Annotated in this window: 115 protein-coding genes (1 of these 115 only partly in view); 46 read left to right on the plus strand and 69 right to left on the minus strand. The window is 59.3% G+C overall.

Annotation, left to right across the window (positions count from 1 at the left end):
* Positions 1-22 precede the first annotated feature (22 nt).
* Positions 23-1,054, minus strand: a complete 1,032-nt coding sequence (locus ABWV79_RS19115) for a permease (protein WP_353393971.1) — start codon at positions 1,052-1,054, stop codon at positions 23-25.
* Positions 1,047-1,355 (minus strand): ArsR/SmtB family transcription factor, encoded by a 309-nt coding sequence (locus tag ABWV79_RS19120; RefSeq protein ID WP_353393973.1) that lies wholly within the window; start codon positions 1,353-1,355, stop codon positions 1,047-1,049. Before ABWV79_RS19120 ends, ABWV79_RS19115 begins: the two co-directional genes overlap by 8 nt.
* Positions 1,356-1,471: 116 nt before the next feature.
* Between ABWV79_RS19120 and pdxR the strand changes: the two genes are divergently transcribed.
* The 6 genes from pdxR (at position 1,472) to ABWV79_RS19150 (ending at position 10,477) form a co-directional block, all read left to right on the plus strand.
* Positions 1,472-2,932: a MocR-like pyridoxine biosynthesis transcription factor PdxR gene (gene pdxR / locus ABWV79_RS19125; protein WP_353393975.1), complete on the plus strand. Its 1,461-nt coding sequence runs from the start codon at positions 1,472-1,474 to the stop codon at positions 2,930-2,932.
* A gap of 125 nt (positions 2,933-3,057) precedes the next feature.
* Positions 3,058-4,836 carry a sulfoacetaldehyde acetyltransferase gene (gene xsc, locus ABWV79_RS19130; RefSeq protein WP_170355344.1) on the plus strand — a complete coding sequence of 593 codons (1,779 nt, stop codon included), beginning with the start codon at positions 3,058-3,060 and terminating at the stop codon, positions 4,834-4,836.
* A 5-nt stretch (positions 4,837-4,841) separates the two neighbouring features.
* A complete protein-coding gene (gene pta, locus ABWV79_RS19135; RefSeq protein ID WP_353393977.1) occupies positions 4,842-5,855 on the plus strand; it encodes a phosphate acetyltransferase in 1,014 nt (337 codons plus the stop codon).
* 56 nt (positions 5,856-5,911) lie between these two features.
* Positions 5,912-8,758, plus strand: a complete 2,847-nt coding sequence (locus ABWV79_RS19140) for a molybdopterin oxidoreductase family protein (RefSeq protein ID WP_353393980.1) — start codon at positions 5,912-5,914, stop codon at positions 8,756-8,758.
* A 97-nt stretch (positions 8,759-8,855) separates the two neighbouring features.
* Positions 8,856-9,605 carry a 4Fe-4S dicluster domain-containing protein gene (locus tag ABWV79_RS19145; protein ID WP_170355347.1) on the plus strand — a complete coding sequence of 250 codons (750 nt, stop codon included), beginning with the start codon at positions 8,856-8,858 and terminating at the stop codon, positions 9,603-9,605.
* Positions 9,605-10,477, plus strand: a complete 873-nt coding sequence (locus ABWV79_RS19150) for a dimethyl sulfoxide reductase anchor subunit family protein (RefSeq protein WP_170754507.1) — start codon at positions 9,605-9,607, stop codon at positions 10,475-10,477. Before ABWV79_RS19145 ends, ABWV79_RS19150 begins: the two co-directional genes overlap by 1 nt.
* A gap of 96 nt (positions 10,478-10,573) precedes the next feature.
* Here ABWV79_RS19150 and dapA read toward each other — a convergent pair whose 3' ends face one another.
* On the minus strand, positions 10,574-11,446 hold the full coding sequence (gene dapA, locus ABWV79_RS19155) for a 4-hydroxy-tetrahydrodipicolinate synthase (RefSeq protein ID WP_353393984.1): 873 nt from the start codon (positions 11,444-11,446) through the stop codon (positions 10,574-10,576).
* Positions 11,447-11,579: 133 nt separating this feature from the next.
* Between dapA and ABWV79_RS19160 the strand changes: the two genes are divergently transcribed.
* Complete coding sequence (locus ABWV79_RS19160) at positions 11,580-13,544, plus strand: lytic transglycosylase domain-containing protein (RefSeq protein WP_353393986.1); 1,965 nt, start codon at positions 11,580-11,582, stop codon at positions 13,542-13,544.
* Here ABWV79_RS19160 and ABWV79_RS19165 read toward each other — a convergent pair.
* Positions 13,518-14,387, minus strand: coding sequence for a DMT family transporter (locus ABWV79_RS19165; RefSeq protein ID WP_353393988.1), 870 nt, complete (start codon positions 14,385-14,387; stop codon positions 13,518-13,520). The genes ABWV79_RS19160 and ABWV79_RS19165 overlap by 27 nt on opposite strands.
* Positions 14,384-15,049, minus strand: coding sequence for a tRNA (5-methylaminomethyl-2-thiouridine)(34)-methyltransferase MnmC2 (gene mnmC2, locus ABWV79_RS19170; protein WP_353393990.1), 666 nt, complete (start codon positions 15,047-15,049; stop codon positions 14,384-14,386). The genes ABWV79_RS19165 and mnmC2 overlap by 4 nt, the downstream gene beginning before the upstream one ends.
* 55 nt (positions 15,050-15,104) lie before the next feature.
* On the opposite strand from mnmC2, the gene ABWV79_RS19175 reads away from it, so the two are divergent.
* Positions 15,105-16,139, plus strand: a complete 1,035-nt coding sequence (locus ABWV79_RS19175) for an NAD(P)/FAD-dependent oxidoreductase (protein ID WP_353393993.1) — start codon at positions 15,105-15,107, stop codon at positions 16,137-16,139.
* Here the strand turns inward: ABWV79_RS19175 and ABWV79_RS19180 are convergent.
* From ABWV79_RS19180 to ABWV79_RS19200, 5 genes are all read right to left on the minus strand, one after another.
* Positions 16,131-16,928 (minus strand): HTD2 family dehydratase, encoded by a 798-nt coding sequence (locus ABWV79_RS19180; protein WP_353393996.1) that lies wholly within the window; start codon positions 16,926-16,928, stop codon positions 16,131-16,133. The two genes, ABWV79_RS19175 and ABWV79_RS19180, sit on opposite strands and share 9 nt — an antisense overlap.
* A 48-nt stretch (positions 16,929-16,976) precedes the next feature.
* Complete coding sequence (locus ABWV79_RS19185) at positions 16,977-17,519, minus strand: NADPH-dependent FMN reductase (protein ID WP_209196763.1); 543 nt, start codon at positions 17,517-17,519, stop codon at positions 16,977-16,979.
* Positions 17,520-17,641: 122 nt separating this feature from the next.
* A complete protein-coding gene (locus ABWV79_RS19190; protein ID WP_353393998.1) occupies positions 17,642-18,304 on the minus strand; it encodes a YiaD family glycine zipper/OmpA-like lipoprotein in 663 nt (220 codons plus the stop codon).
* A 117-nt stretch (positions 18,305-18,421) separates the two neighbouring features.
* The gene (locus tag ABWV79_RS19195; RefSeq protein ID WP_353394000.1) at positions 18,422-19,114 is read right to left on the minus strand and encodes a helix-turn-helix transcriptional regulator; all 693 of its coding nucleotides are present in this window, start codon (positions 19,112-19,114) and stop codon (positions 18,422-18,424) included.
* A 285-nt stretch (positions 19,115-19,399) separates the two neighbouring features.
* Complete coding sequence (locus tag ABWV79_RS19200) at positions 19,400-20,047, minus strand: RluA family pseudouridine synthase (protein ID WP_353394003.1); 648 nt, start codon at positions 20,045-20,047, stop codon at positions 19,400-19,402.
* Positions 20,048-20,142: 95 nt separating this feature from the next.
* On the opposite strand from ABWV79_RS19200, the gene ABWV79_RS19205 reads away from it, so the two are divergent.
* Positions 20,143-20,553 carry a nuclear transport factor 2 family protein gene (locus ABWV79_RS19205; protein WP_170355358.1) on the plus strand — a complete coding sequence of 137 codons (411 nt, stop codon included), beginning with the start codon at positions 20,143-20,145 and terminating at the stop codon, positions 20,551-20,553.
* Between the two features lies 1 nt (position 20,554).
* Entirely contained in the window at positions 20,555-21,259 is a 705-nt protein-coding gene (locus ABWV79_RS19210) for an SGNH/GDSL hydrolase family protein (protein ID WP_353394005.1), read from the plus strand.
* Here the strand turns inward: ABWV79_RS19210 and rarD are convergent.
* From rarD to ABWV79_RS19255, 9 genes are all read right to left on the minus strand, one after another.
* Positions 21,250-22,155 (minus strand): EamA family transporter RarD, encoded by a 906-nt coding sequence (gene rarD / locus ABWV79_RS19215; protein ID WP_353394007.1) that lies wholly within the window; start codon positions 22,153-22,155, stop codon positions 21,250-21,252. The two genes, ABWV79_RS19210 and rarD, sit on opposite strands and share 10 nt — an antisense overlap.
* Before the next feature lie 254 nt (positions 22,156-22,409).
* Entirely contained in the window at positions 22,410-24,863 is a 2,454-nt protein-coding gene (locus ABWV79_RS19220) for a GcvT family protein (protein WP_353394009.1), read from the minus strand.
* An 89-nt stretch (positions 24,864-24,952) separates the two neighbouring features.
* Entirely contained in the window at positions 24,953-25,897 is a 945-nt protein-coding gene (locus ABWV79_RS19225) for a GlxA family transcriptional regulator (protein ID WP_353394011.1), read from the minus strand.
* 4 nt (positions 25,898-25,901) lie between these two features.
* Entirely contained in the window at positions 25,902-26,795 is an 894-nt protein-coding gene (locus tag ABWV79_RS19230) for a homocysteine S-methyltransferase family protein (RefSeq protein ID WP_170754534.1), read from the minus strand.
* Positions 26,796-26,809: 14 nt separating this feature from the next.
* Positions 26,810-27,862 (minus strand): zinc-binding dehydrogenase, encoded by a 1,053-nt coding sequence (locus tag ABWV79_RS19235; protein WP_353394013.1) that lies wholly within the window; start codon positions 27,860-27,862, stop codon positions 26,810-26,812.
* A gap of 2 nt (positions 27,863-27,864) precedes the next feature.
* A complete protein-coding gene (locus tag ABWV79_RS19240) occupies positions 27,865-30,312 on the minus strand; it encodes a GcvT family protein (RefSeq protein WP_353394015.1) in 2,448 nt (815 codons plus the stop codon).
* Positions 30,313-30,327: 15 nt separating this feature from the next.
* Positions 30,328-30,708, minus strand: coding sequence for a GFA family protein (locus ABWV79_RS19245; protein ID WP_353394017.1), 381 nt, complete (start codon positions 30,706-30,708; stop codon positions 30,328-30,330).
* Between the two features lie 4 nt (positions 30,709-30,712).
* Positions 30,713-31,336, minus strand: coding sequence for a LysE family translocator (locus tag ABWV79_RS19250; RefSeq protein WP_170355367.1), 624 nt, complete (start codon positions 31,334-31,336; stop codon positions 30,713-30,715).
* Positions 31,337-31,906, minus strand: coding sequence for a helix-turn-helix domain-containing protein (locus ABWV79_RS19255; RefSeq protein ID WP_353394019.1), 570 nt, complete (start codon positions 31,904-31,906; stop codon positions 31,337-31,339). It abuts the gene before it with no gap.
* A 57-nt stretch (positions 31,907-31,963) separates the two neighbouring features.
* On the opposite strand from ABWV79_RS19255, the gene ABWV79_RS19260 reads away from it, so the two are divergent.
* Complete coding sequence (locus ABWV79_RS19260; protein ID WP_353394021.1) at positions 31,964-32,305, plus strand: DUF1294 domain-containing protein; 342 nt, start codon at positions 31,964-31,966, stop codon at positions 32,303-32,305.
* Between the two features lie 6 nt (positions 32,306-32,311).
* Here ABWV79_RS19260 and msrC read toward each other — a convergent pair whose 3' ends face one another.
* Both msrC and ABWV79_RS19270 read right to left on the minus strand, forming a co-directional pair.
* The gene (msrC, locus tag ABWV79_RS19265) at positions 32,312-32,764 is read right to left on the minus strand and encodes a free L-methionine (R)-S-oxide reductase MsrC (protein WP_353394023.1); all 453 of its coding nucleotides are present in this window, start codon (positions 32,762-32,764) and stop codon (positions 32,312-32,314) included.
* A 59-nt stretch (positions 32,765-32,823) separates the two neighbouring features.
* The gene (locus tag ABWV79_RS19270; RefSeq protein WP_353394026.1) at positions 32,824-33,996 is read right to left on the minus strand and encodes a thiolase family protein; all 1,173 of its coding nucleotides are present in this window, start codon (positions 33,994-33,996) and stop codon (positions 32,824-32,826) included.
* Positions 33,997-34,098: 102 nt separating this feature from the next.
* On the opposite strand from ABWV79_RS19270, the gene ABWV79_RS19275 reads away from it, so the two are divergent.
* The 3 genes from ABWV79_RS19275 to ABWV79_RS19285 all read left to right on the plus strand — a co-directional run bounded on the left by ABWV79_RS19275 (position 34,099) and on the right by ABWV79_RS19285 (position 36,689).
* Complete coding sequence (locus tag ABWV79_RS19275; RefSeq protein WP_170527408.1) at positions 34,099-34,437, plus strand: STAS domain-containing protein; 339 nt, start codon at positions 34,099-34,101, stop codon at positions 34,435-34,437.
* A gap of 42 nt (positions 34,438-34,479) precedes the next feature.
* Positions 34,480-34,902 carry an ATP-binding protein gene (locus tag ABWV79_RS19280; protein WP_353394028.1) on the plus strand — a complete coding sequence of 141 codons (423 nt, stop codon included), beginning with the start codon at positions 34,480-34,482 and terminating at the stop codon, positions 34,900-34,902.
* Between the two features lie 209 nt (positions 34,903-35,111).
* A complete protein-coding gene (locus tag ABWV79_RS19285; RefSeq protein ID WP_353394030.1) occupies positions 35,112-36,689 on the plus strand; it encodes a gamma-glutamyltransferase family protein in 1,578 nt (525 codons plus the stop codon).
* A gap of 22 nt (positions 36,690-36,711) precedes the next feature.
* Here the strand turns inward: ABWV79_RS19285 and hspQ are convergent, their stop codons facing one another.
* Positions 36,712-37,038 (minus strand): heat shock protein HspQ, encoded by a 327-nt coding sequence (gene hspQ / locus ABWV79_RS19290; protein ID WP_353394032.1) that lies wholly within the window; start codon positions 37,036-37,038, stop codon positions 36,712-36,714.
* Between the two features lie 80 nt (positions 37,039-37,118).
* Between hspQ and ABWV79_RS19295 the strand changes: the two genes are divergently transcribed.
* Positions 37,119-38,000, plus strand: a complete 882-nt coding sequence (locus ABWV79_RS19295; RefSeq protein WP_353394034.1) for an AEC family transporter — start codon at positions 37,119-37,121, stop codon at positions 37,998-38,000.
* Positions 38,001-38,060: 60 nt separating this feature from the next.
* Positions 38,061-38,642: a transglycosylase SLT domain-containing protein gene (locus tag ABWV79_RS19300; protein ID WP_353394036.1), complete on the plus strand. Its 582-nt coding sequence runs from the start codon at positions 38,061-38,063 to the stop codon at positions 38,640-38,642.
* Between the two features lie 12 nt (positions 38,643-38,654).
* Here ABWV79_RS19300 and ABWV79_RS19305 read toward each other — a convergent pair whose 3' ends face one another.
* From ABWV79_RS19305 to ABWV79_RS19320, 4 genes are all read right to left on the minus strand, one after another.
* Positions 38,655-39,251: a LolA family protein gene (locus tag ABWV79_RS19305; protein WP_353394038.1), complete on the minus strand. Its 597-nt coding sequence runs from the start codon at positions 39,249-39,251 to the stop codon at positions 38,655-38,657.
* 39 nt (positions 39,252-39,290) lie between these two features.
* Positions 39,291-42,188 carry a DNA translocase FtsK gene (locus ABWV79_RS19310; protein WP_353394040.1) on the minus strand — a complete coding sequence of 966 codons (2,898 nt, stop codon included), beginning with the start codon at positions 42,186-42,188 and terminating at the stop codon, positions 39,291-39,293.
* A 14-nt stretch (positions 42,189-42,202) separates the two neighbouring features.
* Complete coding sequence (locus tag ABWV79_RS19315; protein WP_353394263.1) at positions 42,203-43,384, minus strand: aminotransferase class I/II-fold pyridoxal phosphate-dependent enzyme; 1,182 nt, start codon at positions 43,382-43,384, stop codon at positions 42,203-42,205.
* A 107-nt stretch (positions 43,385-43,491) separates the two neighbouring features.
* Complete coding sequence (locus ABWV79_RS19320) at positions 43,492-44,820, minus strand: amidase (protein WP_353394042.1); 1,329 nt, start codon at positions 44,818-44,820, stop codon at positions 43,492-43,494.
* 52 nt (positions 44,821-44,872) lie between these two features.
* Here ABWV79_RS19320 and ABWV79_RS19325 point away from each other — a divergent pair, with 52 nt between their 5' ends.
* A complete protein-coding gene (locus ABWV79_RS19325) occupies positions 44,873-46,135 on the plus strand; it encodes an FAD-dependent monooxygenase (protein ID WP_353394044.1) in 1,263 nt (420 codons plus the stop codon).
* Here ABWV79_RS19325 and ABWV79_RS19330 read toward each other — a convergent pair.
* The 6 genes from ABWV79_RS19330 to ABWV79_RS19355 all read right to left on the minus strand — a co-directional run bounded on the left by ABWV79_RS19330 (position 46,132) and on the right by ABWV79_RS19355 (position 50,745).
* Positions 46,132-46,311 (minus strand): Trm112 family protein, encoded by a 180-nt coding sequence (locus ABWV79_RS19330; protein WP_170355381.1) that lies wholly within the window; start codon positions 46,309-46,311, stop codon positions 46,132-46,134. The two genes, ABWV79_RS19325 and ABWV79_RS19330, sit on opposite strands and share 4 nt — an antisense overlap.
* Positions 46,308-46,949: an LON peptidase substrate-binding domain-containing protein gene (locus tag ABWV79_RS19335; protein WP_353394046.1), complete on the minus strand. Its 642-nt coding sequence runs from the start codon at positions 46,947-46,949 to the stop codon at positions 46,308-46,310. The genes ABWV79_RS19330 and ABWV79_RS19335 overlap by 4 nt, the downstream gene beginning before the upstream one ends.
* 27 nt (positions 46,950-46,976) lie before the next feature.
* Positions 46,977-47,894 (minus strand): thioredoxin, encoded by a 918-nt coding sequence (gene trxA, locus ABWV79_RS19340; protein ID WP_353394048.1) that lies wholly within the window; start codon positions 47,892-47,894, stop codon positions 46,977-46,979.
* Positions 47,895-47,970: 76 nt separating this feature from the next.
* A complete protein-coding gene (locus ABWV79_RS19345) occupies positions 47,971-48,759 on the minus strand; it encodes an exodeoxyribonuclease III (RefSeq protein ID WP_353394050.1) in 789 nt (262 codons plus the stop codon).
* A gap of 83 nt (positions 48,760-48,842) precedes the next feature.
* Positions 48,843-49,835, minus strand: coding sequence for an NAD(P)H-dependent flavin oxidoreductase (locus tag ABWV79_RS19350; protein WP_353394052.1), 993 nt, complete (start codon positions 49,833-49,835; stop codon positions 48,843-48,845).
* Between the two features lie 223 nt (positions 49,836-50,058).
* The gene (locus ABWV79_RS19355) at positions 50,059-50,745 is read right to left on the minus strand and encodes a response regulator transcription factor (protein WP_170355386.1); all 687 of its coding nucleotides are present in this window, start codon (positions 50,743-50,745) and stop codon (positions 50,059-50,061) included.
* Positions 50,746-50,906: 161 nt separating this feature from the next.
* On the opposite strand from ABWV79_RS19355, the gene ribA reads away from it, so the two are divergent.
* Together ribA and ABWV79_RS19365 are read left to right on the plus strand one after the other, a co-directional pair.
* Complete coding sequence (gene ribA, locus ABWV79_RS19360) at positions 50,907-52,001, plus strand: GTP cyclohydrolase II (RefSeq protein ID WP_170355387.1); 1,095 nt, start codon at positions 50,907-50,909, stop codon at positions 51,999-52,001.
* A complete protein-coding gene (locus ABWV79_RS19365) occupies positions 51,998-52,498 on the plus strand; it encodes a L,D-transpeptidase family protein (protein WP_353394055.1) in 501 nt (166 codons plus the stop codon). Before ribA ends, ABWV79_RS19365 begins: the two co-directional genes overlap by 4 nt.
* Here the strand turns inward: ABWV79_RS19365 and ABWV79_RS19370 are convergent.
* Both ABWV79_RS19370 and ABWV79_RS19375 read right to left on the minus strand, forming a co-directional pair.
* Positions 52,482-53,141 (minus strand): YggS family pyridoxal phosphate-dependent enzyme, encoded by a 660-nt coding sequence (locus ABWV79_RS19370; protein ID WP_353394057.1) that lies wholly within the window; start codon positions 53,139-53,141, stop codon positions 52,482-52,484. The two genes, ABWV79_RS19365 and ABWV79_RS19370, sit on opposite strands and share 17 nt — an antisense overlap.
* 102 nt (positions 53,142-53,243) lie before the next feature.
* On the minus strand, positions 53,244-54,257 hold the full coding sequence (locus tag ABWV79_RS19375) for a porin (RefSeq protein ID WP_353394059.1): 1,014 nt from the start codon (positions 54,255-54,257) through the stop codon (positions 53,244-53,246).
* Between the two features lie 282 nt (positions 54,258-54,539).
* On the opposite strand from ABWV79_RS19375, the gene ABWV79_RS19380 reads away from it, so the two are divergent.
* The 4 genes from ABWV79_RS19380 to holA all read left to right on the plus strand — a co-directional run bounded on the left by ABWV79_RS19380 (position 54,540) and on the right by holA (position 59,138).
* Positions 54,540-55,028 (plus strand): DUF3576 domain-containing protein, encoded by a 489-nt coding sequence (locus ABWV79_RS19380; RefSeq protein WP_170355391.1) that lies wholly within the window; start codon positions 54,540-54,542, stop codon positions 55,026-55,028.
* Between the two features lie 72 nt (positions 55,029-55,100).
* On the plus strand, positions 55,101-57,635 hold the full coding sequence (leuS, locus tag ABWV79_RS19385; protein WP_353394061.1) for a leucine--tRNA ligase: 2,535 nt from the start codon (positions 55,101-55,103) through the stop codon (positions 57,633-57,635).
* Complete coding sequence (gene lptE, locus ABWV79_RS19390; protein WP_353394063.1) at positions 57,622-58,113, plus strand: LPS assembly lipoprotein LptE; 492 nt, start codon at positions 57,622-57,624, stop codon at positions 58,111-58,113. Before leuS ends, lptE begins: the two co-directional genes overlap by 14 nt.
* Positions 58,110-59,138, plus strand: coding sequence for a DNA polymerase III subunit delta (gene holA / locus ABWV79_RS19395; protein ID WP_353394065.1), 1,029 nt, complete (start codon positions 58,110-58,112; stop codon positions 59,136-59,138). The genes lptE and holA overlap by 4 nt, the downstream gene beginning before the upstream one ends.
* On the opposite strand, the gene ABWV79_RS19400 is transcribed toward holA, so the two are convergent.
* Positions 59,135-60,313: a TIGR03862 family flavoprotein gene (locus ABWV79_RS19400; protein ID WP_353394067.1), complete on the minus strand. Its 1,179-nt coding sequence runs from the start codon at positions 60,311-60,313 to the stop codon at positions 59,135-59,137. The genes holA and ABWV79_RS19400 overlap by 4 nt on opposite strands.
* Positions 60,314-60,358: 45 nt before the next feature.
* Between ABWV79_RS19400 and ABWV79_RS19405 the strand changes: the two genes are divergently transcribed.
* Positions 60,359-60,655 (plus strand): HNH endonuclease, encoded by a 297-nt coding sequence (locus ABWV79_RS19405; protein WP_170355396.1) that lies wholly within the window; start codon positions 60,359-60,361, stop codon positions 60,653-60,655.
* Here ABWV79_RS19405 and ABWV79_RS19410 read toward each other — a convergent pair whose 3' ends face one another.
* From ABWV79_RS19410 to ABWV79_RS19420, 3 genes are read right to left on the minus strand one after another with little or no spacing between them, the layout of a single operon-like run.
* Positions 60,656-61,393: a VOC family protein gene (locus ABWV79_RS19410; RefSeq protein WP_353394070.1), complete on the minus strand. Its 738-nt coding sequence runs from the start codon at positions 61,391-61,393 to the stop codon at positions 60,656-60,658. It lies immediately after the preceding gene.
* A complete protein-coding gene (locus tag ABWV79_RS19415; RefSeq protein ID WP_353394072.1) occupies positions 61,390-61,998 on the minus strand; it encodes an enoyl-CoA hydratase/isomerase family protein in 609 nt (202 codons plus the stop codon). The genes ABWV79_RS19410 and ABWV79_RS19415 overlap by 4 nt, the downstream gene beginning before the upstream one ends.
* The gene (locus ABWV79_RS19420; protein WP_353394075.1) at positions 61,995-62,738 is read right to left on the minus strand and encodes an SDR family oxidoreductase; all 744 of its coding nucleotides are present in this window, start codon (positions 62,736-62,738) and stop codon (positions 61,995-61,997) included. The genes ABWV79_RS19415 and ABWV79_RS19420 overlap by 4 nt, the downstream gene beginning before the upstream one ends.
* 139 nt (positions 62,739-62,877) lie before the next feature.
* Between ABWV79_RS19420 and ABWV79_RS19425 the strand changes: the two genes are divergently transcribed.
* Positions 62,878-64,401, plus strand: a complete 1,524-nt coding sequence (locus ABWV79_RS19425) for a DUF2125 domain-containing protein (protein ID WP_353394078.1) — start codon at positions 62,878-62,880, stop codon at positions 64,399-64,401.
* 36 nt (positions 64,402-64,437) lie between these two features.
* Here the strand turns inward: ABWV79_RS19425 and ABWV79_RS19430 are convergent, their stop codons facing one another.
* Complete coding sequence (locus ABWV79_RS19430) at positions 64,438-65,118, minus strand: FkbM family methyltransferase (protein WP_353394080.1); 681 nt, start codon at positions 65,116-65,118, stop codon at positions 64,438-64,440.
* Positions 65,119-65,332: 214 nt separating this feature from the next.
* Here ABWV79_RS19430 and ABWV79_RS19435 point away from each other — a divergent pair, with 214 nt between their 5' ends.
* The 4 genes from ABWV79_RS19435 to lpxK are packed head-to-tail and all read left to right on the plus strand — an operon-like array spanning position 65,333 to position 69,683.
* Positions 65,333-66,679, plus strand: coding sequence for a TldD/PmbA family protein (locus ABWV79_RS19435; protein WP_353394082.1), 1,347 nt, complete (start codon positions 65,333-65,335; stop codon positions 66,677-66,679).
* On the plus strand, positions 66,666-67,466 hold the full coding sequence (locus ABWV79_RS19440; RefSeq protein WP_353394084.1) for an inositol monophosphatase family protein: 801 nt from the start codon (positions 66,666-66,668) through the stop codon (positions 67,464-67,466). The genes ABWV79_RS19435 and ABWV79_RS19440 overlap by 14 nt, the downstream gene beginning before the upstream one ends.
* Positions 67,463-68,698 (plus strand): 3-deoxy-D-manno-octulosonic acid transferase, encoded by a 1,236-nt coding sequence (locus tag ABWV79_RS19445; RefSeq protein ID WP_353394086.1) that lies wholly within the window; start codon positions 67,463-67,465, stop codon positions 68,696-68,698. The genes ABWV79_RS19440 and ABWV79_RS19445 overlap by 4 nt, the downstream gene beginning before the upstream one ends.
* Entirely contained in the window at positions 68,685-69,683 is a 999-nt protein-coding gene (gene lpxK, locus ABWV79_RS19450) for a tetraacyldisaccharide 4'-kinase (protein ID WP_353394088.1), read from the plus strand. Before ABWV79_RS19445 ends, lpxK begins: the two co-directional genes overlap by 14 nt.
* Positions 69,684-69,716: 33 nt before the next feature.
* On the opposite strand, the gene ABWV79_RS19455 is transcribed toward lpxK, so the two are convergent.
* The gene (locus ABWV79_RS19455; RefSeq protein WP_353394090.1) at positions 69,717-70,373 is read right to left on the minus strand and encodes a DsbA family protein; all 657 of its coding nucleotides are present in this window, start codon (positions 70,371-70,373) and stop codon (positions 69,717-69,719) included.
* A gap of 14 nt (positions 70,374-70,387) precedes the next feature.
* Positions 70,388-70,894 carry a DUF721 domain-containing protein gene (locus tag ABWV79_RS19460; RefSeq protein WP_353394092.1) on the minus strand — a complete coding sequence of 169 codons (507 nt, stop codon included), beginning with the start codon at positions 70,892-70,894 and terminating at the stop codon, positions 70,388-70,390.
* 81 nt (positions 70,895-70,975) lie between these two features.
* Here ABWV79_RS19460 and mutY point away from each other — a divergent pair, with 81 nt between their 5' ends.
* Together mutY and ABWV79_RS19470 are read left to right on the plus strand one after the other, a co-directional pair.
* Positions 70,976-72,031 (plus strand): A/G-specific adenine glycosylase, encoded by a 1,056-nt coding sequence (gene mutY / locus ABWV79_RS19465; RefSeq protein ID WP_353394094.1) that lies wholly within the window; start codon positions 70,976-70,978, stop codon positions 72,029-72,031.
* 61 nt (positions 72,032-72,092) lie between these two features.
* On the plus strand, positions 72,093-73,229 hold the full coding sequence (locus ABWV79_RS19470) for an alkane 1-monooxygenase (RefSeq protein WP_353394096.1): 1,137 nt from the start codon (positions 72,093-72,095) through the stop codon (positions 73,227-73,229).
* Positions 73,230-73,307: 78 nt separating this feature from the next.
* On the opposite strand, the gene ABWV79_RS19475 is transcribed toward ABWV79_RS19470, so the two are convergent.
* The 4 genes from ABWV79_RS19475 to ABWV79_RS19490 all read right to left on the minus strand — a co-directional run bounded on the left by ABWV79_RS19475 (position 73,308) and on the right by ABWV79_RS19490 (position 77,234).
* On the minus strand, positions 73,308-74,690 hold the full coding sequence (locus tag ABWV79_RS19475) for an adenylate/guanylate cyclase domain-containing protein (RefSeq protein ID WP_170754610.1): 1,383 nt from the start codon (positions 74,688-74,690) through the stop codon (positions 73,308-73,310).
* 137 nt (positions 74,691-74,827) lie between these two features.
* A complete protein-coding gene (locus ABWV79_RS19480; protein WP_353394098.1) occupies positions 74,828-75,931 on the minus strand; it encodes a site-specific DNA-methyltransferase in 1,104 nt (367 codons plus the stop codon).
* A 107-nt stretch (positions 75,932-76,038) separates the two neighbouring features.
* A complete protein-coding gene (gene rnhB, locus ABWV79_RS19485) occupies positions 76,039-76,656 on the minus strand; it encodes a ribonuclease HII (RefSeq protein ID WP_353394100.1) in 618 nt (205 codons plus the stop codon).
* Between the two features lie 110 nt (positions 76,657-76,766).
* Entirely contained in the window at positions 76,767-77,234 is a 468-nt protein-coding gene (locus ABWV79_RS19490) for a hypothetical protein (protein ID WP_170754612.1), read from the minus strand.
* A gap of 174 nt (positions 77,235-77,408) precedes the next feature.
* Here ABWV79_RS19490 and ABWV79_RS19495 point away from each other — a divergent pair, with 174 nt between their 5' ends.
* The 3 genes from ABWV79_RS19495 to ABWV79_RS19505 all read left to right on the plus strand — a co-directional run bounded on the left by ABWV79_RS19495 (position 77,409) and on the right by ABWV79_RS19505 (position 80,036).
* On the plus strand, positions 77,409-77,696 hold the full coding sequence (locus ABWV79_RS19495; protein ID WP_353394102.1) for a hypothetical protein: 288 nt from the start codon (positions 77,409-77,411) through the stop codon (positions 77,694-77,696).
* Positions 77,668-78,369 carry a winged helix-turn-helix domain-containing protein gene (locus tag ABWV79_RS19500; protein ID WP_170355415.1) on the plus strand — a complete coding sequence of 234 codons (702 nt, stop codon included), beginning with the start codon at positions 77,668-77,670 and terminating at the stop codon, positions 78,367-78,369. The genes ABWV79_RS19495 and ABWV79_RS19500 overlap by 29 nt, the downstream gene beginning before the upstream one ends.
* Positions 78,370-78,464: 95 nt before the next feature.
* A complete protein-coding gene (locus ABWV79_RS19505; protein WP_170355416.1) occupies positions 78,465-80,036 on the plus strand; it encodes a DUF427 domain-containing protein in 1,572 nt (523 codons plus the stop codon).
* A 57-nt stretch (positions 80,037-80,093) separates the two neighbouring features.
* Here the strand turns inward: ABWV79_RS19505 and ABWV79_RS19510 are convergent, their stop codons facing one another.
* The 6 genes from ABWV79_RS19510 to ABWV79_RS19535 form a co-directional block, all read right to left on the minus strand.
* Positions 80,094-80,885, minus strand: coding sequence for a DUF1217 domain-containing protein (locus ABWV79_RS19510; protein ID WP_353394104.1), 792 nt, complete (start codon positions 80,883-80,885; stop codon positions 80,094-80,096).
* Positions 80,882-81,283 carry a flagellar biosynthesis repressor FlbT gene (gene flbT / locus ABWV79_RS19515; protein WP_170355418.1) on the minus strand — a complete coding sequence of 134 codons (402 nt, stop codon included), beginning with the start codon at positions 81,281-81,283 and terminating at the stop codon, positions 80,882-80,884. Before flbT ends, ABWV79_RS19510 begins: the two co-directional genes overlap by 4 nt.
* Positions 81,283-81,657 carry a flagellar biosynthesis regulator FlaF gene (gene flaF, locus ABWV79_RS19520; RefSeq protein WP_170754618.1) on the minus strand — a complete coding sequence of 125 codons (375 nt, stop codon included), beginning with the start codon at positions 81,655-81,657 and terminating at the stop codon, positions 81,283-81,285. The genes flbT and flaF overlap by 1 nt, the downstream gene beginning before the upstream one ends.
* Positions 81,658-81,734: 77 nt before the next feature.
* Positions 81,735-82,946: a flagellin N-terminal helical domain-containing protein gene (locus ABWV79_RS19525; protein ID WP_353394108.1), complete on the minus strand. Its 1,212-nt coding sequence runs from the start codon at positions 82,944-82,946 to the stop codon at positions 81,735-81,737.
* A 209-nt stretch (positions 82,947-83,155) separates the two neighbouring features.
* Positions 83,156-83,515, minus strand: a complete 360-nt coding sequence (locus ABWV79_RS19530) for a flagellar export chaperone FlgN (protein WP_170355421.1) — start codon at positions 83,513-83,515, stop codon at positions 83,156-83,158.
* Positions 83,499-83,780: a rod-binding protein gene (locus ABWV79_RS19535; protein WP_353394110.1), complete on the minus strand. Its 282-nt coding sequence runs from the start codon at positions 83,778-83,780 to the stop codon at positions 83,499-83,501. The genes ABWV79_RS19530 and ABWV79_RS19535 overlap by 17 nt, the downstream gene beginning before the upstream one ends.
* Before the next feature lie 111 nt (positions 83,781-83,891).
* On the opposite strand from ABWV79_RS19535, the gene ABWV79_RS19540 reads away from it, so the two are divergent.
* Genes ABWV79_RS19540 through ABWV79_RS19550 form a run of 3 tightly spaced genes read left to right on the plus strand, consistent with a single transcriptional unit; the run spans position 83,892 to position 86,665 of the window.
* Positions 83,892-85,076: a flagellar hook-length control protein FliK gene (locus ABWV79_RS19540; protein ID WP_353394112.1), complete on the plus strand. Its 1,185-nt coding sequence runs from the start codon at positions 83,892-83,894 to the stop codon at positions 85,074-85,076.
* Positions 85,077-85,078: 2 nt separating this feature from the next.
* A complete protein-coding gene (locus tag ABWV79_RS19545; RefSeq protein WP_353394114.1) occupies positions 85,079-85,744 on the plus strand; it encodes a flagellar hook capping FlgD N-terminal domain-containing protein in 666 nt (221 codons plus the stop codon).
* A gap of 54 nt (positions 85,745-85,798) precedes the next feature.
* Positions 85,799-86,665: a phosphotransferase gene (locus tag ABWV79_RS19550; RefSeq protein WP_353394116.1), complete on the plus strand. Its 867-nt coding sequence runs from the start codon at positions 85,799-85,801 to the stop codon at positions 86,663-86,665.
* 5 nt (positions 86,666-86,670) lie between these two features.
* On the opposite strand, the gene ABWV79_RS19555 is transcribed toward ABWV79_RS19550, so the two are convergent.
* The 5 genes from ABWV79_RS19555 to ABWV79_RS19575 form a co-directional block, all read right to left on the minus strand.
* On the minus strand, positions 86,671-87,972 hold the full coding sequence (locus ABWV79_RS19555) for an NAD(P)/FAD-dependent oxidoreductase (RefSeq protein ID WP_353394118.1): 1,302 nt from the start codon (positions 87,970-87,972) through the stop codon (positions 86,671-86,673).
* Complete coding sequence (locus tag ABWV79_RS19560) at positions 87,969-88,787, minus strand: ABC transporter permease (protein ID WP_170724572.1); 819 nt, start codon at positions 88,785-88,787, stop codon at positions 87,969-87,971. Before ABWV79_RS19560 ends, ABWV79_RS19555 begins: the two co-directional genes overlap by 4 nt.
* Positions 88,784-89,674: an ABC transporter permease subunit gene (locus tag ABWV79_RS19565; protein WP_353394120.1), complete on the minus strand. Its 891-nt coding sequence runs from the start codon at positions 89,672-89,674 to the stop codon at positions 88,784-88,786. The genes ABWV79_RS19560 and ABWV79_RS19565 overlap by 4 nt, the downstream gene beginning before the upstream one ends.
* Complete coding sequence (locus ABWV79_RS19570; RefSeq protein WP_353394122.1) at positions 89,674-90,801, minus strand: ABC transporter ATP-binding protein; 1,128 nt, start codon at positions 90,799-90,801, stop codon at positions 89,674-89,676. Before ABWV79_RS19570 ends, ABWV79_RS19565 begins: the two co-directional genes overlap by 1 nt.
* Before the next feature lie 70 nt (positions 90,802-90,871).
* Positions 90,872-91,957 (minus strand): polyamine ABC transporter substrate-binding protein, encoded by a 1,086-nt coding sequence (locus ABWV79_RS19575; RefSeq protein ID WP_170355429.1) that lies wholly within the window; start codon positions 91,955-91,957, stop codon positions 90,872-90,874.
* A gap of 140 nt (positions 91,958-92,097) precedes the next feature.
* Between ABWV79_RS19575 and ABWV79_RS19580 the strand changes: the two genes are divergently transcribed.
* Positions 92,098-92,781, plus strand: a complete 684-nt coding sequence (locus ABWV79_RS19580) for a GntR family transcriptional regulator (protein WP_353394125.1) — start codon at positions 92,098-92,100, stop codon at positions 92,779-92,781.
* A 75-nt stretch (positions 92,782-92,856) separates the two neighbouring features.
* Positions 92,857-94,254 carry an aspartate aminotransferase family protein gene (locus tag ABWV79_RS19585; protein WP_353394127.1) on the plus strand — a complete coding sequence of 466 codons (1,398 nt, stop codon included), beginning with the start codon at positions 92,857-92,859 and terminating at the stop codon, positions 94,252-94,254.
* 75 nt (positions 94,255-94,329) lie between these two features.
* Here the strand turns inward: ABWV79_RS19585 and ABWV79_RS19590 are convergent, their stop codons facing one another.
* Together ABWV79_RS19590 and ABWV79_RS19595 are read right to left on the minus strand one after the other, a co-directional pair.
* Positions 94,330-95,628, minus strand: coding sequence for a lytic murein transglycosylase (locus ABWV79_RS19590; RefSeq protein ID WP_353394129.1), 1,299 nt, complete (start codon positions 95,626-95,628; stop codon positions 94,330-94,332).
* Between the two features lie 62 nt (positions 95,629-95,690).
* Positions 95,691-96,404, minus strand: coding sequence for a helix-turn-helix transcriptional regulator (locus ABWV79_RS19595; RefSeq protein WP_353394131.1), 714 nt, complete (start codon positions 96,402-96,404; stop codon positions 95,691-95,693).
* Between the two features lie 85 nt (positions 96,405-96,489).
* Here ABWV79_RS19595 and ABWV79_RS19600 point away from each other — a divergent pair, with 85 nt between their 5' ends.
* Both ABWV79_RS19600 and ABWV79_RS19605 read left to right on the plus strand, forming a co-directional pair.
* Positions 96,490-97,185 (plus strand): glutathione S-transferase family protein, encoded by a 696-nt coding sequence (locus ABWV79_RS19600; RefSeq protein ID WP_353394133.1) that lies wholly within the window; start codon positions 96,490-96,492, stop codon positions 97,183-97,185.
* Positions 97,182-97,568, plus strand: coding sequence for a DUF1801 domain-containing protein (locus ABWV79_RS19605; protein WP_353394135.1), 387 nt, complete (start codon positions 97,182-97,184; stop codon positions 97,566-97,568). The genes ABWV79_RS19600 and ABWV79_RS19605 overlap by 4 nt, the downstream gene beginning before the upstream one ends.
* Here the strand turns inward: ABWV79_RS19605 and rnr are convergent.
* Genes rnr through dapE form a run of 3 tightly spaced genes read right to left on the minus strand, consistent with a single transcriptional unit; the run spans position 97,559 to position 101,582 of the window.
* Positions 97,559-99,817 carry a ribonuclease R gene (gene rnr / locus ABWV79_RS19610; protein WP_353394137.1) on the minus strand — a complete coding sequence of 753 codons (2,259 nt, stop codon included), beginning with the start codon at positions 99,815-99,817 and terminating at the stop codon, positions 97,559-97,561. The two genes, ABWV79_RS19605 and rnr, sit on opposite strands and share 10 nt — an antisense overlap.
* A gap of 48 nt (positions 99,818-99,865) precedes the next feature.
* A complete protein-coding gene (locus ABWV79_RS19615) occupies positions 99,866-100,441 on the minus strand; it encodes a TIGR04282 family arsenosugar biosynthesis glycosyltransferase (RefSeq protein ID WP_353394139.1) in 576 nt (191 codons plus the stop codon).
* A 1-nt stretch (position 100,442) separates the two neighbouring features.
* Complete coding sequence (gene dapE / locus ABWV79_RS19620) at positions 100,443-101,582, minus strand: succinyl-diaminopimelate desuccinylase (RefSeq protein WP_353394141.1); 1,140 nt, start codon at positions 101,580-101,582, stop codon at positions 100,443-100,445.
* Positions 101,583-101,790: 208 nt separating this feature from the next.
* Between dapE and ABWV79_RS19625 the strand changes: the two genes are divergently transcribed.
* On the plus strand, positions 101,791-102,849 hold the full coding sequence (locus ABWV79_RS19625; RefSeq protein WP_353394143.1) for a transporter substrate-binding domain-containing protein: 1,059 nt from the start codon (positions 101,791-101,793) through the stop codon (positions 102,847-102,849).
* Here ABWV79_RS19625 and ABWV79_RS19630 read toward each other — a convergent pair.
* From ABWV79_RS19630 to ABWV79_RS19650, 5 genes are all read right to left on the minus strand, one after another.
* Positions 102,846-103,190, minus strand: a complete 345-nt coding sequence (locus ABWV79_RS19630; RefSeq protein ID WP_058272663.1) for a DUF8846 family protein — start codon at positions 103,188-103,190, stop codon at positions 102,846-102,848. The two genes, ABWV79_RS19625 and ABWV79_RS19630, sit on opposite strands and share 4 nt — an antisense overlap.
* A gap of 46 nt (positions 103,191-103,236) precedes the next feature.
* Positions 103,237-103,863, minus strand: coding sequence for a LysE family translocator (locus ABWV79_RS19635; protein ID WP_353394145.1), 627 nt, complete (start codon positions 103,861-103,863; stop codon positions 103,237-103,239).
* A gap of 99 nt (positions 103,864-103,962) precedes the next feature.
* Entirely contained in the window at positions 103,963-104,790 is an 828-nt protein-coding gene (gene dapD / locus ABWV79_RS19640; protein ID WP_170355440.1) for a 2,3,4,5-tetrahydropyridine-2,6-dicarboxylate N-succinyltransferase, read from the minus strand.
* Between the two features lie 126 nt (positions 104,791-104,916).
* On the minus strand, positions 104,917-105,516 hold the full coding sequence (locus ABWV79_RS19645; protein ID WP_170355441.1) for a GntR family transcriptional regulator: 600 nt from the start codon (positions 105,514-105,516) through the stop codon (positions 104,917-104,919).
* Between the two features lie 44 nt (positions 105,517-105,560).
* Complete coding sequence (locus ABWV79_RS19650) at positions 105,561-106,478, minus strand: threonine/serine dehydratase (protein ID WP_353394147.1); 918 nt, start codon at positions 106,476-106,478, stop codon at positions 105,561-105,563.
* A 79-nt stretch (positions 106,479-106,557) separates the two neighbouring features.
* Between ABWV79_RS19650 and ABWV79_RS19655 the strand changes: the two genes are divergently transcribed.
* The gene (locus ABWV79_RS19655; protein WP_353394149.1) at positions 106,558-107,400 is read left to right on the plus strand and encodes an LOG family protein; all 843 of its coding nucleotides are present in this window, start codon (positions 106,558-106,560) and stop codon (positions 107,398-107,400) included.
* A gap of 3 nt (positions 107,401-107,403) precedes the next feature.
* Complete coding sequence (locus ABWV79_RS19660) at positions 107,404-108,501, plus strand: cystathionine gamma-lyase (protein ID WP_353394151.1); 1,098 nt, start codon at positions 107,404-107,406, stop codon at positions 108,499-108,501.
* On the opposite strand, the gene ABWV79_RS19665 is transcribed toward ABWV79_RS19660, so the two are convergent.
* Positions 108,502-108,885 (minus strand): hypothetical protein, encoded by a 384-nt coding sequence (locus ABWV79_RS19665; protein WP_353394153.1) that lies wholly within the window; start codon positions 108,883-108,885, stop codon positions 108,502-108,504.
* A gap of 142 nt (positions 108,886-109,027) precedes the next feature.
* Here ABWV79_RS19665 and ABWV79_RS19670 point away from each other — a divergent pair, with 142 nt between their 5' ends.
* Both ABWV79_RS19670 and ABWV79_RS19675 read left to right on the plus strand, forming a co-directional pair.
* Positions 109,028-109,945, plus strand: coding sequence for a DnaJ C-terminal domain-containing protein (locus ABWV79_RS19670; protein ID WP_353394155.1), 918 nt, complete (start codon positions 109,028-109,030; stop codon positions 109,943-109,945).
* A complete protein-coding gene (locus ABWV79_RS19675) occupies positions 109,942-110,286 on the plus strand; it encodes a chaperone modulator CbpM (RefSeq protein WP_353394157.1) in 345 nt (114 codons plus the stop codon). The genes ABWV79_RS19670 and ABWV79_RS19675 overlap by 4 nt, the downstream gene beginning before the upstream one ends.
* A gap of 3 nt (positions 110,287-110,289) precedes the next feature.
* Here the strand turns inward: ABWV79_RS19675 and ABWV79_RS19680 are convergent, their stop codons facing one another.
* Both ABWV79_RS19680 and rlmN read right to left on the minus strand, forming a co-directional pair.
* A complete protein-coding gene (locus tag ABWV79_RS19680; RefSeq protein WP_170355528.1) occupies positions 110,290-110,916 on the minus strand; it encodes a cytochrome P460 family protein in 627 nt (208 codons plus the stop codon).
* Positions 110,917-111,143: 227 nt separating this feature from the next.
* Positions 111,144-111,497, minus strand: partial view of a dual-specificity RNA methyltransferase RlmN gene (gene rlmN / locus ABWV79_RS19685; protein WP_353394159.1) — the 3' portion only. The gene runs 837 nt beyond the window's last position; the window shows 354 of its 1,191 coding nt (coding positions 838-1,191); the start codon falls outside the window, past its right edge — the gene reads right to left on this strand; its stop codon occupies positions 111,144-111,146.

Genomic DNA, 111,497 nt, shown 5'->3' on the forward strand with positions numbered 1-111,497 from the left:
GCATCTCCGGGCGGTTTTTCCTTTAGATCATCTGGAAGACGATCCCTGAGATTATCGCGCCCGTAATCCCCAATCCAAGATAGGTCGCAAAGACCCGTGGCTTGACCAGCGACCATACGGCAGCCATCGCCGGGATCGAGCTGACCGCGCCTGCGATCATGAACGACATGGCAGCGCCTGCGCTCATGCCCTGCTCGGTTAGCCCCGCCAGCAGCGGCGGCGCGACGTATGAGTTCAGGTAAGCGGGCATCCCCACCAGCGCCGCGATGACAATCGGCACGACGCCTTCGCCCCCAACCACACGCGCGATCAGGTCGGCAGGCACATAGCTGACCAGAAGCGCCTCGAGCACATAGGCCAAAGCCAGCCATTTCAGCAGGAACATCCCGTTCTGGACAAACTCAGCCCGGAACCGCGTGCGGCGTTCCGGTTCCTGCCAGAATTTCCAGACCGGCTTGTCGTCCTGTTTCGGACCACAGCCGCAGCACCCGGCGGGTTTGTAGACACGCAGAGGCTCGGCGAACGCCCCACCGCGCATCAAGGCACGCACCACGAAGCCTCCGAACAGACCCAAAGCAACGGCGGCGACGGCCTTGCCTATGGCAAACGGCCAACCCAGCGCGCCCGCCGTGATCAGCAGGGTCGGCGGGTCGATCAGCGGTGAGCTCAACCAAAACGCCATCACCGCCGACAAAGGCGCGCCCAGCGCCAGCAGACCGGCGATGAAGGGGATCACCTCGCATGAACAGAACGGGGCAAGGCCACCGAACAGGGCGGCGAGGAAAATCATCCGCGTCTCGCGCCCCTCAAAGGCGCGGGCGACCATGACCTCGGCACCGGTGGCCTTGAGGTAGGATAGGAGCAGAACTGCGAACAGAATATACTGCCCGGTATGCGCCAGCGCTTTGCTCGCGAAGATTACCACCTCACCCCAGTTTCCGGGGTCCAGAACGGCAACCGCGATCAGAATAGCCACGATCACCACCCAGGGCGTTTTGATCAACTCCAGCGCAGCTTTGGCTTGGACCTTCGGGTTTTGCGTTAACTCAGCCATCGTTTGCGGCCTTTCCGACTTCGTCGGCGCAGCACTCGGACAGAATGAACTGCGCCAAAGCGCGCAGCTCGTCATAGCTGGCGCGGTTGATGGTGGTGCGACCGATCTTTTCCTGCAGCACGACCCCTCCGGCGGCCAGAAAGCGCAGGTGATGGGCAAGAGTAGAGGGCGCAATTCCGGTGCGTTCCTGAATCTCACCAACCGTCAGCCCGGCCTGACCGGCGCGGACCAGCGTTTTGAGAACCTTCAACCGGGCCTCGGACCCCATGGCCGAAAATCCCGCAGCAGCGGCTTCCCACATTTCGTAACTCCATTAAACTAGATTTCTAGTTATTTAGGTTAATGTCGCGCACCCGTCAACGACAAAACGCGTAAGTCCAGATTGCTCACCACATAAGTCCACCCTATAAGACTTGAATGGGCATCTCAGTCGACACCTTCTTTCTGGAACTCAACGGTCAGGGCACGTTGCAGGCGCAGATCCAGCAAATGATTGCCGAAGGCATCCTGTCGGGTCGTTTTCATGTGGGCGAGAAGCTGCCCTCGTCCCGCAAACTGGCGGCCCATTTGGGGGTCAGCCGGATCACGGTGACACTGGCCTATACGGAACTGCTGGCCAATGACTATCTGACCGCCAAGGGCCGGTCGGGGTATTACGTGTCGGAAAACGCGCCAGTGCCCCCGAAATACACGCCCACCCCGCGCGGCGACGAGACGGTTGACTGGACCACGGCACTGGCCCGCCGATTCTCGGACGGGGACACCCTGACCAAGCCTGCTGACTGGCGCGACTACCGCTATCCGTTCATCTACGGTCAGGCCGACCGGTCGCTGTTCGATCATGCCAACTGGCGCCTGTGCGCAGTTAGGGCGCTGGGGCACAAGGATTTCGATTCTCTGACCGGCGATTACGTGGATCAGGATGACCCGCTGCTGGTCGAATTCATCGCCCGCCACACCCTGCCCCGCCGCGGCATCGCCGCCCGCCCCGAAGAGATTTTGATCACCATGGGCGCGCAGAACGCGCTTTGGCTGGCCTCTCGCATTCTGTTGAACCACAACCGAACTGCGGTGATCGAAGACCCATGTTATTACGCCCTGCGCGATCTTCTGAACCATTCCGATTGCAAAGTGGCCCCAGTCGCAGTGGATCGCGATGGGTTGCCACCCGAGGCGCTGCCCGATCAGACCGATGTGATCTTTACCACCCCCAGCCACCAAAGCCCGACCACAGCCACCATGCCCGTGGACCGACGCACCACCCTGCTGGCCCGCGCCCGCGAATTGGACGCCATGGTGGTCGAGGATGACTATGAATTCGAAATGGCCTTTCTGGGTGCGCCCTCGCCCGCGCTCAAATCGATGGACCGGGATGGGCGGGTGATCTATGTAGGCAGCTTTTCCAAATCGCTGTTCCCTGGCCTGCGCCTTGGCTACATGGTTGGGTCCGAGCCGTTCATCCGCGAGGCCCGCGCCCTGCGGTCGCTGGTTCTGCGCCACCCGCCGGGGCATATCCAGCGCACGGCAGCCTATTTCCTTTCCCTTGGCCATTATGACGCGCAGATCCGGCGGATGTCCAAAGCACTGGCGCAGCGGCGCGCGGCGCTGGATCAGGCCGTTGAACAGCACGGCCTGACCGTGGCCGGGCGCGGCGTGCTGGGCGGCTCATCCATCTGGATGTCGGCACCGGATCATATGGACACGGCCCGGCTAGCTCAGGAACTACAGGGCCAGAGCGTTCATATCGAGCCCGGCGCGCCCTTTTTTTCCAGCCCTGACCGGCCGCAGAATTTCTACCGTCTGGGATATTCTTCGATCGCGCCGGATCGCATCAATCCGGGCATAAAACGCATCGCCGAGGCAATCCGCGCCTGTTAGCGCAACACTGGACCTATTCCGCCGCGCATTCTGGCCCTAACGCCGCCCCGCGCCATCCGTCAAAACCGTATCTAAAGGCAGGGCAAGAGCCCCGGCCATTCCACATATGCGCGGAGATCACTCAGATGAAAATGACCACGGAAGAGGCCTTTGTTAAGGTTCTGCAAATGCACGGGATCGAACATGCGTTCGGGATCATTGGCTCGGCCATGATGCCGATCTCGGATTTGTTTCCCAAGGCGGGGATCATGTTCTGGGACTGCGCGCACGAGGGCAGCGCCGGCATGATGGCCGACGGCTATACCCGCGCCACCGGCAAGATGTCGATGATGATCGCGCAGAACGGCCCCGGTATCACCAACTTTGTCACCGCCGTCAAAACCGCCTATTGGAACCACACCCCGCTGCTGCTGGTCACGCCGCAGGCCGCGAACAAGACCATCGGTCAGGGTGGTTTCCAGGAAGTCGAGCAGATGAAACTGTTCGAAGACATGGTCGCCTATCAGGAAGAGGTCCGCGACCCGACCCGCGTGTGCGAGGTTCTGAACCGCGTGATCATGCAGGCCAAACGCGCCAGCGCCCCCGCGCAGCTGAACATCCCGCGTGACATGTGGACCCAGGTCATCGACGTGGACCTTCCCGCGATTGTGGAATTCGAGCGTCCCTCGGGCGGCGAAAGCGCCGTGGCGCAGGCGGCCGAGCTGCTGTCGAACGCCAAGAATCCAGTGATCCTGAACGGTGCGGGCGTGGTTCTGTCCGAAGGCGGCATCGAAGCGTCGAAAGACCTGGCCGAGCGTCTGGATGCGCCGGTATGTGTCGGCTACCAGCACAATGACGCCTTCCCCGGCTCGCACCCGCTGTTCGCTGGCCCGCTGGGCTATAACGGTTCAAAGGCGGGTATGGAGCTGATTAGCGAGGCCGATGTGGTTCTGTGCCTCGGCACCCGTCTGAACCCGTTCTCGACACTGCCGGGCTACGGCATGGAATATTGGCCGGCGGATGCCAAGATCATTCAGGTCGACATCAACCCGGATAGGATCGGCCTGACCAAAAAGGTCTCGGTTGGCATCATCGGCGATGCGGCCAAGGTGGCCAATGGCATTCTGGCAAATCTCAGCGACACAGCTGGCGACGCCGGTCGCGATGAGCGCAAGGCGAAAATCGCTCAGAAGAAATCCGCTTGGGCGCAGCAACTGTCCAGCATGGACCACGAGGATGACGATCCAGGCACCACATGGAACCAGCGCGCTCGCGCAGCCAAGCCCGACTGGATGAGCCCCCGCATGGCGTGGCGCGCGATCCAGTCCGCCCTGCCGAAAGAGGCGATCATCTCGTCCGATATCGGCAACAACTGCGCCATCGGCAACGCCTATCCGTCCTTCGAGGATGGCCGCAAATATCTGGCCCCCGGCCTCTTCGGCCCCTGCGGCTATGGCCTGCCGTCGATCATGGGTGCCAAGATCGGCTGCCCGGATGTGCCGGTTGTCGGCTTTGCGGGTGACGGTGCCTTTGGCATCGCGGTCAACGAACTGACCGCCATTGGGCGCGAAGAATGGCCCGCGATTACCCAGATCGTCTTCCGCAACTATCAGTGGGGGGCCGAAAAACGGAACTCGACCCTGTGGTTCGACGATAACTTCGTAGGCACCGAGCTGGACACCAAGGTCTCTTACGCCGGTATCGCGCAGGCGTGCGGCTTGAAAGGCGTGGTGGCACGCACCATGGACGAGCTGACAGCAGCCCTGAACCAAGCCATCGAAGACCAGAAGAACGGCATCACCACCCTGATCGAAGCCATGATCAACCAGGAACTGGGTGAGCCCTTCCGCCGCGACGCGATGAAGAAACCGGTGGCCGTTGCAGGCGTCACCGCCGATGACATGACCCCGCAGGCCGGGGCGTAATCCGCGTGAAGCCTCTGCGCGCCATTCTCGGGACTGCAAGCGCGTCGGACAAGATCATCGCCCTGTCCGAGGGCGACGATCCCCGCGTTGTCGAAGGGGCCGTCAAGGCCGTGAAAGAGAATGTTGCGCGGATCATACTGATCGGAGACAGGGCCGAGGTTTCGGCCCTTCTCAGCGCACACGAGGGATATGACCCGGATTGGATCGACATTCATGATCCGGCCACCTCTGACCTGACGCCCGGCCTTGCGCAGGCCCTGTATGAGCGGCGCAAGCACAAAGGCTTGACGCTGGATGAGGCGCGCCAGCAGATTACAAACCGCCTGACCTATGCTGCCATGCTGGTGCAACAGGACATCGCCGACGGCACGGTCGGCGGCGCGGTCGAGACCACGTCGGACACTGTGCGCGCTGCGTTGCAGATCATTGGGACCGGGCCCGAGACGGCGATGGTGTCCAGCTTCTTCCTAATGCTGTTTTGTCAGGACCATCACGACGTCAAAGGCGCCCGCATCTTCGCCGATTGCGGTCTGGTCGTGGACCCCAACGCGCAAGAGATGGCGGAAATCGCCCGTGCCTCGGCCGATTCCTACACGACCCTGACCGGCGATACGGCGCGCGTAGCGATGCTGTCCTTCTCCACCTCGGGCAGCGCAGAACATCCCAAAGTGTCCAAAGTCGTCGAGGCCACCCAGATCGCACGCGCCAAGGACCCAACCCTGCTGATCGACGGAGAGCTGCAATTCGACGCCGCCTTCGTTCCCGAAGTCGCCGCTACCAAGGCCACAGAGTCGCCGCTCAAGGGTGAGGCAAATGTCTTTGTCTTCCCCAGCCTGAATGCTGGGAACCTCGGCTATAAAATCGCCCAGCGAATCGGCGGCGTCGAGGCGATCGGCCCTGTACTACAGGGGCTGGCGAAACCCGCAAACGACCTGTCGCGCGGCTGTTCGTCCGAAGACATCCTGCACATGATCGCCGTCACCGCCGTTCAGGCGCAACACAATGATGCCGGGACATAAGTCGTCCTAAGGCGTGAAAACGAAAAAATTATTCCGATTTTTCTCAAAACGTGGGAATGATCGGGTCGCAAGCTGAAAAGGGGGCGCATTTGAACCAGCCAGTGATCGACACCTCGCCCAAGGTTTCCGACGAGGTCCGCAAGACCACCTGCTACATGTGCGCCTGCCGCTGCGGCATCAACGTCCACATGAAGGACGGCAAGGTTGCCTATATCGAAGGCAACCGCGACCACCCAGTGAACAAGGGCGTTCTGTGCGCAAAAGGCAGCGCCGGGATCATGCAGGTCAACGCGCCCTCGCGCCTGCGCAAACCGCTGCGCCGGGTCGGCCCACGCGGATCGGGCGAATTCCGCGAGATCGAGTGGGACGAGGCGATCAGCACTGCCGTCGGCTGGCTGAACGAGCTGCACGAAACCGCCCCGCAGAAACTGGCCTTTTTCACCGGCCGCGACCAGAGCCAGTCCTTCACCAGCTTCTGGGCGCAGAATTTCGGCACGCCCAACTATGCGGCCCATGGCGGGTTCTGCTCGGTCAACATGGCGGCGGGTGGCATCTATACGATGGGCGGCGCGTTCTGGGAATTCGGCCAGCCCGATTGGGACCATACCAAGCTGTTCATGCTGTTTGGCGTGGCCGAGGACCACGACAGCAACCCGATCAAGATGGGCATCGGCAAGATCAAGGCACGCGGCGCGCGGGTGATCGGGGTGAACCCGATCCGCTCGGGCTATAACGCGGTGGCCGACGATTGGGTCGGGATCACGCCCGGCACCGACGGCATGTTCATCCTGTCGCTGATTCATGTGCTGATGAAAGCGGGCAAGATCGACCTCGACTATCTCAGCCGCTACACCAATGCACCGGTTCTGGTGAACGCCGCCGACGGTCCGGATAAGGGCTTGTTCCTGCGCGACGCCGACGGCAAGCCTCTGGTCATCGACCGCGTGACGGGAGAACCCACCGCCTTTGACAAACCCGGCGTCCGTCCGGACCTGTCAGCGACCTATGACAAAGACGGTGTTACCCACCGCCCGGTCTTCCACCTGATGGCCGAGAAATACCTGTCCGACGAGCACGCACCTGAAAACGTGGCCGACCGCTGCGGCATCCCCGCCCAACGCATCCGCGCCATCGCGGCCGAGATTGCCCGCGTCGCCTTTGACGAGGCCATCGAACTGGACCACGAATGGACCGACTTCCGGGGCGAAAAACACTCCAAAATGACCGGCCGCCCTGTCAGCTTCCACGCCATGCGCGGGATTTCGGCCCATGCCAACGGCTTCCAAACCTGCCGCGCCCTGCACGTGCTGCAAATTCTTCTGGGTACGGTCGAAGTCCCCGGAGGCTTCCGCTTCAAGCCGCCCTACCCCAAACCGGTCGAGGCGCACCCCACCCCGCACGGCGACCGCCGCCCCGGTCGCCCACTGGAAGGCCCGCATCTGGGCTTCCCACGCGGCCCCGAAGACCTGCTGCTGGACGAAAACGGAACGGCCCAGCGCATCGACAAAGCGTTCACCTGGGAAAACCCGATGTCGGCCCATGGGCTGATGCATATGGTGATCTCGAACGCCGCCGCCGGTGATCCTTACAAGATCGACACGCTGTTCATGTATATGGCGAACATGTCGTGGAACTCCTCCATGAACACCAAGGGCGTGATGGAGATGCTGTCGGCCAAAACCGAAGACGGCAAATATGTCATCCCCAAGATCATCTACTCGGATGCCTATTCCTCGGAAATGGTCGCCTATGCCGACCTGATCTTGCCCGACACCACCTATCTGGAACGGCACGACTGTATCTCGCTGCTGGACCGCCCGATCTGCGAGGCCGACGCCGCAGCAGACGCCATCCGCTGGCCCGTGGTGGAACCCGACCGCGATGTGCGCGGGTTCCAGTCGGTTCTGATCGAACTGGCAAACCGCATGAGCCTCCCGGGCTTCACAAACGAAGACGGCACGCCCAAATGGAAAGACTACGCCGACTACATCGTCAACCACGAACGCAAGCCCGGCATCGGACCGCTGGCCGGGTTCCGGGGCGAGGATGGCGATAAAGAAGGGCGCGGAGCGGTCAATCCAGACCAGCTGACCCGCTATATAGACAATGGCGGCTTCTATGTGGCCCACATCCCCGAAAGCGCAGATTACTACAAACCGTGGAACACGGCCTATCAGGATTGGGCGGTCAGCATGGGCCTCTATGACAGCCCTCAACCCTACCTGTTCCAGCTCTACTCCGAGCCGATGCGCAAATTCCAGCTGGCCGCTGAAGGGCATGGGGACCGCCAGCCCCCCGAGCACCTGCGCAAACGCCTCAAGGACACGATGGACCCGTTGCCGATCTGGTACGAAACCGACCAGCAGGGCAACGAAGGATTCACCGTCAACGCCCTGACGCAACGCCCCATGGCGATGTACCACTCATGGGGCACCCAAAACGCATGGCTACGTCAGCTGCACGGTCGCAATCCGCTCTACGTGCCCACGAAACTGATGCGTAAACACGGGCTGGAAGACGGCGACTGGGCCAAAGTCACCTCGCCCCACGGTGAGATCACTGTGCCGGTGATGGAGATGGCCGCGCTCAACGACAACACCGTCTGGACGTGGAATGCAATCGGCAAACGCAAAGGCGCATGGGCCTTGCAGGAAAACGCGCCCGAGGCGACCAAGGGCTTCTTGCTGAACCACCTGATCCACGAACTTCTCCCCCCCAAAGGTGACGGCATGCGCTGGGCCAATTCTGACCCGATCACCGGTCAGGCCGCATGGTTCGACCTCAAGGTCAAACTCGAAAAAGCCGCCCCGCCCTCGGACGCCCAAAGCCAGCCGGAATTCGATCCGATCCAGTCCCCCGTCGGCACCGGCCCCAAGGACTTGGCATGGAAGGTGGGCAAATGACCCGATCCGGTCTTCGTCTGGCCAAAAATACCTCGGGGAGCGCGAGGGGCTGGCCCCTCGCTCCTGTCTTCCCCACCAACGCAGAGGCACGGCAATCATGACCCAGCTTCCCCAATCCACGGACCGCAAAATGGGCCTGGTCATCGACCTCGACACCTGCGTCGGTTGCCATGCCTGCGTGATCTCATGCAAAGGCTGGAACACCGAAAACTACGGCGCACCATTGTCGGATCAGGACGCCTATGGAGCCGACCCGTCGGGCACATTCCTCAACCGGGTACATTCCTACGAGGTGCAACCCGCCGACGGTCATGCCCAACTCATCCACTTCCCCAAGTCCTGCCTGCATTGCGAGGACGCCCCCTGCGTCACCGTCTGCCCCACCGGGGCCAGCTATAAACGGGTCGAGGACGGGATCGTTCTGGTCAATGAAAGCGACTGCATCGGTTGCGGGTTGTGCGCATGGTCCTGCCCCTATGGCGCGCGGGAACTGGATGCGGCCGAAGGCGTGATGAAGAAATGCACACTCTGCGTCGACCGCATCTATAATGAGAACCTCCCCGAGGTGGACCGCGTGCCGTCTTGCGTGCGTACCTGCCCCGCCGGTGCCCGCCATTTCGGAGACCTTGGCGACCCCAATAGCGATGTCAGCAAACTGGTAGCCGAACGTGAAGGCATGGATCTGATGCCTGAGATGGGCACCAAACCTGTTAACAAATACCTGCCTCCACGCCCCAAAGATCAGATTGAGGAGCAGATCGACATTCTCGCCCCCCTTCTGGCCCCTGTAGCCGAAGAGCCGAAAGGGTTCCTTGGCTGGCTCGATAAAGCACTGGAGAAGCTCTGATGCATCCGGCCCCTTCTGTCATCATCTTTACCACCCTCTCAGGCCTGGGCTTCGGTCTTCTGTTCTTTTTGGGTCTGGGAGTACCTGACGTCTCGGGCTGGGTGGCGTTTGTTTTCTTTTTGATCGCATATGCGTTGTCAGTCGGCGGTTTGATGGCCTCGACTTTCCACCTTGGCCACCCCGAACGCGCGTGGAAGGCGTTTACACAGTGGCGGTCAAGCTGGCTCAGCCGTGAAGGCTGGTGTGCCGTGATCGCTTTGATCGTGATGGGGCTTTATGCGCTTGGGGTCGTTTTCGCAGGTCAACGCTGGAGTGCCTTAGGTCTATTGGGCGCGGCTTTCTCATTGGCCACGGTTTTCACGACCTCGATGATTTACACCCAACTTAAGACAATCCCGCGCTGGAACATGGCGCTGACACCGGCGATGTTTCTGAGCTTCAGCTTGGCGGGTGGCGCGTTGCTGGCCGGACAAACCACAGTTTCCATCATACTTCTTGTGGTCGCCGCTACAATTCAAGCGCTGTATTGGTGGCGTGGGGATACTGCCTTGGCCCGCTCCGGCACCGATATCGGTACAGCCACGGGTTTAGGATCACGTGGTGACGTCAGAGCGTTTGAACCGCCGCACACCGGTACGAACTATCTGCTGCGCGAGTTCGTGCATGTGGTTGGCCGCAAACATGCTGAGAAACTTCGTATCATTTCTTTTGTGCTGGCATTCATGGCACCGGTGTTGTTCTTACTGCTGCCGTTCAGCCATGCCTTTGCCGCCGTCGCGGTCTTGTCCCATATCGCAGGTGTTGCCACGTCACGTTGGCTGTTCTTCGCGCAGGCGGAACACGTCGTGGGGCTGTATTACGGCAAACGCTGATGGAGGGGGCCGGCCCCCTCCTTGGCCTTTAAGGCCAATTCCTCCCCCGAGGTATTTGTAGCCAGATGAAGAACGGATCCGGATGGAAGCGCGGTTTTACAACAGGCCTGCGTGTTTCATGGCTGCTTCGATCGCGGCTTTGGTACTGTCTTCCAGTTCGGTCAGCGGCGAGCGCACTTCGGGGCTGCACAGGCCCAGTTTGCTAAGCGCGTATTTGGCGCCCACAAGGCCGGGCTCGATGAAGATGGCTTCGTGCAGGGGCATCAGGCGGTCCTGATACGCAAGCGCCTTGGTATAATCGCCGTTCAGAGTGGCCTGCTGGAATTCGGCGCAGAGCTTGGGTGCCACGTTTGCAGTGACCGAGATACAGCCGACGCCGCCATGGGCGTTGAAACCCAGCGCAGTGGCGTCCTCGCCCGATAGCTGGCAGAATTCCGAGCCGCAGGACGCGCGTTGCTGGCTGACCCGAGCGATATCGCCTGTGGCATCTTTGACACCCACGATGCGCGGTAGCTTAGCCAACTCACCCATGGTTTCGGGTGTCATGTCGATGACCGAGCGGCCGGGAATGTTGTAGATGATGATCGGGATATCCGCGCATTCATGCAGGGCGCGGAAGTGTTCGATCAGCCCTTTTTGCGTCGGCTTGTTGTAGTAGGGTGTCACAACAAGTGCCGCATCCGCGCCAACTGTCTGTGCGAACTGCACAAAGCGGATTGCTTCGACAGTATTATTCGATCCAGCCCCCGCAATCACTGGCACGCGACCGGCGGTTGCCTTGACCACCTCGGCCACGACGGTTTCGTGTTCTTCGTGGCTGAGTGTGGGGCTTTCACCCGTCGTGCCCACAGGGACCAATCCGGTCGAGCCTTCCTGAATGTGCCACTCGACCAAGCGTTTGAGCGTATCCAAGTCCAACGCGCCGTTAGTGAACGGAGTGACGAGGGCTGGCATTGAGCCTTTGAACATGACACGCTCCTTGGTGTGCGGTTAGTGTTTTTTGCCTCGCGGGTCATCACAATCTTTGCGATGTGTGTTGATCCCGACGATGCAAGCTTTATCCTGAATGGCTCTATCCTTGGTTGGTTGGGAAATGCAAGGCATGACACGCGTTCTGGCGCTTTTGACGGCTGTGATTCTGGTTTCATTCGGGCAGGCAAGGGCCGACGCGGTGGGCGACCTGCGCGCGGGTCTTTACGAGATGCGCAAAGGCGATTGGAACGCCGCCCTGCGCGAATCTGGTGCCCGAGGGTCGGTATCGCGCGACATTATAGTATGGCACTGGTTGCGCGAAGGCTTCGGGACTTCAGGCGATGTGTTGGTTTTTCTGGACCGACGCCCCGATTGGCCCGGCCTCGCATGGCTGCGACGCAAGAGCGAGCCAGCCTTTACCGGAGCTAATCCGGATCGCGTCGAGAAATTCTATACAGACGTTCCACCTCAGACTGCCGAGGGTGCGTTGAATTATGCTGTGGCGCTGAAGGCCAAGGGGCGGTCGGGGGATGCCGAGGCTGATATCGTGGCCGCCTGGCGGACCATGCCGATGGGGTCCGGACTGCAAAAGAACTATCTTGAGAACTTTGGATCGTTACTGAAACCTCATCACGCGGCGCGGCTGGACCGGATGCTGTGGGACGGTCATCTGGTTAGCGCTGGCCAGATGTTGCCTTTGGTCAGTACCGATCAGCGTAAACTGGCCGAGGCGCGAATTGCATTGCAAAAGCGGCAACCGGGTGTCGATGGCAAGGTCGCTGCGGTTCCGAAATCACTGGCGGACGCACCGGGGCTGGCCTTTGACCGCTTTGTCTGGCGCGACAAGAAAGAGCTGGACGACAGTGCAATTGACCTGATGCTGGCGCGTTCCACCGGGCCGGATGCGTTGGGGGAACCCGACAAATGGGCCGAAGGCCGTCGCCGTCTGGCGCGGCTTGAGATGCGCAATGGTAGCGCCTCAAAAGCCTACAAGATTGCAGCGAACCACCATATGACGCCTGAGATGGGCTATGGCTATGCCGATCTGGAATGGCTGGCCGGATTTCTGGCGCTGCGGAAACTGAACGACCCTGGCACGGCGGTGCGCCATTTCCAGAACTTCTCGGATGCAGTTGCGTCCCCTATTTCGAAGGGGCGCGGCGGCTATTGGCTGGGGCGGGCCTACGCGGCCCAGGGGGATGCGGACAAGGCTTATGAAGCTTATGCGATGGGGGCTGACTACCAGACCTCATTCTATGGCTTGCTGGCGGCGGAACGGATCGGTCGACCCTTTGACAGTGAATTGGCCAGCCCACGCCGAGCCCCGCATTGGAAACAGGCAGGATTTGCCGATTCCAGCGTGCTGGAAGCGGGTCTGCTGCTGCTGCGTGCAGGCGAGGACAACCTTTCAGAACGCTTCTTGACCCACTTGGTCGAAGATCTGGACGACACGCAGGCCAACCAATTGGGTGATCTGGCGATCGAGCTGAAACAGCCACATCTGGCAGTGATGATTGCCAAACGAGCGGCAAAAACCGGTGTCGTGCTGCCCGCTGCGTACTATCCGGTGCATCCGGTTGCCGATCTTGGCCTACCAATGGCGAAGGAAATGACGCTGGCCATCGCCCGCCGAGAAAGCGAGTTTGATCCGGTCGTCATCAGCGGTGCAGGCGCACGTGGATTGATGCAGGTGATGCCCGCAACCGCTCAGTTGGTCGCCAAGAACATGGGGATTCTCAGCGGGCACAAGACCTCGAGCCTGACATCGGACTGGCAGTACAATGCCAAGCTGGGTGCGAACTACCTGTCTAGTCTGGCCGAGGATTTCAACGGCAACGTGGTGATGATGGCCGCAGGCTATAACGCTGGACCACGCAGGCCGATCTCGTGGATGGATCGGTATGGCGACCCGCGTGCAGGTGAAATCGACATGGTCGACTGGATTGAGACTATCCCGTTCAGCGAGACCCGGAACTATGTGATGCGCGTCGCCGAAAGCCTGCCGGTTTACCGCGCACGGCTTGGGCGGCCCGCCTTGCCTGTCCCGTTTTCGCAAGAACTCACGGGGTCAACTCTGGCGGCGTTCGCGCCATAGGGTGAACAGCCCCGCCGCAATCACCAGCGCGGCCCCGGCTACAACTGCGGGCCGCAGCGATTCTCCGAAGACCGAGATGCCAAGGATTGCGCTCCACATCAGGTGGAAATAGGCAAAGGGCTGCACGGCACTGGCCTCGGCCATCTCATAGCACTTGATCAGCAGCCAGTGACCCAGAACGCCGCTGAGACACAAAAGACCCATCCAAAGCCAGTCGCCGCCAACCATTGGCTCCCAAAACCACAGGCCAATCACAGTCATGGCAACGGCCCCGGCAATACCGGTCCAGAAGAAGCTGGTCGCGGTGCTGTCACGTCGTGCTGCGTATCGGGTCAGCAAGCCATAGACGGCGAACATCAGGGCCGAGATCAGTGGGATCACCGCCCACGGATTGAACACGCCCATGCCCGGCTGCAGGATGATCAGAACCCCGACGCACCCCACTCCAATTGCCGACCAACGCCGCCATCCAACCTTTTCGCCCAGTACCGGCCCGCTGAGTGCCGCAATCAGCAGGGGATAACAGATGAAAACCGCCTGGCTTTCGATCAACCCAAGGATGGTAAAGGCATAAACCGCGACGCAGACCTCTCCGGCCAACAGAACACCGCGCAGGATTTGCAGCCCCAACTGACTGGTTCTTGCAGTGGCCGCGATCCCTCCGGGTGTGTGCAGGGCCAGTGCGATGACAAACGCCGCGAAGAACCAATAGCGGATCATGACGACCATGTAGGTGTTATATGTCCCTGCCAAATGGCGCGAGATTCCGTCCTGCAAGGCGAATACCACTGTGGCCGAAATCATCAGCGCGATGCCCGCGCGGGTGTTGTTTTGCTGACTCATGATTTGGCGGCGCGGGTCATATGGCGTTTGCGGCCGAAACCCGGCGCGCGGGTGACAGCAAAGCCCGCATCCTCAAGCCCGCGACGCACAAACCCTGCGGCAGTATAAGTCGCTGCCGTTCCGTCTTTGGCGGTATGGTCAAATACCTGTTGCATCAGGTCAGCACCCCAAAGTTCGGGGTTCTTGGCGGGGGAAAACCCGTCCAGAAACCATGCATCCGCAAGGCCCTGCCACGCAGGCAGGGCTTGCCGGGCATCGCCTTCGATGACCTCAAGGCGCAGAGTGTCCAAATCGCAAATGCCTCCCTGCCATGTAGCCAGAAACCGTTCGGCCCATGGGGCCAATTCGGGAAAGGCGGCCAAGGCACGGGACATGTCATCGCGGACCATTGGGTAGGCCTCGAAACTGGTGAAGGTCAGCGGAGTCGTCTGGCCCGATTTTTCCCAAGCAGACCAGACCGTCAGCATGTTCAGACCGGTGCCGAAACCTAGCTCGGCAATGCGAAATCCCGGCGCAAACCGTGCAGGCAGATCATTGCCCGCCAGAAAAACATGCCACGTTTCCTCCAGCCCATTCTGGAGCGAGAAATAGGGGTCATCGAAACGGTCCGAGACGGGGATCTGCCCGTCCCGCCATGTCAGTTCGGCACGCTGGTCTGCCATCGGGGAATCCTGTAGCTAAGCGGCGCGACACTGAACAAGGAAATGAGGTTTGGCAATGGTCGATGTGACGGTGCGAGGTGCAGGTATCTTTGGCCTGTCCATCGCTTGGACCTGCGCCCGGCGCGGCGCCAAGGTGCAGGTGGTCGACCCGTTCAGCCCCGGCGCAGGCTCTAGCGGCGGGCTAGTGGGTGCGCTGGCCCCGCATGTGCCCGAGAACTGGAACGCTAAGAAAGCCTTTCAATTCGACAGCCTGATAATGGCCGAACCGTTCTGGAAACAGGTCGAGGCGACAGGAGGCGTGTCGCCCGGCTATGCCCGGTCAGGTCGCCTGCAACCCATTGCCGATCAACGCAGCTTGGACCTTGCCTACGCGAGAGCAGGGACGGCACAAGACTTGTGGCAAGGCCATGCCGAATGGCGCGTGGTCAAAACCTCGGAGATCGGTGCTTGGTGCCCGCCCAGCCCCACCGATTTCGTCATTCACGACACGCTCAGCGCGCGGATGCACCCCAGACGGGCCTGTGCCGCACTGGTCGCCGCGTTAGAGGTGATGGACGTGCACGTTCAGGCGGAAGCGCCTGACAAAGGTCAGGTTATCCACGCCACCGGGTTGGCCGGGCTGCAAGCACTGAGCGGCGCTTTCGGAAAGACAGTCGGCAACGGCGTCAAAGGACAGGCCGCCCTGCTGCGATTTGATGCGGGTAACGTTCCACAACTTTTTGCAGACGCCATTCATTTCGTTCCTCATGCGGACGGAACGCTGGCGATCGGTTCAACTTCGGAACGAGAGTATGACGATCCAACCAGTACGGACGCTGCGCTGGACGATGTGTTGGAACGCGCCATGCGGGCGGTGCCGGTGCTGCATGGGGCCGAAGTGATCGAACGATGGGCCGGCGTCCGCCCTCGCAGCAAAAGTCGTGCACCGATGCTGGGGGCACATCCTTTGTATCAGGGGCAGTTCATTGCCAATGGAGGGTTCAAGATCGGCTTTGGCATGGCCCCGAAAGTCGCTGAGGTGATGGCCGATCTGGTGTTGGAAGAACGCGATACCATCCCCGATGATTTCAGGCCCGAAGCCTCACTCTGAACGGGGCACGGCCTGCGCGCTCATACATTGGCGTCCGTCCGGGCCACGCACCCACATATCCGCGCCGTTCCGACACAAAACCGCCTGCTCGAAATGCATCAAAGGCGAAGAGGCCCGGAAAGAAAACTGCGCCAACGGGCCAATCTGATCCTGCGCGAACAACATCAACAGTTGCGCCAGCAGGGGGCCGTGAACAACCAGCCCGTCATAGCCTTCGACTTCGCGGGCATAATCCAGATCATAGTGTATTCGGTGCCCGTTGAACGTCAGCGCCGAATAGCGAAACAGCACTGTCGAATCGAAATCGACCTCCCGCCGATGCGTTTCATCCAAGCGTGCTTGAGGTGCGACAGGCCGGACAACATTCGCCGAGGGGTCTTCGCGGTAAACCAAATCCTGCCGTTCCGTCAGGCAAAGCGCTCCGTTCTGGTGGAATTCGTGACGTAGAGTGACAAACCCAAGCGGGCCGCTGCGTCCAGCCTTAACCTCGGAGCTTTCGCAAACCGTCCGCTTCTCGGCCTGCGCTCCTGCTGTTAGCGGCGTATGAAACTCCAACCGTCCCCCGGCCCACATACGGCGCGGCAGGCCCATGTCGGGGATCAGCCCGCCGACTTTTGGGTGCCCGTCGCGCCCCAGCTGATCTGGGGTCTGTGGAGACCAGAAATACAGGTGATGAAAAAATGGTGGCAACTCGGACCCGGCTGCTACACTTGGCTTTTGACCCAGCGTTGCCTGCAATGCGGTGGCACGCGCCGGGTCCAGAGTGTCAGTCAGGATATCCTCGGTCATAAGAAAACCCTAAGCAGCGCGCCTGTACAGAACAAGCCATCAGGGCTTTCAAAGACCCGCTTCCGCCCGCAATTTCTGCATCAGGGTCCGCAGGGCACTTTCATAGCGCTCGCTGACCAGTTTGCCGTGTTCGTCGAATTCGTTCGAACTGTCAGCCAAATGGATTTCCGGGCCCTGCAGGATGCGCGGCTGGAACGGAACCATATAGCCGCGCAAAACCATTTGCGCGCGCTCCCCACCGGCCCGTCCGGCGGCCGCAGACATAACGGCGACAGGCTTGTCAGCCCAGGGACGACCCTTGGTACGGCTGACCCAATCCAGCGCGTTTTTCAGTACGCCAGACGGCCCCTTGTTGTATTCCGGGGTCGAGATGATCACTGCATCGGCCTGCGCGATCTGATCCGCAAGCACCTGAACGGCGGCGGGAATACCCTCGCCTTCTTCCAGATCGCCGTCGTAAAGCGGCAGATTAAGGTCTGCCTCGATATGGGTGGCGGGTTCGAACAGCCGGGCGGCCTCGCGCAGCAGTTTACGGTTGGTCGCGCTTTCGCGAAGTGAGCCGGAAAGGCTCAGAAGGATCGGTTCGGACATTGGGAAACTCCGTTGCGTGTTCCCCAATACGTAGCGCGGCTTTGTCGTGGACCAAAGCCCACCTGACGCGCAGTCAATGTGCGCAAAAGGGCGCCAAAAGGCGCCCTGTTCGGTCAATGTGATCAGTTGGGGATGATCTCGATATCGACCCGACGGTTCTGCGCCTTGCCCGCAGCGGTCAGGTTCGATGCAGCAGGACGACTTTCGCCCAGACCAATGGTCGAGATCCGCGCGCCATTCACGCCATTCGCTTGCAGAATATCCGCGACCGAGCGCGCGCGACGTTCGGACAGGCCCTGATTATACGAGGCCTCGCCATCGCTGTCGGTGTGGCCGATAACCTGCACGTTCGAATTGGGATAGCGCGTCAAGTTCTGACCCACCTTCACCAGATCGGCCCGTAACGCCGGACGCACGGTCGCGCTGTCGGTGTTGAAAGTAATGTCGTTGGGCACGGTCACGATCAGGCGGTTGCCTGCGTTCACAATAGTAATGCCGTCATTGGCCAGTTGCTGCCGCAGCTCTGCCGCTTGCTGGTCCAGCTGATTACCAATGATTCCACCGCCTGCTGCGCCGATTGCGGCACCGGCCACGGCACCCAGAAGCGGGTCCGAGTCGTTGGCAATCGCCCCAACGCCCGCGCCAACAATACTGCCCAGAATTGCACCTTGCTTGGCGTTCTGGTTCGGATCGGCCGGAAGGATCAGGGTACCGGGGTCCGTACAAGCACCCAGAAACATGGCCGAGCACAGCCCGGCGGTTACAAAAAACTTGGAAATCGTCATGAATTCACCTTCTGCTCTGGACCTGTTTTTTAGGTCCATGTTGTTTGAGGCAGTATATCGTGCCTAGTGCAGGCGGGCTCAAGCAACAATGCGGTGATATGGGCAGTTACTCGCCGTCTAATGGGCTTTTGGTCCAGTCTCCCATTGGTTTTGTTCCTGCCAGATGGCGCGCAACGGCTCTCCCTGACCGCAAAAATGGTCATCTATCAGTTCGCAGGCCCAGATTCGATCCGTGCGGAAGTGGCGAAACCCGCTACGAAGCTCGCACCAGGCGACCAGCATGGTGCATTCTATGTGATAAATCAGAGCGACAGGCCGCACGACACGTTCGGTTTTTTCCTCTTGGGCATTGATGTAGGTGATGCGAATCTTGCGCTCGGCGCGGATGGCCTCTCGGTAGTTCACAACGGGGATACAGCCCTTGTCGGGATCGTCGATCGGTGCGCCCCACGGCGCCACCTGCAACCAGTCCGCAGGCGCGCGCAGTGCCTCGATCTTGCGGCACACCCGGTCGGCAGCCTGTTGCAACGTACTGTCCCCGGTGCGGGCCAACATTGACAGGCCAACCCACAGCGCCTCAACTTCTTCGGCGTCGAAATTCAGGGGCGGCAGGTCATACCCGCGCCGCATCATGTAGCCGACCCCTGCTTCGCCCTCAATCGGAGTGCGTTGCGCCTGAAGTGCCGCGATGTCGCGATACACCGTACGCACCGAAACTTCGAGCTTTTCGGCCAGCACCTCGGCTGTGACCGGCGCGTCGGTGGCGCGCAGGATCTGGATGATTTCAAACAAACGGGTCGAGCGACGCATGGCGGTCTCCGGAGTTTTTCTGCTGACACCTTAGCACACCCCCCTGACAAGGTGGTGTCAGTAGTGATGCGCCAGATTGGATCACCAACACAGGAGATCCGCCATGCCAAGCCGCGACAATCACGTCATGATGACACTGCAACTTGGGCGTTGGTCGCAGGACCACAACCTGCGGGCGTTTGAAATCGAACGCGAACTCATGTCCACTCGACAACCCTGCGCCCCGCGGCGACGAATTAGGCGGTTTTCGCTTGGAAATTTGAAACTGCTCTGGACCGGGACGGCTTAGAAATCCGCCACGGCGCGGAACTTCATCGACGCGCCGCCATCGGGGCTTTTCAACCTTAGCTCTTCGGAATGCAGCATCAGTCGCGGATAGTCCCGCGCTGGCCCTTCCGCGTAAAAGGGATCGCCCAGAATGGCATGACCCAGCGATTGCATGTGCACGCGCAACTGGTGCGAGCGACCGGATTTCGGAAACAGACGGATACGTGTCGTCTCACCCTCATGTTTCACCACACGCCAGTCGGTTACGGCGGGTTTTCCGGTCTCGTGGCACACCATCTGACGGGGGCGGTTGGGCCAGTCGACAATCAATGGCAGATCGACAGTGCCGGTCTTGTCCTCAACCTTCCCCCAAACGCGGGCGATATAAGTCTTGCGGGTCTGGCGCTTTTCGAACTGCATACTCAGATGACGCTGCGCATGCGACGTCTGCGCAAACACCATCACGCCCGATGTATCCCGATCCAGCCGATGCACCAGCAGCGCCTGAGGGAACACCGCTTGCACACGGGTCAGCAAGCAGTCGGCCAGATGCTCTCCGCGTCCTGGCACTGACAACAGACCCGAGGGTTTATTGACCACAATCAATTGCGCATCTTCGTGCAGCACATCCAGTGGGGTCAGAGGGGGATTATAGGCGTCGTTCATGCGCGTCTGCCTATCTTACCGCGCCCCCTCCCGCAACGTCGTCCTTGCCTGCTCGGAGCGGTTCGGCAAGTCTGTTCCAAAGCGGAGGAGAACAAATGCACCCAACAATCGAGCGTATGCAAGAGGTCGTCGCAAAGGGCGATGAAACCCTGATCCTTGAGTTGCTGGCCGAGGACGTGCGTTTTTCGCCCCCCACCTATTTCAGCACATGGACCGGGCGCGAACCCGTGGCGGCCGTGCTAGGGCATGTGGGGCAGGTGTTTTCTGATTTCCATTATCGCCGGATCATGGGGGACGGCAAAGATTGGGCGCTGGAGTTTCAGTGCAAGATCGGTGATTTGGATGCGGTTGGCGTTGACCTGATCACGCTAAACGATGACGGGCTGATCCAGGATTTCGAGGTCGTCATGCGCCCCTACAAAAGCGTTGGCGCCCTGCGCGAAGCGATGATGTCGCGCGTTATGACCGACGCGCGGTTCCTCAAGTTCAAAGACGCTCTAAGCTGATATGCCTCTCGCCGCTGATCAACTTTTACGGGTTCCCCTGTTGCCCGTGCTGGCGGCACAGGGGCTTTCCGTACGCCGGAACGCGCGGTTCCTGCCCGAACCCTCAGGTCCACGTGAAGGGCGAGAAGGGCGCGGTCCCCGGTTGCGTCTTCTGATTGCCGGGGACAGTTCAGCTGCTGGTGTCGGCGCAGGCACTCAATCACAAGCGTTATCGGGGTGTCTGGTCCGAGAGCTGTCTCGCCACTACGCTGTAGAGTGGCGGTTAGAGGCGACAACCGGGCACACGACGCTGGACACGATCGAACGCCTGCAGGCTTTGAACGGGCAATTCGACATGGCGGTGACCGCTCTGGGCGTCAACGACGTCACGCGGGCTGTTTCCCAAAGGGTTTTCATGGAACGGCAGTCGCGGCTGCTTGCGTTGCTGACGGGTAAGCTGGGCGCGCGGCGCGTTGTTGTAACCGCCGTACCACACATGAACCGCTTCCCCGCGTTGCCCCAACCACTGGCCTGGGTCCTGGGCCAACAAGCCGCCCGGTTGGATCTTGGGTTGCGAGATGTCGTGGAAAGTTGCGCTCAGGCACGACATCTCACTCTCGATCTGCCGGACGACCCGGCACTTGCGGCACCTGACGGGTATCATCCAAGCCCGAAAGCCTATGCCGTATGGGCGGCAGAGGCCGCGCGCCTATTGCGTCAGGCCTGAGCCCGTATCTGCCGGATCATCGGGATCGAATACACGACCAAAGCCGTCCAGATCAGCGGGAAAGCGATCATGCGGCCCCGGTCAATCTGCTCGCCGAACACACCTATGGCGGTGATGAAGATCATGGTGGGCGCGATGTATTGCAGGATGCCCATCGTCGACAACCGCACCAGTTTGGCCCCGTTTGCATAGACCAACAATGGCACAGCCGTCACGATCCCAGCACAGGCCAGCAGCAAGGTGTCCGTAAGCCCCATGCCAAAATGCCCTGTGCCCTTCACGCCAAGCAAGGTGACATACATCAGGGCTGGAATCAGCAGGATCAGCACCTCAAGCAAAAAACCCTGATTGGGCCCGATGGGCAAAGACCGTTTGAAAAACGCATAAAACCCCCAGCTGACCATCAGACCCAACGCAGGCCACGGCAAGCTGCCTGCTTCGACGACCAGCACCAGCACCCCCAGCGCCGCAATCGCCACCGCCGCCAATTGTGTCTTGGTCAAAGGCTCTCGCAACAACACCGCGCCCAAGGCGATGCTGAACAGCGGGTTGATGTAGTACCCCAGCGCCGCATCCAACGCCCGGTCATTGGCAATCGCCCACACATAAATGGCCCAATTCACCGAGATCAGCGCAGCCGTCAAACACGCCATGCCCAGCATTTTCGGGTTCACCAGCGCCGCTTTCAGATCCCGCGTCCGCCCCAAGGCCACCAGCAGCAACCCCGCCACCGGCACTGACCAGATGATCCGGTGCGAGACAATCTCGATCGGCCCGACATGCGCCATGGCTTTCATATAGAGCGGCAAGAATCCCCACAAAACATAGGCTGTGACAGCCAATATCAACCCCTTGGGCGTGTCTGCGGCATTCTGTGGGATGGGTGTGTTTGCCACGGCGGGTCTCCGATTGATATCGGACTCTCTACGGCAAACCTCTGCCCTATGAAAACCACGAAAACTGTGAAGCCGGCCATCAGGAATTCTGATACGTCACATGTTTGAAACCAAACCAACATGCGAGGCTCTGCCTCGCGCTCCGAGATGTTTTTGGCCAGATGAAGTACGGAACCTGCACTTCATCTGGCTTCAAATACCTCGGGGGAGTCGCGGCTTGCCGCGGCGGGGGCAGCGCCCCCTTTTCCCGCGTTTCAGACTTTTACGCGTTCCGATTTGGGATCGTACATCGGTTTCAGTGAGGCTTCGGCTTTGACCTTCACGCCACAGACGTCGATCTCATAGCTAGAGGCCAGGACATCGGCAGCCTTTTCACCCGCGCAGGGCACATAGCCTAGGCCGATGGCCGCGCCCAGCGTGTGGCCATAATTGCCTGAACTCAGGTAGCCCACATATTCGCCATCGCGCAGGATAGGTTCATTGTGGAACAACAGCGGCTCAGAGTCGGTCAGTTTGAACTGAACCAACCGGCTTTGCGGTCCGCTTTCTTTACGGGCAATAACCGCCTCACGACCGATGAAATCACTACCCTTGTCGGTTTTCACGGCAAAACCCAACCCGGCATCAACTACATGATCCTCACAGGTGATGTCGTGGCCGAAATGGCGGAATCCCTTCTCGATCCGGCAAGAGTCCATCATATGCATCCCGCAGAGTTTCAGACCCATATCTTGCCCGGCCTCGTAAAGGGTTTCGAACACGTGGCCCGCCATGTCGGAGGAGACGTAGATCTCCCACCCCAGCTCGCCCACATAGGTGACGCGGTGCGCCCGGGCGAGGCCCATGCCCATCTCGATCTCTTGCGCTGTGCCAAACGGGTTGGCCGCGTTCGAGAAATCAGCGGACGAGACTTTTTGCAGCAACCCGCGTGCGTTTGGGCCCATGACGGCCAGAACGCCCTCGCCTGCCGTGACATCGGTGATGACCACGTTGAACCCACCCGCGTGGCGTTGCATCCAGGTTTGATCGGCCAAGCGCGTGGCTGCGGGGGTGACCACCAGATAGGCTGTCTCGGTCAGGCGGGTGACGGTCACGTCCGCTTCGATCCCGCCCGCGCGGTTCAGGAATTGAGTGTAGACAATCTTGCCATTGGGCACTGAGTAATCGCCACCTCCAATGTAGCTCATGAACGCCTCGGCATCCGGCCCTTCGACGCGGATTTTGCCGAAGGACGACATGTCATACATGCCCACATTCTCGCGCACCGCACGGTGTTCGGCAGCGGAGTTTTCGAACCAGTTCTGGCGTTTCCAGCTATAGTGGTACTCGCGTTCCTGACCTGCGTTGGCGAACCAATTGGCGCGCTCCCACCCGGCCAGTTCACCCATGACGGCACCGTGTTCCAGCAGGTGATGGTGGAATGGTGTGCGCCGCACGCCGCGCGCGGTGGCTTTCTGACGGTACGGGTAGTGGTCGGCATAAAGCAGGCCCAGCGTTTCCTTGGACCGTTCGAACAGATACTTCTTGTTGCCCTGAAACGGCTGCATCCGGCTGATATCCACATCGCCCAGATCAAACGGTTTCTCGCCGCTGTCCATCCACTCGGCCAGCGCCATACCCGCGCCTCCGGCAGATTGGATACCGATCGAGTTGAACCCGGCCGCGACCCAGACATTGTCCATCTCAGGCGCGAGGCCCAGATGATAAGCATCGTCGGGCGTGAAGGATTCCGGCCCGTTGAAGAAGGTATGAATCCCCGCCTCGGCCAGCATCGGCATCCGGTTTACTGCCGCCTCAAGGATCGGCTCGAAGTGGTCGAAATCCTCGGGTAGTTGGTCGAACTCGAAACTGTCGGGGATGCCCTCCATGGCCCATGGCTTCGCGTTGGGTTCAAACGCGCCCAGCAAGATTTTGCCCGCGTCTTCCTTGTAATAGGCGCACTCATCCGGCACGCGCAGAACCGGCAGCTGGGTCAGGCCGTCAATGCCTTCGGTAACGATATAGAAATGCTCACACGCGTGCAGCGGGACGTTCACGCCCGCCATTCGACCGACCTCATGCCCCCACATACCGGCGCAGTTCACCACCATATCGCATTCGATATGACCCGAGGCGCTGCCGTCATCGGCAACCCAGTCGACGCCCGTGACCGTGCGCCCCTGTTTGACGATATCGGTGACTTTCACCCGTTCCTTGACGATCCCGCCGCGTTGCCGCGCGCCCTTGGCCAGCGCCAGTGCAATATTGGCCGGGTCGCCCTGCCCGTCCAGCGGCAGATAGACCGCGCCCTTGACGTCTTCGACATTCAGATGCGGGTACATCTCTTTGACGCGCTCGTTCGAGATTTCTTCGACCTCGACCCCAAAGGCGCGGGCCATGGCGGCCTGACGGTAGATCTCTTCCTTACGCTCCTCGGTCAGCGCCACGGTGATCGAACCGCAGCGTTTGAACCCGGTGGCCACGCCGGTCTCTTCTTCGAGCGAGCCGTACAGTTCCTGCGAATACTTCGCCAGTTTGGTCATGTTCGCCGTCGCCCGCAGCTGCGCGATCAGACCCGCCGCGTGCCATGTGGTGCCGCTGGTCAGCTGCTTGCGCTCCAGCAGAACGACATCACTCCAGCCCTTCTTAGTCAGGTGATATGCGACCGAGCATCCGATAACGCCGCCGCCGATAATGACCACTCGGGCCTTTTGGGGAAGATCAACCATCCTGAAATCTCCGCGCTGTCAGGTTTGGGCCAAAATGCCACGGAAGATCGACAACAAATGCGCCAAAAGCGTCACAAAATCGGTAATTTTCACCGATGTGTCGCGCGCTTTTCGCGACGAAGAACAAAGGGCGTGACGCCGAAAAAGCTTTTGTAAACAGACGAAAACCCGTTCGGGAACCCGCAGGCCAGGCCGATCTCGCGCACGCTCATGGTGGTGTTGAGAAGCAGGTTGTTGGCCTTGGCCAGCCGCATCTCGCGGTAGAACCCGTTGGGGGTGGTGCCGAAGAAGGTCTTGAACTTGCGCTCCAACGAGCGGTTGGACAGATGCAGTTCCTCGACGATCTGATGGATCGGCAGAGGGTCCTCGATATTGGCCTGCATCAGCTTGATACACTGGTCCAGCTTGGCATCCCCGGTGGCGGTCAGACGTGTGCCGGAAAACGGCTGCATCGAGGAGAAATCGCGGATGTTCTCGTGCAGCATAATATCGGCCACGGTCATCTTGGCTGGCCCCGAGATGTGTCGGCCGATCACAGACAAAGCCACATCCGTCGTCGCCTCCATCCCCGCACAGGTGACAACGGCGCCTTGCTGTGTGGCGATGGAGAGCTTGGCCTCGAACCGGGCGCCGCGTTCGCGCAAGAACGAGGCGTTTTCCCAATGGGTTGCCATATCCTCGGTGCCGTGTTCGTCGATATAGCGGCTGGCGGCTTCAGCCAGCAAAAACACCTGTGCGCCACGATATGTGTAGTCTGACGCCACGCGGCCCAGCGAAAGGTCGGGATGGTCAGGGTCGGTATTGCCGATGACAAACAGGTAATCCGCCTTGGGCTGGGTGCTGACAGCCTCGGTCTGGATCATCGCATCGCTGCTGGAATGGATCGGTCCACCCTTCAGGGATTTATACGCATAGGTAAAGGGCGGATGCGGACAAACGCGATTGGCCAGCCGCAGCACCTCGACCAGCGACGCCAGTTCCAGCAGCACATAGCCGGGGGCGACGAGGATATCGAAATGCTGCTGACCCGCCATCGCCCTAGACGATCCGGTGTCGGGCGGCGTGCAGCGCGTGGGCCAGCGCTTCGATATGATCGGGGCCGACCTCGCAGCAGCCGCCGACGATGGTGGCACCGTGTTCGACCCAGGACATGGCGAAATCGGCATAGGCTTCGGGGGTCAGGTCATGACGTTCTTGCAGCGCATCGACGGTGGGGGCGTCTTCCAAAAACCCTTGTGTGATGCCGGTAAAGCCATTGGCATAGGCCCCGTAAGGGCGGCCCATCGTTTCAAGGATCATCAGTGCGGGCATCACCGATTCCGGGCGGGTACAGTTGATCAGAACCGCATCGGGCGCGAAGCGATCGACCAGAGGCGCGACCTGCGCCAGATGCTCGCCCGAACGCAGGCGGGTGCCGTCATTATCCATCACTGACAGCGCCAGCCAGACGGGTTTGGTTGCGCTTTCCGTCCCGCGCAACGCGCCTTCGGCCTCTTGCAGGGACGAGACGGTTTCCAGCAGGAATAGGTCCACCCGGTCGTTCATCAGACCGACCAGCTCGGCATATTTCAAGGCCGCGTCTTCCACATCGGGCTTCAGGTCGGGCCGGTATGAGGCCAGAAGCGGCCCCAGTGCCCCTGCGATCCGCCCGCTCGAGGGCGGCCGCGCGCGTTCTGCCTGTGTCAGCGCCGAGTCGATCAGGGCGGGCAGTTGATCCTCGATCCCTTCGCGCACCAAGCGCGAGCGGTGGACGGCATAGGTGTTCGTAGTCGCCACCGTCGCGCCACGGCGGAAGTAATCGGCATGGACTTGCCCCACCAGTTCGGGCTGATCTATCATCACGCGCGTTGACCACAAAGGCGTGGGCTTTTCGCCACCGCGCTTGACCAGTTCCTGCCCGATCGAGCCGTCCAACAGGGTGATATCCGCCATAGCCTTACCTTTCCTCAGGGAATGAGAACCAGTTTTCCCGCAAATGCTTTGGACTGAAAGTCCTCTTGCGCTTCGGCGATATCTCTTAGCGGATAGGTTTTTGAGATCAAAGGTTTGATCCGGCCTGCGTTCATAAGTTCGACCAATCGTCCGAAAACCTCGAAGGCCTGATGGGTGCAGCCGTGGATGGTGATGTCGCGCAAATAGATATCGCGCAGATCGGCCTGAACGATGGGGCCGGCGATGGCACCAGATACCGCATACTGCCCGCCGGGTTTCAGCGACAGGATCAGGTTGGGCCACGCGGGACCGCCGACGACGTCGATCACCACATCGAACATGTCTTTCGGCAAGGGCGCGTTACGGTCAAACGTATCCGTTGCCCCTTGATCTTTGACCACATCGGCTTTGGCTGGGCTGGTTACACCCCACACGGTCGCTCCGCGTAGCCGGGCAAGTTGCACAGCAGCCAGACCGACCCCGCCCGAAGCTCCGGTGATTAAAACCTTGTGGCCTGCAGTCACGCCTGCGCGGGTCAGCAGGTTTTCCGCCGTGCCAAAAGCACAGGGGATGGCAGCGATCTCGGCATCCGACAGCGGAGAGGCTGACACATCGTACAAATCCGACGCCTCGACCAGACAATATTGCGCGAAGGCCCCGTCAATCTCGGACCCGAGCGCGATGAACCCGGTCGGATTGCCGGGGCGTGGGCGCGGCAGGTTGATCGGGCAGGTGACGCGCTGACCGGGTTGGAACCCAGTCTCGGGTCCGGCAAGCTCAACGATGCCGCACAGATCGCCGCCCTGAATGCGCGGGAAGTGTAACGCACCGCCCCAGCCGCCCGCGTCAACCTCCTGATCCACCGCATCCGTCGCACCGGTAATGTCTGAGGAATACCAGCCGACACGTGTGTTGATATCGGTGTTGTTGACCCCAGCTGCCGCGACCCGAACCAGCACCTGACCGGGCCCGGATTGTGGCACCGGGATATCCGCGCGCCACTCCAGCGCCTCTGGCCCGCCGTGGCGGGTCAGGTGAACGCCCTGCATGACGCGCGGAACAGCCATGGTCAGGCCCGCAGCCGGTCGTTGGCCGGATCCCAGAGGGGTTGATCCTCTTGCACCACAGCGGGGTATTTCTGGCCGTAGATCTCGACCTCCAACGCGGTGCCCGGATTTGCCAGTTCCGACTTGATCATGCCGAGCGCGATGGATTTGCCCACGCGATAGCCCCATGCGCCCGATGTGGTCTCGCCCACGATCTGATCGCCTTGCCAGATGCAGGACATGTAAGGCGCGTCGCAGTCACCGGCCTCGACCGTCAGGGTAACGAAGGACTTCTTCACCCCCTGCTGCTTTTCGTTCAGGATCGCGGCCTTGCCGGGGAAATCCTGCGGCTTATCTAGTTTGACGAAGCGCCCCAGCCCGCCTTCCAGCAGAGAGTAATCTGTCGACAGGTCGCCCTTCCACGCGCGGTAGCCTTTTTCGATCCGCAGCGAGTTCAGCGCATACATGCCAAACGGCGTGGCACCAGCCTCAAGGATCGCGTCATAGATCGCAGGCATGTCGTCGTTCAGAGCGTGAACTTCCCAACCCAGTTCGCCAGCAAAGGATACACGGATCAGATAGGCGGGTTTCCCTGCCACAGTGGCGGCCTGATGGGTCAGCCAGCCCAGCGACAGATCGGCATCGGTCAGACCCGACAGGATCTCACGCGATTTTGGGCCGGTGACGATCAGCGTGTCGCGTGTGGTGGTAACATCCTCGACACTGACACCCGAGGGCATCGCATTCACCAGAATGTCCCGGTCGTGCCATTGCGCGGTGGCGGCGGTGATCATGACGAACTCATCCTCACCCAGACGCAGGCAGGACATCTCGGTCAGGATGCGGCCCCGGTCGTCGGCGATATAGACCAGATTGATCCGGCCCACCTTGGGCAGACCGCCCGTCACCAGCCCACGCAGCGCCTCGGCCGCGCCTTCTCCCTTAACCATGAAGCGCGAGAAACCCGGCAAGTCCAGCACGCCGCAATGGTCGCGCACGGCCTCGCATTCTTCTTTGATCCGCTGCTCCCACGGGCCAGAGCGACCCCATGTATGCGTCGCATCCAGCGAGGTATCGTCGCCCGGCTTGGCGAACCAATTGGCGCGTTCCCAGCCGTTATAGGCACCCATCACGCCGCCCAGTTCCTTGATCTTGTCATGAACCGGAGACAGCTTCTTGTCCCGCGCCGCAGGCCATTCGTGATGGGGGAAGTGCATGGCGTATTCGTTGCCATAGACCTCCATGCCCTTCTGGTTGCAATAGTCTTGATCGGTGTAGTCGGTGTAGCGGCGTGGATCGACGGCCCACATATCCCATTCGGTCGCGCCATCGACGATCCATTCGGCAAGCACCTTGCCAGCGCCACCGCCCTGCGCGATGCCGAAGGTGAAGGTGTGCGCCTCGAACGCGTTCGTCACGCCGGGCATTGGCCCGATCAGAGGCAACCCATCCGGCGCGTAAGGAATCGGCCCGTTGATCACCCGACCCACGCCAGAGGTTGCCATAAGCGGCACCCGCTCCATCGCGTCGGTGACGATATCCTCGATCCGGTCAAGATCATCGTTCCAAAGCTGGAAGCTGAAGTCTTCGGGCATCGGATCGTCTTCGGTCATCCAATGGCCTTTGCAGTTGGGCTCATACGGCCCAAGGTTGAAGCCGTTCTTCTCCTGCCGCAGATAGTACGAGATATCCACGTCGCGCAGCAGCGGCAGCTTGCCGCCATGCTCTTTCGACCACGCCTCGACCTCTGGCACTTCATCGGTCAGCAGGTACTGGTGGCTCATGACCATCGCTGGCACTGTGCGCCCGCCGAACGGTTTGAACCACTCGCCCACACGCTGTGCATAGTATCCGGCGGCGTTGACCACATAGTCACAGGCGATATCGCCCTTTTCGGTGTGCACGGTCCATGTCCCGTCCTCGTGCTGAGTCACGCCAGTTGCGGGGCAGAAGCGGATGATTTTTTGCCCCATGTCCCGCGCGCCTTTGGCCAATGCCTGCGTCAGCTGGGCCGGGTCAATGTCGCCATCTGTCGGGTCGTACAAAACGCCTTCCAGGTCGTGGGTTTCAAGGAACGGATAGCGTTCCTTGGCTTCTTCCGGCGTCCACATCTCCATCGGGATGCCTTGATAGCGACCCATGGACATCGCGTGTTCGAACTCCTGCATCCGCTCCTTGCTGTGCGCCAGACGGATCGACCCCGAGACGTGGTAGTTCATCGGATAATCAACCTCATCGGCCAGCCGCGAATACAGCTCGGTCGAATAGCGCTGCATGTTCATGATCGCCCATGAATTGGAAAAGGTCGGCACATTCCCGGCCGCGTGCCATGTGGAGCCCGCCGTCAACTCGTTCTTTTCCAGCAGAACGCAGTCGGTCCAGCCCTTCTTGGCCAGATGATAAAGCGACGAACAGCCGACAACGCCGCCGCCGATGATGACCACACGGGCCTTGGTTGGAAAATCACTCATGGTTTTGCTTCCCTGTTAGTATGCCCGCTGGGGCAGATCGTCCTGAATGTCGTAGTAGTCGCCCTTGTCGGCGACGAAGATATGTTGGGCGAGTTTCAGCCCGGTGGGCTCGTCCAGAGACCCTATTGAAACCGCAATCGTGTCCTCATCATTGTGCTGCCAAAATAGGAACGATCCGCAGACGCTGCAAAAGCCGCGCTTGGCGATGTCCGAGGCGCGATACCAACCAAGCGTCTCGCTGGAGGTAAAGCTGAGGTTGTCTTCATGCGTCTCGCAGGAGGCCCACAGATGACCCGATTGCCTGCGGCATTGGCCGCAATGGCAGGCGTTGGGCGCAGCAAGGTCTCCGTCAATGGTGAAGGCGACCTTGCCGCAGAGGCAGGAACCCGTGTGCATGTCTTTACCCCCTTGCTGTAGGCGTTGCGCTGGTACCCAGCAACACGCCGTAGATGATGAAACAGGTCGCCATCACGCGGCGGACCCAGACGTTGAACACAGCACCCAGCGCAGCCTTGCCCATCAGCGCACCCAGCAGGGTGAACCCGGTGTAGCTGAGCGTTGTGATGACCAGCGCGGTGGGCATGATCACCCCCATCTGCTGCCAGACCGGCACGTCGGGTTGAACGAATTGCGAAAACGCCGCCAGATACCCGGCCACGCTTTTAGGATTGATAGTCGCCACCGCCAGTGCGTGCAGATAGACGTGGCGCGCGGGTCGCTCGGACGCGGGCGCAGGTTTGCTGGCGTTGATCCAGCCGCGGATGCCCATCCAGATCAGGAATCCCGCGCCGATCAGTTTGGCGATGAAGAACCCGGTGGGTGAGGCCGCGATCAGCGCCGTCACCCCCAGCGCCGATAGGATAAGAAACGCGCTGGCCTGTGTCAGGATCGCCAGCACACCCAGCATCGCCTTGGCAAAGGGCAGGCTCATCCCGTTCGAGATGCAATTGACCGCATTCGGCCCCGGTGTGGTGACGAACACCACCCAGAACAGAGCGAATATGGTCCAGGCCTCAAAGCTCATTCAATACACCGGCGGGGCGATAACCCAGATGGCCACGGCGGGCTCATCATAGGGGTTCGCCCAGTGATAGGGTTCGTGTTTGATACGGAAACTGTCCCCCGGCCCGACCGAGAATTGCCGCCCTCCAATCGTCAGGTTCAACCGCCCCGAGATCATATAGCCGACCTCTTGCGTCGGACGGTCGGCGGGGGTCTGCATCTGCGAGCGGGGCTCGAAGGTGGAATGCACCATTTCGAAATCGTCGGTCAGATCGGGTGAGAGCAACTCCTCGATCAGTCCTTCCTCACCCGATCCCATTGGACGGCGCGAGCCCGCGCGAACCACATAACCCTGTTCATCTGCCGGGGCGGCAGAATGGGCAAACAGCATCGACATGGGCACGCCCAGACAATCGGCCATCTGCCGCAAGTCCGAGATGGACGGATCGGACTTATCCCGCTCGACCTGGCTCAGCCACCCGACCGAGCGGTTCAGCTTTGCCGCAATCTCGCTCAGCGTCAGCCCGCGCGCTTTGCGCAGGGCGCGGATATCAGCACCAAGGGTCGCGCTTTGGGGGGCCTGCGAGTTCAATTACTGCTCCGTGTTGTCGTGAAATTTCATCCCTGTTTTTCACGATGGCGCGAATCAATGAAAAAACCAAGCGTTTTTTCACTTGGGCCACGCGGCCGCGTTCGGTATCGGTCATGCATGTGGATTGCAGTGATGTATCTTTGGGCGATCAATACCCTGACCCTGCTGGCTTTTGGCTGGGACAAACTTCGCGCGCGGCGGCGCAAGCGCCGGGTGCCGGAACGACGTCTGCTATGGCTGGCTGCGCTGGGTGGCAGCCCCGGAGCCATAGTCGGGCGGTGGATATTCCGCCACAAGACCCGCAAACGGGGATTTTCGAGATGGTTATTTGCAATCCTGATCGGTCAGGCCGCTGCTTGCTATGCTGCCTTCACCTTTCTGCCCCCGCTGCTCGGCTAACCGACCTCAGCGTTCGAACACTTCGCGGAGGATAGAGGCAAGCCCATCGGCATCTGCCTGAGTAAACGCATCGGGCAGATCGCTGTCGATATCAAACACCGCGATCACCTCACCCTGCGCGTCAAAGACCGGTAGCACCAGTTCCGACCGGGTTGAGGACGCACAGGCGATATGGCCGGGAAATGCGTCCACGTCAGCCACAAGCTGCACCTCTTGGGTCCGGGCCGCTGCGCCACAAACGCCACGGCTAAAGGGGATGACAAGACAACCGTGGCCACCTTGGTAGGGACCAATCTTAAGCAGGTCGGGCTCAGTCACCCGATAAAACCCGGTCCAGTTAAAGCGATCATCGCTGTGATGCACCTCGCAGGTGACAGTCGCCATCAGAGCGACCTTATCCGTTTCACCCTCGGTCAGAGCGGCAATGGCTTTGGCAAGCTGCGCATAGTCGACGGTCATGGTCACTGGTCCGGATCAATTTGCTTTGTGCAGCGACCTATGCCGAAAACACCAAAGCGTCAAACCCGTTCGATTGCGATCGCCGTCCCTTCACCGCCACCAATGCAGATGGCCGCCACACCCCGTTTGAGGTTCCGCTTTTCCAACGCATTCAAAAGCGTGACCATGATCCGTGCGCCCGAAGCGCCGATTGGGTGCCCTAGCGCACAGGCCCCTCCGTTGACATTGACGATGTCACGGCGCAGGCCCATCTCGCGCATGAAGGCCATGGGGACGACCGCAAAGGCTTCGTTGACTTCCCACAGATCCACATCGTCCTTGGACCACCCGATTTTAGCCAACAAGGACTGCGCCGCAGGAACGGGAGCAGTGGTGAACAAACCCGGTGCCTGAGCAAAGCTGGCATGGCCAAGAATGCGCGCGCGTATGGTAAGCCCGCGGGCCTCGGCAGCATCGGTCGACGCCAGAACCAGAGCCGCAGCACCGTCCGAGATAGAGGAAGAATTGGCTGCCGTTACCGTCCCGTCTTTGCGAAATGCTGGTTTTAGCGTCGGAATTTTTTCGGGACGCGCCGATTGCGGTTGTTCATCAGCCGAATGGGTGATCTCTCCCTTACGAGAGCGGGTCACGACAGGTGTGATCTCCGCGTCAAAAGCACCGGTTTCCTGCGCGGACAGCGCGTTGGACAACGAACGCAAGGCGTATTCATCCTGCTCTTCACGTGTGAACTGATAAGCCTCGGCACAATCCTCGGCGAAGGTTCCCATCAGACGGCCTTTGTCATAGGCATCCTCGAGCCCATCCAGAAACATGTGGTCTACGACCTGCCCATGACCAATCCGAGCACCGCCACGCATCTTGGGCAGCAGATAAGGTGCGTTCGTCATACTCTCCATCCCGCCGGCAATCATCGTGTCGGAATGACCCAAGGCGATTTGGTCGTACGCAATCATCGCAGCCTTCATGCCCGACCCGCACATCTTGTTCAGTGTGGTGGCTGGAACGTCCTCGCCAAGCCCGGCAGCAAAGCCCGCCTGCCGCGCGGGCGCCTGACCCTGACCGGCCGGCAAAACGCAGCCCATCAGAACCTCGTCCACTGTGTCGGCCTGTGCGCCATCAAGCGCCGCACGGATTGCGGCCCCACCTAGTTCGGCAGCGGCGACCCCATCGAACATCCCCTGAAATCCACCCATCGGAGTGCGTGCAGCCCCTGCGATCACGACCTGTTTCATACGGATGCTCCTCTCAACTTCCCTACCTTTGGATACCGAATGGTAAGATTTGCCGTCTAGCGTATTTCTACCATTTATTTTCAGTTTGAAGGATAGTTGCGTATGAGCCTGACCAGCAAAACGACTGACACAACGCAGGTCATTACGGTCCATTCCGACCGGATTGATGCCGCGATGGCCATCCAGTTTAAAGAAGACATGCGAAGCACGGCACAAGGCGGGGCGCCACGGGTCGTCCTGGATTTGACGGATGTGGAATTCATTGATTCCAGCGGGCTTGGGGCCATCGTGGCATCGATGAAGCAACTCGGCAGCGAAAGACGTCTGGATCTGGCCGGGCTGCACCCGTTTGTCGAAAAGGTGTTTCGGCTGACGCGCATGGATACGGTGTTCAAGCTGTACCCAACATTGGACGATGCGCTGACGGCTGCGGCGGACTGACGGATCTGAATGGGCGCAATGGCCATGTGCGACGAGAATTGCATGGATTTGAACTTTGCCGCGACCGAGGCTGAAGCCAGCACTGGCATCGCCAGAATTAGCACCTGCCTAGAAGCTCAGGGCCTGCCGCAACACAAAGCTGCCGACGTCAAGATAGCGTTGGCCGAGGCGATCAATAATGTCGTTGAACACGCATATGCGGGAATTACACCGGCAAAGGTCAAGGTCAGATGCCGATTGCACGAAAACTGGCTTGAGATCCTGATCTCGGACACAGGCAACCCACTGCCGGGGTTTCGCGTACCTGACGGAGTCCCTGCCCCGCTTGGCTCCTCACTGAATGACCTGCCCGAAGGTGGGTTTGGCTGGTTTCTGATCCATGAATTGACCAGCGAAATCCGTTATGAACACGCGAACGGCTGCAATTGTCTGTCCCTGCGCTTTGACTTTCCACGCTTGGGTTAGACCAAAAATGTCACAATAACGCCCAGATCAGACCATTGTCGCGCCGCAAACAAAGAGCAAAAGTTAACTCGTAGCTCAGATAGCTTCCCTCGGCGCCAAGTGTCACAGCCCCCACCCAGTGAACGGCGCCGAGGAACTTCCCCTTGATTTGACTGGACAATACCAACCCGCGCGATACGTTCGGCGCGTTCAGTCACGGGAGCATCACCATGCGCGATTTCCATACACCGGGCCGGTCACAGGTTCTGGCGACCGAAGGCATGTGTGCCACGTCACATCCTTTGGCGGCTCAGGTTGCGTTGCAAATTCTGCAGCAGGGCGGCAATGCGATGGACGCCGCGATCGCAGGAGCGGTCTTGTTGGGAATTTGCGAGCCGCAAATGACCGGTATCGGCGGCGATTGCTTTGTACTTTTCAATCGCGCGGGCGAAAACACAGTTCGGGCTCTTAACGGATCAGGTCGCGCGCCTGCTTCGGCCAAAGCGCAAGACCTGCGCGCCAAGGGTTTGGAGACTGTCCCCTTGAACACGCCCGAAGCTGTGACAATCCCCGGTGCGGTGGATGCATTTTGCCATTTGGCTGATACCGAGGGAAAACTCGGGCTTGAAACCATTCTACGACCCGCGGTTCACTATGCCGAAATCGGGGTTCCGGTCGCGCCGCGGGTGGCATTTGACTGGATATCGGGCGCATCCAACCTGCAAGGCGCTGCACGAGACCACTATCTGTTCAACGGAGTCGCACCCAAAATCGGGCAGGTTTTTCGCGCGCCCGGTCAGGCCCAGGTGCTGCGGCAGATTGCCAAATACGGCAGGGATGCGTTTTACACCGGTGACATCGCGCAGGACATGATCGATGCCCTGACAAGCCGCGGCGGCGTACATACAGAAGCGGACTTCGCCTCGACCGCCTTTTCCAAGACGAAACCGGTGAGCGGCCAGTACCATGACACCGAACTGTTCGAACATCCGCCCAACGGTCAGGGGGCCACGGCGATTCTTCTGCTTAATATTCTGAAGAACTTTGATCTTTCCGGTATGGACCCGTTCGGGGTCGAGCGTATTCATATTGAGGCTGAAGCCTCAAAATTGGCCTATGACGCCCGCAACCGGTTCATTGCTGACCCCGATCATATGGCACAGGCTCCGAAGTTCACTGATCAGGGTATTGCCGACAGCTTAGCCGCGTTAATCGACCCCAATCGCGCGATGCAAGTTGCTGCACCGGTCACTGAGGCAATTCACAAAGATACGATCTATATCACCGTCGTCGATCGCGACCGAATGGCAGTGTCACTGATCTATTCGATCTTCCACAGTTTTGGCTCGGGCATCGCATCCGAGAAATATGGGATTTTGCTGCAAAACCGTGGCGCTGGGTTCACGCTGCAACAGGGCCACCCCAACGAAATGGGTGGCGGCAAACGCCCGATGCATACCATCATTCCAGGCATGGTCATGCAGGACAACCGGATCACTATGCCCTTCGGCGTGATGGGCGGAGCGTTCCAGCCAACCGGCCATGCGCGCCTGTTGTCGAACCTCACCGATCACGGTTTGGGCCTTCAGGCCAGCATCGACGCGCCACGCGCATTCGCTGATGGGGGCGTACTGAAACTCGAGCGCGGAATTCCGCGCAAGGTGTCTGAACAATTAGGCGATATGGGTCACAAAGTTGAAATTCCGGAAACCCCGCTCGGCGGCGCTCAGGCAATCCTCATCAAAGAGGACGGTGTGCTTGAAGGCGCAAGCGATCCCAGAAAAGACGGTTGCGCGCTTGGCTATTGACCAAGCGCCGGCTGCCCCGTTGTCAGTTCAGGTGAAAGTGCAAAGGGTACGAACCGTTTTCGAACGGACCGAACATGTCGGGAATATCGGGATGTTCCACCGGTTCGCCCGACTGGTCAGCAACCAGATTTTGTTCAGAAACATAAGCAACATAGAAGGATTGGTCGTTTTCGGCCAGCAAATGATAGAACGGTTGTTCCCTGAGCGGACGACTGTCTTCCGGTATCGCTTGATACCATTCTTCCGTGTTCGAGAACTCCGGATCCACATCAAAAATGACCCCTCGGAAGGGATGTTTCTTGTGGCGAACCACCTGACCCAGACGGTACTTGGCGTTTGTCTTCAGCATATCTTCAGCCCCCAAAGGTCTTACTACTCTTTTATGCGCCGAAATGCCAATCAATGATCGGAAATTAAGGGAAACAGTCTGTGAACCTCTTACTGACAGTGTTTGAAATCGTTGCTCCGGTCTTTCTTTTGGCCGGAATCGGCTATGCGTGGGTCAGGTTCGGATTCGAATACCGACTGGAATTCGTGACTCGTTTGGCGGTCACGCTTGCAGTACCCAGCCTTATTTTTGTTGCCCTTATGCAAACTGAGATTCCCGCAGGCGAGCTGACGCGGTTCACACTGGCGGCCATTGCTGGCCATCTGGTACTTGCTGTCGCGTTCGGTTTATTTGTGCGGTTTTCCGGGCTGGATCGCAGAACCTATCTTGCACCGCTCATCTTTGGAAACACGGGCAATTTGGGGCTACCGCTTTGCATTTTTGCCTTTGGCCAGGCCGGGCTTGGATTTGCCGTGATCTTTCTGGCCGTCACTGCACTTTTCTCTTTTACATACGGGATTTATCTGGTTGCTGGCAAAGGCGCGTTTGGCAAAGTAGCACGCGAACCGATGGTATGGGCCACTTTGCTAGGCGCGCTATTTCTGTGGCGCGGGTGGGAAACGCCACTGTTCCTGACCAATACACTGGATCTGTTGGGGCAAATGGCTATTCCAATGATGCTGATCACTGTAGGCGTCGCAATAGCGCGCCTGACCACCCGGAAACTGGGGCAAGCTATCTGGCTTTCAGCGTTGAAACTGGCGGTCTGTTTCGCGCTTGGCTGGAGTATCGCACTGGCGTTCGGTTTGGATTCGGTCGCATTCGGGGTTCTGGTGCTGCAAATGTGTGCGCCCGTGGCCGTGACCTCTTACTTGCTGGCCGAACGCTTCGAAGCCGACGCGGACGCAGTAGCGGGTATGGTTATGGTCTCGACCGTGTTGTCGGTGGGCGCAATGCCTATAATTCTAGCTATTGTGCTGTAGCGTTTGTGATTTCCAAAACGCTCAATCTGCGCTAGAATAAAGAAAAAAGGCACGAGGCACATGAGCAGAATTCTTATCGTACTCTTCGGGGTGCTGCTTTTGGCATCCTGTAGTGGCGGCTCGAAACAGCCGCCCAGCAAGCTGAATGACGCGTGCAGCATTGCGCGCGAGCGACCCGACTTTATCAAGGCATTCAAAACCACAGAGCGGAAATGGGGTGTCCCAGTTCACGTACAGATGGCGACAATCTATCAGGAAAGCCGCTATCGGCACGATGCGCGCACTCCACACCAATACGTGCTGGGTGTCATCCCGATGGGCCGCCAAAGCAGCGCCTATGGCTTTAGCCAAGCTTTGGACGGCACGTGGGAGGAATACCAGCGCGAGACCGGCAAACGCCGTGCCAAGCGGGACCGTATCCGTGATGCGTCCGACTTTATTGGCTGGTACATGACAAAAAGTTTAGATCGCAATGGCATCCAACTGCACGACACGCGTAACCAATATCTGGCGTATCATGAGGGCCATACCGGCTATGCTCGCGGCAGTCATTACAGCAAAACTTGGTTGTTGAACGTCGCCAACGATGTGGATGCGCGCGCCAAACTGTATCAGGCACAACTGTCAGGCTGCCGTTACTAAAAGGTCAGCGGGTCAGCGATTGCCTGACCCGCTTCTGGTCCGGCTCGAGAAGAGGTTGTTATCCAGGTTCCCGCCCGTCTCAAGCGGCCCTAGCAAGACCGTAGTCTGGCTGCCTGCGTTGTCATGGATCACCCATTTGCGCAGCTCTACCGGATCGCCGGTGAACATCAGTTCGATCCGGCCCGAATCCGGGTTTTTGGGATCTTGCGCTGTCACGACCGTGGCCGTGCCGTCAAAGTCGTGCCCGACCACCATATTCGCCTGACCCAGATTCACATTCCGCGCCAGAACCAATGACAGCGGTGTGCGCCGCAAGGGGTATTGCTCGGGTGGTTGATTGGACTTTGGGTCGAAAATCTGAACCGTCCCAGCCCGCGCCAGAACAACAGCGCTGTTAGGCGGGTCGTATTCGAACCGCATCTTGCCCGGCCGTTCAATCCACAGCTTACCGGTGCTGAGCGACCCGTCATCATTGACCTGAGTGAAGGTGGTCTGAACGGTTTTCAACTCGTTCAGATAGTTTGATATCTGCGACAATGGCAGCTTGTCGGCGGCCCACACGGCGGGTGCGGCCAATGTCAAAGCAAGGGCAAAAGCAATCTGTTTCATAAGGCACAGATAGGCGCTTTGCCCTTGTTATTAAATATCCTATTGCTCGGGGACGAGGATTTCGCGCTTTCCGACGTGATTGGCAGCGGAAACAACGCCTTCGTCCTCCATCTGCTCAACCAGACGCGCGGCTTTGTTGTAACCGATGGCAAGTTTCCGCTGGATATAAGAGGTCGAGCACTTGCGATCCTTGATCACAATCGCCACAGCCTGATCATAGAGAGCGTCCTCGCCATTGGTGTTGCCACCGGTATTCAGGCCAAGAACTGCATCGATATTGTCGGCCTTTTCCTCGGCCGGACCATCGACTACACCGCTCATGTAATCGGGCGGGCCGAACTGTTTCAGGTGGTTGACGATTTCTTCGACCTCTTCGTCCGACACGAACGGGCCGTGGCAACGGGTGATCTTGGCCCCGCCGGCCATATAGAGCATGTCGCCCTGCCCCAGCAGTTGCTCGGCACCCATCTCGCCCAAAATGGTGCGGCTGTCGACTTTCGAGGTCACCTGGAACGAGATCCGGGTGGGGAAGTTTGCCTTGATCGTGCCGGTGATCACATCGACCGAGGGCCGCTGCGTCGCCATGATCAGGTGAATACCCGAGGCCCGCGCCATCTGCGCCAGACGTTGAATACACGCCTCGATCTCTTTGCCCGCGACCATCATCAGGTCGGCCATCTCGTCGACGATGACGACGATATAGGGCATTGCCTCGGGCGCGAATTCTTCGGTCTCGAAGGTGGGTTCGCCGGTTTCATCGTCAAAGCCCGTTTGGACCGTGCGGCTGAACATCTCGCCCTTGGCCAACGCATCCTTCACACGGCCATTATAGCCCGCGATGTTGCGCACGCCCATCTTGGACATCTTGCGATAGCGATCCTCCATCTCGCCCACGACCCATTTCAGGGCGACAACCGCCTTTTTCGGGTCAGTCACAACGGGCGACAGTAGATGCGGAATGCCGTCATAGACCGACAGTTCCAGCATCTTGGGGTCGATCATGATCAGGCGGCATTCATCGGGTGTCAACTTGTACAGCAGCGACAGGATCATCGTGTTGATCGCCACCGATTTACCAGACCCCGTGGTCCCTGCGATCAGCAGGTGAGGCATCTTGGCAAGGTTCGCCACGACCGACTCACCGCCGATATCCTTACCCAAGGCCAACGGCAGCGCATGGTTGCCGTCGCCGAAATCACGACTGGCAAGGATTTCACGCAGCACCACCATCTCACGGTTTTCGTTGGGCAGTTCGATCCCGATGACCGAGCGCCCCGGCAGGGTCGAAACCCGCGCCGACAGCGCCGACATCGAGCGTGCGATATCGTCGGCCAAACCGATCACACGGCTGGCTTTCAGACCGGGTGCGGGCTCTAGTTCGTACATAGTAACAACCGGACCCGGGCGAACACTGACGATCTCACCCTTGACGCCATAGTCATCCAGAACGTTTTCCAGCATCCGGGCGTTTTCCTCCAACGCCTCATCGCTGAGGTGATGGCGCTGAATGCTGGCGGGGTTGGCCAGCAGGCCCAAAGGCGGCAATTCGAAATCGGAATGCTTGTCCTCGAACGACAGCGCAGGTTGCGCTTCGGCCTGCGCGCGGCGCGAAGGCTGCGGCGCGCGACGCACAGGTTGCGCGACAACCGGTTTGCGCGGTTCAGCCACCGGGATTTTCATTGCCGGGCGCGACTGAGGGGCGGGCTCGGGTTCAACCATCGGCTCATCCTCGAACACGGCCTCATCATAGTCCGGCTCGGGCGCAAAATCCTGATGCAGAGGTTCCTGCCACTCGGTTGATTCTGCCGTCAGCATCGGCTCGGGTGGCAAACCAGTCGAGGTCATCGGCGGTTCCGGCGGCAATTCGCCCGCACCAGAGTTCAGGATCAACGGATCAGGCCCACGCCCCCGCCCCTTGGTCAGCGGCAGGTTCGGGTCATGTTCGGGCGACATTTCACCCGCGGCGACCTTGCGGTTGCGCACAGCGGCGGAAATCTTGGACCGGATGCGGTCTTCGCCCGGCATCTCTTCAAAATCGGCGAGAGGCTCGCGGTCGATCAATTCGGGCTCGGGCATAGGGTCCGGGCGGCGGATCAGATCGGGGATACGCGACAACAAGCCCGATTTCACGGGCTCGGGCGCAGTCAGCGGAGGCTCTTCGAACAGCGGATCGGCGTAAGCCAAGTCATCGTCGAACACGGCTTCGGCAGCTTCGACACGCGCGGCTTTGCGCTCATCCCATTGCGCGCGGCGGTCACGAGCCGCCTGCGCGGTTGCCGACGCACTGCGGCCCAGCAGGTTCATCAGCGTGTCGTAAGACATCACCAAGCCCAGCAAAAACGCCCGGAAGCCTTTGCGCACATCGTCCTTGGTGAAGCCCAAGACGAAAATGCCCAGCGCCAGCATCCCGAGCGCCATGGCCAGCGACATCAGCTTGACCATGAAATGCGATGCGACCGGCAACAGGGTCAGCAACGCGCCCATGACGGTGTCGCCAAACAGCCCTCCAAGGCCGAAACTATGGGTCGAACGCCAAGCCTCATCGGGTACCAAAGTCGCTGCATAGACCGAGACGACGGCAATCCAGATCGGCGCAAAGATCAGCCGGGCGATCGCGCGATCCTCGCCAAAATGTCCCGCAAATCGCACGCCCCAGCCGATCAGAACTAAGGCAATGCTCCAGCTGCCCCAGCCCACGATCATGAACAACGGCGCCGCGATCGAGGCCCCAATCCGCCCCATCCAGTTCTGCACCGGCGCATCGGTCGAGACCATCCAGTTCGGATCATCCGGCGTGTAGGACCAGATCATAGCAGCAGCTGCCAGCCCCAGCAGGATCAAGGCAATCCCGATCAGCTCTTTACTGCGCCGTTCAATGGCGGCTTGCGTTGTACTGTCCAGCAATGGATCGCGGTTGCGCGCGTTCAATGATGCCATTTTGCCCTCGTACCTCACGAATAGATGCAGTCGCGGAGCGTAATCAGCCCCTGCTGCAACTCTGTTTTTGGAGCCACAAGCGCGGCCCGAATAAAATGCTCGCCCGGGTTTTGTCCCGGATCGCCTTGGGAAAGATATGCGCCTGGCAGAACCCGAACGCCGGTTTCACGCCACAGCTTCAATGCGGTCTCTTCGCCGTTATCGACCGGTAGCCACAGGAAAAACCCGGCCTCGGGTGACATATAGCCTTGAACACCCGCAAACACTTCATCCGCGATGGCGTATTTTTCCTGATAAAGCGCGCGGTTCTGGATGACATGCTCTTCGTCCGCCCAAACTCGTGCAGCGGCGGCCTGCAACGGCAAAGGCAGTGGCGATCCGGCATAGTTGCGCAGCTGTTTGACCCGTTTGATCGTATCCGGCCCGCCCGCAATCAGACCCGAGCGCAGCCCTGCCAGGTTCGACCGCTTCGAGAGTGAGTTGAACAGCACCACACGTTCAGGATCTGCGCCCATCTCTTGTGCGACGGTCAGAGCGCCGACCGGTGCCTCGTCGCGGTAGATTTCGGAATAACACTCATCGGCGAAGATGCGGAAATCGTATTTCTCAGCAAGCCCGATCAGTTCGGCCCAATAGTCGCGCGAGGCCACAGCGCCCTGAGGGTTGGCGGGTGAACAGATATAGGCCGCGACGGCGCGGTTCAGCACATCCTCGGGCAGACCTGCATAATCGGGCAGGTGTCCAGTGGCCGCAGTGGCCGATACAAAAACAGGTTCCGCCGCGACCGAGATCGAGGCCACCATATAGACCTGATAGAACGGGTTCGGGCACAAGACGACCGGCTTCTGGCCATTCTTTTCCTCGGGGCACAGCGCCATGGCGGCGTTATACAGCCCCTCGCGCGTGCCGTTCAGGGCCATCACGTTGGTGTCGGGGTCCATCGTCACGCCATAGCGGCGCGCGATCCAGTCGGTGATCGCGCCACGCAGCTCGGGTGAGCCTTCGTTGGGCGGATAGCCTTGAAACCCTGCGGCATTCTCAGCGATCACATCCGTCACCCAGGCCGGGAAATCGTGCATCGGCGCGCCGATAGTCATGTGAACCACATCGCCGCCCGGTTGATGGTGGTCCAACAGGGTGCGCAGACGCGGGAAAGCGTATTCCGGTAGGTTCGAAAACCGCTCGGGGAAATTCATATCTACTGCCTCAAGTTCGGGATCATAGCGCCCCGTTTTCAGGCAGGTTACAGGCCGCACCCCGTTTCGTCCAGCCAAAGTGATGGCGAATCAGGGGATTGTGGCATTCAGGCCAATGCCGCCTCGGCCGCTGATCCGATCCGTAACAGAGCCTCCTCGGACCCAGGATAGCCCATCATCATCAACCCGCAGCCTGGTGTTCCTGTCGGTAAGGTCAGCGCGGCCAGCCCCATCAGGTTGCCGATCCGCGTGTTGCGCAAAGCAAGCAGGTTTTCAGTGACGTAATAGTCGTGATCGGTCAGCAACCGATCCAGATTAGGCGGTAGAATCGGAGCAGTCGGTGCCAGAACAGCATCAAACCCGGATGTGGCCGCATCCCAGGCAGCGCGAGAGGCCTTCAGCTTGGACCACGCCGCGATGTAATCCGCACCCGAGACATTCTTGCCCGTGCGGAACCGTTCGAGGATTTCTGGATACATCGCATCCGGGTTGGCTTCGATCACATCGCGCCACAGGCCATAGGCCTCGGTCGTGTAAAGCACACCGGACAGCGCCATCGCATCCGTCAGTTCGGGCACTTCCAGCGGTACGATCTCGGCCCCGGCATCGCGCAAACGCTCCAGCGCGCTGTCATATGCGGCGCGAGGAGTGTCGCGCAGGTTATCCTTGGCGATATTTTGCAGATCAGCAAAGCGGCGGCCTTTCAGGCTGGCCCCACGCAGATCGGCGGGTGTGCCGCCTTCCAACAAGGCCAGCATATGCGCCGCGTCCTCAACCGACCGGGCCAGCGGGCCCACAGTGTCGAAGCGCAGGCACAGCGGCACCGTGCCTTCAAGGCTGACCCGCCCAGCAGTTGTTTTCAGACCCACCAGATTGTTCCATGCGGACGGAATACGCACCGAGCCTCCGGTGTCGGACCCAATCCCACAAGCCGCCAAGCCCCAAGCGACCGAGGCCGCCGCGCCCGAGGATGACCCGCCCGGCACGGCATCCACATCATCAATGCAGGGCGGCGTGTCGGTGATGGGATTCAGACCAAGGCCCGAGAAGGCCAGCTCGCTCATATGGGTTTTGCCCAGACAGACCGTGCCCATGGCCGTGGCGTTGCGCACGACAACCGCGTCCGCCTGCGGCACCCGGCCTTTCAGCAGGGCCGATCCGGCCTCGGTCCCGGTGCCCGCGGTATCGAACAGGTCTTTCCAGCTGATCGGAACCCCGTCCAGCAGTGACCGGCGCAGACCCAGCGCAGCGCGATCCTGCGCGGCTTTGGCCTCAGCCCGGGCGCGGTCGTGGGTGACGCGCGCATAGATGCGGTCGCGGTAGGGATGGGCGTCGATGGCGGTCAAATAGGTCTCGGTCAGCTCGACCGGGTCAATCTGGCCCATGCCGATCCCCCGCCCCAGATCACACGCCGTCATGGTCAACCAGTCCTGCATCCCTGCCCCCTTGGAAAATTCTGCTGACGGGACGGTAGCGACAGGACCGCACATGGACAATCCCGAAAGGGGGCGCATATTGCGGGGCATGGAACACAAGACCGATATACTGATCGTAGGCGGCGGCCTGAATGGCCCGGCTTTGGCTTTGGCGCTGGCACAGACGGGGCATTCCGTCACCGTCATCGACAGTTTGGCCCAAAAAGTCCGCAAGAACGCGGCGTTTGACGGACGTGCCTATGCACTGGCGCTGGCCTCGCAACGGCTGCTGGATGCTGTGGGTGTGTGGGACAAGGTCTCTGATCACGCCCAACCCATGCTGGAGATCAAGGTCACGGATGGACATGCGGGCGCGGGCCCCTCTCCGTTCTTCATGCATTTCGACCATGCCGAGATCGAAGAGGGCCCGATGGGCTTTATGGTCGAAGACCGCCACCTGCGCCGCGCCTTTCTGGACGCCATGGCCGAGGAGACCCGAGTCACGCAGATCAACGGACGCACAGTTGTCGCGCAAGAGGCTGACGCGACCGGCGTGACCCTTACACTGGATGATGGCGCGACCGTTTCGGGTGGGCTGCTGGTGGGCTGCGATGGCCGCCGCAGCGGCACCGCCGCGCGCGCAGGGATCAAGCGGACGGGGTGGGACTACGGCCAAACCGCGCTGGTCTGTGCAATTGAACATGACCTGCCCCATCACGGTATCGCGCATCAGTTCTTCATGCCGCCCGGCCCTCTGGCGATCCTGCCACTAACCGGCAATCGCAGCTCGATCGTCTGGAGCGAACGGACCGAGGCTGCCGAGCGCATCAATGCGCTGCCCCAGGCCGATTATCTGCAAGTCCTGCGCCCCCGGTTTGGGGATTTTCTGGGCGACATTCGCATCGCCGGAGACCGGTTCACCTATCCTCTGAACCTGACCATCGCCAATTCCTTTATCGGTGACCGCATGGCTCTGGTCGGGGATGCCGCCCACGGGATGCACCCGATTGCAGGCCAAGGGCTGAACGCTGGTTTGCGCGATGTGGGCGCATTGGCCGAAGTTCTGACCCTCGCCGGACGGCGCGGCGAGGATATAGGATCGGTGCTGGTGCTGGAGCGCTTTCAGGAATGGCGGAGGTTCGACACGGCCTCTCTGGCAATGGCGACGGATGTGTTCAACAAGCTGTTTTCCAATGATAATCCGCTGCTGCGGATGGGCCGCGATATCGGGATGGGGATCGTCGGATCGCTGCCGGGCCTACGGCGCGGCTTTGTGCGCGAGGCCGCAGGGTTGACCGGAGACCTGCCCAAACTGCTGCAAGGCCGCGCGATCTAGTCCAGCTCGCGCGCCTCATCGACCAGCATAACAGGAATGCCATTGCGGATCGGAAACGCCAGCCCGGCGGCTTTCGACACCAACTCCTGCTTGTCCGCGTCATAATGCAGGGTCGTGTGGGTCTGCGGGCAGATCAGCGCCTCAAGCATGTGGCGGTCAAACGCGTGTTCAGTCATTGTAAGTGGTCCTCGTTCGATCCGCCGCGCATCGCAAATTCGATCAATGTTACCAAGGTCTCACGGCGGGTGCGCAGACAGGGTGCCTCAAGTAGCGCCTGTTTTTCTTCGGGGTCGAAATCCAGCAACATCGACAGCGAATTCACCAGCAGCTCATCATCCGCATCTTTCAACGTGTCCCAATCCGTCGATAGGTTTTGCGACGAAAAGAATTTTTCCAACAGGTTCAGGAAACGCGGACGATTGAACCCGTCATCCTGTTCGGTTTTACCCAGATCGCGGTCGAACCCCTCCCACGACACGGCACAGCGGCGATAGGGGGTGAAAGCGTCCAACTCGGACCGGATGCGGAACCGCGAGACCCCGGACAGCGTGATCAGATAGCGCCCATCTTCGGTCTCGGAAAACTGCGTCACACGGCCTGCGCAGCCGATCTGGTGAAGACGCGCGTCGTCGCTGGCAGACGGGTTGGGTTGCACCATCCCGATCAACCGTTCCGGTGTTTTCAACGCATCATCCAGCATCTGCAGATAGCGCGGCTCGAAGATATGCAGCGGCAGGCGCGCGCGGGGCAGCAGCAGCGCCCCGGGCAGAGGGAATACGGAAATCGTTTCCGGCAAGTCGGCGGGATGCATCATGTACCCGAGTGTAGCTCTGATCGGAAATTAGGCAAATATCATCGAGCTGAGCTTACGCCGCCCGTTCAGAACAATCGGATCACTGGGCTTGAGTGCATCAAAGATCGTGAACAGCTGCGCCTTGGCCGCGCCTTCATTCCATTCGCGATCGCGACGGAACAGGTCCAGCAATTGCGCGACGGCCTCTTCCACATCGCCGTTCGCGTGCAGCGCCTGCGCCAGATCGAACCGGGCCTGATGGTTGTCGGGGTCGGCCTCAACCGCCGCCTTCAGCTCGGCCACGGGGCCCGCATCGGCAGCTTGTTTAGCCAGTTCCAACTGCGCATGGGCAGCTTCCAATTCGGGCGCGTTGGATATCTCGGCCGGGGCACCGTTCAGGATCGCTTCGGCCTGCTCCAGATCATCCGCCGCAATATGGGCGCGCACCAGCCCGCCATAGGCACCGGCGTGGTTGGGGTCTTCACCCAGAATGGCGGCAAAGGTCTGGGCGGCATCCGTGGCCGCGCCCTCGACCAGCATTTCCTCGGCTGCGGCGACGGCTTCGTCCAACTGTCCCCCGGGGCTTTCGCCACCCGCCGCTTCGATCACGCGGTCGATGAACGCTTTGATCTCGGATCCCGGCAGCGCGCCCTGAAAACCATCAACAGGCTGGCCCTTGTGAAACGCATAGACGGTCGGGATCGACTGAATGCGCAACTGGCCTGCGATCATCTGCGCCTCGTCGACATTGACCTTGACCATCTTGACCGCGCCCTTGGCGGCGGTGACGGCCTCTTCCAGCATCGGGCCCAAGGTTTTGCAGGGGCCGCACCACGGGGCCCAGAAATCGACAATGACCGGCACGTCTTGCGAGGCTTCGATGACGTCGGCCATAAACGTGGCCTCGGACCCGTCCTTGATCAGGTCAGTGGCGGCAGGGCCGGTGGCAGTGTTCAGAAGGTCCATGGCGATACGTCTCCGGTTCAAACTTGCGCCTTATATGCAGCCGCGCGTCGCGGAAACCAAGGGCAGATTTGTGCTGTTATAGGTCGAAAGTGGCAAAAACCGGGGCGTGATCACTGGGTTTCTCCCACCCGCGGGCGTCGCGCAGGACCCGGCTGGAATGCCCCGCGTTCGAGATATCGGGTGTCGCCCAGACGTGATCCAAACGCCGCCCCTTATCCGCCGCATCCCAATCGCGCGCGCGGTAGGACCACCAGCTATAAAGCTGCCCCTCGGGGATATCCTGACGGGTGACATCAACCCAACCACCTGCATCCTGTGTCTCGGCCAGCGCTTCAACTTCGATCGGTGTATGCGAGACGACCTTGAGCAGTTGTTTGTGTGACCAAACGTCATCTTCGCGCGGGGCGATGTTCAGGTCGCCAACCAGAATGGATTTCTCGGGCTTTTCGGCGCGGAACCAATCGCGCATGTCGGCGAGGTAATCCAGCTTTTGCCCGAACTTCTCATTCACCTCGCGGTCGGGCACATCACCGCCCGCAGGAACATAAAAATTCTGGATGGTCACATCGTTTTCCAGCCGCGCGGCGATGTGGCGGGCGTGGCCGAGACCGGCGAAATCCTTGTCGCCCACCTCCTCCATCGGGATACGCGACAGGATCGCGACGCCGTTATAGCCCTTTTGCCCGCGCGCAACCATGTGGGTATAGCCCAGTTCCGCAAAGCCTTCAGTCGGGATTTTCTCGACGGGGGACTTACACTCTTGCAGGCATAGCACATCGGGGGCCTCTTCCTGCAGCAATTTCAGCACGATAGGCTCGCGCAGACGCACTGAATTGATATTCCAGGTAGCAAGAGTGAAAGGCATGGGGGATTCCTTTATCGCGGTTACGCGCGACGTTAACGCGGTAGAAGACAAGGTGCCATCGGAAAAAGCAGCGCTTTCCCAGCCTATAATCGAGCAGGGGCGGAGTTAAAAAGCGCTTGCGCTTCGGTAAAAATCTCCTCGACGATTTGGGCGGCAGGCATGATGTCACGGACCATTGCAACACCTTGCCCAGACCAAAGTGACATCGCTTCGATATCCCCTTCTGTCCCTGACAACGGCGTATAGCTCTGGTATCGGACAACGTCCTCTCCACCCGGGCGCTGACCGATGATTTCGCCTTCGTTCGGGCGATGCCCCGGAGCGGCCGAGCCTGCTTCTTTCCACGTTTGCGCGGTAGAATTGGCTAACGCGCGATGTGGTGCTTGCGGCCATTTCACATCATACAGGTCAGTGTACCATTCGGTCTGCGCCTCAGACGCATTCAGCACTCGGCGGCGATAGTCTTCGTGTATCGTTGCCTCGGCACTGGCCAAAAACCGAGTACCAACCCAAACCGCTGAAGCCCCCAACATCAACGCAGCCGCCATACCGCGCCCGTCGGCGATTCCGCCAGCAGCAACAACAGGAATCGAAACCGTGTCCACGACGGCAGGAATCAGCGCCATTGTCGCGACCTGCCCCCAGACATGGCCACCTGCTTCCCACCCTTGGGCAACGATGATGTCCGCTCCGGCATCCTGCGCGGCCTTTGCCTCGGCAGCGTTACCGACACTGGCCATGACGCACAGCCCACCTTTCTTGGCGTCCGAGATGGCCGAAGGTTCCATCCCCCAGAACAACGAAACGGCGTGAACCTGCTTGTCGATACATACCCGCAGCTGCTCTTCGTACGGGAAGGCAAGGTTCAGATTGACGGCGAAATTGCGATCCGTCAGCGCACGCACGGCATCTATCCCGTCCGAGACCTGATCGGCAGGCTTACCCCATAGGGGAATCACTCCGTACCCGCCTGCATTACAGACAGCCGCAACAAGTTCAGGTCCAGCGGCCCCACCCATAGGGGCCGACAGAACGGGTTTTTCAATATTCAACAGAGTGCAGATTTCGTTTGCCAAGTCTCACGCCTCCCAATTCGTTGGGCAGAATTGGCACCGCGAACCACTGATAAGTCAAGCAGTTGGATCAAGACTATGGGGGAGCGCTCGAGCCAAAAAAAGCCGGGCCAAAGGCCCGGCAGTCCAACAGGGAGGTACATGTCATTACCCGGACATGCACGGGTTGGGAGTAACCTAAATATATCTTCAGAGTATCACTTTGATCTGCGTCATACCATCAAAGTTAAGATACCAACCGATATCCGCCCGATTCTGTGACCAAAAGGCGCGCGTTCGATGGATCGGGCTCGATCTTTTGACGCAGGCGATAGATGTGGGTTTCCAGCGTATGGGTGGTGACACCCGCGTTGTATCCCCAAACCTCATGCAACAGCACATCGCGCGCGACAACGCCATCAGCCGAACGATAGAGAAACTTGAGGATGTTCGTCTCTTTCTCGGTCAAACGGATTTTGCGATCTTCTTCGGTGATCAGCATCTTCATCGCGGGCTTGAAGGTGTACGGCCCCAGAACAAAAACGGCATCTTCGGATTGTTCGTGCTGACGCAGCTGTGCGCGAATGCGGGCCAGAAGAACCGGGAATTTGAACGGCTTAGGAACATAGTCATTCGCACCGGCATCCAGGCCCAGGATAGTGTCGGCGTCGCTGTCATGACCGGTCAGCATCAGGATCGGGCTTTTGACGCCCTGCTTGCGCATCAGGCGGCACAGCTCGCGGCCATCGGTATCCGGCAAGCCAACATCCAGAATAACCAGATCGTAAATCGCCTCGCGGGCGCGCTCCATTGCCGAGGCACCGTCTGACGCTTCGAACACGTCGAAGTCTTCGGTCATCACGAGTTGCTCACTCAGCGCTTCGCGTAGATCCTCGTCATCATCCACCAACAGGATTTTCTTAAGCTGTGCCATTCCCGGTCCTCCTAAGCCTTTTCGGACACTTGCGCGTAGAACACGCGTTCAACAAGGTTTGCTGCAATCGTCTCACGCCCTCGTGTCCGGCGAGTAGGAATTGTTTCACATTTCTTTCAGATCGCGCTAGAGGAGTTTTTGACCGTTATAGGGTAACATGCATGAGTCTCATTCCGGATATCTCTGAACTGCTGGCGCGGGCGCGGGCCGACCTGCGTATGGGCGTTCCGGTTGTGCTGACCGATGACACCGGGTTCAGCGTTGTCGCCATTGCCGCAGAAACACTGAGCGCACAACGGCTTGCCGATTTGCGTGGCCTGGATGGTGACCCGGTGGTTGCCATCACTGTTCGCCGGGCCGAGACGTTAAAGGCACGCGCTTATGACGGTGATTTGGCGCGGGTCGTGGTTCCGGCCGACGTCGATATTTCCTGGGTTCAGGCCGTGGCCGACCCCTCGGACGACCTGAACGCTCCGATGAAGGGGCCGTTGATGAGCGAACGTACGGGCAATGCGAACCTTCACCGTATCGCCATTGCCCTTACAAAATCCGCGCGGCTTCTGCCTTCTGCTGTTGTTGTGCAGATCGAAGATGGGCGCGGTTTTGCGGCCTCGAACGGGTTGACCTGCATCGACCATACCCGCGCTGCCCCGCATCTGGCAGATCGTAGCCTGCTGAACGAGGTGGTCGCCGCGCGCCTGCCCATGGAGGTTTCCGAGGCCGGACGCCTGCACGTCTTCCGCCCCGAAGATGGGGGTGAAGAGCATTACGCCATTGAAATCGGGCGACCAGATCGCAGCAAACCGGTTCTTGCGCGTTTGCACTCGGCTTGTTTTACCGGCGACCTGATGGGCAGCCTGAAATGCGATTGCGGACCACAGTTGCGCGGCGCGCTGGCGCAGATGGGATCTGAAGGGGCTGGTGTCCTGCTTTATCTCAACCAAGAGGGGCGCGGGATCGGCCTAGCCAACAAGATGCGCGCTTATTTCCTGCAAGATCAGGGTTTTGACACGGTCGAAGCCAATCACCGTCTTGGGTTCGAGGATGATGAGCGTGATTTCCGGCTGGGTTCAGATATCCTGAAGTCGCTGGGGTTCAACGCGGTGCGCTTGTTGACGAACAACCCCGCCAAAATCGCCATGATGGAAAAAACCGGCATTGCCGTGACCGAACGTGTACCTCTCAAGGTTGGTGAAACTGCACATAACCGAGGGTATCTGGCTACAAAAGCAGCCAAGTCGGGCCATCTGCTGTGACGCCAAAAGATCTGGTGCTGACGCCTCGTGGGATTCGGTTCGCTGGCCGCATGTTTCCATGTTCAATCGGAAAAGGCGGGCGTAGTCGGACAAAACGCGAAGGCGACGGCGCCACCCCAACTGGCGAGCACCAAATCGTCGGAATGCTTTATCGGCCAGACCGGATTTCACCCCCAACCGCTTGGGCGATTCCGATCGGGCCCCGCGACTTGTGGTCTGATGATGTGTGCGACGCGCGATATAACCAAATGGTCAGCGCGCCCTACGCCTGCAGCCACGAAAAGCTGCGCCGTTCCGACCCGTTATATGATCTGGTGTTGCTCACGGATTGGAACTGGCCGAATGCAATACCAGGGCAAGGGTCGGCCATTTTTCTGCATCAATGGCGGCGGCCAGGTTATCCAACTGAAGGCTGTGTCGCCTTCCGGCGCGATCACCTCCATTGGATTGCTGCCCATGTTCAACCTGGCACGCGGCTGATCATTCCTGAGGTTTAACGCGTGCGCCAAATATCGCAGATCCAACCCGCACATGGGTCGCACCCAGCGCGATTGCGCGCTCAAAGTCGCTGCTCATACCCATCGACAAGCCTGCCAAACCGTTGCGCTCGGCGATCTTGGCCAGCAAGGCAAAATGCAGCGCAGGTTCTTCTTCCACCGGAGGAATGCACATGAGCCCCTTCACAGGCAGGTCAAGGTCTCGGCACTCGGCAATAAACGCATCGGCGTCAGCTGGGAGAATCCCAGCTTTCTGATCTTCTTCACCTGTATTGACCTGAATAAACAGATCGGGACATGACCCAATCTCTTGCGCCAAACGGGCAACAGTTTTCGCCAGCTTCGGGCGATCGACCGAATGAATTGTGCTGAATAGCTCCATCGCCTGCCGGGCCTTGTTGGTTTGCAAGGGGCCAATCAGATGAAGGTCAATATCGGGGTAGGCTGCAGAGAATTCGGGCCACTTCCCTGCAGCCTCCTGCACGCGATTCTCACCAAAGCACTTATGACCCTGTTGCAGTACATCGCGGATACGTTCGTTAGGCTGCACCTTGGAGACGGCGATCAGTTGAACTGACCCTTCCGCCCGCCCGGCGGCGGTTTCGGCTTTGGCAATACGGGCAGAGATTTCCAGCAGTGACATGGGATTCCTCATTCTGGCTTGGGGGCAGAAAAACACCATGTCGATCAAAAAGAAAAGGGCAGGTCCGAAGACCTGCCCTTAAACCTTGCGGTTCAGATCAACTTAGAAGTTGAACTGAGCACCGAAGTCTGCGCGCAGCTGCGAGTCGTCGCAGATGTCACAGTCGCTGTTGCCGATACCACCGCGCAGCGATGCACCGCCACCCAGGTCGTACAGAGCACCGATACCGTACTGCTGCAGGTCACCGTCCGCGTTACCGTCGCCGTAAGCGAAGGTCAGGGTCAGAGCCGAACCAACATTGTAGGCCGCCGAAACACCCCATGCGGTGCCGTCGGTTTCGTCGACTTCGGTTTTATCGTCTGCGACAAACACAGTACCCGAGAAGTCACCGAATTCTGCGCCCAGCGTCAGAACCAGCAGGCTTGGATCGTCGTCCAGGATACCGTCCGAGTCGGTTTGACCGTATGCCAGAGCAGCAGTGATGTTGTTGAAGGTGTAGGTCGCGCTGATGTCCCAACGGTCAGCGTCGCTAGTTACACCCTGGCCTTGGAAGATGGTCGCTTGGTCATACGAAGCGCCAAATGCGAAGTCGCCAACTGCGTACTGGAAGAACACAGCGTTCGAACCCGAACCGGTCGACGAGTATGCCAGGAAGTTGTAGTCAACGCCCGAGTACTGGCCGATGAAGTTTTCCAGGCCAGGCTCGTTACCGTAGTAGTTTGCCAGGTTGTCGAATGCACCTGCGACGTTGCCCGCGTCAACACGCAGACCACCGTAGATGACCGAGAAACGCGCACCGTTCAGGCCAGCCGAGTTGGCTTCGCCGGTGCTTGCATCTTCGTCAGCCTGCAGACGAACACGACCCGAGAACTCGACGCCGCCGTCGGTTTCAACGTTTGCGTCCAGGTTCAGACGGAAGCGAGAAACCAGAATGGTCTCGTCGGCTTCGTTGAAGAAAGTGTTGGTTGCACCGCTTGCAGTGGTGGTGGTGGTCGTGAAGCCACGATCCTCCAGGTAACCAATACCAAAGCGGCCATAACCGCTGAATCTAACTTCGGCCGCGGCAACCGATGCGGTTGCGATCAGAGCGGTCGATGCGAAGAGAACTTTTTTCATCTTGTTTCCCTCGGTTTCAAAGTTTTCTAACTCGACAAGTGTCATTGCACATGTCTCAGCACGGGAACCGTTTCGCTCTTTTTGCCCCCTTCACGCAAGTATGGCATAAACGTGAAGACCGCATTGGCCACAGATTGGTGCAAGGATGTCACAGTCAGTTTTGTGACCTCTTCAGTCAGTAAACCCACCCGTATGTGACAATAATAGGGTTGTTGCCGCACTGGACCTTGTCTAGGAGTATCACCTAGCAAGTGAGACCCAGTGAAACAGGACACCTCTACAATGCGCCTGCAGACGATTTTCGGCTTGATCATAGCGACCGCACTCGTGTCGACCTGCGGACAGAATCGGAGCGCTGCCCCCAACCCCAATCTTGGAAACGTGGATGGTGGACGTTCGGACGAGCGGGAACTGAACGACCCAAATCGCTCAACCATCTGGGATGTCTTCAATACCGGCAATGCCGAGCAGGTCGCGAATGTGAACCGATACCTGTGGACGGCTTCTCTGGATGTTCTAAACTTTCTGCCTGTGCAGGAAGTCGATCCGTTTACCGGTGTAATTGTAACGGGTTACGGCACCCCACCGGGTGGCGGGCGCCAATATCGCGCGACCGTCCACATCAGCGATCCAGCCCTCGCAGCGCGGTCGCTCTCCGTGGCACTCCAAACCAGCGGAGGCAACCCGGTCAGCGCGGCGACCACACGCGCGGTAGAAGACGCCATCCTGTCCCGAGCCCGCCAGCTGCGCATCGCGGACAACAAGTTCTAGCAACTTGCGGAAAATCACACTAATACCACGCCGGGCTCTCACCCGGCGTTTTCATTCACGAAGGACCGCACGATGTCGCGCTACTCGGCCAACGAAATCGAAGCAAAATGGCAAGAGGCCTGGGACAAGGCCGGAATCTTTGCCGCTAATCACAAGGCGGACAAGCCGAAATACTACGTGCTTGAGATGTTCCCCTACCCGTCTGGCCGAATCCATATGGGACACGTACGCAACTACACGATGGGCGACGTGATCGCGCGGCACAAACTGGCGACTGGGCACAACGTGCTGCATCCAATGGGCTGGGACGCATTCGGGATGCCTGCCGAGAACGCTGCGATGGCTATCGGCGGCCATCCCAAAGACTGGACCTACGGCAACATCGCCGACATGCGAGGGCAAATGAAACCGCTTGGCCTGTCGATCGACTGGTCGCGCGAATTCGCCACTTGTGACCCGGAATATTACGGCCAGCAACAGGCGTTGTTTCTGGATATGCTTGAGGCCGGGCTGGTCTACCGCAAGAACGCTGTGGTGAACTGGGACCCGGTCGACATGACCGTTCTGGCCAATGAACAGGTGGAAAACGGGCGCGGCTGGCGCTCGGGCGCTCTGGTCGAGCGGCGCGAACTGACGCAGTGGTTCTTTAAGATCAGCGACTATTCCGAAGAATTGCTCGGCGCGCTGGACACACTGGAAAACTGGCCCGCCAAGGTGCGGTTGATGCAGGAAAACTGGATCGGCAAATCGCGCGGCCTGCAGTTCAGTTTTGAACGCACCGATGGTGCCGAGCCGATCACCGTCTACACGACTCGCCCCGATACGCTGATGGGCGCGTCTTTTGTCGGCATCTCGCCCGATCACCCGATTGCCAAGCAGCTGGAGGCTGAAAACGCCGAAGTCGCCGAATTCGTAGCCGAATGCCGCAAGGGCGGCACCACGGAAGAGGCCATCGAGACCGCAGAAAAGCTGGGCTATGACACCGGCATCACCGTCAAACACCCGCTGGACCCGAATTGGGAACTGCCGGTCTGGATCGCGAACTTTATCCTGATGGATTACGGCACCGGCGCGATATTTGCCTGCCCGGCTCATGACCAACGTGATTTGGACTTCTGCCGAAAATACGGCCTGCCGGTGGTCGATACGTTCTTTGCACTGGACGATGAAACCCCGGTGGACAAGATCGCTTTCGTTCCGCCGAAAACCGAGAAAGTCCGCTGGGTGAATCACTTCGCCGGCCTGACCGAGGCGACGGGTGATGAGGCCATCAATGCCACCGTCGATTTCGCCGAAAAGGCGGGCTGGGGCGAAGGTGTCACCAAATATCGCCTGCGCGACTGGGGTCTGAGCCGTCAGCGCTACTGGGGCTGCCCGATTCCCGTCGTGCATTGCGATGCCTGCGGCGTGGTGCCCGAGAAGAAAGAGAACCTGCCAGTTCGCCTGCCCGATGATGTGACATTCGACAAACCCGGCAACCCGCTGGATCGTCACCCGACCTGGCGCGACTGTGAATGCCCATCCTGCGGAGCCCCGGCCAAGCGCGAAACCGACACGATGGACACGTTCGTCGATTCGTCTTGGTATTTCGCCCGCTTCACCGCGCCCCGCGCGGAAACCCCGACCGATCTGGCAGAGGCCGAATACTGGATGAATGTCGATCAGTATATCGGCGGGATCGAGCACGCAATTCTGCACCTGCTCTATTCGCGATTCTTCGCCCGCGCGATGCAGATCACCGGCCACCTGCCGAAGAAAGCCATCGAGCCATTCGACGCGCTGTTCACGCAGGGCATGGTGACTCACGAAATCTATCAGACCCGCGACGCCAATGGCCGCCCGGTCTATCACCTGCCCGAGGACGTGACCGACGGCAAACTGGCCGACGGCACCGAGGTCGAGATCATCCCCTCGGCCAAAATGTCGAAATCCAAGAAGAACGTAGTGGATCCGATCAGCATCATCTCGGCCTTTGGCGCAGATACCGCGCGCTGGTTCGTACTGTCCGATTCGCCGCCCGAACGCGACGTCGAATGGACCGCATCCGGGGCTGAGGCCGCGTTCAAACATCTCAGCCGTGTACATCGCATCGCGTCGGAAATCGCCGAGTCGGACGTTCCGGCCAACGGAGAAGACGAAACCCTTCTGCGTGAGATGCACAAGGCGATCCATGATGTGTCGGGCGGGGTCGAATCCTTTGGGTTCAACGCATCCATCGCCAAGCTCTATGCCTTCACCAACACGTTGGCGAAGTCCAAGGCCGGCACCGATGCCAAACGTCAAGCGGCCATGACACTGGCGCAGCTTATGTCGCCGATGACCCCGCATCTGTCCGAAGAATTGTGGCAGCTGCTGGGCGGCGATGGTCTGGTCGCCACCGCGCCGTGGCCCATCGCTGGCGAAGCGATGCTGGTCGATGACACCGTCACCCTGCCCATTCAGATCAACGGCAAGCGCCGTGCGGAAATCAGCGTTCCCAAGGATATGGACAAGGCAGAGGTTGAAAAAATCGCGCTCAGCACCGAAGCTGTGCAAAAGGCGCTGGATGGCAATGCGCCAAAGAAGGTGATTGTTGTGCCGGGCCGGATCGTGAATGTCGTTGTTTGATCGCAGAACCCTTTTGATTTTACCGCTTGCGCTGGCCGCTTGCGGGTTCGAGCCTGTTTACGCCCCCGGCGGATCGGGTTCGGCTCTGAATGGCAGGGTCGAGGTTTCTGCCCCTAACTCGGTCAACAGCTATCTTCTGGTTCAAAATCTGGAACAAAGGCTGGGCCGCACTGCAAGTTCGGGCTCGGACTACGCGCTGAACGTCAATGTGTCGACCGTCCGTCGACGGGCGGCGATTACGCAAACGAATGAAACGGATCGTTACACGATCGAAGGGCGAGCGGATTTCGCACTCAGATCCAATGCGACGGGCCAGGTGATCACCTCTGGCTCGGTCGCGGATTTCGTAGGTTTCTCGGCCGCAGGATCGACGGTATCCGAACTGGCAGATGAACGGGACGCGAATGAACGTCTGATGGTGATTCTGTCAGATCAGATCGTCAGTCGGCTTTACGCGACACCGGATCTTGCGCAATGAAGCTCAGCCCGCGCGAGGCTGAGGGGTATTTTGCGCGGCCCGACGCCGACAAGGCCGGGCTGCTGATCTATGGCGCGGACGCGATGCGAGTGGCATTGAAGCGCCAACAGGTTCTGGCCGCCTTGCTCGGCGCGAACGCCGAAGAGGAAATGCGCCTAACCCGAATGCCAGGGGGCGACCTGCGCGGCGATCCCGCACTGTTGCTGGATGCGGTAAAGGCAGTGGGCTTTTTCCCCGGCCCGCGCGCTGTCTTTGTCGAAGACACCACCGATGTCGCCGCCCCCGCGATCATTGCCGCGCTTCAGGATTGGGCCCCCGGCGATGCTCAGATCATCGTCACGGCAGGCCAGTTGAAGCCCAGTTCGAAAATCCGCAAGGCGTTCGAGGGCCATACCTCGGCCTATGCGGTGGGCATTTACGACGACCCGCCTTCGCGCGGAGAAATCGAAAGGATCTTAGGTCAGTCCGGGTTGCAGAATATCCCCCACGAAGCAATGTCGGCACTGGCCGATCTGGCCACCGGTATCAGCCCGGGCGACTTTGCCCAGACGATCGAGAAACTGTCGCTGTATAAACGTGGCGATAGCGCCGAGCTAAGCATTGAGGACATCGAGGCCTGCGCGCCACGCTCAACCGAGGCAGCGCTGGACGATGTTCTGAACGTGGTGGCCGAAGGTCGGGCAGGCGAAATCGGCCCTCTGATCCGGCGTCTGCAGTCGCAGGGTACCAACGCGGTCAGCTTGTGCATCGGCGCGACACGGCATTTTCGAACTCTGTATGCCTGCGCCTCGGACCCCGGAGGGGCTGCGCAGGGCATCGGCAAGCTGCGTCCGCCGGTCTATGGCAAGCGGCGCGACCGGATATTGCGGCAAGCGCAGGGCTGGGGCGCGCCAAAACTGCAAACCGCGCTGACCGTTCTGACCGATACGGACCTTTCCTTGCGGTCAGCCGGACAAACTGCACCCGCCATGGCTTTGGTTGAACGTGCCATGATCCGTCTGGCGATGCTGGCCCGGTCGCGCTAACGATCCAGCCACCGAACGGCCCCGTGCCCCGCCCAGCGGCCCGTGGCCAGACAGCCGGTCAACAGATAGCCCCCGGTCGGGGCCTCCCAATCCAGCATCTCTCCGGCGCAGAACACACCGGGTTTGGCCGTTAGCATTAGGTGGCCATCCAACGCGTCTCGCTGAACCCCGCCTGCAGTTGAGATCGCCTCGTCCATCGAGCGCAGGCGTGCGCCCACGATGGGCAGGCGTTTGAGCGCCGCCACCTCATGTCCTTGCGACACGGCAGCTTGCTTGGACATCTCGTGATACAGAGCGATTTTCTGCGGCGGCAGTTTCACCGCCTTTTTCATCCATTGCGTGAACGTGGTTTTCGCGCTTTTTGCGGCAAGCCGCGCCTGCAAGGTCGCCGCGTCCAGATCAGGCAACAGATCAACATGTAAGTCCGCGCCCGAACGCAGAGCCGGGGTCAGGGAATAAAGGCCCCCGCCCTCCAACCCGATAGCGGAAATCGTGGCTTCCCCACGGCTTTCTAGCTCTCCGGCCAGCCAGCGCACCGCTTTTAGCGCCTTGCCAAAATGAGGTTGCATATGGGGGCTCCACGCCACCGACAAGGCAGAGTTCGCCGGTTCAAACGGGGCCAGCGCCACGCCTTTCTCTGCCAGTACCTGCGCCCAGTGCCCATCGGACCCCAGCCGCGCCCAGCTTGCCCCACCCAACGCCAGAACGGTGACGTCAGATGCAATTGCCTGCACCCCCTCGGGCGTGTCAAACGACAGCGCGTCGCCATCCCAGCCCAGCCAGCGCCAGCGGGTTCGGATCTGCACACCCGCCTCATCCAACCGTCGCAACCATGACCGCAACAATGGCGAGGCTTTCATAGCGCTGGGAAACACTCGCCCGGTCGAGCCGGTGAAAAGCTCTTGTCCCAGCCCCCGCGCCCAGTCCTGCACGGCCTTGGCATCAAGTTCCGCCACAATCGGGCGCAGCCAATCCGCTGCGTCGCCATAGTTGGGCATCAGCGTCTGGAGCGGCTCATCCTTGGTCAGGTTCAGACCGGATTTTCCTGCCATCAGGAACTTGCGCGCGACCGAGGGCTTGGCCTCGGCCACCAGCACATCATGGCCCGCTGCGGCCAGCTGCTCTGCTGCCATCAGACCGGCGGGACCGGCCCCGATTACCACCGCTTGCGCCATTGCCGTCCTCTTGCTTTTCGCATCTGCGGGCGCACATTCTGCCCCATGTCAGATCGCGACCCCATATGCCCGCTGTGTGACCGCCCCATCCCAGACGGGGGCGGCAGCCTGCACCATCTGATCCCAAAACTCAAAGGGGGCAAGGGCGGACCTACGGTTTTGCTGCATATCATCTGCCACAAAGAGGTCCACGCCACTCTGTCCGAGGCCGAACTGGCCCGCAGCTATAACACGGTCGAAACTCTGCGCACGCATCCCCGACTTGAGAAATTCCTGAGCTGGGTCCGCAAACGCCCACCCGGCTTCCGCTCGAAAGTGCCGGGCAAGCGACGCGGGCGCTGATCAAGCCGGCCAGACCCGATCACCAAATGCATCCGCAAGGGGCGTGTCGATCCCTTCAAACTCCAACCCGCGGTAATCAGGAACAGGGGCAATCTGGACACCAGCAAGGTGCTGAAACTCCAACGTCGTATAAGGGCGTTTCCAAAGCCATTCGCGGTTTTCCACGGACCATAAATCCGCGTTTGGCGGAGTATCTTCTGAAAACGCATAGAAATGCAGATCGAACCCGTACTGTGCCACATCCTGCATCGACAGTAAGCGCATGCCCTGCGCGCGGCAAAACGCATCTTCGGCCGCGATATCGCCGGTACGCAACGTGATCTGCCCGATCCGCGCATCAGCAAAGGGCGCGTCGGGGCTTGCGGCATTGTCTGGCCGGTTGCCTTCGAAATCATGCTGCAACACTTCGATCACAAACCCTTCGGGGTCTTGCAGGTGGCACAGGTAACCGATGTCCAGAAACTGCTTGGGGTCCGAAACCTCGACCCCTTTGGCGCGCAGAGCGTTAACCGCCAGATCGACATCCGGTACTGTGACACCGATCTTCCAATACCGTTGCCCGCGGTCGTGACTGTACCCGCCGCCGCCGGGCATCAGGACCAGGTCAGCATCCAAACCAGTATACCCCACACGCTGACTAACGCCCTGAGAACGCGCAGACATGCCCAGCGTATCACCGTAGAACGCCGCCAACCGGTCAGGATCGGCAACACGCAACCTTACAGCAGACAGCCTCATGGGCACAGCGCCGCGATACCCGCGGCAGTTTCCGGGTCGGCGGCCACGCTATCCGCAACCAGTTCCAAAGCTGTTGGCATCAATGCGTCTGGCTCGACCACGCGGTCGACAAGACCGAAATCATAGGCGTTCTTGGCGGTGATCTTTTGCCCGGCCATCAAGATCATCTTCGTACGCGATGGTCCGATCAGAGCCGCCATGCGACCTGGATCGGACGGTTGCGGCAGAAAACCCAGCTTCATTACCGGATAGAAAAACTTGGCATTCGGCACCGCAATTCGGATGTCGCAGGCCAGCACCATGCCATTGGCCCCACCGGCCAGTGTTCCGTTCAGTGCAGCGACGGTCAGACAGGGCAAAGCAGCTATGGCCCCTGAAAGCCTCTCCCACAGATCCGAAGTTGCAAGACCGGCCCGCGCTTCGTCCAGACCAGCGCCCGCACTGAAAACCTTGCCTTTCCCGGTCAGGATCAGAGCGCGGGCATCGGTTGCCGCCTCGGCAATCTGGCAGAGTTCGGTTAGCATGGCCCCGGTCAGCGCGTTGGCTTTGTCGGGATTGTTAAGTGTAACGGTCCAAAGACCATCCACCTGTGCCAGTTCGATCACGTCAGACCTACCCTTTTTCGAATGTCTTCCCTCCGCAGGGAAATCTCGGTGCCCAAAAACTCATCGGCATCCTGTGAACACATCCAAAGCAACGCCCGTGCGGGCCAGTCGGCGGGGATATGATCGCTCCAATCCAGTTGGCTGACCGCATTGATGCCGCTGGCCTTAATCACCCGCTGCATTTCAGTGGCCACAGTACCCGGCGACAGGCCCATAGCGCGGATGCCGTGCATTGATTCCTCAAGATGCAAGCATTCCGTCAGCATCTTTGCCCCCGCCTTCGAGGCGCAGTAGTGACTCCACGCTTCAATGGCGTTCGAAGCTGCACCGGATGAGACAGTGATCACCGTACCGCCCCCAGCGGATCGCATGACCGGCAAAGCCGCACGCATACCATGGAAAACGCCTTTAAGGTTTATGTCTATGGCCTTGCCCCACGCATCTGCATCCGCATTTCCAAGGTGAAAGATCGGATCAATCACCCCTGCATTGCCGATCAGCACGTCCAGCCCACCAAAACGATCCACGCAATCGGCAATGGCTTGCTCGACCTGCGAAAACACGCTGACATCGCATTGTAGCGCGATCGCGTTGTCCCCAAGTTCCGAAGCTAGTGCAGAAATCTGGTCCCGGCTGCGCGCCACCAGCGCGACATTCGCCCCGGCTGCGGCAAAAACGCGCCCCGCCTCGGCCCCAATGCCGCGACTGGCCCCTGTGATCAGTACGGTTTTTCCTTGCATGTGGACCCTGTACCTCCGTTGTTTTGAGATTGTGTGAACGTCTACCGCGCGAAGGGGGAAAGGGTCCAGTCCTTGCCCCTTGACGCCCGCCGTCACAGACACGACGATGCCTGTAAAATTGATCAAGAAGGGTTCTATAATGTCCGTTTTCCTTCACCGCAGCTGCGGTGCTGTATTGGCCTATGCCTTAATCTCTCAGGGGGCGCTGGCTGATGTCACCGCGCAGGATGTCTGGGATGATTGGAAATCCTACCTGACCCAAATGGGCTATACTGTGGAAGCTCAGGAAACCTCAGACGGCAATGTGCTGACAGTCACCGATATGACCATGACGATGGCTCTGCCAGAAGAGGATGGATCCTTTGACATGGTCGTCCCTCAGATGACCCTGACCGAAAACGGAGACGGCACCGTCAGTGTAGACGTCCCCGAAAGCTTTCCGATGACCGTGAAGGGTGATGGCAGTGGCGAGACCTTCTCGACCGAAATCCTATACACCCATACCGGCCTCAAGATGGTTGTCTCGGGCTCGCCCGAAGATATGACATATGACTATTCGGCTGGCTCGATTGGGGCCAAGTTGGATGGGTTTACCGTAAATGGCGAAGAAATGCCCGCGGACGCGCTGGCCGTCAGCATCGCATTGAACGACGTAAGCGGAAGCTCGCGGATGAAAATCGGTGAGAACCGCGATGTTGACCAGAACTTTACAGCCGCCGACCTGACATACGGGCTGGTTTTCAACGATCCCGAAAGCGGCGAGACGGCCAATGTGGACGGTGCGCTTCAACAACTCGCGTTTGAAGGCACCACGGTCATTCCATCAGATTTCGACGTCGCTGATCCGCAGGCTTTCTATGATGCCGGCTTCGCCTTTTCCGGCCGCTTCACCTACGACTCAGGCAAATCCGCTTTGGCGGGAACCAGCGAAGGCCAAGCGTTTTCACTGGGAAGCGAGTCCCAAGGCGGGCGCCTGGCCGCCAGCCTGGACGCGCAGCGCTTGGCGTACGACATCGAACAAAACAGCACCAAAGTGGCTGTAACTACGGCAGACCTGCCGTTCCCGATCGAAGTCGCGATGGAAAATGCGGGTTTGAAATTCGAGTTCCCGGTCCAGGAGTCCGAAGAAATTCAACCCTTTGGCTTTGCGATGAACCTGACAGACTTCACTATGTCTGACGTATTGTGGAGCATCTTTGACCCCGCAGGCGCTCTGCCTCGAGACCCGGCAACAATTGCGCTGGACACGACCGGTACGGCGAAAATCCTGACCAACTTTTTTGACCCCAACGCAGTTGAGACACTTGCCCTGTCCGATACCGCACCGGGCGAGCTGCATTCGATGAAGATCAACGAATTGTTGATCTCGCTGGTGGGAACCAAGCTGACCGGCGATGCCGATTTCGCCTTTGACAACGCAAACACCGAGGCTTTCGACGGCCTGCCCACGCCAAAAGGTACTGCGAACCTGCAGCTTGTCGGCGCGAACGGGTTGATCGACACGCTGATCGGCATGGGGCTGATGTCGGACAGCGACGCATTGGGTGCCCGCATGATGATGGGTCTTATGGCGGTTCCGGGCGAAGAACCTGACACGCTGAACTCCAAGATTGAATTCACCGAAGAGGGCCAGATTCTGGCGAACGGTCAGCGTATCAAATAGCCATCGAGGGAAGGCTTCTTTTGGAGCCTTCCCCTTTTACCTGCGGCCGACGCGCCGAAACAGGACAGACCCGCCACTGCTGACGCGCTGATCATAGGCGAACCCAAGGCCGGACAGGTGGTCGAAACACGCTTTTATCCCGCGCAGTCCGATCTTGCGGGTGTGCACCTCTAGATAGACCTTGTCCACATTCGCCAGATTGGCTCCGTCGAAAAGGTACTTCTCGCCGCCTTCGATATCGACAATCAGAACATTGGCGTCGAAGTCGCCAAGAATTTCTGACAAGTGCCGTTCTGGCACGCTGACCTCTTGTACATAGTCGGGTTTCGGATCCAGAGAAGACGACCAGAACGGGTCACGAATGTAAAACGTCGACATCCCCAATTCGTGCGAGTCCGCCAGCGCGACCGCATTCAGCACTTCGACCCCTTCAATTCCGTTCGCGGCATGGACGCGGCCGATAAAGTCGCACAGGGTTGGGTTGGCCTCGATGCACATCACGCGACGAACATTCAACTGGGTTGCCAGATAGGACGAGATGAACCCGATTCCGGCCCCAAGCTCGACCACGCGGTCCTCGGGATCGATGAATTTCGGCAGGCCGGTCACTTCGTCCTTCTCGTACCGTTCCGCGCGAATGGATCGTGCAACCTGAGGCGTTATGACATCCGGATCATTCGGTATCCGAACCCCACGCAACGAGAGATGATCTTGCATAAACTGCCCTGCCCGTTTGCCCTGCGCCAACCCGTGCAGAGCCTTCATTTCGCAAGCAGGTTTAGCCCATACCCCAGTCCTTAGCAGCCGGTTTTTTGCTGAAAACCAAAAGTTTTTGCACCCTTCACGCAGCTGCTATGGTCCTGATCCACCCACAGCCCTTGCGGGACAAGCTGTCCAAGGCTAGGTCCAATACAACCAGACCGGAGGTTTCATGACCCGCACGCCCGAAGATATCAGCCAAGATCTGCTGGACGCCGCCCGCAAGGCCGGAGCAGACGCTGCAGACACCATCGTACTTGACGGATCATCCGTTTCGGTCGAAGTCCGCGGCGGAGCGTTGGAACATGCGGAACGCTCGGAAGGGGCTGATCTGGGTTTGCGGGTGTTTCTGGGCAAGCGTCAGGCGATCGTTTCAAGTTCTGACAGCCGCCCCGAGACCCTGACAGCCATGGCCGAACGCGCAGTTGCTATGGCGAAAGAAGCACCCGAGGATCCGTTTACCGGACTGGCACGGGCGGATCAGCTGGCAGCTGATTGGGATGTAGAGGCACTTGAGTTGTTCGATCCAACGCCTGAGCCGAGTGCCGAAGACTTGCTAAAGGATGCTCTGGCGGCCGAAGCAGCCGCGCTGGCTGTGCAAGGCGTGTCACAAGTATCAGACGCGGCGGCGGCCTATGGGGTTCACCGCGTGCATCTGGCAGCGACCAACGGTTTTTCGGGCGGGTATGAACGCAGCAACCGGTCGACCTCTTGCGTTGCAATCTCGGGCGAGGGAACCGGGATGGAGCGCGACTATGACGGCGACAGCCGTACATTTCAGTCGGATTTGCGCAGCCCCGATGACATCGGTCGCAGCGCGGGTGAACGGGCTGTGCAGCTGGTCGGCGCGCGCCAGCCAGTGACCGGTACGTTCCCGGTCCTGTTTGACGAACGCATTTCGTCCTCGTTGATCGGTCATCTGCTGGGTGCAAGCAACGGAGCCGCCATCGCGCGTGGATCTTCGTGGCTTTCCGACTGTCTGGGAGAGCAGGTGCTTCCTGCCCATTTATCCCTGATCGAAGACCCGCATCGTCCGCGCATTGCCGGATCGCGCCCGTTCGACGCCGAAGGACTGCCCACCCAACGCCGGGCTATTGTCGAAAACGGTGTCCTGACTGGCTGGACATTGGATCTGGCCAGTGCGCGCAAACTGGATATGGTCTCGACCGGGAACGCGGTACGCGGCGTGTCCGGCCCACCTTCGCCCAGCAATTGGAATCTGAGCCTGACCCAGGGTACGCAAAGCCGCGAAGACCTGCTGCGTGACATGGGCACCGGACTGCTGGTCACGTCGATGATCGGGTCCACGATTAACCCCAATACTGGCGATTACTCGCGCGGGGCCTCAGGGTTCTGGATCGAAAATGGGCAGATCGCCTACCCGGTCAACGAATGTACCATTGCGGGCAATCTGCGCGACATGCTCAGGCGGATCATTCCGGCAAATGACGCACGACCTTACCTGTCGCGCGTTGTGCCGTCGGTTCTGATCGAAGGGATGACACTTGCCGGCAACTGACCTGCAACTACTGATCGACGCTGCGCTTGAGGCCGGAAGGATCGCAACGCGGTACTCTGGCACAACTGCGCAACGCTGGGACAAACCCGACGGAGCCGGTCCAGTTACCGAAGCCGATCTGGCCGTGAACGCAATGCTGGAACAACGCCTTCCCTTTGCGCGTCCCGACTACGGTTGGCTCAGCGAAGAAACCGAAGACTCGCAGGCGCGTCTGTCCAAAGATCGCGTGTTCATCATTGATCCGATCGACGGAACCCGCAGTTTTGCGGAAGGGTCAAAAACCTGGGCGCACTCGCTTGCGGTCGCCCAGCAGGGCGAAGTCACGGCCGCAGTGATCTATTTGCCTTTGCGCGACATGCTTTACGCCGCAGCCAAAGGACAGGGGGCCACGCTTAACGGCGCGCCGATCAGGGTGTCCGGCGCCATGGACTTGGAAACCTCACAGGTTCTGGCCGCAAAGCCAAATCTGGACGCGCGTCACTGGCGCAACCAAGATGTGCCAGACTTCATCCGGACCTATCGTCCGTCTTTGGCCTATCGACTGGCGCTGGTGGCGCAGGGGCGGTTCGACGGTATGCTGACCCTACGCCCGAGCTGGGAATGGGACATCGCCGCCGGAGACCTTATCATTCGCGAGGCCGGAGGAGCCTGCACTGATCGTACTGGAGGCCTATTGCGGTTCAACAACCCGAATCCGCGCCTGAACGGGGTCATCGCTGCGGGTCAGCGGATTCACACCCGATTGTCGGAAAGACTAGCTCCGGAAGGCCCAGGAATACAGGCATGAGCAAACCGCGCTCTCTTAGCCTTGCGGCCTATCGCGTTCTGTCCTGGGGCGTTCCAAACGGGACGGACAAACCCTACATCCCGCGCCCCGAAGGTGAGCTGATCTGGATACATATAGCCTCTCAGGATCGCCAGCGCGTGGTCGAGGGCTTCTGCCAACGTCTGCGCCAATCTCGTCCCAACCTGTCGGTCTTGTTGACTGCGCCCCCTCAAGCTGACCTGATCCGTTGGGATGCAAGCAGCCATCCTTTGGTCAATCTACCGTCCGAACAGACTGGTGCCGCACGAGAATTTCTGGATCATTGGCGTCCCGACCTTGGTCTATGGGTCGGTGGCGGGTTAATGCCCAACGTGATCACCCGCGCTGAAGAACGTGGGCTACCCCTGATTCTGATCGAAGCCGAGATTGATATTCAAGTGGCACGCGGCGCACGATGGTTGCCCGATATCACACGATATACCTTTGATTGTTTTCAAACAATTCTTGCCACGTCACCCGAAACAGTTCGACACATTCGCAGGCTCGGCGTCCCGGCCTCCAAAGTCGACACGGCCCCGCCCTTGCACGTCAGCCCCAATCCAAGTCCCTGGCCCGAAGATGAATTGATCGAAATGACGCACGCGCTGTCCAGCCGGCCAGTGTGGTTGGCAACCTGGGTTCAGGACAAAGAATTCATCTCGGTCCTCAGCGCGCACCGCCAAGCAATGCGGATGCTGCCGCGCTTGGCTCTTATCCTACATGTCGCCGACATGTCCGAGACCGAGCCACTGCATCGCAGGCTGCTCTCGATGGACCTTAGATGCGTCAATTGGGACGACGGAGGGACAATCGAAGATACAACACAGGTTATACTGACATCGGACCCTGAAAATCTGGGTCTGTGGTATCGTCTGTCACCCGTAGCATTCATGAGCAGCTCGCTTGAACGGGGTGCGGGTGGGCGCGATCCGCTGACAGCAACTGCTCTGGGATCCGCGGTCATTCACGGACCTTTCGTGCATCGTCATCAGCAGCTATATGATCAGCTAAACAGAGCAGGTGCGGCCAGATTGGTCCGCACCGCGACCGAACTGGGCGATGCAGTGGCAGAACTTCTGGCACCTGACGAGGCCGCGAGAATGGCTCTGGCGGGTTGGGAAATCGTGTCAGAAGGCGCTCCGCAAACGGATCACCTGATCGAAATTGTACAGGACAGTCTGGACCAGCGGGGCCAAGATCATGCGAGCACCTGATTTCTGGAATACTGCGCCGGACAAACCGTCATTGGCGGCCCGGCTTCTGTCGCCGCTTGGGCACCTTTATGCTGCAGCAACCGCTCGCCGCGTTGCAAGCGATCTCGGCTTTGCCCCCGGTGTGCCGGTTATATGTGTCGGTAATCTGAACGCAGGCGGCACTGGCAAAACGCCTACGGTCATCTGGATGATCGAACAACTGCGCGACGCCTGGCATCTGACCCATGTGGTCACCCGCGGCCATGGCGGATCGCTGGACGGGCCGGTTCGCGTCGATCCCGGCAAACACACTGCAGCAGATGTTGGCGATGAACCGCTTTTGCTGGCGGCATTCGCCGATGTTTGGGTCGCCAAAGATCGCGCCGCCGGAGCAAAAGCCGCAGCCCAAGCCGGAGCAACGGTTATTGTGCTGGATGACGGGTTTCAAAATCCCTCGGTCGCAAAGGATTTCTCGGTCATCGTTGTGGATGCGGAACGCGGGTTCGGCAATGGCCTGTGCCTGCCCGCAGGCCCGTTGCGCGAACCGGTCGATGTGGGATTGCAGCGGGCCGATCTGGTTTTGTCGTTGGGTGATACAGATGCACAGGTCCAATTCTCAGACCGTTGGGTAGAGGATTTGACTGTTCCACATGTCACCGGTGCGGTCGAGCCTCTGCAAACGGGTATGGACTGGAGCGACACTTCCGTATTGGCGTTTGCCGGTATCGGCCACCCGGAAAAGTTCTTTGCTACCTTGCGCAATCAAGGCGCGACACTCTTGCGGGCCGAAGCCTTGGACGATCATCAACCGTTGACCTCGGCGTTGATGACCCGCCTGGAAAACGAGGCACGTTTGTTGGGCGCTCAAATGGTCACAACGGAAAAAGATGCTGTTCGTTTGCCCGCCGCCTTTCGCAGCAAAGTAATAACGTTGCCCGTCCGTTTGCGTGTCAATGAGGCCGACAACGTCAGGCAGATGCTACTTAAAATCGCACCGTCGCCGTAGGTAGCGGCCGGTCCTAAGACCGGCCAACCCATATTAACTGCCCAATTCAGCTTCGATCAGCTTCTTGAACTCGTCATAAGACTGGTTGTCGATCTTTCTACCGTTCACGATGAACGAAGGTGTCGACTGGATACCATCCTTTTCGGCATTTTCCTGATACCAAGCGACCAGAGTACGCGCCCGGTCTCCGTCCTGCAGACAGGCTTCAAGCTGATCGTTGTCGATCCCTGCCAGACGCCCGATCTTGCGCAGTTCATTCACGATTTCAGCAGGACCGCCAGCGCGCGTCCATTCGGACTGGCCTTCATAGATCAGGTCCGAGATGCCAAAGAATTTATCGGGTCCGGCGCAGCGCGCGACCATCGAGGCCCACAAGCCGTAGCGATCAAAGTAAACCTCGCGGTAGGTGAACTTGACCTTACCGGTGTCGATGAAATCCTTTTTGAGCTGCTTATACGGCCCTTTGTGGAAATTCGCGCAATGCGGGCAGGTGTAGGAGGCATACTCGATGATCTCGACCGGCGCATCCTCGGCCCCCAGGGTCATCTCGACGATGGTCGAGGTGTCCAGCTCGGCCTCTTGCGCCTCGGCGCTGCCGATCAGCGAAAATGACGCGTTCGGTGACGACAGCAAAAAGCTGCCTGCGGCAATGGCGACGGCCGCGCAAATTCCGGTTGCAATACGGCTCATGTATCAGCCCTTTCTCAGCGTTTTTGTTTGGATAGAACGTTACGGCCCAGACGTTCAAGGGCTGCACGCAGATCGCCATCATGGACGCCTTGCGCTGCCCGGTCCGCCTCGGCCGCGATTTCCGGTTTCAGTATGGGTTTCGCCGCCTTCGGTTTGTGATCGAAACTGGCTTGCCCCTCGGCAAATCCTGTCGGAGCGGTCTGGGTGATACGAACCCGGCTGATGGCGTTATAGCCGTAGACCGCGTTCACCTTGCCGCGCAGCTGTTCCTTTTGCATCTCAAGCATCGGTGCCTGCGGGCCGGTGGTCAGCACAGTCAGCGTCGCCCCCATGCCGCCCTTGCCATAGCCCACATTCACAGGCCGCGCGATGGCGGCCATATCCTGTCCCACGATCTCGGCCCAGTTAGTCAGGATGCGCGACACGGCAAACCCGCGGCTTTCGCCCGCACGCCTGATCTGCGTATTCAGCAATGTCGCGGTGCGTTTGAACCCGCGGGTCGAAGAACGTCTGCGCTGCATCTGGTTTCCAACTCCTGCACCACTATTGTAGAGGGCAGAACACCGGGCGCCAGCGAAACCCGACAGGGAGATGATTAAAAATTGCGTGACTCAAGTGAATTTGATGTCAGCGGTGAATTGCTAGGCTGGTACGACTGCCATGCCCGCGAAATGCCGTGGCGCGTCAGCCCCACAGATCGGGCCGCCGGGGTGCTGCCCGACCCCTATCGTGTCTGGCTGTCCGAAGTGATGCTGCAACAGACCACCGTGGCCGCCGTGCGCGACCATTTCATGCGGTTCACGACGCGTTGGCCCACGGTGAAGGCGCTGGCCGCAGCCCCAGATGATCAGGTCATGGGCGAGTGGGCTGGCTTGGGATACTACGCCCGCGCTCGCAACCTGCTGAAATGCGCCCGCGTGGTGGCGGATGAACATGGCGGTCAGTTCCCCGACACCTACGAAGCTTTGCTGGCGCTGCCCGGCATCGGCCCTTATACTGCCGCCGCTATCTCGGCCATTGCCTTCGACCGCCCCGAGACGGTGTTGGACGGCAATGTCGAACGTGTCATGGCACGGCTGCACGACATACACGATCCCCTGCCCGGCTCAAAACCGCAGCTGAAAGACAAGGCCGCCGCACACACCCCGCAGGCCCGACCCGGAGATTATGCTCAGGCCGTGATGGATTTAGGCGCAACGATCTGCACGCCAAAATCTCCGGCCTGTGGAATTTGCCCTTTGCGCGAACCCTGTCGGGCCCGCAAGGCCGGAACACAGGCGGACCTGCCGCGCAAAACGCCAAAGAAGCCAAAACCAACGCGATACGGCCATGTTTACATCGCCCAGCGACGAGACGGGGCCGTTTTGCTAGAACGCCGCCCCGACAAAGGACTGTTGGGCGGAATGCTGGGCTGGCCTGGCTCTGATTGGTCCGACGCGCCGGTCGAAACGCCCCCTTTTGCTGCCGATTGGCACGTTCTGCCTGCAGAGGTGCGCCACACCTTCACTCATTTCCACCTGATCTTGCGCGTCTGGACGACCGACCTGCCAGACGACACGTCGCCCGACGGTTTGATAATCTTGGACAAACACCAGTTTCGCCCAGGTGATCTGCCAACGGTGATGCGCAAGGCGCACGACCTGTGGCGCGGTCGATAACGCGTTGTACAGCAATTCGAACTGTGGCTAGACTCGCCTCAATCTCTGCGGAGCCTGATACATGATCGCACCAGACATCCTGTCCCGATGGCAATCAGCCCTGCCGTTCTGGGTTTCATTCCTGCTGATCCCACTGATCTGGGTCACTGCTGTTCTAGGCGGCTGGTGGGTGGTTTTGGTGCCACTTTCAACATGGTGGGCCTTTGCCGCACTGGATAAGCTAACCGGGCTGGAACTTAGCAACGCCGACCCCGACACTCCCGACACTGCGCTGCACTGGTATATCCTGTTGACCAAAGCGTGGGTGCCGGTTCAGTTCCTGACCCTATTCGGGTTGATCTGGTTCGCGACACATACAAACCACCTGTCCACGGCGTCCAAGATCGGGCTGTTCTTTGGCATGGGCGTAATCTCGGGCACGATCGGGATCAATTACAGCCACGAGCTGATGCATCAAAAAGGCCGGGCTGAGCGCTGGCTGGGGGATATCTTGCTGGCGATGGTGCTGTATTCACATTTCCGATCGGAACACCTGCTGGTCCATCACCGCTTTGTCGGCACCCCCCGAGATCCTGTCACAGCCCGATATAACGAAGGCTTCCATCGCTTTTACCCTCGTGTCCTGTGGCAATGCCTGACCTCGGCCTTCCGCGCCGAGCGCGACAAGCTGGCCCGCAAAGATCGCCCTTGGACAGACCCCGCAAACCCGTTCTGGCGCTATTGGGCGTTGCAGGCAGGAATGCTGCTGCTGGCCCTACTGATCGGAGGTCTTTCCGGCCTTGCCTTGTTCCTGATTCAGGCGGGCGTTGCGATCTGGCAACTGGAGCTGGTGAATTATGTCGAACACTACGGCCTGACCCGGAAACACTTGGGCCAGGGCAAATACGAACATGTCCAGCCGCGCCACTCGTGGAATGCCTCGCAAACGGCGTCGAACTGGCTGCTGATCAATCTACAGCGCCACTCGGACCACCACTACAAACCCAACCGCCGCTTTCCCCTGCTGCAACACCATTCACAGGACGCAGCGCCGCAATTGCCCTACGGCTATCCCGTTATGACTGTTGCCGCCATGATACCGCCCCTGTGGAGGCGCGTGATGAACCCCCGTGTCAAGGCATGGAGGCGGCAATACTACCCCGAGATAACCGACTGGACGCCCTACAATAAGTCGCGAAACCCGTTGCCCTCCGCATGACCGCAGCGCGCTCCCGCGCGCTGCGCGGCCCAACAGTCTTTAGGGCATCTTTGATGCCGTACAGACTGGCGGGAGCGCCTACATCACCCAAATATCCATCGGATGCTCTACACCCCGCACGCTCTGACCTGTATGTCGCACAAATCCTTCGGTCAAAGTCGCAGCGTTTGATCCTTCCTCGGAAAGCTGGGTACAAACCTCGTCACTCAGCACCACTTTGACGTCAAAATCGCGGGTCAGCGCCTCTAGTTTTGCGGCCACGTTCACCGCATCGCCTATGACGGCAAATTCCAATCGGTTCGCCCCAATATCTCCCAATACGACCGAGCCGTAATGAACACCGATCCCAACCCGTATTTCCGGCTCGCCCAGCCGCCGTCTTTCAACATTCCAACGGTTGATGACCCCCACCATGTCCCGCGCGCAAGCCACAGCATTGCTGGCGTCCAGCGGCGTGGGCACCGGGGTTCCGAACGTGGCCATCAACCCATCCCCCAGATACTTGTCCAACGTGCCGTGATGGCGAAACACCTCGGTCTCCATCCGGGCATGAAACCCGCGTAGGACTTCGATCACTTCATATGGATCGCGCCCCGCCGCGTATTTGGTAAACCCCACTATATCTATGAACAAAACCGCGACATTTTCCTTGCGCACCTGTTTGAGCGGCTCATCATTTTGGCTCAGCTCTTCCACCACATTGGGCGAAAAATAGCGCGACAGGTTGGCGCGCTCCCGCTCCAACCCGGCATTTGTCATCAACAACCGGTTCAGCCGTCGCATCGAGATACCCAACGTCACGGCAACCATCACGAACACAATGACCTGCTGAATGCGCAGCGACGGCATAAAGCTGTTTGGGTCCATGAACTCGGCCACGTCAGGATAGCCAGCCAACGCCTGAGCAACCCGCTCGCTGAGACCGGGTATCGGAGTCGCAACCCACCATGCAACGATCCAGCCAATAGTCCACATCATCGCAGTCCACGACCCGATTGCCACAACTGTCCGCCAGGAATAAGCAAGTGTTCCCGCCGCCAGAATAATGAAGAAATACTGAAAGTTATCGAACCTGTACTGCATGGCCAGTGGCCGGACGTCGTCGCTGAACGGGTTCGGGATGATCATGCCCAGCGTCATGATCAGAAGATCCACAAAGATCAAAAGCAGTTCGACCCGCGATTGCCCGACACGGCCCGCACGTCGGATGAACCAACCGTTTGCGCAGATCAGCAGTAGAATGAAATGATACCACATCACCTCCCACTGGGGATTCAGAAAGACCAAAAGCACACCGGTTAGTCCCATCGCGACCCAACGTGCGCGTACGGCCAGTTCCAACCCTTCGCGTTTGTGCTTTTCCAGCGCGGCCTCGGTGTATTTGTTGTCCAGATCGTAGCTGTCTGGTTGTGTCACAAAAAACCGGCCAAACCGGGATTCGCTGGCTGTGGTATCCGACATGGCTGAGGCTCCCTCGGTGCGCGGCGGGCTATATCGAATTCATACCGAAATGGGAATGTGATGAAAACAAAAGACCCCGCCGAGAACGGCGGGGCAAGGCTTAGTGCCTTGTGTCAGGCCACAGGCACCGGCGGTATTCAGTTGTGCATTTCAGCCCGGATCTGCTGGCGCAGCACGTCGATCGGCACGGTCTTGCCGTCGCGTTTGAAACACCAATAGGTCCAGCCATTGCAGGACGGCGCGTTTTCCAGATGCGCCCCCACCTGATGGATCGAGCCTTTGACGTTGTCGCCCACCAGCGTGCCATCGGCACGGACCTTGGCCTTGTGGCGCTGGTTCATGGAATACAGCTCTTCTCCCGGACGTAGCATGCCGCGTTCAACCAACTGGCCGAACGGCACGCGCGGCTCGGCGCGTTTGCTGGCGCTGACCTCCAGCGCCTCGCGGTCGAATTTGCGAACCTTGGCGATGCGCTTTTCGGCGACCCTGCGATAGCTTTCCTCGCGCTCGATCCCGATGAACTCGCGGCCCAGCATCTTGGCGACAGCGCCGGTCGTACCCGTACCAAAGAACGGATCCAACACCACATCGCCCGGATTGGTCGAACCGACCAGCACCCGGTGCAGCAGCGATTCCGGCTTTTGAGTCGGATGCGCTTTGTCGCCGTTTTCATCTTTCAGACGTTCATGACCGGTGCAGATCGGCAGCACCCAGTCGCTGCGCATCTGCACGCCCTCGTTCAACGCCTTCAGCGCCTCGTAATTGAACGTGTATTTCGCACCTTCGCGCTTGGACGCCCAAATCATCGTCTCATGCGCGTTGGTAAAGCGTTTGCCGCGAAAATTCGGCATCGGGTTCGATTTGCGCCAGACGACGTCGTTCAGAATCCAATATCCCGCATCCTGAAGGGCCGAGCCAACGCGGAAGATGTTGTGATAAGAGCCAATCACCCAGATCGCCCCATTGGGTTTCAACAGCCGATGCGCTGCTTTCAGCCATTCGCGCGTGAACTGGTCATAGGCCCCGAAGCTGGAAAACTGATCCCAGTGATCATCAACCGCATCCACCTGAGAGTTATCCGGGCGGTGCAACTGACCTTTCAGCTGCAAATTATACGGCGGGTCTGCAAAGATCAGGTCAACCGACGCCTCGGGCAGACTGTTCATCACATCGATGCAGTCCCCGGATAGAATCGCGTTTAAAGGGAGCGCTTTTGCGCCCTTTTTGGTGGTTATGGTCATTATACTGCCTCAAGTATCCACGGCGCTTTTGCGCTCATTTGGTTGAGACAAGGATGAGTCAAAGACGAATCGCCGTCAATTTCTTTTTTGAATCAGCAGCTTACGATTTACTCTTGATACAAGATATTGTGGACCGGTTTGAACGAACGTCTATGGTGTGGGGTCACACCAAGATTTCGCAACGCTTCGCGATGCATTTTTGTCGGATAGCCTGCATTCGACTCCCACCCGTAGCCGGGATGCTGTTGCGCCAAATCCACCATAACCTGATCGCGCCAGTTTTTCGCAAGGATCGATGCCGCTGCAATTGAGACCGACCGCCCATCCCCCTTGACTACCGCCTGCGCCGGGATCGTCAAACCGCGCGGTATCATATTGCCGTCGATCAGCACATAATCTGGGGGCGGGTCCAAGGCGGCCACTGCGCGCTCCATCGCGATATGCGAGGCGCGCAAGATGTTGTGTGTATCAATCTCGGCAACTGTGGCCTGGGCCACCGCAAACTCGGCCCGTTCACGTATTGAAGTGTCCAACGCAGCGCGACGCTTGTCGGTCAGCTTCTTGGAATCGTTCAGCCCCTGCGGAATGTCCCCAGGGTTCAGAATCACTGCAGCAGCAACCACGGGTCCGGCCAAGGGGCCCCTACCCACCTCATCCACGCCCGCGATCCGCAAATACCCAAGGGCTTTGGCTGATTGTTCGATGTCATAATTCGGAGTCGTCATCCTTTCTGGCAAACCGTGTTTCGCCACCGTCCGCAACAAAAAAGAGAGGGCAGCCTGCGCCACCCTCTCCTGCACGGCGCTTCTGTGGCGCCGCTCCTGCTCGAAAACGGTTACTGGTAAACCACGCGGTACCCATGATGGCGCAGGCAGGCGGGCTCGTAGGCGCGCTTGACCTTTTTTCCATTCCAGAAACCGACTTTGCACTCTTGCGGCAGGCTATTAGTGTATTTGTAATGCTTTTTCAGACAACGCGGCCCCAAAAGCGCATGGTGAGGCGAGTAACGCTCGTACGTCCGCAGGCAGTGTTTCGGCAAATCATACTTAGCCACGTGGTGGGGTAGCGGGCGAACCGGGTGATGGGGGTGAACCGGCTTGGGTGTCTGAACGTGCGAACGGTGGCGACGGTCACGGTCTTTGTCTTTTTCTTTGTTGTAGTAATGCACGCCGGCGCCAATGATCGCGATGGCGGCCAGGCCACCCAGAATGTCCTTGGCATCTGCGGCCCGCGCCTGCGACACTGAAACCCCTGTTATGGTGATGGCAGTTGCTACGATCAGGGCGATGAATTTCCGATGCATGGTGCTTGTCCTTTTAGTGCTGGGGCGATCCGTGAACGATCGCGAATTCCTTGCACCGACAATGAGGACGCCCCTCTCAGACAAGCAATAACGGGCAAATGTTATCGAATATCAGGACACCAAAACCCCTTGGGTTATTGAATATCAGGCCAAGCCATGCGCAGGATGCGGCCTATGAAACAGATCCTATCTTTCTTGGCTGTTCTGGCCCTGATATCGGTCGCAAGCTCTGTGGCAGCGGCGGATTGTTATGCCGATTACAAGGCAAAACAGGACAACCCCCTGCGCCTGCACTATGGGGTGATGCAAGTGTCGGCCTGCGACAAGGGCAAGGCGACTCAAGAAGTGTCGCAACGGCTGCGCGGGTCGGGCTGGACCTTGCTGAACGTGATGTCGGTGTTTGGGCCGGAAGGGCTGGGTAAAAGGAAGACAAATGCCGGACAATTCTATCTCCGTTACTGAGGCACGACGATCCGGAGTACGTCTGGTCGGCGCAGGAATCGCGGCAATCGTTTTGATTTTGGTGACGGCCGCCATCTTCCTGTTCTGGACTCTGCCCGACGCAAACGCCTTTAATGCGCGCGTCGAACGATTGTTTGTCGAAAGCGATCTGACCGCGCAGACCGAAATCCGGCTGCTCGAGATTCTGGCCCAATCGGGCACGGCGTTTGCGGATACGCTCTCAAGCTATCGGATGGTAATTTTCGTGTTGTTGGTGTTCGCCAGCGCGATGCTGGTCACCGCGCTTGTGTTTCTGGTCATGTTGGTTTTGCTGAACCGGCGCATGGCCCAGATCGAACGTACGGGTATACAAGTTACGTCCCTTTTGATCAGCCGCGAAGAAAACACTGTTTACCTCAACAACATGGATTTCAAACTGACCCCTGCCGCGATGGAGACCTTGTCTGTTCTGGCTGAATCCCGGCTGGATGACGAGATGCTGTCAGGCGCTCAGATTGAGGCTGTGATTTCAGGCAAGGATGCTGCCGATTGCGACGAGGCCGCGGGCGCGACACGGATCAAACGGTTGCGGGATGCGTTGGGCAATCAGATGGTCAGCGAGTTGCTGGTCAAGAACATCGCCAAAAAAGGGTACATGCTGTCCATCGAGAAAGACGTCATTCAGATGGTTTGATTGCGCGGTTCACGCTCTCGAAAAATGCGCCGCGCCCCTTGGAATAACTGCGCAAAAGCCCCATCCTTTAGGAACCTGTGCCAAGGAGGTTACCTATGAACGTCCACGCAGCACCACAGTCCAGTGGCTATGGAATCACTGTCGAACGATTGAATGGCTTGGTCTCGGTATACCGGGGTGACATCCTGCTGGCGCAAAGCGCAGACGCCAAGGTGATGTACGAAACACGGCTGCCGCCGATGATCTACATCCCGCGCCAGGATGTTCTAATCGACCTGAGCGCTGAAACCGATCTGCAAACCTTCTGCCCGTTCAAAGGCACCGCCACCTATCAGGACGTGTTGCTGCCGGGCGAAACCTTGGCAAACTCAGTCTGGGCTTACGAAGATGCCCTGCCTGAAAGCAAGATCATTCAGGGCCATATAGGGTTTGCATCAACTGCCTATGATCGGATGGATTTGGGCGACAACCGGCTTAAAACGCCGGATGACGGCAATATCAGCGGCCCGCTGATCGACTGGTTGATGCGGGGGGCCTCGGACATCAAAACGTCCGAGGAGTTTACCAAGGCGCTGGCAGAAAAGATGCTAGAACACGGGATCGCAATTCAGCGGCTGAGTATTCTTGTCTGGTCGTTGCACCCTTTGATCGCAGGCAAACACTACATCTGGGAAAAGGACAAGGACGAGATTTCGACCAATGTGCCGACCTACGAAATCCATGATCATCCCGCTTACATCAACAGCCCCCTGCGCCATGTTTCCAATGGGTTGGGCGGTGTACGACAACGCCTGAATGATGAGAACCCGCACAATAGCTTTCCCATTATTGAGGATCTGCGCGCCAAAGGTGCGACCGATTACGTCGCCATGCCGCTGCCGTTTTCTGACGGGCGCACCAATGTCATAACGCTGACCTGCGATCATCCGGATGGCTTCACCACCGAGAATCTGGGGCTGGTATTCGAATGCTCCTCGGTCATCGCGCGGTTCTACGAGGTGTTCATGCAGCGGGAAAACGCGCAGGTCCTTCTGGAAACCTATGTGGGCAAACGCTCGGGCGCGCGAGTGCTGGGCGGTGAAATCCGACGGGGTGACGGGGACGAGATTGATGCGGCGATCATGTTCTGTGATCTGCGCAACTCGACCAGCCTTGAAGAACGGTTGGGGCGGGAAACCTACATCAGTCTACTGAATGATTTCTTCGAAACCGTCTCAAACATCGTCCATGAGAACGCAGGTGAAGTCCTGAAGTTCATCGGAGACGCGGTTCTGGCTGTCTTCCCCGCCGGGGAAGATGCCCAGTCGGCACGTGACAATGCGCAGAAAACGGCCGTGCAAATAGTCGAAAAGCTGGGCGAGTTGCGTCAATCGGGATCAGAAATTCATTGCGATTGTTCGATCGGCGTGGCCTTTGGGCGCGTGACTTACGGCAATGTCGGGTCGCGTGAACGGCTGGATTTTACAGTGGTCGGCCAAGCCGCCAATATTGCTGCACGCCTTGGAGAATATGGCAAAACAGTCAATCACCGGATCGTGGTTTCGGCCGATATTGTTCCCGCATGTGCCGACGCTATCCCACTGGGTGATGTTAAGCTTCACAATGTGTCGAAACCGGTCGAGTCCTATGCGCTGCGAACGGCTGCTGACGCCGTCCTGAACGGCTGAAACCACAGTTCCTGTTTGAACGGGTTTCGATTAATCCTGCTGGCGTGACGCCAACGGCTAACCACCCAGCAGGATCAGGGCTGTTTGAGCCGGCGAGATCGTGCTTTGTAGCTGGGAAATCTGACTTCGCGCAAGGTACCTGTCCATCAATTGGTCGATCGCAGATTCGTCAGTGAACTGGCTCAGATCTTCTGATCCTGTTGCACGAGACAGCCGGTCTTTGAACACCTCTAACTGTCGGTCCAGGTCGAGTTGCGCAAAACTGGATGGCAAACCAAGCGCTGTTTCCATCATGCTGCGCAACGGAGGCAAACCCATCAGATCAAACCATTTCGTATCCGCGCTTGTGTCTTCCGCCGCGAGATCAGCCAAAGCATGGCGCGCATAGAGCGAAATACGCATCGTATCGTCGCGTTCTCCAACGGCAACTTCGAACCGCGAGACAACATTGTCGCGCGCGATGTCTTCCATGAACGTGACTAGGCCTGTGCGTCGAATTTCACCTGGGCCCAAACCAAAAGCTTGGGAAAACTCTCGGTACCGGCCATCTGCCAGCCGATTGGACAAGGCGTCATCCGCGCTGGTACCATCCGACAATATCTTCTGGATGAAGTAGCGATTGTTGATATCGCCCTCCAGTCCAAACGCACCCAATGCCACCTGAAGCAACCTTCGGTCTGAAACCAAATCCTCGGCGGTTTGCGCTTTGCCAATGTTGTCCAAGAAGTATTGCGACTCTCGCTCATTGACGGCAGACGATGCAAAGCTCTCGATCTGCACGTCATAAGTGCGCTGCAGAAAACGCCAGCCAACAATGCCGCCAGTGGGAATGACCGGCTGGAATGTCATTGCTGATAGGCCATCAACCGTTCCTCACGCGGCAACAGCGCACGCAGGGATTTGAGACATTTGTAATACTGCTCGGTCAGTAGCGCTTCGGTCGCTTCAGCCAGAACCTTGCGACTATCTGCGTCGGTAAACACCTGGCTCAATTCCTCGACCCGGCGCAACAGCTGTTGGCGGGCGTCTCCCGGCTCCATATCGCCCGACAGGACAAGCTGGGCGGCATAGCAAACACGGCGGACAGGTGTATTGACCTCATCCGGGTGAATTGCATCGCGCAAACGCAACACATTCGCCTGTGGGGTCATGATCGAAAATCGGCTTCGACGATCGCCATTTTCAACGACTACCCCATTGATTAACACTCTCTCTTTAGGGGCGAGTTTTAGAACAAGTCCTCCCATCAGGCAGTCCCCCTCTGACGGAGACCACGCAGTACAGCCATATTGATCTCGAGCAACGGCTCAACACTTGCCTTGTTTCCGAGCACCTGACTGCTGTGCTGTTCGGTAAACTCGGCCAGATAGAAAATCCGGGCGCGCAGCTCATTTGGTAGCGCGTTGTCGGAATCTGTGACGCCACTGGCCAGTACCGTCCACAGGCGGCGGTTTTCGTGCAACGCGTGAACGAATGCCCCAAAATCCGATTTCTGGCGCGCAGCCGCTGCCTTAAGGCGATGTGTGATCTTTGAAATCGCCTCATACTCGGTGTCTCGCGGTGTGCGGGTCGGGGCGGCGGTTTGTGCATACGCACGCTGTGCAAGAGTTTGCGGAGTCACTTGAAATCCTTCCAATAGGCCGTCTGCGGGCGATCAGGGACGGGGCGCGAAACCACGCCCCATCCAGGTTCCTGAACTTAACGGAACAGCGACAGGATCGACTGTGGCGCCTGATTGGCGATCGACAGCGACCGGGTGGCCAGCTGCTGTTGCACTTGCAGGGCCTGCAGACGGGCCGAGGTCTCTTCCATATCGGCGTCAACCAGCGAGCCGATACCGGATTTGAACGAGTCCGCCAGGTTCGAGATGAACTCTTTCTGGGTTTCGATCCGGCCCTGCGACGAACCGAAGGCCGCCGAGGCATCAATAGCCGTGTCGATCAATGTCTCGATCGTACCCAGAGCGGCGGTGGCACCGGCACCGGTGGACACATCAATCGAAGACAAAGCACCCAGACCACCAGAACCAGCATTGGCGAACTGACCACTGACAGTCAGGTCATTGCCACCGGCATTGGTGAAATCGAGTGTACCTGGTGTGCCGCTGTCATAATCCACGGTCAAACCGGCGATACCCAACTCGTCAACTTTGCCTTTCAAAGCAATGGCAACGATGTCAGCCGTTGTTGTCGCTGCAGCATCATCAGCGGTCACGGTATAGGACACGGTCTTGTCGCCAACTGTAAGGCTAACGCTGTCTCCGGCCGCAAAGGCGGTGGCGTTTTCGGCAATTTCAATCTGTTCGTTACCGCCACCATTATCCAGCGCGATCGCGACAGTGTCACCGTTGGCCGAAGCACCCGCTGAGCTGCCCGAGAAAATGTCATTGGCCGTATAACCCCCAACCGACAGATCCTGCCCCGTCACGGTAATGGAAGAAGCCGTAACAGCGCCCGTCGCATCACGATCCAGCGAAGCCAGAATAGAAGCTGAACCCGCCGACCCGTTAACCAGGTTAAGCCCATTGAACTGGGCCGCTCCGACAACAGCGGTGATCTGATCGCGCAGCGCGGTCACGTCGTCGTTGATCTTGCCGCGATCCACGTTGTCTTCCTGCGCCGCGACGATCTTGCCTTTCATCTGGTTCAGCAGGTCAGTCACGGTTTCCGATGCGTTCCGCGCCACCGCGACAGTGGACTCACCCAAGGCGAGGCTGTCTTTGATCGCGTTGAACCCTTTGACGTCGGATTCCATGACTTTCGAGATTGCCCACACAGCCGAGTTGTCCTTGGCCGTAGCAACATCTTTACCGGTCGAGATCGCGTTCTGGGTCATCGCCAGGTTCTTGTTGACCGATTTCAGGGTCTGCAGCGCAACCATTGCGCCATTGTTGGTCAGAATGCTGGACATAGCTTCTTCCTTTTTTCGTATGGGCCCTTTGCGCCCGTGCTAACCCCGCACCACATGCGGGCTTTAACGTCTTTCTGATCATTGCGATCCGCCGTCGGGCTGTTCGCGCCACCTGCTGTTTCAGATGCCCGACCACCTTTGCCGCCGATCCCCTAACGGAGTGCTAAAACCCAAACGCGGAAAAATTCGGATTTGAATCAAACCGACATCTATGCCCGTTTTTCCAGTTTCGGGTGACTACGGACCGCGAAGCCGTTGCGTTGGCCATCAGCCCCGTAAGTGCTGAATTCCTGACGCACCCGGCGCAGTTCGGCCATGCGCGCGGCCACAGCGCGAATCCCATCCGCCGCGCTGTTTAGTAATGCCTGGTTCCGCTCGACCTTTTTTTGCACGCGAATCAAATCCTCGCTGTCGAACACATCCAGTTCGTTGATCGCCCCAATCAGTTTTTCCTTTGCAGGGACCATATGATTAAGACGATCCAGATCGCCTTCGATCAGAGCAGAGCGCTCCAGGTCCAAAACCTCTTCAAGAGACTGCACCAGATCAGGTTCAGATTTTGTCGGCATTGGTTTTCTCCATCATGGACCGCAAAAGAATTTCTGAAAGGCCAACGCCACGGGATTCGGCCAGCTGGCGTGCTTGATGCTGAACAAGAAAAGATGAGAACTGGTCTTCGCCCGCGCCGCCACCAAAGGCTTTGCGTGCTTCACCCAAGCCTGCCGACTTGAGCATTTCCGAAAGAAACGCTGCCTCAATCTCGACCGCGGCAGAGCGCAGCCTGTCGGATGTGGTGGGTGTTTGATGCGTGGGTAGGGTCGCAGAGATCTGCATTGTTTTCTCCGAAATTTACGTCGAACTTTCTTGATCAAAGGCGAAAGCGGTTAAAATAAACGTAACTTCCTGCAGGCAGATTTCGGGTCACACAACCGGAGTCGGAGCAAAATGCCCAACCCTCTTACAGCGGCGATGTCAGCGCCGACCACCCATGCAAAAGGCAACCAGAACGCGCAGGAACAGCCTGAACAGAAAGAGGCGGGTTCGTTTCAATCCGTTCTGGACGCGCAAACAGAAACAACCACCGATGATGCCGAAACGCTGGATGTTCCGACGCCAGAGGCTGAGGCGGCACAACATGAGCTGCCCATCAGCGACGAACCTACAGATGCCGAGCCTTTGCCAACTGACCGACCAACCTCGTTGGCCAATGGCAATCATGAGGTCCAACCAGATCGCGCCATTCTAGTTTTTGGGACTGCACTAGCGCTGGAAAAACCGGCGGTCAGGGGCGAGGCGGCGGCTGCCATCATCGTCAAGTCGGATAAACCAATCCAACATTCCGGCCGTGTCGCGTCTGATCTACCGCATGTTTCACCGACCAAGACTCCCGCGCCCGTAGCGCCTGACGTTAATCGGGCGGTGAATTCGACATCACTGGCCCAAGCAACTCAAACGTCCAAACCGCCGGCACCGGTTCTGTCAGAAAATGCAGCCGATCCGAATCTGGTCGAGCCAGTTCAGGACGCTCCGGCCGCGCAGCCACGCACGCCAATCAATACAGCAACCAGCCTTGTTCAAATGCAGATCATGGCGACAGAAAAAAACCCTGTTGTCCCCGACGTTTCTGCCACACCCGAATTAAACGAAATCTCGGCTTTTAAAGATGTATCACCCACATCCTCAGCCCGCGATACGTTGGCAGCCGCGCAAGCTTTGACCGCATCTGCTCGCGCCGAGACGGCCCGCGCCGTCGCGGGTCAAATTGCTGCGGCAATCCACGCGCGACCGCAATCAGATATGATCGAGATCGCTCTTAACCCCGAAGAACTGGGGCGTGTTTCAATCGTCATGAATGGTCGTGACGATGGGCTGCATCTGACGATCGCCACCGAACGCCCCGAAACACTGGACATGATCCGGCGGCACATCTCGTTGCTGGAGGCCGAGTTCAAGTCCCTTGGACTGGGGGATTTGTCTTTCGATCTCGGGACTTCGTCTGACTCGGGATCGGACGAACAGAACGATGCGCACACTGCGGCATCAGAACCCGAACACGCGACCCAAGCGCAACCAGACCCTTCGGCCCGACCAATAATTGGCACCCTAGGGCGCATCGACATAAGGCTTTGACAATGATCACTCCTATTCAATCTGCAACTCAATCCGGTAACACGGCACAGACCACCGCACCTTCGGTTTCATCCGGGCTGGCCTCGGATTTTGAAACCTTCTTGCTGATGCTGACGGCTCAAGCAAAGAATCAGGACCCTCTTGAGCCGCTGGACTCGACGGAATACGCCTCGCAACTGGCGCAGTTTTCGATGGTCGAGCAACAGGTCCAGACCAATGACCTTCTGACTGGTCTGGCCTTGTCGATGGGCAACGTGGATATGGGCGAGCTTGCCAGCTGGGTCGGGATGGAAGTCCGGTCACCGGCCGCGTTCCGCTTTGATGGCCAGCCCGTTACTTTGCTTGCGCGGGCCAGCGCGGCGGCGGACAGCGCCGTCATGGTCATCCGCGACAAGGACGGGGCAGTGATCGACCGCATCCCCGTTCCGACCGATCAGGCAGAGTTCGAATGGGCAGGCACAGACGGTACCGGCACGCCCCTGCCAACCGGCTCTTATTCGGCCACTTTGGAAAGCTATGACGGCGAAGAGCTTGTGTCACAACAGCTGGCCGCGGTCTACAACCGGGTGGTGGAAGCACAAGTCGGAGAGGGTGCTGTCCTTCTGACCTTGGAAAGCGGGCAGGTTGTGCCGGTTGGAAACGTGACTGCAGTCAGAGCGGGCGCTTGATCTAAGAGGCGAGACAGGCCAAAGGTTTGCAACCCTCGACTCGTTTTTCAAACGGTGATCCCGCTGCCTGACCAGACGCCTCCTCCACAAGACCTTGTCAACCGGCTGCGCGACACCGGGCTTATCGGAGCGGGTGCGCAGTTTCGCACCTTGTATGGCGGGCGCACCAATCAGGTGTGGAAAGTGCTCGGCGGAGATGGTGACAAGGTCCTAAAGCTCTACCGTGCTAATCGATGCAATCCCCTGTTTCGCAATGATCCCGAATTAGAGGCGCGGTGTCTGCGCGCATTGGAACAGACCGGTTTTGTACCGCGTTTGCGTACCACCGGGACGCATGGGCAGGGTCATTGGGTATTCTACGACCATGCGCCGGGATCGCCCTGGTCTACCGGGCCAGAGGCTGTCGGTGTATTACTGCGCGATTTGCACGACCTTAAAATCCCGGTTCAGGCCCCAGCCGGGTGCAACGGAAGCACCGATTTGGAGGCTCACACGCTAAACATTCTGAGCGGGTGCGAGTCCGCGATGAAGGCCCGCCTCAACCGAATGCGCCCGACGACATCGGTTCCGCCGTCTCACCAAACCTGCTTGATCCATGGAGATCCGGTGGCCGGCAATATTCTGGTCGACGGTTCGGCATTGACTTTGATCGACTGGCAATGCCCCGCACAGGGCGACCCCTGCGAAGACCTTGCCATGTTCCTGTCGCCTGCCATGCAACAAGTCTATCGCGGCGTGCCCCTGACCCCCGATGAGGAAAACGCCTTTTTGGCGGCCTATAATCACCCGGCCACAACGTCACGCTATCTTGCGTTGCGTCCCTGGTATGCCTGGCGCATGGCGGCCTATTGCCTGTGGCGTATCGAGCGCGGGGCCGAAGACTATGCAAAGGGTCTGGAACTGGAACTCGAGTCACAGTGACCGGGTCACATATCCGCAAGCCCCATCATCCAATAGGCGGGCGGCATCAGTGCTCTCCGCCAGGGCCCCAGCGGAAACCGGGGAGGAGTGCGCGTCATCGGAGTGGGAAGCTGCGGGCCTTGACCAAGGGCCAACTGGGCAAGTGCGCGCCCGCAATAAGTCCCCATCGCGACGCCGTTGCCGTGGAACGCAAACCCTGCAAACATGCCAGGACGGCCCGGAACTGGCCCCACATAGGGCGTTAACCCCCGTGTCAAACACACCATTCCCGACCAGATATGGGTGATATCCACTGCGCTCCATTCCGGGAACATGCGTGTGAAGTCACGTTGAACCTTATGGCGAATCGCGGCCTCAGCTCGGGGTGAGGATCGCAGCCCGCCACGCATTCCAAACAGGAACCGCCGGTCGGGCATCAGCCGGAAATAATGCAGCAGGTGCCGCGTGTCATAAGACATCTGATCCGTGGTCCAGCCTTGCGCCGCCAACTCGAGTTTGGTCAAGGGACGAGTCACCAGTACCGTGGATTGGGCGGGCATGTAGCGCCCGGACATCCAGTCCGGCACATCCTCGCTGGAATACCCATTGGTGCAAATCAGGACACTTGATGCACGCACTTTCCCTACAGGTGTTGTGACCTCAAAACCCTGAGCGATCTTTTGCAGTGCCTGGACGGCGCTTTTCTGAAACAGTTTTGCACCGTTTCGCTGGGCCGCTTCGGCCAGTCCGAACAAGTATTTCCGGGGGTTCAGACCAAAGCCCACAGGGTTCGTATACCCGCCGTGAAACGCGCCACCAAAACCGAGACCGGGCAAGTCCTTGGCTTCGTGCAAAACTCCGGTCGAATCCGCACCTTTCCTAAGGGCTGACATGGCCCGCGCATTGTGCGCCAGCTGGGTTTCTCCTTTCGAATGGACATCCGCCTCAATCCGATGGTCCCTTAGGAGACCGGCCACGAGATGAACGGCGTCCGCTTCGGCTTGTCCGTATTCCCGCGCAGCAGAAGCTCCGAACCTGCGGGACATTGCCTTCGGGCTGAGTTTTGAACCACCCAGACAGCAGAACCCACCGTTTCGCCCGGACGCGCCCCAGCCGGGCGTCTCGGCCTCAAGCACAGCAACAGACGTACCCGCTTGCGCCAAATGTAGCGCCGCGGAAAGGCCCGTGAACCCACCACCCACAACCGCGACATCAACCGTCAGGTCTCCTTTCATTTCCGGCCAATTCAGGCTGGGAATGGTTTCATCCCACCAGCATCCTTCCCGGGGTCCGGGGCCATAAGTGTAGTCCGGGAACAGCCGTTTCATTCGGTACGCGCCGCGGCCATTTCATCCTGCTTTTGTCGCATCATGGCGCGTTTTGTAACCAGCGACGCGGTAATGACGCCCACTGTCACGACGGCGATCATCAACGTTGACAGCGCGTTGATCTCGGGGCTGACGCCCAGCCTGACTGCCGAGAAGATCTTGATCGGCAGGGTGGTGGCCGACGGCCCCGAGGTAAAGGACGCAATCACCAGATCATCCAGCGACAGGGTAAAGGCCAGCAACCAGCCGGAAATCACGGCAGGCGCAATGATCGGCAGTGTCACTAGGCGAAACGCTTGCGCAGGCGAACAACCAAGGTCCAGAGCGGCCTCTTCCAGCGACTGATCGAACGTGACCAAGCGCGACGAGACAACGACCGAGACGAAACACATCGAAAAGGTCGTATGCGCCAGAACGATGGTCAGGATACCGCGATCCAGCCCGATGCCTATGAACAATAGCAGCAACGACAGGCCGGTGATCACTTCGGGCATCACCAGCGGGGCGTAGATCATACCGGAGAACAGCGTTCGACCGAAGAAGCGCCCCCCGCGCACCAGCACATAGGCGGCGGCGGTGCCCAGAATGGTCGCCAGCGTAGATGAGAACACAGCCACCCGGACTGTCACCCATGCCGCATCCAGAAACGCCTCGTTCTGGACCAGCTCACCATACCATTTGGTCGAGAAGCCAGCCCAAACGGTGACCAGCTTGCTTTCGTTAAAGGAAAAGATGATCAGGATGATCATCGGGATATAGAGGAACGCAAATCCCAGCGTCAGCGAGACCGCGTTGAACCAGCTTAGCCTGTTCATTGCTCGGCCTCCGTCTGTTTCTGCTGGTTTCGCTGGAACAGCACGATTGGGATCACAAGGATCAGCAGAAGCACTACCGCCACGGCGCTCGCCACCGGCCAGTCGCGGTTCGAGAAGAACTCCTCCCACAGTACCTTGCCAATCATCAGCGTGCCTGACCCGCCCAGAAGCGAGGGGATCACGAACTCGCCAATCACCGGGATCATCACAAGGAAACAGCCTGCTATGATACCGGGGCGCGACAGCGGGATTGTCACAAGCCAAAAGGCCTGAACCCGCGAACAACCAAGGTCTTCGGCGGCCTCGATCAGGGATTCGTCCATCCGTTCCAGCGCCGAATAGATCGGCAGGATCATGAACGGCAGATAGGTGTAGACGATGCCGATATAGACGGCAGTGTTGGTGTTCAGAATGGTCAGCGGGGTCGAGATCAACCCCGTCCACAGCAGCAACTGGTTCAGATAGCCTTCGTTCGACAGGATGCCCATCCACGCATAGACGCGGATCAGGAACGAGGTCCAGAAGGGCAGGATCACGAGCATCATCAGCGTCGGCCGCCATTCAACCGGCGCGCGGGCCATGCCATAAGCGATGGGATAGCCAACCAGCAGCGTGAAAAACGTGGAAATCACCGCGATTTTGACGCTAGAGAGGTAGGCTTTCCAATACAGGTCATCCTCAGTCAGCCAGACGAAGTTTTCGAAATCCAATTGGCTGAAGAACTCTTTGATTCCTGACCAGCCCTGCGAGAAGTCCAGCGTTGGCGTGTAAGGCGGGATCGCCAGTTCGATATCCGACAGCGAGATTTTCAGGACGATAAAAAACGGCACCAGAAACAGCGCCAGCAGCCAGACATATGGGACGGCGATAAGAAAGGCGCGGCGCATCAGTCGGCCAGCAGAACCGCAGCCGTTGCTGTCCAGGACAGCCAGACCGGGTCTTCCCAGGTAAAGGACCGGCGCGAGATACGGCGGGTATTGGCCGTCTGCGCCTTGATGATCGTGCCGTTGGGTAATTCGACGTGATAGGTGGAAAGGTTGCCGAGATAGGCGATGTCATGGACCTTGCCCTGCACCGCATTGATCGCGTCCGCCGGGCGGTCGGCCGAGATCGTTACCTTCTCGGGGCGGATCGCCAGATGACAGGCCTGCCCCTGCGCGAACCCATTGGCCGAGGTCGCGGTCAACGGGGCCTGCCCTTCGGCCCAATCGATCTGATAGGTGTCTTCGCCATTGGCGGTGGCGCGGCCTTCGATGATATTTACGTCGCCAATAAAGTCGGCGACATAGACCGAGTTGGGGTTCTCATAAATCCGGTCCGGCGTGGCGACCTGCATCAGCTGTCCCTGATCCATCACGGCCACGCGGCTGGCCACGGTCATAGCTTCCTCCTGATCGTGGGTCACGATGACAAAGGTGGTGCCGGTCTTTTCCTGAATATCCATCAGCTCGAACTGCGTGTCCTGCCGCAGCTTCTTGTCCAGCGCGCCCAACGGTTCGTCCAGCAGCAATAGTTTTGGCGCTTTCGCCAAAGACCGCGCTAAAGCGACCCGCTGCCGCTGCCCGCCCGAGATCTGGTGCGGTTTACGACGCGCGAATTGCGTCAGCCGGGTCAGGCGCAGCATTTCTTCGACTCTGTCCTCAAGGTCGCGTTTGGGCATGTTGTCCCGGCGCAGGCCAAAGGCGATGTTTTCCCAGATGCTTAAGTGCGGGAACAGCGCGTAGGACTGGAACATCATGTTTACCGCCCGCTTATTTGGCGGGATCGGGTCGATATCCTGACCGCCCAACATGATGTGGCCCTCGGTGGGTGTTTCGAACCCCGCCAACATCCGCATCATCGTGGTTTTGCCGCAGCCCGATGGCCCCAGCAGAGCGAAAAATTCTTTCTCGAAAATATCCAAAGACAGGTTGTCGATTGCCGTAAAGTCTCCAAACCGCTTGGTGACATTCTGGAATTGGATCAAGGGTTTCGCCTGTGGGTCTTCCCACGGCGCAAAGACGTCAGAGTTCACTACAGCCCCCGTTCGGCAATCTTGAGAAAAACGGCAGGGCGGGAAACCCGCCCTGCCTTAGGAAATCGGATCAGGTACCCGATTTGATCTTGGTCCACAGACGGGTCACAACCCGCTGCGTTTTTGCCGGGTAGGGCGTGGTGATGTAGAGATTCTGCATCGTCGCGTCGTCCGGGTAGATCGCCGGATCGCCGATCACGTCTTCCTCAAGGAACTCTTGCGAAGCTTTGTTGCCGTTGGCGTAATAAACATAGTTCGACGCCGCAGCCATGTTGTTGGCATCCAGAATGAAGTTCAGGAACTTGTGCGCGCCTTCTGGATTCGGAGCATCTGCCGGGATGGCCATCTGGTCAAACCACATCAGCGAGCCTTCAGCGAACGGATGGTATTCTATCTCGACCCCGTTATCGGCCTCGGCCGCACGGTCGCGGGCCTGTAGAATGTCACCTGACCAACCCACGGCCACGCAGATATCACCATTGGCCAGAGCGTTGATGTATTCCGAGCTATGGAACTTCTGGATATGCGGACGCACGCTGGTCAGAACTTCTTCGACCTTCTGGATGACGTCCGGATCGTGGCTGTCCGGATCTTCGCCCAGATATTGCAACGTCATGGGGATCATCTCGGCAGGCGCATCCAGGAAATGCACACCGCACCCGGCGAGCTTCTCCATGTTTTCCGGGTTCAGCACCAACTCCATGCTATTCAGCGCGACGTCATCGCCCAGTGCCTCTTTGACCTTACCAACATTGACGCCGATCCCCGTGGTTCCCCACATGTAGTTGATCGAGAAGGCGTTGTCGGGGTCGTAACCTGCGGTCCGTTCCTGAATGACGTCCCAAAGATTCCCCGAGTTATCCAGCTTGGAAGTATCCAGTTGCTGGAAAGCCCCCGCTTGAATCTGGCGTTGAAGGAACGTGCCGGACGGAACCACCACATCATAGCCAGACCCACCGGCCAGCATCTTGGTTTCCAGAACCTCGTTGCTGTCGAACACGTCGTAGATCAGCGTCAGACCGGTTTCTTCCTCGAATTTCTGCAAAAGGTCTTCGTCGATATAGTCCGACCAGTTGTAGACGCGCACTTCTTCAGCGAAGGCCGCCGAAGTCCCCAATGCGATGACCGCTGTCAGTGTCAGCGTTTTGATTGACATTTTATTCTCCCTGCAAGTGTGCGGGTATTTTCCCGTTTTTTTGGATTTGATCAAGTTTTGCGTTTTTCCCCGATCCGTCGTATGGTTTCACGAGGTCAGGCACCTGGCAAGTCAACACAATCGCAAACAGGGCAAACCAATTGGATTTGATCAAAAATAAGGCACCGAGGCCAGTGGCCGATGATCAGAAACGACCTGCCCACGAGCAGGTCTATCAGACGCTGCGCGCCCAGATCATGTATGGCGATCTGGTCCCCGGACAGCCTGTCACCATTCAAGGGCTGACTGATTCGCTGGACGTTGGCATGACCCCTGTTCGCGAAGCGATTCGCAGGCTGATCTCTGACGGAGCACTTATGTTTCAGGGCAATCGCCGGGTCAGCGTACCTTTGCTGAAACATAGCGATGTTCAACAGATGATTTTCGCTAGAATTTCAATAGAATCAGAGCTTTCCAGACGCGCGACAACCAACATGAGCGCTGTCGAAATAGATCATCTGGCTCAGATCGATAAACAGTTGGACCGTACCATCGCCGACGGCGACGTCGGCGGATATCTGCGCCTCAACCACCTGTTTCATGAAACGCTCTATTCCTACGCAGACGCTCCGATTCTCAACGATTTGGCGGAACGGTTATGGCTGCGGTTCGGCCCCTCACTGCGTGTCGTTTGCGGTCGTTTCGGAACCCAAAGCCTGCCCGACCGCCACAAAGATATCATAACGGCGCTCCGCCGTAAGGACCCCGACAGGGTCGCGAAAGCCACCGCACAGGACATCGAACAGGGAATGGAGCTGATGGCAGGTGCCTTGTCATCCGCCTAGATAAATGCGATTCGATTGACAGAAAAAAATTTGATCATATTGTGACCGCTAATCGCTCTTGCAGGAGATTCCCCGATGTCGACCATCACAAATCACATGCCGACTGCCGAATTGCAGGCACTGGATGCCGCCCACCACATGCACCCCTTTTCGGCCAATGGCGCGCTCGGGAAAGAGGGTGCCCGCGTCATCACCCGCGCCAAGGGCGTCTATCTGACCGATAGCGAAGGCGAGGAAATCCTGGATGCCATGGCCGGTCTTTGGTGTGTCAATGTCGGGTATGGCCGCGACGAGCTGGCCGAGGCAGCTGCGCGACAAATGCGCGAACTACCCTACTACAATACCTTCTTCAAAACCACGCATGTCCCCGCCATCGCGCTGGCTAAAAAGCTGGCCGAACTGGCGCCGGGCGATCTGAACCATGTGTTCTTCGCTGCTGGCGGGTCTGAAGCAAATGACACCAATATCCGTCTGGTTCGCACTTATTGGGCCGAAAAAGGCCAACCCGACAAGAATATCATCATCAGCCGCCACAATGCCTATCACGGTTCGTCCGTTGGCTCGGCCTCGCTGGGGGGTATGGCGGGGATGCACGCGCAAGGTGGTATTCCGATCCCGAACATTCACCACATCAACCAGCCGAACTGGTGGGCCGAAGGCGGCGACATGACGCCCGAAGAGTTCGGTTTGGCCCGCGCGCAGGAACTGGAAGAGGCAATTCTTGAACTGGGCGAAAATCGCGTCGCGGCCTTCATCGCCGAGCCGGTTCAGGGCGCAGGTGGCGTGATCGTCGCCCCCGACACCTATTGGCCCGAAATCCAGCGTATCTGCGACAAATACGATATCCTGCTGATCGCGGATGAGGTCATCTGCGGCTTTGGTCGCACTGGCAACTGGTTCGGGTCGCAAACCGTGGGCATCCGTCCCCATATCATGACCATTGCCAAAGGCCTCAGCTCGGGTTACGCGCCCATCGGAGGTTCTATCGTCAATGATGAGATCGCCGAGGTGATTGGCGGCACCGAATTCAACCACGGCTACACCTATTCCGGCCACCCGGTCGCCGCCGCGGTGGCACTGGAAAACCTACGCATCCTCGAAGAGGAAAAGATCGTGGACCACGTCCGCGACGTCGCCGCCCCCTACCTGAAAGAAAAATGGGAGGCGCTGGTCGATCACCCGCTGGTGGGTGAAGCGAAAATCGTAGGTATGATGGCCTCGATTGCGCTGACGCCCGACAAAGCAAGCCGCGCTAAGTTCGCCTCAGCCCCCGGCACCGTCGGCTATGTCTGCCGCGACCGTTGCTTTAGCAACAACCTGATCATGCGCCATGTGGGGGACCGGATGATCATCTCACCTCCGCTGATCCTGACCCCATCGGATATCGACGAGATGTTCGTGCGCATCCACAAATCGCTGGACGAAGCCGAGGCCGACATCATCGAACAAGGGCTGATGAAAGCCGCCAGCTGATCCGCGCAGTTTCATCTGGCCAAATATATCTCGGGGGAATCGCGGCTTGCCGCGATGGGGGCAGAGCCCCCTCCTCTACCTCAACCGTTCTAGCAACCGCAGGGTTGGATAACCATCCGGTACCAAACCCTGCGCCAACTGATAGGCCCGCACCGCGTTGACAGTATTCGGGCCTGTGCGCCCATCGATTCCTTGGGTATCGAACCCAGCCTGGGTCAAAAGGCCCTGCAGCTCTTTCTTTTCGGTAAAGCTCAGTATCCGGTCATCGCGGGGCCAAGATGCCTGAAACGGGCTGCCACCGACCAGCCGATCCGATAAATGACCGATCCCGATCACATAGGCGTCGGCACCGTTGTATTTCTCGATCACGTTGAAATTGTCGAATATCATCAAGGCCACGCCTTGCCCGCCTGCCGGCAAGAGAATGGCCGCCTTCCCATGATCCGGAATGGCCTGCCCGTCGCGTCCAACAACACCAAGCGCGGCCCATTCGGATGGCATCAACCTGTGGTCCCGCTTGGCCGAAGCAAAATCGAAACCGTATGGCAACTGCACTTCGATCCCCCAGGGTTGACCCTTTTTCCACCCATGTCGCGCCAGGTAGGACGCCGCCGAAGCCAAAGCGTCTGTCGGGTCGTCGGACCAGATATCTCGCCGTCCGTCGCCATCAAAATCCACCGCATGTTCCAAATACGAGGTCGGCATAAACTGCGTATGACCCATTGCGCCCGCCCAACTGCCTGTCATAGCACCGGGCACGACATCGCCAGCCTGAATGATCTGCAAGGCCGCCACCAGTTGCGCCTCGAAGAAAGACGCCCGACGTGCGTCGAACGCCAGCGTTGCCAGCGACCGGATCGTCTGATCTCCGCCCCGAAACGAACCATACGACGTCTCAAGCCCCCAGATGGCCGTTACAACTTCTTTCTCGACGCCATATTGCGCTTCGATCCGGGTCAAGACCGCATTATGGCGCTCCAACCCGGCGCGTCCATTCGCAATTCGCCGGTCTGATACGGCAGAGTCCAGATACTCCCAGATTGGCTTCGAGAACTCGGCTTGGTTGCGATCGCGCTTGATAACGTCCCAATCGTAAGTCAGCCCCGCCAATGACCGGTCCAACGTCGTCGCAGATATTCCTTGTTGCAACGCGCGTTCGCGGAACGCTCCCAGCCACGCCTGAAAGCGCGCATTCCCTTCGGTTGACACGCGGATCTCCTTAAACTCTGGCCGAACAACCGGCCGTATCGACACGGTGACATCGGCCGATGCGAGCTCGTGAATCTGTGGGCCATTGGCCGAGTTGATAGGATCCGCCTGCACTATGGATGCCCATAATGCAGCGGTCATGACGCCGCTTACGCATTTATGCATTCCGATTTTCCTGATTACTGCTCAACACCAAGGTAGCGCATAATGGCGAAATCACAAAGAGCTCAGGTTTCGCCCTCGCGGAGTTTTGCTGCCCGCTCGGCCCGCAACCGATCCAGCGCTTGCCGAAGCAGAGGCACCCTGTTGGGCCGGAAAAAGTCTTCGGTCGGGGCCATATCGCGCATACGGTCCAGCCGGAATATCCTGAAATCCTGCCTTAAATGGCACCAACTGATCAAAACGCTTGCCCGGTCCATATATACGATACTCAGCGGATTCACCCGACGACGGGTGGCATCCCCCTTGGCATCGGTATAGGCAAACTCGACTGTGCGTTCATCCCATGTGGCTTGTCTCAGATCACGCACATCGATGGTTGGCCGGGCCGGGCGATCAAACCGGGTGGCCGTCAGGACGGCGTGTGACAGGCGATGCGACTGGCGGTGTGGCAAGCGTCCCTGCAGCTTGCGCAGAACCGCCCCAGCCGCATCTGCCAGACCCGGATCGCCAATGGATTGCACCTCACGCAGGCCCAGAACCAGTGCCTCTAGCTCGTCATCGGTGAAGCCCAAAGGCGGCAGAGTCGCATCCTCGATCAGGGTGAACCCAAACCCTGCTTCCCCGTCGATGACAGCCCCCAGTCCGCGCAAAGCGTCGATGTCACGATGAACGGTGCGGGCTGAGACGCCCAGATCCTGCGCCAGTTGGACCGAGGTCTTGGGCGACGGGTCAGAGCGCAAGGCTTGCATCAATTGGAACAGGCGAGCGGTGCGAGACATATCGTAATCTAGACTAAGGCTAATGACAGAAACTGTCATTATGGCATCTTATCCAAACGGCATCTTAACGACTCTGGAGCCAACGATGCTGACCCTTCTGACCTTCCCTGCCGCCTTCGGCCAATTCAGCGCCAGCCCTTTTTGCGTCAAAACGGCGTATATGTTGCAACTGTCCGGCCAAAGCTGGCAGCGGTCCGATATGCTGAACCCATCGAAGATGCCCTACCAGAAATTGCCTGTTTTGCGTACGTCCCAAAGGCTGGTGGCCGACAGCGACCTGATCCGGGACTGGCTGGAAACACAAGGGGCCAATTTCGATGCAGACCTTAGCGACATTCAAAAGGCCCAGTCCCGCGCCCTGATCCGCATGGCCGAAGAACATATCTATAACCACGTCGTTCTGGATCGCTGGGGCAATGACGAGGTCTGGCCGATCTTGCGCGATATGTTCTTCACCGAGGTTCCTGCACTGATCCGTCGCCCCGTGACCCACGCAATCCGAAAATCGGTGATGAAGCGAATGGACGGGGCCGGTGTCTCGCGGTTCTCGGATACTGAACGCACAGATCGCCTGGAACGGGACCTCGAAGCGATATCAGCTTTTCTGTGGCAGTCGCCCTTCCTGTTCGGTGAAAGCCCAACCGCAGCAGACATGAGCGTCGGGCCTGTACTGGCCGCGATGCGCGCGACACCAAAAGAAACTCAGCTGACGCGGCGCATCAAAACCGATACCTTGCTTAACAGTTATTTGGACCGGTTAGAGCAGGCGATCCCGCTATGACGCCCTTTCAAGACCCCGCTGTTCAGTCCGTTTTCGACGGGTACAAGCCAGACACCCACAAGGGTGTGCTGGCCCTGCGTGAATTGATCTTTGAAACGGCCCTAACTCTTCCCAGCGCCCAACCGCTGCAAGAAGCCTTGCGCTGGGGGCAACCCGCCTACCTGGCACCCAAAGGGTCCACAATCAGGTTAGGGGGCCACAAGACCGCCAGTTTCGCACTGTTCGTCCATTGCCAAAGCCGTCTGATCAGTGATTTCACTTCGGCCTTCCCAGACGAGGATCGGCTGGAAGGCAACCGGGCAGTTCTTTTCGACGACCCCCGCCAGGTTGACGCGAACCGCCACGGATGGCTGATTGCGCGGGCGCTGACTTATCACCTCTGACGGCGTTTGCGTTCGACTTTGCGTTTGATCTTGTCTTTCTTGCGCTTGTTGCTGAGCGCCTTTCCCCGCGCGCCGCGTTTCACCGGACCTCGCCCACGCGGCAGGGCCTGATCGTCGATGGACAGCAGCTCCAGCTCCAACCCGCCCGTAACCGGCGTCGCCTCAGTCAGGCGCACCGTGACGCGTTGGCCGATGGCGATAATCAGCCCGGTGTCTGATCCCATCAGCGTCCCGGCCTCGCGGTCGAAGTGGAAGAACTCACGCCCCAAGGATCGCACGGGCACCAACCCATCAGCGCCGGTTTCGTCCATCTTCACAAAGGCCCCGAACCGCGCGATGCCGCTGATGCGGCCGGTGAACTCATTGCCCACCCGCTCGCTCAAATAAGCCGCCAGATAGCGATCGGTTGTGTCGCGCTCAGCCATCATCGAACGCCGCTCGGTGTCCGAGATATGGGTGGCGGTTTCGTCCAGTCGCGCGATTTCATCCTCGGTCAGCCCATCCTTGCCCCAACCATGGGCCGAGATCAGCGCCCGATGCACGATCAGGTCCGCATAGCGGCGGATGGGCGAGGTGAAATGCGCGTAACTCCGCAGCGCCAGCCCGAAATGGCCGAAGTTCTCGGGGTTGTAATAGGCCTGCGCCATCGACCGCAGGGTGGTCAGGTTGATCAACTCGGCATCTTCAGTGCCCGCAGCAGCGTTCAGCAGCGCGTTCAGATGGCGGGTCTGCAATACCTGCCCCTTGGCAAGGTTCAACCCGGCGGCCTGCGCGGTTTCCCGCAGGCTTTCCAGTTTTTCCGGCGCGGGTTCTTCGTGGACGCGGAACAGCAGCGGGCGGCGTTTGGCGATCAGTGTCTCAGCGGCGGCCACGTTGGCGAGGATCATGAACTCTTCGATCAGCTTATGCGCGTCCAGACGATCGCGGAAAGCGACGCTGGTCACTTCACCCGTGTCGCTGAGGATGATCTTGCGTTCGGGCAGGTCCAGTTCCAACGGCTGCCGCTCTGCCCGCGCGGTTTTCAGCGCGGCATAAGCGGCGTAGAGCGGTTTCAGCACCGTCTCCAGCAAAGGCCCGGTGCGGTCATTCGGTGACCCGTCAATGGCCTCCTGCACCTCGGCATAGTGCAGCGACGCGGCCGAGCGCATCAGCCCGCGCACGAACCGGTGACCGATCTTGTTGCCCTCGGCGTCGATCTGCATCCGCACGGCGATACAAGCGCGCGGGACGCCTTCGTGCAGCGAGCACAGATCGCTCGACAGACGGTCGGGCAGCATCGGCACAACGCGGTCTGGGAAATAGCTGGAATTGCCCCGCTTGCGCGCTTCACGGTCCAGCGCGGTTCCGGGCTGCACATAGGCGGCAACATCTGCGATGGCGACCCAGATTACATGACCGCCGGGGTTCTTGGGGTCGTCATCAGCGTGCGCGTAACAGGCATCGTCGTGATCCCGCGCATCCGAGGGGTCGATGGTTAGCAGCGGCATATCCCGCAGGTCATCGCGGCCCTTCAGACCGACGGGTTTGGCCTTATCGGCCTCGGCGATCACCTTGTCCGGGAAGTCGTCCGGGATGCCGTGCTGGTGGATCGCGATCAGAGAGACCGCCTTGGGCGCGGTGGGGTCACCCAACCGTTCCACGATGCGGGCACGGGGCAGACCCATGCGGTTCTTGGGCCCGGCCTGTTCGGCCTCGACCAGCTCACCGTCTTTGGCGCCATGCACCGCACCATCGGGGACCAGCCATTCATTCTGGCCCGCTTTGTCGATGGGCACGATCCGCCCGCCCTCGGCCCCTTTGCGGAAAATGCCGACGATCTTGCGCGGGTTGGTGCCGATCCGGCGGATCAGGCGGGCCTCATAATTGTGGTCTTCCTCATGCACCACGGTCAGGCGCGCCAGAATCCGGTCGCCCTCGCCCAGAGCCGGGTCACTGGCGCGAGTGATCAACAAGACGATGGGCTCAACCCCTTCACCATGCCATTCCAGCGGGCGCGCAAACAGGTCGCCATCGACATTCGGAGCCTTCACCTGCAGCACACTGACCGGCGGCAGACGATCCGGGTCGCCATAGCTGCGCTTGCGCTTTTCCAGGTGGCCCTCGGCCTCAAGCTCGCGCAGGATGCGTTTCAGGTCGATCCGCGCCGCGCCCTTGATCCCAAAGGCTTTGGCGATATCGCGTTTCGAGGTCAGGGTGGGGTTCGCCGAGATCCAGTCAAGGACCTCCTGCTTGGTGGGGATACGACTCATATATTTGGCGTAACACGGGCGTGCGACGGCGTCATGACCAAAAACGGATCAGGGTTTCAGATCGGCCACCGTGTCCACATCGCGCAACGGGTCCAGCAGCGCCACTCGTGCGCCGGAGATCGAGGCCAGCGTGTCAGCTAGCGCATGTTCGGTGGACCAGCGCACATCGCGGAACAGGTTGTTGGGAAGCGCGCCATATCTTTGCGCACCCACCAGCCAATAGCCGCCATCCGGGGCGGGGCCGAATGCCATCTGCGCGGACCCCAACACCGTGAACGCGCGGGCAATGTGGCCTCGGGTAATGCCCGGAATATCCGCACCGATCAGGCAGACCGGCCCCGGCGGCATCCCGCGCAGCATCCGACCCATCCGGTCACCCAGATCTCCGCGCCCCTGCCCCGCCCGCGACAGATCAGCAGGCCAGATTCGGCTGGTCAGACCTTCGCGGTCAGGCGCGACCGCCAGCACAATCTGCCAACGCGGATCACGCAGCCGCCGGATCAACGAGCGTGTCTGGTGGCGAAACCACCAAGCCGCCCCAACCATACCGATATCGCGGCCCAGCCGGGTTTTCACCCGACCCGGGCGCGGCTCTTTCACCATGATCACGAGAGTGCGCTGCATGTCAGGCGAAATAGTCCCGCAGGATGCGCGTGTAGATGGCCTTGAGCTGTTTGATCTGTGCCACCTCGACGCATTCATCCACCTGATGCATGGTGCGGCCCACCAGCCCGAATTCCACCACCGGGCAGTGGTTCTTCACAAATCGCGCGTCCGAGGTACCGCCCGTGGTCGACATCTCGGGCACCACACCGGTTTCCGCCTCAACCGCCTTGGCGACCAGGGCGGACAGAGGCCCCGGCGGGGTCAGAAAGCTCTCGCCCGAGATCTTGATGCGCAGGTCGATCTCAACCCCGAACTCATCGGCCACTGCAGCGGCCTCGGCCCGCAACCAATCGCTGAGGCTGGCCCCGGAATGCAGATCGTTGAACCGGATATTCACCGCCCCTGTAGATTGCGCGGGGATCACGTTGGTTGCCGGGTTGCCCGTGTCGATCGTCACCACGGCCAGTGTTGAGGCGTCGAAATGGACTGTACCCTTATCCAGCTCGTGGCTGGCCAAACGATCCATCAGCCGCGCCATTGCGGGCATCGGGTTCTTGGCGCGGTGCGGATAGGCCGCGTGACCCTGTACCCCGGTCACGGTGAACCAGATGTTCATCGAGCCACGCCGCCCGATCTTCATCATCTCGCCCATTGTGTTGGGGCAGGTCGGCTCGCCCACCAGACAGACCGACATCTTTTCCCCGGCGCTGTCCATATAGTCCAGCAGGGCGGTGGTGCCGTCCAGCGCATCGCCTTCCTCATCCCCGGTGATGGTCAGGATGACGGCCCCGTCGGGCGGCGTGTCGCGCACAAAATCAACGGCCGCTGCGGCAAAGGCCGCCACTCCGGATTTCATGTCCGTCGTGCCTCGACCAAACATCACGCCATCTTTCACCTCAGCCCCGAAAGGTGGCATGGTCCATGCAGCCTCATCCCCAACCGGCACGACGTCTGTATGGCCATTAAAACCAAAGCTGCGCGGATGCCCCTTCTCGCCCCAGCGTGCAAACAGATTGCAAATCCCGCCGCGATCGACACGGGTGCAGGCAAACCCCGCCTCCGCCAGCAGTTTTTCCAACAGAACAAGGGCGCCCCCTTCATCAGGTGTGACCGATGGGCAACGGATCAGGTCCGCTGTCAATTCTACCGCATCTGTCATTTCTTACCCTTTCTCTGCACTGAACTGCATCTTCGCGCACAGATTCAACGAATTGGCGGGATTGCCAACCCCCGCACGGCACGCTTCACACGCTTTTTTGCAGTTTACCTCGCGATGACATGTCAACAAAACATTGGCGTTTCCGTTGCGATTGCCTTGCCGCCCAATTCGAAATCGCGTTAGAGGGCCGCGAAACAGGTAAATTTCGATGACACGCGCTTTAATCGCTTGGATCTGCCTGACTTTCGCCGTTCTTGCACAGCAAAGCCAGGCTCAGACTTTGACGGTCACCACTGTGACCCGCCAACCGTTCTCGTATGTCGAGGACGGGGTAGAGACTGGATTCTCGATGGATCTTCTGGCTGCATTGGCACAATCGTTGGACTGGGACTACCAAATCAACCGGGTCGATGGCTTCGGTGATATGCTGGTCGCAGTGCAGGACGGATCAGCAGATTTGGCCATCGCCAATATCTCGATCACGGCTGCGCGCGAAACCCAGATGGATTTCAGTCAACCGATTTTCGAGGCCGGGCTTCAGATCATGGTGCCGTCGGACGCGATGCGCCGCCCGTCGCTGTTGCAGGCGTTGTTGTCAGTCGAGCTGTTCATCGCAATCGGGCTGGCCTTTGCCATCCTGCTGGGCGGAGGGATGCTGATGTGGGTGTTCGAGCGCCGATCGCAGCCCTATTTCGATCGCAAGCTGGACGAAGCGTGGTTTCCGTCCTTCTGGTGGGCGCTCAATCTGGTCGTGAATGGCGGGTTCGAGGAACGGATGCCGCGCACACCCTTTGGGCGCTTGCTGGGTGTTGTTTTGGTCGTATCATCCCTGTTCATCGTGTCTGTCTTTACCGCGCGGATCACCTCGGTGATGACGGTAGATGCGATCAGCGGTAACGTGAATTCGGTGAATGATCTATACGGCAAGCAGGTCGGAACGATCTCGAACTCGACTGCAGCCAGCTTCCTGAACCGGCGCGAGATCGAATTTACCGGATACGACAGTCTTGAACCCATGCTGGACGCATTCCGGGCCGAAGAACTGGACGCGATCGTCTTTGATGCGCCCATCCTGTCCTACTATGCATCGCACGAAGGCCGCAGATTCGCGTCCATGACAGGCGGGGTGTTCCTGCGCGAAAACTACGGCATAGCCTTTCCCACCGGGTCGCCTCTGGTCGAGGATGTCAATCAGGCGCTGCTGGCGCTACGCGAAGATGGAACCTATGACGAGATCTACCGCAAATGGTTCGGGGCGCGGAACTAAGCTGGTTCCTCATCCCCGAAAAACGGTGTCATCTGGGCGACAATAACCGCGTTTTCATCCAGCGCGCGCTGCATCAGGGCGCGCTCATCCGGGTCGATGTCATGCCCCTGCGCCTCGCGTTCAGCCAGCGTGCCATAGCCGGTTACATCCAAAGGCGCTGTGTCAGCCTGTTTCAGGATGGCAACGGTTTCACGCACGGCCTCGGCTTCGTCCACGCCACTGGCAAAGCACATCAGCGCTGCACCGGTTGCACCTTCGGGCAAACCATCGCCTTCCTTGCGACCGATCTGCACAAGCAGGGTGTAAACTTGCTGACGAGAGGGTTTCTTTTGCTTTTCCATGCGCCCGGCCTTATCGCCGCGCCGCGTGTTGGTCAAGCGCGGGGCACTAACGCTCGGCCGTCGCCAGTTTGAGCGCCAGCGCCACGAAGATCACGCCCGAGATCCGGTTCAGCCACAGTTGAACGCCCGGCGACCCGCGCAGCAGCCCGCCCAGAGTACCCGCGGCCAGCGCCACAGCACCGAAGACCACGACCGTAGCCAGAAACATCAGAGCGCCCAACTGATAGAACTGCCCAATGATCGGCCCATTATTCGGGTCGACGAACTGCGGCAGAAACGCCAGCATGAAGATTGTCACCTTGGGATTGGCAATATTCATGATCAAACCGCGCAGAAACAACTTGCGCGTCGCAATACGGGGTGCATCTGCACTGTCCAGCCGGGTTTCGGTGGCCGTGAAGGCTTTCCACGCCAGATAGACCAGATACCCCGCCCCGGCATATTTTAACATGGCAAAGGCCGCCTGCGAGGTCTGAAACAGCACCGCAACCCCGAACGCTGCCGCAGTGGTGTGTACAATGAGCCCCGATGCCAAGCCAAGCGTCACAATCAGCCCTGACATCCGGCCATAAAGCGCCGATTGGGTCAGTACAAAGATATTGTCCGGCCCCGGCACCGCGGCCAAAGCGATGGCAACGCTCATGAACAAAATGACCACGTCAACGGGAATCATGAAGACCTCAAAAGGTGCGGGAAAGAGCCGGTCAATTCTTCAGACTGCAGGAGAAGGCCACGTTCAAAAAACATGGCCTTTTCCCGCGAACGCTGGGGATCAGTCGCGCAGCAGCTCGTTGATCCCGGTTTTGGAACGGGTCTTTTCGTCTACCCGCTTCACAATGACGGCGCAGTAAAGGCTGACATTGTTTTTCGACGGCATCGAACCGGCCACAACCACCGAATAGGGCGGCACCTCGCCATACATGACTTCACCGGTTTCGCGGTCAACGATCTTGGTCGATTGGCCGATGAACACGCCCATTCCCAGAACCGAGCCTTCGCGGACGATACAGCCCTCGACCACCTCTGACCGGGCGCCGATAAAGCAGTTGTCTTCGATGATGGTCGGCCCGGCCTGCATCGGCTCCAGCACGCCGCCAATGCCGACGCCACCCGACAGGTGAACGTTCTTGCCGATCTGCGCGCAGGATCCGACGGTGGCCCAGGTATCAACCATGGTGCCTTCGTCCACATAAGCGCCCAGGTTCACAAAAGACGGCATCAGCACCACGCCCGGCGCAACATAGGCCGATTTGCGCACCACACAGTTGGGCACGGCGCGGAAGCCGGCGGCTTTCCACTGGTTCTCACCCCAACCGGCGAACTTGCTGTCCACCTTGTCCCACCAACCGCCATCTTGCGGGCCACCCGTTTGGATTTCCATGTCCTTGATGCGAAAACCCAGCAGAACCGCCTTTTTGGCCCACTGGTTTACGTGCCAATCGCCGCTGTCCAGCTTTTCTGCAACCCGCAGGGAACCGCTGTCCAGTGCATTCAGCGTATCTTCGATGGCTTCACGCTGTTCACCGGTGGTGGCGGGGGTTATTGTATCGCGTGCCTCCCAGGCGGCTTCGATGGCGGCTTCCAGTTGCGCGTTGGACATTTCGGGGCTCCCTGACGAATCTGTTCATGTTGGTGTTGCCTATACGCAAGCGCCAACCTTGGCGCAATGCGACGCAGGTGGGCGCGTTTGCGTCGGGCCGATCGCAATCAAAGGGTACAGCAGTGGTCAACGCGCGCGCCGGATGTGCCGGACCAGAAGCCCAACCGCCCCTGCGGTGTCTTTCTTTTGGATCGCCTGCATGATCGCCGCATGATCCGTATCCGCCCGCTGCACCCATTTTGGCCGCCAATGCGCGAACAGATGGCGCGCGCTGGCAATGTGCAAATCATCAATCGTCCGCAGCAGCCGGGGCAGCGCGCATGGTGCAAGAATGGCGCGGTGGAAAGCGCGGTTTTTGGCCTCCCACTCGGGCATCGTTTCAGCCGCATCGCAGGCCAACCGCGCCTGTTCTGCACGGGTGACCGCGTTCATCGACATGTTCTGCACCGCGTATTGTAAGGCCAACGGTTCAAGGGCGACACGCATTTCGATCACTTCGCGCACTTCAACCGGATCCAGTGGCGTCACACGCATCCCGCGTCGGGGTTCGCTTTTGGCCAGCCCATGGGCTTGCAAACGCAGCAGAGCTTCGCGCACCGGGACATGGCTGGTATCAAAAGCCCGCGCGATGTGGTCCTGACGCAGCTTTTCCCCCGCACTCAGCTCTCCGGTAATGATTTGCTGGCTGAGGGTGTCATAGATAGTGTCGGCAATGGTCGCGCTCATGAATTATAGATAAAATCCACCGTCACTGATCACAAGCCGCATTCTCAGCCCATAAATGGGTCGGGTGAGATGTTGCCCCCGCACACCAGTACTGCAACCTTTTCATCGTGCGCAGGTGTATAAGCGCCCGATAACAGCGCAGCCAATGCGGTCGCGCCTGCGGGCTCGACAAGGATGCGATGGGTTTGCCAAAGCAGTTGCTGCGCTTGGGCAATCGCCTCATCGGAGACCAGGACCGAGGTCATGCCTTGCGCCAACCCAAAACAGATTGACCCGATACGCCGCGCACCCAGCGCATTGGCCGCGATCCCGGAAACCCGAACGTCCACCGGCTCACCGGCCTGCAAGGCGGCATTCAAAGCACATGAGGTTTCGGGTTCTACGGCCACGACCTTGCGCGCATTTTGCAACCAAGCAAACGCTCCGGCGATCAGACCACCACCGCCAACAGCGACCAGAACGGTATCAGCCTTTAGGCCCTGTGCCTCCCATTCGGCAAAACAGGTGCCTTGCCCGGCTACAGTGCCGGGTGCGTCATACGCATGTATCTGCATTGCGCCGGTGCGCGCCTCATGATCCTGCGCAGCCGTCAGGGCATTCGCATATTCGCCAGACACAACGCTCAGATCCGCACCCGTTTGTTCGATCAACGCAATCTTGGACGGACCAGCCAGTTCGGGTACGAAAATCTTGGCAGGAAAACCCAGCGTCTGTGCGGCATAGGCCGCCGCTGCCCCGTGATTGCCGCCTGACGCGGCAACAACCCCAGCCGCGGGCACGTCCGAACTCAGCAGCGTGTTGAAAGCCCCGCGCGCCTTGAAACTGCCGGTGTGCTGCATCTGCTCCAGCTTCAACTCGACGGGATAGTCCAGCCCCAGCGCATGGCTTTCCATTACGGGTGTAACCTGTGCATATCCGGCGATCCGGTCTGCGGCCGCTGAAATTTCGTTCTTCCAATTCATTCTTGTACTTCCGTGACTGGCACTCTACCCGCGAACCCTATAGCTGTTTTGGAAACACGCAAGCAGGGATCGATCACCTATGAGAGAAGACCGCCACAGCCCGTTTCGCGACGCGCAGACCGACCGCTCGACCGCGAGCGAGGTGCCGGATACGCCGCAGACGCGCTCCCCCGCCTATCGCCTTGCCTTTGCCGATGACGAGTTCCTGTGCCGCGATGAGCTGCGCCCGGTGCGCCTGCAGCTGGAACTTCTGAAGCCTGAGATGATCATGAGCGAACGTCAGATCACCTCGACCATCGTCATGTTCGGCGGTGCACGCATCCCGGAACCGTCGCAGAAACACACCGCCCGCACGAAAACGCTGGCTGATTTGTCGGAGTATTATGACGAGGCGCGCGAATTCGCCCGGCTGATGACCGAGAAGTCGAACCAGACTGGCTGCCGCGAGAACGTGATCGTCACCGGCGGCGGCCCCGGCGTGATGGAGGCTGGCAATCGCGGTGCTCAGGATGCAGGCGGTTGTTCCATCGGGTTGAACATTGTGCTGCCGCATGAGCAGGCGCCGAATGAGTACGTGACGCCCGAGCTCAGCTTCAACTTCCACTATTTCGCCATCCGAAAGATGCACTTCCTGATGCGCGCCCGCGCCGTCACCATCTTCCCCGGCGGCTTCGGCACGATGGATGAGCTGTTCGAGTCGCTGACCCTGATCCAAACCGGCCGGATGGACCGCGTGCCCTTCCTGCTGTTTGGCCGTGAATTCTGGGAGAAAGTCATCAACTGGGAGGCGCTGGCAGATGCGGGCACCATCTCGGACGAAGACCTGGACCTGTTCCGTTTTGTTGACACCGCGCAAGAGGCGGTCGAGATCATCGAGAACTGGGAACCTGCCCCGCCCCGCGACGACATTCCGGGGCGCTGAGAGATGGCCCCCAAACCCGGAGAGATGCTGCACCTGCGCGGCAATGCCCTGAATGCAGGCGACCCTGTGGCGCTGCCCTTGACGCAAAGCAGCATGTACCACCTGCCCGGCGCGCCGGACGGTTTGGCAACCTATGGCCGCGTCGACAACCCCACATGGGTGCATCTGGAACATGTTCTGGCCCATCTGGAGGACGCGCCTTGCCTCGTGTTCCCCTCGGGAATGGGGGCGATTTCCGCCGCTTTGTTTGCCACCATCAAGGCCGGGTCGCGTATCCTGATCCCGTCCGACGGCTACTACGTCACCCGCGTGCTGGCGGATCGATTTCTGTCGGGTCTAGGCGTGTCGGTCACCGAACGCCCCACAACCGCGTTTACCGAGGGCGGGTTTGACGGGTTCGACGTGGTCTTTGTCGAAAGCCCCTCGAACCCCGGTCTGGACATGATGGACCTGCCCGCAATTGCACTAGCAGTACGCGCAGCCGGAGGAATCACGATTGCTGACAACACCACCATGACCCCGCTGGGCCAGCGCCCGCTGGATCTGGGTGTGGATGTGGTTGTGGCCTCAGACACTAAGGCGATGGGTGGGCATTCAGACCTGCTGATGGGCCATGTCTCCAGCCGCAATCCGCAGATCATGGAGCGGGTCGAGGAATGGCGCAAAGTCTCGGGCGCGATCCCCGGCCCGCATGAGGCGTGGCTGCTGCATCGCGGTTTGGAAACGCTGGATGTGCGGTTCGACCGGATGTGCGCCTCGGCGCAGGTAGTGGCCGAGCGGCTGGCGGATCACCCTGCGGTGAAAGCCATCCGCTATCCCGGCCTGCCCTCTGACCCCGCGCACGCGCTGGCCAAAGCGCAGACCGCGCGGTTCGGGTTTCTGCTGTCGATCACGCTGGACAGCGAAGACAAAGCCGAAACCTTCATCAACGCCTGCCCGATGCTGCGTCCTGCCACATCCTTTGGCGGGGTCCACAGTTCGGCTGAACGCCGCGCGCGCTGGGGCGACGATGTGGACCCAGCCTTCATCCGCCTTTCGGTCGGATGTGAACCGGTCGAGGAGTTGTGGCAGGCGGTCAACGCTAGCCTTAACGCGCTGTGATTACTTCTCGGGCTCGCGCAACTCAGTGAACACATAGATCGGCAGCACGATGCTGGCGATCAACGCCCCCAGCCAGACCAGCAGGGTTGAGGCCAGCAGGTTGGAAATCCCGCCTACAGTCAGGCCGTTTGTGATCAGATCGGTAAGCAACAAGCCGACAAAGGTCACGATCAGCGCGATGCCACCCTTGATCGCAGGCGCGCGCTTTGCCCCGAGTTTCAGGATCAGCGGCTCGGCGATCCATTGAATAAGCGTGAAAACGATCACGACCACAATGAACGAGATCGGTCGGATCGCGAACTCGGGCAGTAGGATCGCCGCCAGCAGCAGCCCGATGGCGTTCCCGGCCAGCAGGGCCAGAATGGATTTAAATCGGCGCGTCATGGGGCCTCCGGTCAATCTATAAAAACATGCGTATGTTAGCAGACCTATAGGGATTTGCGAGCGGTTTCAAAAGCCTCTTCCTTTTGGGCCGTTGAAAACGCATGATAAAACCATCCTGTTCCTCCGAGCCGCGAGAGGTGAGATGAGCGACGATCCCTATTCCGCCCTTGGCGTCACCAAAGACGCCAGCGATGCCGAGATCAAAAAAGCCTATCGGCGCATCGCTAAAGACTGCCACCCCGACCTAAAGCCCGGCGATGCCGAGGCCGAGGCCAAGTTCAAAGCCGCAGCTGCCGCTTATGATCTGCTGAAAGATCCCGAAAAGCGCGCGCAGTTTGATCGGGGCGAGATTGACGCTTCGGGTCAGGAACGCGCCCAGCAGCAATACTATCGCGACTATGCTGAGGCCGCCGGAAACCCCTATCGCGGGCGTCAGACAGATCCGGATGACATGTCGGACATCTTCGCCAAGTTCATGCGCGGGCGTGGCGGCTATGGCCAGCGCAGCCAAGGCTTCCACGCGCCGGGGCATAACCGCAGCTACAGCCTGCAGATCAGCTTTCTAGATGCTGTGTTTGGCGCCAGCCAGAAACTGACATTGCCTGACGGCGACCGGATCGAGGTCAAGATCCCGGCAGGCATTACAGACGGCCAAACCATCCGACTTCGCGGCAAGGGGGATCCCGGGTTTGGCGACGGGCCTGCAGGTGATGCTCTGGTCACCGTGACAGTCGCACCTCATCCGGTGTTTGAACGTCAGGGTGATGACATCCACATTACCCTGCCCATCACCATTGACGAGGCTGTTCTGGGCGGCAAAGTCCCCGCGCCAACTATTGACGGCGGCGTCAACGTCAGCGTGCCGCCCGGCACCAGCAGCGGCAAAACCTTGCGGTTGCGGGGCAAAGGGGTCAAAAAACGCGGCTCGGCCGAACGGGGCGACCAACTGATCGAATTGACCGTCGCCATGCCCGACCAGATCGACGATGACCTAAGGGCTTTCATGGAAAATTGGCGCGACACGCACAGCTATGATCCTCGCAAAGGAATGCCGTCATGAACCGCACCTTGACCGAATCCGAAGTGATCGCATCCGTGACCCGCCTGACCTCGGCCCGACTGACCGAGTATCTGGCCGCCGAAATCGTGATCCCTGAGAACACTGAACAAGGGCTGGTCTACCACAGCCTCGACGTGGCTCGGCTGGAGTTGGCCTGTGAATTGCATGATCAATACGACATGGAAACCGAAGCGCTGTCGATGATGATCTCACTTATCGACCAGATGCACGGTTTGCGCGCCGAACTGCGTGAGGTGCTCAGCGCCGTCGAAGCGCAGCCGGAACCAGTCAGGCAAAACCTGATCGATGTGATCGAAATCGCCCGGTTCGGGTCAAAGTAAGGTTCAGTTCTTCACCAAATATTCTTCGGGTACGTAAAAAGTATAATCCCGATCAGCCACAGCCTCGTGGCAATCGTGGCAATAGGCTACGGCGCTTTCGCGATCTCCCATCGTGTCACCGAACACCGACCCGTCCGGCATCACCATGATGTACCGCCAATCCGCCGTATCGGGGCTTACGCCTTCGGCCAGCTTTTCCATTACGAACAATGCGCCGGGATGCGTATTGCCGGTATCCGTGACAGTCATGCTGTCCTTCGCCAACACAGACCCCATGGGCAGTTTTTCGCCCTCAATCAGAGTGCCATAGTTATGTGCCATCCGGTTCGCATAGCTGTTCACGAACCGCCGGCCATGTGTCTCAGAGATGTAAGGCGCATCATTGAACAGCGGCCAGCTTTGGTAGTTTCTGATGATTTCCATTTGCGCGGCGGCATATCCCCGCGCCATGCGCTTTTGCAGCGAGCTATAGATGCCGGACGCTTCTTCCTTGGACAGTTCAGCAGGATTTTCGATGGCAAGATGTGCGCTTTCACTCTCGGACTGGGCTGCAGCAGAAACTGCAACCAAACAGCCGACACATAGCCCCGGAAATATGCCGGGGATTCGTCGTATCAATTCCAATAGCATTCTATGGCCCAACCGGTAATTCGTTTCACAGGAACGCAGCACGTCATGTGAGTGGCAAATAGATAGCGGCCACGCTTAATCTTGCCAAAATGGGTACAGCTGCGCTTGGTCAGGCGCTGGTATGTCAGTGCTTCAACCACTCAGGCCATACAAACATACCAAATTCCGCATACAATAGACAGCGGATGGCGCATTAAATCTGTTCACATATCGCTGAAATATTGCGCTTACTGCCTGTCCAACCCCGCTTCGGCTGCGATTTGCTTGCGAGATTTGCGCGCGCGTTCCGTCGCTGACTTCAGCTGGCCGCAGGCCGCCATAATGTCCTCGCCCCGAGTCTTGCGGATGGGTGAAGCATAGCCCGCCTGATAGATGATATTCGCAAAAGCCCGGATTCTGTTGTTCGAGCTACGCTTGTACGGCGCACCGGGCCATTCGTTGAACGGGATCAGGTTGATCTTGGCCGGGATCTTGTGGCGCTTGATATGGTCGATCAAGCGATGCGCGTCAGCGTCGCTGTCATTCACACCATCCAGCATCACGTATTCAAACGTGATCCGTTCGGAGTTCGAGACTTTAGG

The sequence above is a fragment of the Ruegeria sp. HU-ET01832 genome (genome assembly GCF_040371315.1).
In the GTDB taxonomy this organism is placed as follows: Bacteria; Pseudomonadota; Alphaproteobacteria; order Rhodobacterales; family Rhodobacteraceae; genus Ruegeria; species Ruegeria lacuscaerulensis_A.

Excerpts from the sequence above, each read along its gene's own strand:
- ABWV79_RS19115 (WP_353393971.1), bottom strand. The coding sequence starts at position 1,054 with ATGGCTGAGTTAACGCAAAACCCGAAGGTCCAAGCCAAAGCTGCGCTG.
- ABWV79_RS19120 (WP_353393973.1), bottom strand. The coding sequence starts at position 1,355 with ATGTGGGAAGCCGCTGCTGCGGGATTTTCGGCCATGGGGTCCGAGGCC.
- pdxR (WP_353393975.1), top strand. The coding sequence starts at position 1,472 with ATGGGCATCTCAGTCGACACCTTCTTTCTGGAACTCAACGGTCAGGGC.
- xsc (WP_170355344.1), top strand. The coding sequence starts at position 3,058 with ATGAAAATGACCACGGAAGAGGCCTTTGTTAAGGTTCTGCAAATGCAC.
- ABWV79_RS19140 (WP_353393980.1), top strand. The coding sequence starts at position 5,912 with ATGATCGGGTCGCAAGCTGAAAAGGGGGCGCATTTGAACCAGCCAGTG.
- ABWV79_RS19145 (WP_170355347.1), top strand. The coding sequence starts at position 8,856 with ATGACCCAGCTTCCCCAATCCACGGACCGCAAAATGGGCCTGGTCATC.
- ABWV79_RS19150 (WP_170754507.1), top strand. The coding sequence starts at position 9,605 with ATGCATCCGGCCCCTTCTGTCATCATCTTTACCACCCTCTCAGGCCTG.
- dapA (WP_353393984.1), bottom strand. The coding sequence starts at position 11,446 with ATGTTCAAAGGCTCAATGCCAGCCCTCGTCACTCCGTTCACTAACGGC.
- ABWV79_RS19160 (WP_353393986.1), top strand. The coding sequence starts at position 11,580 with ATGACACGCGTTCTGGCGCTTTTGACGGCTGTGATTCTGGTTTCATTC.
- ABWV79_RS19165 (WP_353393988.1), bottom strand. The coding sequence starts at position 14,387 with ATGAGTCAGCAAAACAACACCCGCGCGGGCATCGCGCTGATGATTTCG.
- mnmC2 (WP_353393990.1), bottom strand. The coding sequence starts at position 15,049 with ATGGCAGACCAGCGTGCCGAACTGACATGGCGGGACGGGCAGATCCCC.
- ABWV79_RS19175 (WP_353393993.1), top strand. The coding sequence starts at position 15,105 with ATGGTCGATGTGACGGTGCGAGGTGCAGGTATCTTTGGCCTGTCCATC.
- ABWV79_RS19180 (WP_353393996.1), bottom strand. The coding sequence starts at position 16,928 with ATGACCGAGGATATCCTGACTGACACTCTGGACCCGGCGCGTGCCACC.
- ABWV79_RS19185 (WP_209196763.1), bottom strand. The coding sequence starts at position 17,519 with ATGTCCGAACCGATCCTTCTGAGCCTTTCCGGCTCACTTCGCGAAAGC.
- ABWV79_RS19190 (WP_353393998.1), bottom strand. The coding sequence starts at position 18,304 with ATGACGATTTCCAAGTTTTTTGTAACCGCCGGGCTGTGCTCGGCCATG.
- ABWV79_RS19195 (WP_353394000.1), bottom strand. The coding sequence starts at position 19,114 with ATGCGTCGCTCGACCCGTTTGTTTGAAATCATCCAGATCCTGCGCGCC.
- ABWV79_RS19200 (WP_353394003.1), bottom strand. The coding sequence starts at position 20,047 with ATGAACGACGCCTATAATCCCCCTCTGACCCCACTGGATGTGCTGCAC.
- ABWV79_RS19205 (WP_170355358.1), top strand. The coding sequence starts at position 20,143 with ATGCACCCAACAATCGAGCGTATGCAAGAGGTCGTCGCAAAGGGCGAT.
- ABWV79_RS19210 (WP_353394005.1), top strand. The coding sequence starts at position 20,555 with ATGCCTCTCGCCGCTGATCAACTTTTACGGGTTCCCCTGTTGCCCGTG.
- ABWV79_RS19220 (WP_353394009.1), bottom strand. The coding sequence starts at position 24,863 with ATGGTTGATCTTCCCCAAAAGGCCCGAGTGGTCATTATCGGCGGCGGC.
- ABWV79_RS19225 (WP_353394011.1), bottom strand. The coding sequence starts at position 25,897 with ATGGCGGGTCAGCAGCATTTCGATATCCTCGTCGCCCCCGGCTATGTG.
- ABWV79_RS19230 (WP_170754534.1), bottom strand. The coding sequence starts at position 26,795 with ATGGCGGATATCACCCTGTTGGACGGCTCGATCGGGCAGGAACTGGTC.
- ABWV79_RS19235 (WP_353394013.1), bottom strand. The coding sequence starts at position 27,862 with ATGGCTGTTCCGCGCGTCATGCAGGGCGTTCACCTGACCCGCCACGGC.
- ABWV79_RS19240 (WP_353394015.1), bottom strand. The coding sequence starts at position 30,312 with ATGAGTGATTTTCCAACCAAGGCCCGTGTGGTCATCATCGGCGGCGGC.
- ABWV79_RS19245 (WP_353394017.1), bottom strand. The coding sequence starts at position 30,708 with ATGCACACGGGTTCCTGCCTCTGCGGCAAGGTCGCCTTCACCATTGAC.
- ABWV79_RS19250 (WP_170355367.1), bottom strand. The coding sequence starts at position 31,336 with ATGAGCTTTGAGGCCTGGACCATATTCGCTCTGTTCTGGGTGGTGTTC.
- ABWV79_RS19260 (WP_353394021.1), top strand. The coding sequence starts at position 31,964 with ATGAAAAAACCAAGCGTTTTTTCACTTGGGCCACGCGGCCGCGTTCGG.
- msrC (WP_353394023.1), bottom strand. The coding sequence starts at position 32,764 with ATGACCGTCGACTATGCGCAGCTTGCCAAAGCCATTGCCGCTCTGACC.
- ABWV79_RS19270 (WP_353394026.1), bottom strand. The coding sequence starts at position 33,996 with ATGAAACAGGTCGTGATCGCAGGGGCTGCACGCACTCCGATGGGTGGA.
- ABWV79_RS19275 (WP_170527408.1), top strand. The coding sequence starts at position 34,099 with ATGAGCCTGACCAGCAAAACGACTGACACAACGCAGGTCATTACGGTC.
- ABWV79_RS19280 (WP_353394028.1), top strand. The coding sequence starts at position 34,480 with ATGGATTTGAACTTTGCCGCGACCGAGGCTGAAGCCAGCACTGGCATC.
- ABWV79_RS19285 (WP_353394030.1), top strand. The coding sequence starts at position 35,112 with ATGCGCGATTTCCATACACCGGGCCGGTCACAGGTTCTGGCGACCGAA.
- hspQ (WP_353394032.1), bottom strand. The coding sequence starts at position 37,038 with ATGCTGAAGACAAACGCCAAGTACCGTCTGGGTCAGGTGGTTCGCCAC.
- ABWV79_RS19300 (WP_353394036.1), top strand. The coding sequence starts at position 38,061 with ATGAGCAGAATTCTTATCGTACTCTTCGGGGTGCTGCTTTTGGCATCC.
- ABWV79_RS19305 (WP_353394038.1), bottom strand. The coding sequence starts at position 39,251 with ATGAAACAGATTGCTTTTGCCCTTGCTTTGACATTGGCCGCACCCGCC.
- ABWV79_RS19310 (WP_353394040.1), bottom strand. The coding sequence starts at position 42,188 with ATGGCATCATTGAACGCGCGCAACCGCGATCCATTGCTGGACAGTACA.
- ABWV79_RS19315 (WP_353394263.1), bottom strand. The coding sequence starts at position 43,384 with ATGAATTTCCCCGAGCGGTTTTCGAACCTACCGGAATACGCTTTCCCG.
- ABWV79_RS19320 (WP_353394042.1), bottom strand. The coding sequence starts at position 44,820 with ATGCAGGACTGGTTGACCATGACGGCGTGTGATCTGGGGCGGGGGATC.
- ABWV79_RS19325 (WP_353394044.1), top strand. The coding sequence starts at position 44,873 with ATGGACAATCCCGAAAGGGGGCGCATATTGCGGGGCATGGAACACAAG.
- ABWV79_RS19330 (WP_170355381.1), bottom strand. The coding sequence starts at position 46,311 with ATGACTGAACACGCGTTTGACCGCCACATGCTTGAGGCGCTGATCTGC.
- ABWV79_RS19335 (WP_353394046.1), bottom strand. The coding sequence starts at position 46,949 with ATGATGCATCCCGCCGACTTGCCGGAAACGATTTCCGTATTCCCTCTG.
- trxA (WP_353394048.1), bottom strand. The coding sequence starts at position 47,894 with ATGGACCTTCTGAACACTGCCACCGGCCCTGCCGCCACTGACCTGATC.
- ABWV79_RS19345 (WP_353394050.1), bottom strand. The coding sequence starts at position 48,759 with ATGCCTTTCACTCTTGCTACCTGGAATATCAATTCAGTGCGTCTGCGC.
- ABWV79_RS19355 (WP_170355386.1), bottom strand. The coding sequence starts at position 50,745 with ATGGCACAGCTTAAGAAAATCCTGTTGGTGGATGATGACGAGGATCTA.
- ribA (WP_170355387.1), top strand. The coding sequence starts at position 50,907 with ATGAGTCTCATTCCGGATATCTCTGAACTGCTGGCGCGGGCGCGGGCC.
- ABWV79_RS19370 (WP_353394057.1), bottom strand. The coding sequence starts at position 53,141 with ATGTCACTGCTGGAAATCTCTGCCCGTATTGCCAAAGCCGAAACCGCC.
- ABWV79_RS19375 (WP_353394059.1), bottom strand. The coding sequence starts at position 54,257 with ATGAAAAAAGTTCTCTTCGCATCGACCGCTCTGATCGCAACCGCATCG.
- ABWV79_RS19380 (WP_170355391.1), top strand. The coding sequence starts at position 54,540 with ATGCGCCTGCAGACGATTTTCGGCTTGATCATAGCGACCGCACTCGTG.
- leuS (WP_353394061.1), top strand. The coding sequence starts at position 55,101 with ATGTCGCGCTACTCGGCCAACGAAATCGAAGCAAAATGGCAAGAGGCC.
- lptE (WP_353394063.1), top strand. The coding sequence starts at position 57,622 with ATGTCGTTGTTTGATCGCAGAACCCTTTTGATTTTACCGCTTGCGCTG.
- holA (WP_353394065.1), top strand. The coding sequence starts at position 58,110 with ATGAAGCTCAGCCCGCGCGAGGCTGAGGGGTATTTTGCGCGGCCCGAC.
- ABWV79_RS19400 (WP_353394067.1), bottom strand. The coding sequence starts at position 60,313 with ATGGCGCAAGCGGTGGTAATCGGGGCCGGTCCCGCCGGTCTGATGGCA.
- ABWV79_RS19405 (WP_170355396.1), top strand. The coding sequence starts at position 60,359 with ATGTCAGATCGCGACCCCATATGCCCGCTGTGTGACCGCCCCATCCCA.
- ABWV79_RS19410 (WP_353394070.1), bottom strand. The coding sequence starts at position 61,393 with ATGAGGCTGTCTGCTGTAAGGTTGCGTGTTGCCGATCCTGACCGGTTG.
- ABWV79_RS19420 (WP_353394075.1), bottom strand. The coding sequence starts at position 62,738 with ATGCAAGGAAAAACCGTACTGATCACAGGGGCCAGTCGCGGCATTGGG.
- ABWV79_RS19425 (WP_353394078.1), top strand. The coding sequence starts at position 62,878 with ATGTCCGTTTTCCTTCACCGCAGCTGCGGTGCTGTATTGGCCTATGCC.
- ABWV79_RS19430 (WP_353394080.1), bottom strand. The coding sequence starts at position 65,118 with ATGCAAGATCATCTCTCGTTGCGTGGGGTTCGGATACCGAATGATCCG.
- ABWV79_RS19435 (WP_353394082.1), top strand. The coding sequence starts at position 65,333 with ATGACCCGCACGCCCGAAGATATCAGCCAAGATCTGCTGGACGCCGCC.
- ABWV79_RS19445 (WP_353394086.1), top strand. The coding sequence starts at position 67,463 with ATGAGCAAACCGCGCTCTCTTAGCCTTGCGGCCTATCGCGTTCTGTCC.
- lpxK (WP_353394088.1), top strand. The coding sequence starts at position 68,685 with ATGCGAGCACCTGATTTCTGGAATACTGCGCCGGACAAACCGTCATTG.
- ABWV79_RS19455 (WP_353394090.1), bottom strand. The coding sequence starts at position 70,373 with ATGAGCCGTATTGCAACCGGAATTTGCGCGGCCGTCGCCATTGCCGCA.
- ABWV79_RS19460 (WP_353394092.1), bottom strand. The coding sequence starts at position 70,894 with ATGCAGCGCAGACGTTCTTCGACCCGCGGGTTCAAACGCACCGCGACA.
- ABWV79_RS19470 (WP_353394096.1), top strand. The coding sequence starts at position 72,093 with ATGATCGCACCAGACATCCTGTCCCGATGGCAATCAGCCCTGCCGTTC.
- ABWV79_RS19475 (WP_170754610.1), bottom strand. The coding sequence starts at position 74,690 with ATGTCGGATACCACAGCCAGCGAATCCCGGTTTGGCCGGTTTTTTGTG.
- ABWV79_RS19480 (WP_353394098.1), bottom strand. The coding sequence starts at position 75,931 with ATGACCATAACCACCAAAAAGGGCGCAAAAGCGCTCCCTTTAAACGCG.
- rnhB (WP_353394100.1), bottom strand. The coding sequence starts at position 76,656 with ATGACGACTCCGAATTATGACATCGAACAATCAGCCAAAGCCCTTGGG.
- ABWV79_RS19490 (WP_170754612.1), bottom strand. The coding sequence starts at position 77,234 with ATGCATCGGAAATTCATCGCCCTGATCGTAGCAACTGCCATCACCATA.
- ABWV79_RS19495 (WP_353394102.1), top strand. The coding sequence starts at position 77,409 with ATGAAACAGATCCTATCTTTCTTGGCTGTTCTGGCCCTGATATCGGTC.
- ABWV79_RS19500 (WP_170355415.1), top strand. The coding sequence starts at position 77,668 with ATGCCGGACAATTCTATCTCCGTTACTGAGGCACGACGATCCGGAGTA.
- ABWV79_RS19505 (WP_170355416.1), top strand. The coding sequence starts at position 78,465 with ATGAACGTCCACGCAGCACCACAGTCCAGTGGCTATGGAATCACTGTC.
- ABWV79_RS19510 (WP_353394104.1), bottom strand. The coding sequence starts at position 80,885 with ATGACATTCCAGCCGGTCATTCCCACTGGCGGCATTGTTGGCTGGCGT.
- flbT (WP_170355418.1), bottom strand. The coding sequence starts at position 81,283 with ATGGGAGGACTTGTTCTAAAACTCGCCCCTAAAGAGAGAGTGTTAATC.
- ABWV79_RS19525 (WP_353394108.1), bottom strand. The coding sequence starts at position 82,946 with ATGTCCAGCATTCTGACCAACAATGGCGCAATGGTTGCGCTGCAGACC.
- ABWV79_RS19530 (WP_170355421.1), bottom strand. The coding sequence starts at position 83,515 with ATGCCGACAAAATCTGAACCTGATCTGGTGCAGTCTCTTGAAGAGGTT.
- ABWV79_RS19535 (WP_353394110.1), bottom strand. The coding sequence starts at position 83,780 with ATGCAGATCTCTGCGACCCTACCCACGCATCAAACACCCACCACATCC.
- ABWV79_RS19540 (WP_353394112.1), top strand. The coding sequence starts at position 83,892 with ATGCCCAACCCTCTTACAGCGGCGATGTCAGCGCCGACCACCCATGCA.
- ABWV79_RS19545 (WP_353394114.1), top strand. The coding sequence starts at position 85,079 with ATGATCACTCCTATTCAATCTGCAACTCAATCCGGTAACACGGCACAG.
- ABWV79_RS19555 (WP_353394118.1), bottom strand. The coding sequence starts at position 87,972 with ATGAAACGGCTGTTCCCGGACTACACTTATGGCCCCGGACCCCGGGAA.
- ABWV79_RS19560 (WP_170724572.1), bottom strand. The coding sequence starts at position 88,787 with ATGAACAGGCTAAGCTGGTTCAACGCGGTCTCGCTGACGCTGGGATTT.
- ABWV79_RS19565 (WP_353394120.1), bottom strand. The coding sequence starts at position 89,674 with ATGCGCCGCGCCTTTCTTATCGCCGTCCCATATGTCTGGCTGCTGGCG.
- ABWV79_RS19575 (WP_170355429.1), bottom strand. The coding sequence starts at position 91,957 with ATGTCAATCAAAACGCTGACACTGACAGCGGTCATCGCATTGGGGACT.
- ABWV79_RS19585 (WP_353394127.1), top strand. The coding sequence starts at position 92,857 with ATGTCGACCATCACAAATCACATGCCGACTGCCGAATTGCAGGCACTG.
- ABWV79_RS19590 (WP_353394129.1), bottom strand. The coding sequence starts at position 95,628 with ATGCATAAATGCGTAAGCGGCGTCATGACCGCTGCATTATGGGCATCC.
- ABWV79_RS19595 (WP_353394131.1), bottom strand. The coding sequence starts at position 96,404 with ATGTCTCGCACCGCTCGCCTGTTCCAATTGATGCAAGCCTTGCGCTCT.
- ABWV79_RS19600 (WP_353394133.1), top strand. The coding sequence starts at position 96,490 with ATGCTGACCCTTCTGACCTTCCCTGCCGCCTTCGGCCAATTCAGCGCC.
- ABWV79_RS19605 (WP_353394135.1), top strand. The coding sequence starts at position 97,182 with ATGACGCCCTTTCAAGACCCCGCTGTTCAGTCCGTTTTCGACGGGTAC.
- rnr (WP_353394137.1), bottom strand. The coding sequence starts at position 99,817 with ATGAGTCGTATCCCCACCAAGCAGGAGGTCCTTGACTGGATCTCGGCG.
- ABWV79_RS19615 (WP_353394139.1), bottom strand. The coding sequence starts at position 100,441 with ATGCAGCGCACTCTCGTGATCATGGTGAAAGAGCCGCGCCCGGGTCGG.
- dapE (WP_353394141.1), bottom strand. The coding sequence starts at position 101,582 with ATGACAGATGCGGTAGAATTGACAGCGGACCTGATCCGTTGCCCATCG.
- ABWV79_RS19625 (WP_353394143.1), top strand. The coding sequence starts at position 101,791 with ATGACACGCGCTTTAATCGCTTGGATCTGCCTGACTTTCGCCGTTCTT.
- ABWV79_RS19630 (WP_058272663.1), bottom strand. The coding sequence starts at position 103,190 with ATGGAAAAGCAAAAGAAACCCTCTCGTCAGCAAGTTTACACCCTGCTT.
- ABWV79_RS19635 (WP_353394145.1), bottom strand. The coding sequence starts at position 103,863 with ATGATTCCCGTTGACGTGGTCATTTTGTTCATGAGCGTTGCCATCGCT.
- dapD (WP_170355440.1), bottom strand. The coding sequence starts at position 104,790 with ATGTCCAACGCGCAACTGGAAGCCGCCATCGAAGCCGCCTGGGAGGCA.
- ABWV79_RS19645 (WP_170355441.1), bottom strand. The coding sequence starts at position 105,516 with ATGAGCGCGACCATTGCCGACACTATCTATGACACCCTCAGCCAGCAA.
- ABWV79_RS19650 (WP_353394147.1), bottom strand. The coding sequence starts at position 106,478 with ATGAATTGGAAGAACGAAATTTCAGCGGCCGCAGACCGGATCGCCGGA.
- ABWV79_RS19655 (WP_353394149.1), top strand. The coding sequence starts at position 106,558 with ATGAGAGAAGACCGCCACAGCCCGTTTCGCGACGCGCAGACCGACCGC.
- ABWV79_RS19660 (WP_353394151.1), top strand. The coding sequence starts at position 107,404 with ATGGCCCCCAAACCCGGAGAGATGCTGCACCTGCGCGGCAATGCCCTG.
- ABWV79_RS19665 (WP_353394153.1), bottom strand. The coding sequence starts at position 108,885 with ATGACGCGCCGATTTAAATCCATTCTGGCCCTGCTGGCCGGGAACGCC.
- ABWV79_RS19670 (WP_353394155.1), top strand. The coding sequence starts at position 109,028 with ATGAGCGACGATCCCTATTCCGCCCTTGGCGTCACCAAAGACGCCAGC.
- ABWV79_RS19675 (WP_353394157.1), top strand. The coding sequence starts at position 109,942 with ATGAACCGCACCTTGACCGAATCCGAAGTGATCGCATCCGTGACCCGC.
- ABWV79_RS19680 (WP_170355528.1), bottom strand. The coding sequence starts at position 110,916 with ATGCTATTGGAATTGATACGACGAATCCCCGGCATATTTCCGGGGCTA.